Source organism: Prosthecobacter sp. (assembly GCF_044232965.1).
GTDB lineage: Bacteria > Verrucomicrobiota > Verrucomicrobiia > Verrucomicrobiales > Verrucomicrobiaceae > Prosthecobacter.
The window spans coordinates 1-87,140 of the sequence record NZ_JBIIKX010000022.1; the positions used below are offsets into that span (position 1 = coordinate 1).

General features: G+C 60.2%; 77 protein-coding genes and 1 tRNA gene. 36 read left to right on the forward strand and 42 right to left on the reverse strand.

From position 1 onward, the window contains the following. A partial coding sequence (locus ACILSI_RS11460) for an SGNH/GDSL hydrolase family protein (RefSeq protein ID WP_395722015.1) occupies nt 1-553 on the reverse strand: 553 nt, incomplete at its 3' end. A gap of 153 nt (nt 554-706) precedes the next feature. Between ACILSI_RS11460 and ACILSI_RS11465 the strand changes: the two genes are divergently transcribed. From ACILSI_RS11465 to ACILSI_RS11490, 6 genes are read left to right on the forward strand one after another with little or no spacing between them, the layout of a single operon-like run. Then, the gene (locus ACILSI_RS11465; RefSeq protein WP_395722016.1) at nt 707-1,540 is read left to right on the forward strand and encodes a MotA/TolQ/ExbB proton channel family protein; all 834 of its coding nucleotides are present in this window, start codon (nt 707-709) and stop codon (nt 1,538-1,540) included. Beyond that, a complete protein-coding gene (locus ACILSI_RS11470) occupies nt 1,537-1,956 on the forward strand; it encodes an ExbD/TolR family protein (RefSeq protein ID WP_395722017.1) in 420 nt (139 codons plus the stop codon). Before ACILSI_RS11465 ends, ACILSI_RS11470 begins: the two co-directional genes overlap by 4 nt. Before the next feature lie 6 nt (nt 1,957-1,962). Next, nucleotides 1,963-2,817: a TonB C-terminal domain-containing protein gene (locus tag ACILSI_RS11475; protein ID WP_395722018.1), complete on the forward strand. Its 855-nt coding sequence runs from the start codon at nt 1,963-1,965 to the stop codon at nt 2,815-2,817. A 7-nt stretch (nt 2,818-2,824) separates the two neighbouring features. Then, nucleotides 2,825-4,051: a hypothetical protein gene (locus ACILSI_RS11480; RefSeq protein ID WP_395722019.1), complete on the forward strand. Its 1,227-nt coding sequence runs from the start codon at nt 2,825-2,827 to the stop codon at nt 4,049-4,051. A 42-nt stretch (nt 4,052-4,093) separates the two neighbouring features. Then, nucleotides 4,094-4,582, forward strand: coding sequence for an OmpA family protein (locus tag ACILSI_RS11485; protein ID WP_395722020.1), 489 nt, complete (start codon nt 4,094-4,096; stop codon nt 4,580-4,582). 23 nt (nt 4,583-4,605) lie between these two features. Then, nucleotides 4,606-5,457, forward strand: coding sequence for an SMP-30/gluconolactonase/LRE family protein (locus ACILSI_RS11490; RefSeq protein WP_395722021.1), 852 nt, complete (start codon nt 4,606-4,608; stop codon nt 5,455-5,457). Between the two features lie 305 nt (nt 5,458-5,762). Here ACILSI_RS11490 and ACILSI_RS11495 read toward each other — a convergent pair whose 3' ends face one another. Then, nucleotides 5,763-7,031: a glutamate-5-semialdehyde dehydrogenase gene (locus tag ACILSI_RS11495; protein WP_395722022.1), complete on the reverse strand. Its 1,269-nt coding sequence runs from the start codon at nt 7,029-7,031 to the stop codon at nt 5,763-5,765. Between the two features lie 10 nt (nt 7,032-7,041). Beyond that, nucleotides 7,042-7,950: an alpha/beta hydrolase fold domain-containing protein gene (locus ACILSI_RS11500; RefSeq protein ID WP_395722023.1), complete on the reverse strand. Its 909-nt coding sequence runs from the start codon at nt 7,948-7,950 to the stop codon at nt 7,042-7,044. A gap of 110 nt (nt 7,951-8,060) precedes the next feature. Between ACILSI_RS11500 and ACILSI_RS11505 the strand changes: the two genes are divergently transcribed. The 4 genes from ACILSI_RS11505 to ACILSI_RS11520 all read left to right on the forward strand — a co-directional run bounded on the left by ACILSI_RS11505 (nt 8,061) and on the right by ACILSI_RS11520 (nt 13,261). Then, nucleotides 8,061-9,407 carry a tetratricopeptide repeat protein gene (locus ACILSI_RS11505; protein ID WP_395722024.1) on the forward strand — a complete coding sequence of 449 codons (1,347 nt, stop codon included), beginning with the start codon at nt 8,061-8,063 and terminating at the stop codon, nt 9,405-9,407. Nucleotides 9,408-9,470: 63 nt separating this feature from the next. Next, a complete protein-coding gene (gene lptE, locus ACILSI_RS11510) occupies nt 9,471-9,980 on the forward strand; it encodes an LPS assembly lipoprotein LptE (protein ID WP_395722025.1) in 510 nt (169 codons plus the stop codon). A 17-nt stretch (nt 9,981-9,997) separates the two neighbouring features. Further along, nucleotides 9,998-10,774: a 16S rRNA (cytidine(1402)-2'-O)-methyltransferase gene (gene rsmI, locus ACILSI_RS11515; RefSeq protein WP_395722026.1), complete on the forward strand. Its 777-nt coding sequence runs from the start codon at nt 9,998-10,000 to the stop codon at nt 10,772-10,774. 21 nt (nt 10,775-10,795) lie between these two features. After that, complete coding sequence (locus ACILSI_RS11520; RefSeq protein WP_395722027.1) at nt 10,796-13,261, forward strand: glycogen/starch/alpha-glucan phosphorylase; 2,466 nt, start codon at nt 10,796-10,798, stop codon at nt 13,259-13,261. 631 nt (nt 13,262-13,892) lie between these two features. Here ACILSI_RS11520 and ACILSI_RS11525 read toward each other — a convergent pair. Continuing rightward, on the reverse strand, nt 13,893-14,300 hold the full coding sequence (locus tag ACILSI_RS11525; protein ID WP_395722028.1) for a protease inhibitor I42 family protein: 408 nt from the start codon (nt 14,298-14,300) through the stop codon (nt 13,893-13,895). A 78-nt stretch (nt 14,301-14,378) separates the two neighbouring features. On the opposite strand from ACILSI_RS11525, the gene ACILSI_RS11530 reads away from it, so the two are divergent. Beyond that, on the forward strand, nt 14,379-14,615 hold the full coding sequence (locus ACILSI_RS11530; RefSeq protein WP_395722029.1) for a type II toxin-antitoxin system ParD family antitoxin: 237 nt from the start codon (nt 14,379-14,381) through the stop codon (nt 14,613-14,615). Then, a complete protein-coding gene (locus ACILSI_RS11535) occupies nt 14,612-14,941 on the forward strand; it encodes a type II toxin-antitoxin system RelE/ParE family toxin (RefSeq protein WP_395722030.1) in 330 nt (109 codons plus the stop codon). Before ACILSI_RS11530 ends, ACILSI_RS11535 begins: the two co-directional genes overlap by 4 nt. A gap of 794 nt (nt 14,942-15,735) precedes the next feature. Here ACILSI_RS11535 and ACILSI_RS11540 read toward each other — a convergent pair. Next, nucleotides 15,736-16,248: a hypothetical protein gene (locus ACILSI_RS11540; RefSeq protein ID WP_395722031.1), complete on the reverse strand. Its 513-nt coding sequence runs from the start codon at nt 16,246-16,248 to the stop codon at nt 15,736-15,738. A 19-nt stretch (nt 16,249-16,267) separates the two neighbouring features. Beyond that, nucleotides 16,268-16,765, reverse strand: a complete 498-nt coding sequence (locus ACILSI_RS11545) for a hypothetical protein (RefSeq protein ID WP_395722032.1) — start codon at nt 16,763-16,765, stop codon at nt 16,268-16,270. A gap of 207 nt (nt 16,766-16,972) precedes the next feature. Here ACILSI_RS11545 and ACILSI_RS11550 point away from each other — a divergent pair, with 207 nt between their 5' ends. After that, nucleotides 16,973-17,116 (forward strand): hypothetical protein, encoded by a 144-nt coding sequence (locus ACILSI_RS11550; protein ID WP_395722033.1) that lies wholly within the window; start codon nt 16,973-16,975, stop codon nt 17,114-17,116. 63 nt (nt 17,117-17,179) lie between these two features. Here the strand turns inward: ACILSI_RS11550 and ACILSI_RS11555 are convergent, their stop codons facing one another. Next, nucleotides 17,180-17,635 (reverse strand): hypothetical protein, encoded by a 456-nt coding sequence (locus ACILSI_RS11555; protein ID WP_395722034.1) that lies wholly within the window; start codon nt 17,633-17,635, stop codon nt 17,180-17,182. 337 nt (nt 17,636-17,972) lie between these two features. Between ACILSI_RS11555 and ACILSI_RS11560 the strand changes: the two genes are divergently transcribed. Continuing rightward, the gene (locus ACILSI_RS11560; RefSeq protein ID WP_395722035.1) at nt 17,973-18,335 is read left to right on the forward strand and encodes a helix-turn-helix transcriptional regulator; all 363 of its coding nucleotides are present in this window, start codon (nt 17,973-17,975) and stop codon (nt 18,333-18,335) included. 386 nt (nt 18,336-18,721) lie between these two features. On the opposite strand, the gene lpxB is transcribed toward ACILSI_RS11560, so the two are convergent. Beyond that, nucleotides 18,722-19,852: a lipid-A-disaccharide synthase gene (lpxB, locus tag ACILSI_RS11565; RefSeq protein ID WP_395722036.1), complete on the reverse strand. Its 1,131-nt coding sequence runs from the start codon at nt 19,850-19,852 to the stop codon at nt 18,722-18,724. Next, on the reverse strand, nt 19,849-19,980 hold the full coding sequence (locus ACILSI_RS11570) for a hypothetical protein (protein WP_395722037.1): 132 nt from the start codon (nt 19,978-19,980) through the stop codon (nt 19,849-19,851). The genes lpxB and ACILSI_RS11570 overlap by 4 nt, the downstream gene beginning before the upstream one ends. Nucleotides 19,981-20,057: 77 nt before the next feature. Between ACILSI_RS11570 and ACILSI_RS11575 the strand changes: the two genes are divergently transcribed. After that, the gene (locus ACILSI_RS11575; protein WP_395722038.1) at nt 20,058-22,472 is read left to right on the forward strand and encodes a protein kinase domain-containing protein; all 2,415 of its coding nucleotides are present in this window, start codon (nt 20,058-20,060) and stop codon (nt 22,470-22,472) included. Nucleotides 22,473-22,521: 49 nt separating this feature from the next. Here ACILSI_RS11575 and ACILSI_RS11580 read toward each other — a convergent pair whose 3' ends face one another. The 4 genes from ACILSI_RS11580 to ACILSI_RS11595 form a co-directional block, all read right to left on the reverse strand. Then, complete coding sequence (locus ACILSI_RS11580; protein WP_395722039.1) at nt 22,522-23,400, reverse strand: SMP-30/gluconolactonase/LRE family protein; 879 nt, start codon at nt 23,398-23,400, stop codon at nt 22,522-22,524. Nucleotides 23,401-23,504: 104 nt separating this feature from the next. After that, nucleotides 23,505-24,374, reverse strand: coding sequence for an alpha/beta hydrolase (locus ACILSI_RS11585; protein WP_395722040.1), 870 nt, complete (start codon nt 24,372-24,374; stop codon nt 23,505-23,507). Nucleotides 24,375-24,480: 106 nt separating this feature from the next. Beyond that, entirely contained in the window at nt 24,481-25,806 is a 1,326-nt protein-coding gene (locus tag ACILSI_RS11590; RefSeq protein WP_395722041.1) for a hypothetical protein, read from the reverse strand. Nucleotides 25,807-25,942: 136 nt separating this feature from the next. Continuing rightward, on the reverse strand, nt 25,943-26,686 hold the full coding sequence (locus ACILSI_RS11595; protein WP_395722042.1) for a fibronectin type III domain-containing protein: 744 nt from the start codon (nt 26,684-26,686) through the stop codon (nt 25,943-25,945). A gap of 1,475 nt (nt 26,687-28,161) precedes the next feature. Between ACILSI_RS11595 and ACILSI_RS11600 the strand changes: the two genes are divergently transcribed. The 3 genes from ACILSI_RS11600 (at nt 28,162) to nth (ending at nt 31,861) form a co-directional block, all read left to right on the forward strand. After that, nucleotides 28,162-30,576 carry a DUF1549 domain-containing protein gene (locus ACILSI_RS11600; RefSeq protein WP_395722043.1) on the forward strand — a complete coding sequence of 805 codons (2,415 nt, stop codon included), beginning with the start codon at nt 28,162-28,164 and terminating at the stop codon, nt 30,574-30,576. A 122-nt stretch (nt 30,577-30,698) separates the two neighbouring features. After that, the gene (locus tag ACILSI_RS11605) at nt 30,699-31,196 is read left to right on the forward strand and encodes a 3D domain-containing protein (protein WP_395722044.1); all 498 of its coding nucleotides are present in this window, start codon (nt 30,699-30,701) and stop codon (nt 31,194-31,196) included. 11 nt (nt 31,197-31,207) lie between these two features. Further along, a complete protein-coding gene (gene nth, locus ACILSI_RS11610; protein ID WP_395722045.1) occupies nt 31,208-31,861 on the forward strand; it encodes an endonuclease III in 654 nt (217 codons plus the stop codon). A gap of 55 nt (nt 31,862-31,916) precedes the next feature. Here nth and ACILSI_RS11615 read toward each other — a convergent pair whose 3' ends face one another. The 10 genes from ACILSI_RS11615 to ACILSI_RS11660 all read right to left on the reverse strand — a co-directional run bounded on the left by ACILSI_RS11615 (nt 31,917) and on the right by ACILSI_RS11660 (nt 46,061). Next, entirely contained in the window at nt 31,917-32,792 is an 876-nt protein-coding gene (locus ACILSI_RS11615) for a hypothetical protein (protein ID WP_395722046.1), read from the reverse strand. A 155-nt stretch (nt 32,793-32,947) separates the two neighbouring features. Beyond that, on the reverse strand, nt 32,948-33,949 hold the full coding sequence (locus ACILSI_RS11620) for a hypothetical protein (protein WP_395722047.1): 1,002 nt from the start codon (nt 33,947-33,949) through the stop codon (nt 32,948-32,950). A 3-nt stretch (nt 33,950-33,952) separates the two neighbouring features. After that, nucleotides 33,953-37,951, reverse strand: a complete 3,999-nt coding sequence (locus ACILSI_RS11625) for a PQQ-binding-like beta-propeller repeat protein (RefSeq protein WP_395722048.1) — start codon at nt 37,949-37,951, stop codon at nt 33,953-33,955. Nucleotides 37,952-38,050: 99 nt separating this feature from the next. Beyond that, entirely contained in the window at nt 38,051-38,926 is an 876-nt protein-coding gene (locus ACILSI_RS11630) for a hypothetical protein (protein ID WP_395722049.1), read from the reverse strand. 14 nt (nt 38,927-38,940) lie between these two features. Continuing rightward, nucleotides 38,941-41,856, reverse strand: a complete 2,916-nt coding sequence (locus tag ACILSI_RS11635; RefSeq protein ID WP_395722050.1) for a tetratricopeptide repeat protein — start codon at nt 41,854-41,856, stop codon at nt 38,941-38,943. Between the two features lie 3 nt (nt 41,857-41,859). Further along, nucleotides 41,860-42,297, reverse strand: coding sequence for an ExbD/TolR family protein (locus tag ACILSI_RS11640; protein WP_395722051.1), 438 nt, complete (start codon nt 42,295-42,297; stop codon nt 41,860-41,862). A gap of 21 nt (nt 42,298-42,318) precedes the next feature. Continuing rightward, nucleotides 42,319-42,765 (reverse strand): ExbD/TolR family protein, encoded by a 447-nt coding sequence (locus ACILSI_RS11645; protein WP_395722052.1) that lies wholly within the window; start codon nt 42,763-42,765, stop codon nt 42,319-42,321. Between the two features lie 30 nt (nt 42,766-42,795). Continuing rightward, a complete protein-coding gene (locus ACILSI_RS11650) occupies nt 42,796-43,611 on the reverse strand; it encodes a MotA/TolQ/ExbB proton channel family protein (RefSeq protein WP_395722053.1) in 816 nt (271 codons plus the stop codon). 126 nt (nt 43,612-43,737) lie between these two features. Further along, complete coding sequence (locus ACILSI_RS11655; RefSeq protein WP_395722054.1) at nt 43,738-45,069, reverse strand: MFS transporter; 1,332 nt, start codon at nt 45,067-45,069, stop codon at nt 43,738-43,740. Nucleotides 45,070-45,377: 308 nt separating this feature from the next. Further along, nucleotides 45,378-46,061 (reverse strand): hypothetical protein, encoded by a 684-nt coding sequence (locus ACILSI_RS11660; RefSeq protein WP_395722055.1) that lies wholly within the window; start codon nt 46,059-46,061, stop codon nt 45,378-45,380. A gap of 188 nt (nt 46,062-46,249) precedes the next feature. On the opposite strand from ACILSI_RS11660, the gene ACILSI_RS11665 reads away from it, so the two are divergent. The 4 genes from ACILSI_RS11665 (at nt 46,250) to panB (ending at nt 50,076) form a co-directional block, all read left to right on the forward strand. Further along, nucleotides 46,250-46,987, forward strand: a complete 738-nt coding sequence (locus tag ACILSI_RS11665) for a phage integrase N-terminal SAM-like domain-containing protein (protein ID WP_395722056.1) — start codon at nt 46,250-46,252, stop codon at nt 46,985-46,987. Then, nucleotides 46,963-47,349, forward strand: a complete 387-nt coding sequence (locus ACILSI_RS11670; RefSeq protein WP_395722057.1) for a tyrosine-type recombinase/integrase — start codon at nt 46,963-46,965, stop codon at nt 47,347-47,349. Before ACILSI_RS11665 ends, ACILSI_RS11670 begins: the two co-directional genes overlap by 25 nt. Nucleotides 47,350-48,081: 732 nt before the next feature. Then, entirely contained in the window at nt 48,082-49,215 is a 1,134-nt protein-coding gene (locus ACILSI_RS11675; RefSeq protein WP_395722058.1) for a fibronectin type III domain-containing protein, read from the forward strand. Nucleotides 49,216-49,317: 102 nt separating this feature from the next. Then, nucleotides 49,318-50,076: a 3-methyl-2-oxobutanoate hydroxymethyltransferase gene (panB, locus tag ACILSI_RS11680; RefSeq protein WP_395722059.1), complete on the forward strand. Its 759-nt coding sequence runs from the start codon at nt 49,318-49,320 to the stop codon at nt 50,074-50,076. On the opposite strand, the gene ACILSI_RS11685 is transcribed toward panB, so the two are convergent. The 6 genes from ACILSI_RS11685 to ACILSI_RS11710 all read right to left on the reverse strand — a co-directional run bounded on the left by ACILSI_RS11685 (nt 50,073) and on the right by ACILSI_RS11710 (nt 54,661). Then, complete coding sequence (locus ACILSI_RS11685) at nt 50,073-50,204, reverse strand: hypothetical protein (RefSeq protein WP_395722060.1); 132 nt, start codon at nt 50,202-50,204, stop codon at nt 50,073-50,075. The genes panB and ACILSI_RS11685 overlap by 4 nt on opposite strands. A 43-nt stretch (nt 50,205-50,247) precedes the next feature. After that, the gene (locus tag ACILSI_RS11690) at nt 50,248-52,011 is read right to left on the reverse strand and encodes a sodium:calcium symporter (RefSeq protein ID WP_395722061.1); all 1,764 of its coding nucleotides are present in this window, start codon (nt 52,009-52,011) and stop codon (nt 50,248-50,250) included. An 89-nt stretch (nt 52,012-52,100) separates the two neighbouring features. Continuing rightward, nucleotides 52,101-53,519, reverse strand: coding sequence for an Asp-tRNA(Asn)/Glu-tRNA(Gln) amidotransferase subunit GatA (gatA, locus tag ACILSI_RS11695; protein WP_395722062.1), 1,419 nt, complete (start codon nt 53,517-53,519; stop codon nt 52,101-52,103). A gap of 27 nt (nt 53,520-53,546) precedes the next feature. After that, on the reverse strand, nt 53,547-53,837 hold the full coding sequence (gene gatC, locus ACILSI_RS11700) for an Asp-tRNA(Asn)/Glu-tRNA(Gln) amidotransferase subunit GatC (protein WP_395722063.1): 291 nt from the start codon (nt 53,835-53,837) through the stop codon (nt 53,547-53,549). Between the two features lie 98 nt (nt 53,838-53,935). After that, nucleotides 53,936-54,355: an exosortase system-associated protein, TIGR04073 family gene (locus tag ACILSI_RS11705; protein WP_395722064.1), complete on the reverse strand. Its 420-nt coding sequence runs from the start codon at nt 54,353-54,355 to the stop codon at nt 53,936-53,938. A gap of 81 nt (nt 54,356-54,436) precedes the next feature. Beyond that, on the reverse strand, nt 54,437-54,661 hold the full coding sequence (locus tag ACILSI_RS11710; protein ID WP_395722065.1) for a hypothetical protein: 225 nt from the start codon (nt 54,659-54,661) through the stop codon (nt 54,437-54,439). Between the two features lie 133 nt (nt 54,662-54,794). Between ACILSI_RS11710 and ACILSI_RS11715 the strand changes: the two genes are divergently transcribed. The 9 genes from ACILSI_RS11715 (at nt 54,795) to ACILSI_RS11755 (ending at nt 64,679) form a co-directional block, all read left to right on the forward strand. Then, nucleotides 54,795-54,869: transfer RNA gene (locus ACILSI_RS11715), tRNA-Thr, on the forward strand. A gap of 19 nt (nt 54,870-54,888) precedes the next feature. Beyond that, a complete protein-coding gene (locus tag ACILSI_RS11720; protein WP_395722066.1) occupies nt 54,889-55,956 on the forward strand; it encodes a hypothetical protein in 1,068 nt (355 codons plus the stop codon). Nucleotides 55,957-56,487: 531 nt separating this feature from the next. Next, a complete protein-coding gene (locus tag ACILSI_RS11725; RefSeq protein ID WP_395722067.1) occupies nt 56,488-57,363 on the forward strand; it encodes a histidinol-phosphatase in 876 nt (291 codons plus the stop codon). A 7-nt stretch (nt 57,364-57,370) separates the two neighbouring features. Then, nucleotides 57,371-57,847 carry a 2-C-methyl-D-erythritol 2,4-cyclodiphosphate synthase gene (ispF, locus tag ACILSI_RS11730; protein ID WP_395722068.1) on the forward strand — a complete coding sequence of 159 codons (477 nt, stop codon included), beginning with the start codon at nt 57,371-57,373 and terminating at the stop codon, nt 57,845-57,847. Nucleotides 57,848-57,922: 75 nt separating this feature from the next. Beyond that, entirely contained in the window at nt 57,923-58,924 is a 1,002-nt protein-coding gene (locus tag ACILSI_RS11735; protein WP_395722069.1) for an AAA family ATPase, read from the forward strand. A gap of 119 nt (nt 58,925-59,043) precedes the next feature. Further along, nucleotides 59,044-59,937, forward strand: a complete 894-nt coding sequence (locus ACILSI_RS11740; protein WP_395722070.1) for a DUF58 domain-containing protein — start codon at nt 59,044-59,046, stop codon at nt 59,935-59,937. Beyond that, nucleotides 59,934-62,096, forward strand: a complete 2,163-nt coding sequence (locus tag ACILSI_RS11745) for a BatA domain-containing protein (RefSeq protein ID WP_395722071.1) — start codon at nt 59,934-59,936, stop codon at nt 62,094-62,096. Before ACILSI_RS11740 ends, ACILSI_RS11745 begins: the two co-directional genes overlap by 4 nt. 13 nt (nt 62,097-62,109) lie before the next feature. Continuing rightward, nucleotides 62,110-64,395, forward strand: coding sequence for a VWA domain-containing protein (locus ACILSI_RS11750; RefSeq protein WP_395722072.1), 2,286 nt, complete (start codon nt 62,110-62,112; stop codon nt 64,393-64,395). A 2-nt stretch (nt 64,396-64,397) separates the two neighbouring features. Next, complete coding sequence (locus ACILSI_RS11755; protein WP_395722073.1) at nt 64,398-64,679, forward strand: DUF167 domain-containing protein; 282 nt, start codon at nt 64,398-64,400, stop codon at nt 64,677-64,679. Here the strand turns inward: ACILSI_RS11755 and ACILSI_RS11760 are convergent, their stop codons facing one another. From ACILSI_RS11760 to ACILSI_RS11775, 4 genes are all read right to left on the reverse strand, one after another. Beyond that, entirely contained in the window at nt 64,680-65,552 is an 873-nt protein-coding gene (locus tag ACILSI_RS11760; protein ID WP_395722074.1) for a protein-disulfide reductase DsbD domain-containing protein, read from the reverse strand. It abuts the gene before it with no gap. A 24-nt stretch (nt 65,553-65,576) separates the two neighbouring features. After that, complete coding sequence (gene asnS / locus ACILSI_RS11765) at nt 65,577-66,941, reverse strand: asparagine--tRNA ligase (protein ID WP_395722075.1); 1,365 nt, start codon at nt 66,939-66,941, stop codon at nt 65,577-65,579. Between the two features lie 88 nt (nt 66,942-67,029). Continuing rightward, nucleotides 67,030-67,506, reverse strand: coding sequence for a glycine cleavage system protein H (locus ACILSI_RS11770; RefSeq protein WP_395722076.1), 477 nt, complete (start codon nt 67,504-67,506; stop codon nt 67,030-67,032). A 134-nt stretch (nt 67,507-67,640) separates the two neighbouring features. Beyond that, entirely contained in the window at nt 67,641-69,404 is a 1,764-nt protein-coding gene (locus ACILSI_RS11775; protein WP_395722077.1) for an ATP-binding cassette domain-containing protein, read from the reverse strand. 88 nt (nt 69,405-69,492) lie between these two features. Here ACILSI_RS11775 and ACILSI_RS11780 point away from each other — a divergent pair, with 88 nt between their 5' ends. Continuing rightward, nucleotides 69,493-71,142 (forward strand): UxaA family hydrolase, encoded by a 1,650-nt coding sequence (locus tag ACILSI_RS11780; RefSeq protein WP_395722078.1) that lies wholly within the window; start codon nt 69,493-69,495, stop codon nt 71,140-71,142. Nucleotides 71,143-71,221: 79 nt separating this feature from the next. Here ACILSI_RS11780 and ACILSI_RS11785 read toward each other — a convergent pair whose 3' ends face one another. After that, entirely contained in the window at nt 71,222-72,322 is a 1,101-nt protein-coding gene (locus ACILSI_RS11785) for a dienelactone hydrolase family protein (protein ID WP_395722079.1), read from the reverse strand. 277 nt (nt 72,323-72,599) lie between these two features. Between ACILSI_RS11785 and ACILSI_RS11790 the strand changes: the two genes are divergently transcribed. Beyond that, nucleotides 72,600-72,974: a hypothetical protein gene (locus ACILSI_RS11790; RefSeq protein ID WP_395722080.1), complete on the forward strand. Its 375-nt coding sequence runs from the start codon at nt 72,600-72,602 to the stop codon at nt 72,972-72,974. A gap of 215 nt (nt 72,975-73,189) precedes the next feature. Here the strand turns inward: ACILSI_RS11790 and ACILSI_RS11795 are convergent, their stop codons facing one another. From ACILSI_RS11795 to ACILSI_RS11825, 7 genes are all read right to left on the reverse strand, one after another. Continuing rightward, a complete protein-coding gene (locus tag ACILSI_RS11795) occupies nt 73,190-74,722 on the reverse strand; it encodes an esterase/lipase family protein (protein WP_395722081.1) in 1,533 nt (510 codons plus the stop codon). A gap of 128 nt (nt 74,723-74,850) precedes the next feature. Then, nucleotides 74,851-75,504 carry a family 16 glycoside hydrolase gene (locus tag ACILSI_RS11800; protein WP_395722082.1) on the reverse strand — a complete coding sequence of 218 codons (654 nt, stop codon included), beginning with the start codon at nt 75,502-75,504 and terminating at the stop codon, nt 74,851-74,853. 454 nt (nt 75,505-75,958) lie between these two features. Beyond that, nucleotides 75,959-78,436 (reverse strand): secretin N-terminal domain-containing protein, encoded by a 2,478-nt coding sequence (locus tag ACILSI_RS11805; protein ID WP_395722083.1) that lies wholly within the window; start codon nt 78,434-78,436, stop codon nt 75,959-75,961. Nucleotides 78,437-78,447: 11 nt separating this feature from the next. Beyond that, nucleotides 78,448-79,371, reverse strand: coding sequence for a hypothetical protein (locus ACILSI_RS11810; RefSeq protein WP_395722084.1), 924 nt, complete (start codon nt 79,369-79,371; stop codon nt 78,448-78,450). Nucleotides 79,372-79,385: 14 nt separating this feature from the next. Then, complete coding sequence (locus tag ACILSI_RS11815) at nt 79,386-79,943, reverse strand: hypothetical protein (protein ID WP_395722085.1); 558 nt, start codon at nt 79,941-79,943, stop codon at nt 79,386-79,388. Beyond that, nucleotides 79,930-81,141: a PilN domain-containing protein gene (locus ACILSI_RS11820; protein ID WP_395722086.1), complete on the reverse strand. Its 1,212-nt coding sequence runs from the start codon at nt 81,139-81,141 to the stop codon at nt 79,930-79,932. The genes ACILSI_RS11815 and ACILSI_RS11820 overlap by 14 nt, the downstream gene beginning before the upstream one ends. A 5-nt stretch (nt 81,142-81,146) precedes the next feature. Beyond that, nucleotides 81,147-82,106, reverse strand: a complete 960-nt coding sequence (locus ACILSI_RS11825) for a general secretion pathway protein GspK (RefSeq protein WP_395722087.1) — start codon at nt 82,104-82,106, stop codon at nt 81,147-81,149. 324 nt (nt 82,107-82,430) lie between these two features. Between ACILSI_RS11825 and ACILSI_RS11830 the strand changes: the two genes are divergently transcribed. Together ACILSI_RS11830 and ACILSI_RS11835 are read left to right on the forward strand one after the other, a co-directional pair. After that, nucleotides 82,431-83,564, forward strand: coding sequence for a TIGR02597 family protein (locus ACILSI_RS11830; protein WP_395722088.1), 1,134 nt, complete (start codon nt 82,431-82,433; stop codon nt 83,562-83,564). A 24-nt stretch (nt 83,565-83,588) separates the two neighbouring features. Further along, a complete protein-coding gene (locus tag ACILSI_RS11835) occupies nt 83,589-84,227 on the forward strand; it encodes a PEP-CTERM sorting domain-containing protein (RefSeq protein ID WP_395722089.1) in 639 nt (212 codons plus the stop codon). A gap of 120 nt (nt 84,228-84,347) precedes the next feature. Here ACILSI_RS11835 and ACILSI_RS11840 read toward each other — a convergent pair whose 3' ends face one another. After that, on the reverse strand, nt 84,348-86,042 hold the full coding sequence (locus tag ACILSI_RS11840; protein WP_395722090.1) for a hypothetical protein: 1,695 nt from the start codon (nt 86,040-86,042) through the stop codon (nt 84,348-84,350). Nucleotides 86,043-86,446: 404 nt separating this feature from the next. Here ACILSI_RS11840 and ACILSI_RS11845 point away from each other — a divergent pair. Then, nucleotides 86,447-87,140: hypothetical protein (locus ACILSI_RS11845; RefSeq protein WP_395722091.1), on the forward strand; the 694-nt coding region annotated here is incomplete at its 3' end.

An 87,140-nucleotide genomic window follows, 5' to 3' on the forward strand; every position in this document is an offset into this window, starting at 1 on the left:
GCTGATACAGATCGACCATGGCGACGCCTTTGGCCTTCGCCACGTCGAGCATGGCGGCGGTGTAGTTTTGCAAATTGGTGTTCGTGTCCTCGACCTTCGGCAGGCTCGGGTTCGCGAGCTTTTGCAGCGCGATGGGCGAGAAAAGCACGATGCGCGGCGCTCCCTTGCCGCTGTAGTTCTGCGCCTTGGCATCGTCGATGAACTTGGCGAGGTTCTTCTTAAACTCCTCGATGCCCTCGTAGCCTTTGAAGGACTCGTTGTAGCCGTAGAAGGCGAAAATCACGTCCGCCTTGACCTTGGCGAGCCATTCGTCGCGCGTGCCGAAATTGTCGATGCGGTGCCAAGTCTGCACTTCGTCGCCGGAGAAGGCGAGATTGCGAAACGTGAGGTCTTTGTCCGCATTCGCCTGTGTGAGCAGCGTTTCCAGCCAGCCAAAGTGCTGCGAGCGGTCCGGCAGCGCGTTGCCGAGGATGGCGATGGAGTCGCCGGATTTGAGTTCGACCTGTGCGTGGAGCGCGCAGGCGGCGAGGAGGAAGCAGAGCAGTTTCTTCATGGGTCAGGAATGGCGGGCAGGGCAATACGGGAGCCGAGGGTGGATGTTTGCCCGGAAAGCACAAGCCCTGGGTTTGCCCGACGACATGCCCGCACTCGTCTGTTGACGCCAGACTGTTAAGGTTCTTTAACTAGCGGCGAATCTTGTCCTGCAATGCCGACTCTTGAATCTCTTCTCTCACCCGGTCTGCGCTACGGCCTGGAACACGGCAGCCTGACCTGCTGGATCATCTGCGGCGTGCTGGCGCTGCTTTCCATCATCAGTTGGGCGGTGATCCTGAGCAAGCGCATGCTGATCACGCGTGTGCATAAAGCAAACCTTTCGTTCCTGCGTGAGTTCCGCGAGAGCAATCATCCGCTGGAGCTGTTTCAAAAGCGCGAGCATCACGAGTTTGCCGCCTTTTATCACATCTACCACGCCGCCTGCCGCGAGATGGCCTGGTACCTCCTCGGCGAGGACGAGCCAGGGGAAACCTTTGCGGCGAGATTGCAGGGGGCGGGGCGCATCACCCCTTCTCAAATGAGCGCGGTGCAGAACGCGATGGAGCGCAGCGTGGCCGAGGCGGCGCTGCGGCTGGAAGCGCGCATGGCCTGGGCGGCCACGGCGCTGAGCGCCGCGCCGCTTCTGGGCCTGCTGGGCACGGTCTGGGGCCTGCTGGATGCCTTCAGCACAATGACGCACACCGACGCCAGCCTCGCCGCGCTGGCACCGGGTGTGACCACCGCGCTGGTCACCACGGTGCTGGGCCTGCTGGTGGCGGTGCCGAGCATGCTCGGCTACAACGGCCTGGTGAACCGCATCCGTGGCATGGTCGTGCGCCTCGATAATTTTGCCAGCGAGCTGAGCGCGGCTCTGGACCGCGCGTTTGTGGATCATCGCTTCACCAATGAGACGCTGCCCAGCATGGGCTCTCTGGGCGCGCCCTCCATGCCGGCCTTCAGCGGGGTCGGGGCCGGGCCGTTGCATGTCTTTGCCGCGCGCGCATGAAACGGATCTCCAACCAGCGCCAGCTTCGCCTGATCTCCGAGATCAGCATCATGCCTTTTATGGATGTGGTGCTGGTGCTGCTGTTTGTCTTCGTGCTGGCAGCGCCGCTGGTCAAAACCAACTCCTCCTGGCTCCCCACAGCCCAACCCTCCGCATCTCCTGGAAGCGCGGCTCCTGCTGAGAGAGTCACGCTGCTGGTGAACCGTGATCTCTCTGTGACCCTCAATGGCGCGATGCTCGCGCGCGCCGCCCTGCCCTTCTCCTTGAAACAAATCGAGACCCGCGCCCCCGGCACCGGCGTGGAAGTGCGCATGCACCGCGATCTGCCTGTGCAGCAACTGGTGGAGATCATGGGCATGCTGGAAGCCGCCGGCATGCAAAAAACCGCCGTCACCACGCACGCGGACGAACCCTGACCTGCCATGAAACGCAGCCGCCCCACCACGCTGGAGCCGATCTCGGCGGCGACGTTCGTCATCTTCGCGCTGCATGTCGCCCTTGCTGGCGGCCTTTGGTGGTGCTGGCGCGAATACTCGGCGCGCCCCAAGGAGACGAAGCTCACCTGGCTGAAACCCGCCGACTTCAAGGCTGCGGCACCCGCCGTCACACCGCCAGCCAACCCTAAACTCGACACACCATTAGTGGCGGCTTCTCCTGCCGTGCCTCAGGCCGTCAAAGCAACCAAGGAGGAGCCGGTGCAGAAGGCCATGCTCGTCGCCGCGCCGCCAGAACCACCGCGCATGGAGCCTGTGCCAAATGAGACCGCAAACCCGCTCTTTGCGTCTGCCGTCCCGGCCCCCAAACCCTCCGCCAACCGCAGTATCACCCTGCGCCGAGTGCTGGAGAAGCCCGCTGTGGCCGCCGCCCCTGGCAAGCCTGCGCCACCGATGACCAGTCCCACACTGTTGGACATCGCCCGCCTGAACACCCTGCGTGCCAACCCCACGCTTCCCTCGTCCGCCAACGTGATCGACCCGGACGCAGAGGTGAATCTCGACGCCGTGGATGAGGCGCTCAACGCCGCCTTTCTCACCCACTGGACCGCACCACCGATCACCGCCGTGCCCGAGGCGCAGCGTGAGGCGCGGCTGAACATCTCCATCGGCCGGGACGGCACGATCTTGAAGTCGCAGATGAGCAAATTCTCCGGCTCGCACGATCTTGACCAGTCCATCATCGAGGCCACCGTGCGTGTGAAAAAAATTTCCGCCACACTGCCTTCAAATTTTTCCAAAGACAGCTACGATCTGGAGTTGAACTTCATCCTGCTGCCCTGAACCACGCATGAAACCACGCGCCCTGCTGCTCCTGCTCACCCTCGCCGTCACCGGCGTGCAGGCAGAGGAACGCGGCATCCTCGGCACGCTGAAAGGCTGGGTGGGCGCCATTCCAGGACTGGGTGGCAAAAAATCGGAGGCGTCGAAGAAAATCATGACGCGCATCCGCGTCAGCCCCTTCACGGGTGGAACCGGGGCCAGTGCTGAGTCGGCCTTGCGCAATGAGCTGCTCGCCTCGCGTGAGTTCTTCGTCACCGGACCGGATGAGAAGGCAGATTTCACACTGGAGGGCTCCTCCAGCGGCGGGCGGGTCAATGGCCGCCTGCGTGATGGCAAGGGCAAAGATCTCTTTCAACGGACCTACGCCGCCCCAGGGCTGGATGAAAACCTGAAGGCCTTCGCTGACGACATCATCTTCACCATCACCGGCCGTCCTGGCCTGGCCACCAGCCGCATCGTTTTCGTCAGCGACCGCTCCGGGCGCAGGCAGATCTACATCTGCAATGCCGAGGGAGGCGAAGTCAACCAGGTCACGCATGACAAGCACGGCGCGGTCTCGCCCACGCTCTCACCAGACTCCTCCCTCGTGGCCTTCACCAGCTACGGCAGCGGCTTTCCGGTGGTGAACCTGCTCGACCTGCACGCCGGTTGGGAACGCGGCGTCACCGACACGCCCGGCACCAGCTTTGGCGCGGCTTTCTCCCCGGACGGCTCCCACCTCGCGGTGGTCATGAGTTTCATCGGCAATCCCGAAATCTTCGTCAGCGATCTCAACACCAACACCGCCTCCTGCATCAGCGACTCCATCGGAGCGCCCGCCAGCCCCTCCTGGCATCCTGAAGGCAAACAAATCGTCTTCTCCAACGACGACGGCAGCGGCCCGAGGCTCAACATTGTCGAGGTTCCACAGAAAGAGGGGCAGCCCACACGCCTCTTCCACTGGCGCACAGGCTACCACTTCTGCACCGACCCCGAATGGTCGCCCGACGGCGGTCACATCGCCTTCACCACCCGCAAGGGCGGTGAGTGGGCCGTGGCCATCAAGCCTTATCCCAACGGCGGCTCACGCCTCATCCAAGGAGGAGGTGCCCAGCATCCCTCATGGAGTCCAAACGGGCATTTCCTCACCTACGTCCAACACGGCGGGCTTTATGTGCATGACGTGCGCAGCGGCAGCCGCCGCCAGCTTCTCCGTGGCTTCGGCCGCATCACCGAACCCCGCTGGATGCGCTGAACAATGGCGAATGACAAAATCAGAATGACGAATTTCCATTCCATGACAGCCCGCGTGAATGTCCTGATCTCATTCGTCAGACGGCGTTCGTCATTCATCCTTTTTCCACTCCTCTCCGCCTGCTCCAGCGTTCCTTTCCTAACCAATCGCAGTGCCGAGTCTGTGGTCTATGCCCTGGGGCCGCGTGAGGGCCACAGTTCCCCGCTGGCCGGCAGCCTCAAGCCCGCCTGCCCCGCGCTCGTCTTTGGCAGCGATGGCTTCCGGCTCAACGACACGCATGAAAGCGCCGTCCGCCGAGTCATCTCCGACCTTGGCTCAGACAAGAAGGCCCGTCTGCTCATTGCTGGTTACGCCCCGCCGGACCTCCCGCAGGATCACGCCCGTGCGCTCTCCGAGCGCCGCGCCCAGGCTGTGCGCCAGCGCCTCATCGAACTCGGGCTCGATGCGGCGAAGATCCAGACCGTTGGTTTTGGCAACGACTTTTCTCCCTCCGGCCCGTCCTCAGGCGTCGTCGTCATTTACCGTCAGTAGCACACTGAACCTCGAACACTTTCATGGTAAAACCCGAACCCATCTCCAACCATATCTCCGTCTGGGGCGAAGGCCCCCTCTGGCACCAAGACCGCCTCCTCTACGTCGATATCGAGGCGCACAAGATCATCGCCTTCACGCCAGCCACCGGTGAGGAGAAAATCTGGAATGTCGGGCAGCGTGTCGGCACCGTCGTCCCGCGTGCCAGCGGTGGCCTCGTCTGGGCAGGCGACAACGGCTTCTTCTTCCTCGACGAAGCGACCGGTGTTTCCACGCCCATCGCCGATCCTGAGCCCGAACTGCATGACAACCGCTTCAACGACGGCAAATGCGACCCCGCCGGCCGTTTCTGGGCTGGCACGATCAATCTGAAGAAGCAGCCAACGGCCGCGCTCTACTGCCTGCACACCGACCTCCGTGTCGAAAAGAAATTCTCCCCCGTCACCAACTCCAACGGCATTATCTGGACCCGCGACGGCTCCACGATGTATTACATCGACACGCCCAGCAAAAAGATCAGGGCCTTTGACTTTGACCGCGCCACCAGCGCCATCTCAAACGAGCGCGTCCTGTGGGATACCAGCACGGATCCATCGGTTCCCGACGGCATGACCATCGACAGCCAGGACCGCCTCTGGATCGCCTTCTGCCACGGCGGCAAGGTCGTCTGTTTCAACCCTGAAACAAAGAAAGTCGAACAGCAGATCGACTTCCCCTGTGTCGAAACCACCGCCTGCGCCTTCGGCGGTCCTGACCTCGGCGACCTCTACATCACCACAGGCCTTAAGCCCGGTTTGGAAGAACCCCTCGCCGGCCGCCTCTTCGTCTGCCGCCCCGGTGCCACAGGCGTTCCGTCAGAGGCATTTGGCGGCTGAATCAACCACAGCAGAGGTTAGACCCTTTGGAGAAGTCCATCCCGCAATGGACGATCAAGCCTCGCTCTCGGGTGTAGTAGTCGTTTCCTCGGAAGTCTTTTCCTCTGGCGTTTCTGACGCGCCCGCTGTCTTAGCCTCCGCTTTGCGCAAGCGCTTGGCCTCTTTTGCCGCTTTCTTGGCCTGTTCGCGCTTCCGTTTCTCGAAACTGTAATTGGGTGTCGCCATGGTAGAACGGCATTCCTATCACCGCTGATCGAAAAAGACGCCAGGAAAAAGTGAAAATCCAGCCAACTCGCCGAATCAGCTTAGCCGCGCACTTGCCCCGTCCCATCGACGAGATACTTGTAGCTGCACAACTCCGCGAGGCCCATGGGGCCACGGGCGTGGAGTTTGTCGGTGGAGATGCCGATCTCGGCGCCAAAACCAAACTCGCCGCCGTCGTTGAAGCGTGTGCTGGCGTTGTGGAGGACGACGGCGCTATCGACTTCATGCTGGAAGCGTTCGGCGGCAGCGCGATCACGCGTGATGATGCTGTCCGTGTGATGGGAACCGTAACGATTGATGTGCGAGATGGCTTCGTCCAAGCCACTGACGGTTTTGGCGGAGAGGATGAGGTCGAGGTATTCAGTGGTCCAGTCTTCCTCGATGGCGGCTTTGGCGGGAACTCCGAGATGCTGCAAGGCGACGACATCACCCCGAATCTCGACCTTCGCTTCGGCGAGGCGTTTGCCGAGGAGTGGGTAGAATGACGCGGCGATGTCCTGATGGACGAGAATCGTTTCGAGGGCGTTGCAGACGCCGGGCTTCTGGCACTTGGAGTTGACGATGATGTCAGCGGCCATCTGCGGGTCGGCATCGGCGTGGACATAGACGTGACAGACGCCGTCGTAGTGCTTGATGACGGGCATGCGGGCGGTGGCGACGACTTTTTCGATCAAGCCTTTGCCGCCACGGGGAATGATCAGGTCGAGGTATTGGTCCATCTTCGCCATGTGCTCGACACTGGCACGGTCGGTGAAAGGAATGAGCTGGATGCTGTCGGGCGGAAGGCCGACGCGTTCGCCACCGGCCTGGAGGGCAGCGGCAAGGGCGCGGTTGCTGTCGATCGCTTCGCTGCCGCCACGGAGGATGGTCGCATTGCCAGTTTTGAAGCAAAGTGAGGCAGCGTCGGTGGTGACGTTGGGACGTGACTCAAAGATGATGCCAATGACGCCGATGGGGACGCGGACTTTGCGGATGTGCAGACCGTTGGGGCGGGTCCAATCGGTGAGCTTTTCGCCGACGGGATCGGGGAGCAGCGCGACTTCGCGCACAGCATCGGCGACGGCTTTCAAACGTTTCGGATCGAGCGTGAGGCGGTCGATCATGGCCTTGCTGAGGCCATTTTGCTCCGCACGGGCGAGATCGAGAGCGTTGGCGGCGAGGATGGCATCCTGCCGCGCCATGATTTCATCGGCCATGGCGATGAGGATGGCGTTTTTTTGCTCGGAAGTGAGTTTGACGAGAGCGTAAGAGGCGGCACGGGCACGGCGGCCCATGTCGAGAATGGCGGACTGGATTTCGGAGTCGGTCATGAATGCAGAATTACTTGGAAGGAACGGGGCCCTCGGGGATTTGGACGTCTTTGCCGAGCAGATGACGGTCAAGGAAGGCCCGCATGTGCCCGATGAGCGGAGCGCTGAAGAAAACATGACCGCCATCAGTGCCAGTGAGCAAGGTGGCGGGGATTTTGGCCTTCGCGAGCGCCGTGTCGAACTCGGTGGCTTGGGCGTAGCGGACGATGTTGTCCTTGTCCCCGTGGATGATCAGGAACGGGGCGTCATCTTCGGTGATGTAGGTGAGGGGAGAGGCGCTGCGGGCGACGTCGGGTTTGTTTTTGACGGTGCCGCCAATGAGCTTCGAAAGTCCGGTTTTGGGATCGTCCACATTGATGATCGTCCCTTCACCGGCGAAGGTGAGGAAGTTTGAAGGGCCGCAGAAATCAAGCACGCAGGTGACACGGCTGCTTTGGGTGGGGTTCGGGCCGAGTTCGCCCTCCAGTTCCTTCACGCCGCCAGTGACACCGAGCAGACTGACGAGATGTCCGCCCGCAGAGATGCCAAAGACAGCGATCTTGTCAGGATCAATCTGGTTCTCCGCCGCATGAGCACGGAGGGCGCGGATGGCGGCCTTGCAGTCGTGGATTTGCGCAGGCCAGATGGCCTCGTTGGTGAGGCGGTAGTTGATGCTGGCCCCGGCGTAGTCGCGGTCCTTGATGAGTCCAAAGAGCACACCCGCCTGGTCCTTGCTGCCATTTTCCCAACCGCCCCCGTGAATGTACACGACCAATGGGCGAGGCTTGGTGGTCTTTGTCTCGGGCAGGTAAAGGTCGAGCATCTGGCGAGGGTTGCCAGCGCCGACGTAGTCGAGATTGCGCACGACTTGATAGCCAACCGGGCTCTGACACTGGGCCAGGGCTGGAAAGACTAGGGCAATGAGACAGGAGAGGCGCATGACGGGCCTCATAAACCGGGAGAAGAGGCAAAACAAGGGCTCTCCAGCACAGGGAATACGGGTGTGTTGTCACCTTGACGCAAGGTTAACCAGAACATACTATCACAACGATGAAATCCCCCATCCCCGCCCGCCTGCCGCTCGTCTTGGCATGTGCAGTCTCGTTTCTGTCCATCTCCACGCCTTCCTACGCGCTGTTCGAATTCATTTTCGGCAAGAAGCAGGAGAAAGTGGCTCCCATGGCCAGCGAGCGCGACAGCCAGGAAGCCGCCGCCTCAGTCATGCTCGCAGAGGCACGGATGGCTCACAACGCGGGAAGAGCAGGAAAGGCGCAGAACCTGTATCTGGAGGTGGTGAAGCAGTACCCCTTCACACCAAGCGCCGCCGAGGCGGCATTTCAAAACGCGCTCATCATCCGTCATTCCGGGCGCATGGACGACGCCTTTGAGGCATTCCAAAACTTCCTCAACGACCACCGCGACAGCCCTCGTTTCACCGAGGCCATCGAAAAGCAGTTTGAGATCGCCGAAGAGGCGAAAGGAGGCAGGAAGCAGCGCGGCTTGTTGCTCGTCCCGATGAAGATGAACACTTCGGACGTCATCGATTTTTACAATCAAATCATCAAGAACGCCCCTTTCGGCAAATTCGCCCCGCTCGCGCAGTTCAGCATCGCGGAAATCCAGCAGGACATGAACGAGAAGGAAAAGGCGGTGGCGGCTTATCAAAAGGTGGTGGAAAACTACCCCGGCACTTCCCAGGCATCCGAGGCGCAGTTCCGCATCGGTTCCATCAGCAACATCGCCGCCCAGCGCAGTGAGGACGCCTCAAACTTGCTGGCGGCTCGTGATGCGCTCCGCACCTACATCGCCTCCAACCCTGGTGGCGAGCGCAAGCAGGAGACCGAAATGATCCTCAATCAAGTGAACTCGGCGGAGGCCAACCAATCCCTGACCGTGGCGAAATTTTATAAGCGCATGGGCAAGACCCGCGCGGCGGCGATTTACCTCAATGAGGCGCTGAAATACGGCTCCGCCGAAGTTTCCGCCGAGGCGCGCACGCTGCTGGCCGAACTTGCCGCCGAAGACCCGGATGGTGTGGCTGACGCACGAAAAGGCCCCGGGCAGGATTACACGATGCTTACAGCGCAGAACTTGAAATCGCGTGATGATTATGTGGGACCGCTCGCCCCGGAACTGGCACGGCTGAGTCAGAAACCGAAGATGCGGACAGGAGACGATGGTTTCATGCCGATTCCGCTACAAGAGCCCACGCTGCCACTGCGTCCAGGTGCCACTGCGCCGGGCGCGGGATCGCTTCTGCCACCCGTTCCAGAAACGGAAAAGCCTGCGCTGCTGCCAGTGCCGCCCGCCCCCATGGTGCCACCAGTCCCCCCGGCTCCAGGAGGCACCGCTCCGCCAGTGCCGCCGCCGCCAGCTTCTGTGAAGCCCGCGTCATAATTCTTGCGCACGCTGGCGTCGCAGGCCATAGGCTGCTGCCTTCACTTTTCCTATCTTTCCTGGATGAAACGGATTCTTTTTCTTTTGGCCCCTCTCTGCCTGCTGCTTTCTGGATGCGCTGGCTACCACTTGGGCGCTCAAAAACCAGCGCAGTTGCGCCACATCACCAAACTTGCGGTGCCTACGTTTGAAAACCTCACCCTGGAGCCGCGACTGGCCGTGCTGGTGACCAACACGATCATCAAGCAGTTGCAAAACCATGGCTCATACCAAATCGTGGCCAAACGTGACGCTGAAGCGGTGCTCGAAGGACAAATTCATAATATTCAGCGCGCTCAATTTCGTTCTGATCGCAATAACATTCTGCGCACCTCACAGATCATGGCAACGCTGGCTTGCTACTACACCGTCAAGGAAATTGGATCAGGAAAGGTTTTGCGAAACGGTGCCAGTTCAGCGGTTTCCTACATGATTCTTGATGCCAACATGCAACTTTCGGAAACCCAGTTGCTTGAGGATCTTGCCCAGCAGCTTGCTTTTCCCGTGGCGGATGAGCTTTCCGAGGGCTGGTAACCACCATCCCAACCTTCATGCAGCCGGGTCTCGAGCCACATGCGGACCTCGTCGTGCTGGACGATGCTGAGTCCGGGCAAGTTCTAGCCAGCCACAGCCTGGTTCCCGGCCTTCATCTCGTCGCGACGCCTATCGGCAATCTGCGCGACATCACGCTACGGGCAATCGACACGCTCGGAGCGGCTGACCTTGTCGCCTGCGAGGACACGCGCCACTCCGGCATGCTGTTGAAACATCACGGCATCCGTGCCCGGCTCGTCAGCCTGAACGAGCACAACGAGGCGCTGCGCATCCCGCAACTGCTGGAACACATGCGCCAGGGCGGCAGCGTGGCGCTGATTTCTGACGCCGGCATGCCCACGGTCTCAGATCCGGGCCAGCGCCTCGTGGCTTCCACCGTCGCCGCCGGTCTGCATGTGGAGGGCATTCCCGGTGCGAGCGCTGTTTTGACCGCGCTCTCCGCATCCGGTCTGCCCACGACCCCCTTTTACTTTGGCGGTTTCCTGCCGCACAAAAAAGGAGCCCGCACCACCGAACTGACCGCCGCCCTCCAGCGCGACTGCACCAGCGTTTTCTTCGAGAGCCCGTATCGTTTGGTGGACACGCTCGCCATTCTCACGGAGGCGGCACCTCTGCACCGTGTCGTTGTCGCCCGTGAGCTGACCAAAAAGTTTGAGGAATTCAGACGCGGCCCGGCAAACATCCTGCTAACTCATTTTCAGACCAAGCCGCCCAAAGGCGAAATCACCCTTCTCATCGCGCCTGTCGATCCCCCCAAATGGCTCGTCTGGTGACATTCTTCAAATTCACATTCCATGGAAACCCCAGCCAACTGCGCCGTCCTCAACACCAACGAAAGCCTCAAACTCTCGATCACCAACCACCTGCGCTTCACGCTGGGCGCCTACGTCGAGTCCGCCAGTGAGAACGATTGGTTCGTCGCCACCTCCCTGGCCGTGCGTGACCGCGTGATGGAGCGCGCCACCCAGTCCCGCACCAAGCACCGCTCCCAAGGCGTCCGCCGGGTGCATTACCTCTCCCTGGAGTATCTCATGGGGCGTCTGCTGGAGAACAACCTGCGCAATTCCGGTCTCTATGACATCGCCAAACAGGCGCTCAAGGACATGGGCAAGGATCTCGACACCCTGCTGCAAAAGGAGCCGGACATGGGCCTCGGCAACGGCGGTCTGGGCCGTCTCGCCGCCTGCTTCATGGATTCCCTCAGCACGTTGGACCTGCCCGCCATCGGCTACGGCATCCACTATGAGTTCGGCCTGTTCCGCCAGGAGTTCGTGAACGGCCGCCAGGTCGAGCATCCTGACGCCTGGATGCGTGACGGCAGCCCTTGGAAAATCGCCCGCCCCTCCTACCGCCAGACCGTGCATCTTTATGGCAAGGTCATCCAAAAATTCGATGAGTTTGGCCACCCGCATCATGAATGGGTCGAAACCAAATGCCTGCTCGGCCTGCCGTGGGACATTCCCATCGTCGGCTACGACAGCAGCACGGTGAACGTGCTCCGTCTCTGGCAGGCGCAGGCGGATGAGGATTTCAATTTCCAAGTCTTCAATGAAGGCAGCTACGTCGATGCCCTGCGTGAGAAGGCAATCGCCGAGACGGTCTCCAAAGTGCTCTACCCCAATGACGCCACGGAGTCCGGCAAGGAACTGCGCCTGGTACAGCAGTACTTCTTTGTCGCCTGCTCGCTGGCCGACATCGTACGCCGTTTCAAGAACGGCTACAACCTACCGTGGAGCGAGTTCCCCTCCAAGGCGGCCATCCAGCTCAACGACACGCATCCCGCAGTCGCCATCCCCGAGTTGATGCGCATCCTCGTTGATGTGGAGCGGATCGACTGGGCGCAGGCGTGGGCGATCTGCCAAAAAACCTTCTCCTACACCAATCACACCCTGCTCCCCGAGGCGCTGGAGACCTGGAGCACCGCGCTCTTCGAGCGCGTCCTGCCGCGCCACCTCCAGATCATCTTCGAGATCAACCACCGTTTCCTCACGGGCGAGGTGGAGGCCCGCTGGCCCGGTGACATGGAGAAAAAGCGCGTCCTTTCCCTCATCGAAGAACGCGGCGGCGGCAAGCATGTGCGCATGGCCCATCTCTCCGTTCTCGGCGGCCACGCCACCAACGGCGTCGCCGCCCTCCACACACGCCTGCTGTGTGAGCGCCTGTTCCCCGAGTTCTTCGAGCTCTATCCCGACCGTTTCCTCAATCTCACCAACGGCGTCACCTTCCGCCGCTGGCTCGATGTCTGCAATCCGCAGCTCTCCGCCCTCATCACCGAGTCCATCGGCTCAGGCTGGTTGAAAGACTCCTCCAAGCTGCGTGAGCTCGACCGCTTCGCCGACGACTCCTCCTTCCGTGAGCGCTTCCAGCAGATCAAGCGCGGGCACAAAGTCCACCTCGCCAAGATTATCCAGGACACCTGCGGCGTCAGCGTCAGCCCCGACGCCCTCTTCGACGTGCAGATCAAGCGCCTGCACGAGTACAAGCGCCAGCACCTCAACCTGCTCCACATCGTCAGCCTCTACCGCCGCCTCCTCGAAAACCCGCAGCTCGACATCGCGCCGCGCGTCTTCATTTTCGGGGCCAAGGCAGCCCCCGGCTACTACCTCGCCAAAAACATCATCCACGCCATCAACGCCCTCGCCAACAAGGTCAATCATGACCCGCGTGTCGGTGGCAAGCTCAAGGTCATCTTCATGCCCAACTACGGCGTCTCCATCGCCGAGCGCATCATCCCCGCCGCCGATCTCTCCGAGCAGATCTCCACCGCCGGCAAGGAAGCCTCCGGCACCGGCAACATGAAGCTCGCCCTCAACGGCGCCCTCACCATCGGCACCCTCGACGGCGCCAACGTCGAAATCCTGGAGGAAGTCGGCCCGGACAACATCTTCATCTTCGGCCTCACCGTCGAAGGCGTCACCGACCTCTACAAACGCGGCTACAATCCCTGGGACTTCTACTGGGCCAGCGAGGATCTGCGTCTCAGCCTCGACTGGCTCGCCTCCGACTACTTCACCGGCAACCAGGACGAGTTCAAACCCCTGCGCGACAGCCTCCTCACCCACGGCGATCCCTTCCTCGTCATGGCCGACTACGACGCCTACGCCGCCAGCCAGGCCGAGGTGGACAAAGCCTACCGCGACCAGCCCCGCTGGCAGAAGATGGCCATCCACAACACCGCCCGCGTCGGCAAGTTCAGCAGCGACCGCACCATCCTCGAATACGCCGAGAAGGTCTGGAAGCTGCCGCAGGTCAGCATGTGACAAGGTCGCGGCCGCCCGTGATTGTTCCTTGATGGGAGGGAACCATCACGCGGCATGCCGCTGCGGATGATCTCAGGTCATTCGGCCGATGCCTTCAATGGAGATAACGAACCCCGGAGAGAGAGAAAGGAGCGCAGCCGAGCGGAGCGAGACAGACTGCCAACGGCAGCCCGGAGGGCGAAGCGGGCACGCGGAGTCAAACGCCCCCGTCCGCATTCCGTTCCAGCCATTCTGAATCGGTGAAATCGGCGCCATCTGCGGACCAGAGACTCCTTCGGCATGCATCCTCCCGAATCACTTGAATTTAATCCACAGATTTTTCAGGTGACACAGATGGGCTTCAATCGGTGAAATCTGCGCAAATCTGCGGACCCAATTCAAAGCCTCACAGGAGACAACGAACCCGTTCTCCGTTCCATTCTCCGGAGCAAGACTGCGAAGGATGAACCGTCTCAGCCTTTCATCCTTCAAGACCCGCCAGTCGCCTCGGCTCCCGGTTTGACTCGCTCGCGCCTCACGCTCGTCTCTCCCTGTGGGCTCCCTTCAGTCGTCTGTCTCGCGCTTAGCCTCCGCGCTCGGCTCCCCGTCTCCAAATCTCCAAGTCTCCCATTCTCCCCGTCCCCTCCTCGCTCTACTCAACCAGCACCTGGACCGTGCGTTCCCGGATCGGCGCGGCCTCCTTCTCCCACGGCCGCCGGTAGATGAAATGCAGGGCCGTCTTGCCCTGCTTGGCCGCCTGGAACGTCCACCGCTCCGTGCCACCCACCCCCACCATCCCCGGCGGGTGGGCCCGGCCCACGAATTCATCGCTCACCTTGCGCACCACCGTGCCGTCCTCCTTCCCATCCAGCGCCCAGCCGTAACCCGTCGTGGGGTTGGACTCCAGGGCCACGGTGAAGGTCTCCCCCGCCTTCTTGCGGATCGCATCCCCAGCCTCCGCCTCCGCTTCCGGCACCTCGTCCGTCACAGGCGGCTTCGGCGCGGGGCCGCAGGCCGCCAGACTCATCCCCAGCAGCATCATCAGAAAAGGCGTTCTCATGGCCAGAGCTTGCCCCCGGCCCGCCGCCTGTCCACATCTGCTTCTCGACAACAGCCTGCCGACTCCTATTATCGGCACATGACTGTCGCCCTGCCTCCTGCTCTCACCCAGCTTGTTGAAAGACTCCTGCACACAGGCCGCTATGCCGATGAAGGAGAAGTGGTGCGCGAGGCGCTCAGAGTCCTGGAGCACCAGGAGTTCGATGAATCCCCCGCCTTGGAAGCGGCCATCCTGGAGGGCGTGCGTTCCCCCCACGTTCCGTATGATGCTTCCGTGCTGGACCGCATCCGGCACAATGCCCGCCTCCAGGCATGAGCCTGGAAATCTCCATCGCCAGAAGGGCGGAGCAGGACATGACCCTGCAATACCGCTGGTATCTGGAGAATGCCGACTTCGATGTCGCCGAGCGTTATCTGCTCGCCGTGCATGAAACGATTCAGAGCATCGCCGGGCAGCCTGACCTCGGCATTCGCCGCCACTTCGCCGCGCCAGAACTTGCCCGCATCCGCAGCATCCAGGTCCGAAGGCCCTTTGACCGCCATCTGCTCTTTTACTGGGAGGGCGACACCCTGCGCATTGAGCGCGCCATGCATGGGGCCAGAGATTTGCCGCGCAGGCTGCTGGAAGAGCCGGAAGGCTGATCGTGGTTCGTCAATTTTAGTCTCCCAGTTTGACTCCCTCGTGCCTCACGTTGATTCGCTGTGCTCACCCTTCGGGCTGCGTCCCGCAGTCTATCTCCCTTTGGTCGGTTCATGTCGGGCTACGCCCAATGCTTCGCATTGTCTATTTGCCTCACTGCGTTCGCCCTTTGGGCTGCCTGCGGCAGGCTTTCGCCTTGGGGTTACCGAGGTTCATGGCTTCTTGTGGTGTTCAGGTCGAATCGTCCTTGGGCCTCCGTCCATCTGGTCGGCAGCACTGGACTCTTGATGCCGAAAGGACTGTGTTCACTACCGCCATAGTAAAGCCGCTCGGCGTTCGGTGTAAAGCGTCCGCAACAGAGCAACGAGAAGACAGTGGATCGGTCGGTGACTCTGTAAGCAGAAATGTCGATCCACTCTGGCACAGCATCATCTCGGCAGAGCAACTGAACAATATCAACGCTAGAAAGTGGAGAATCGAGGTCCCCGAGTCGTCATGGATCATCTGGAAAAACCGTCTCGTCCGCCTCCAATGGGTTCTCATCAAAAGACTGATTCAAGTATGCCACATAGCGGCAGTCCGTCGGCAGATCATTCGTGACGAGAGACAAAGCAAACTGTCTCGATGCATCAGATGCTCCACGAAGTGCTTGCTCAAATCTCGCTCTCGTCATGTGGGCGCTGCGTGGTTAGGCGAACGACTAAAGCTCAGCGACGGTGCAGGGACGGCGCGGCGGCTGCCCAAGCAGCCGACGTGACGGCCCGGAGACGTTCGCTGCAGCGCATGGTTAGGCGACTTACGGTTTCCGCTTCGATTCATATCGTTCTTCGTATCGGCTCCAGTTGGCCTTGTCGTCTTTGTTGAATTGGATGTGAAGCTCGTAAGAGCCGAGGTTCTGGTCCTCGTCGAACGTTGCGCGAAGGCACTTGATGGCTCCTGCGATAACGTCATCGGCTGTGACGCCGTAAGGCTCGGTCGAACCCATCTCGCGCAGGTCGAGAGTAACCCGATAATGTCTCCCGCTGACATAGTCTGCGGAAAGACCGATGCGGAGGAGGGAAAGGACATTTGAGTCGGGAATGTTTGCGTTGGGGCTTTGCAGGAGTTTGTTCGGTGCGGCAATCGAAGCGATGATGCCTTCCGGGACGGCGTTGATGAGAATTGGGATGCGGGCCACCACAACCGCTGCATCACCCTCGGTGCCGAGAGTGGTAAGCGGCTGATAAATGAACTTCAGAATGCGTGTTCCTGCGAGGGCACTGCACGCGAGAACCAAGCTGACTACGAGAATATGGATACTTCGATTCACGAGAAGCGTGCGGAGTCGCCTAACGTCTCGGATCAGGCGACGGCGAGCGGGAGGCGTCGCTGACACGACAGATGCCATTCGAGCCGTTGCCTGCATCCGTTTTGTTAGGCGCGTTTTCAACGATTGTGACCGTCACTTCTTCTGGCCATGCGATAACATCAATCATGTCGTCGGACGTGTAGATTGCATAGTGAACAAGATTCGGCATCTCGAAGTTCTCGGCGAAGAACCACTCCAACCATGATGACGGCTCAACCGTGTAAAGCGATGAAGCGTGAAGGATGCCTTGCTCCGACAGAGCATTCAGGGTCCGAAGCCGTTTCGCCTCGTCGATGTTTCGGTAGGCAAAAGCGCGACGGAACTGAAATGTGATCAGTGATGTGACCTCATATGGCGTGTGGGATGGAGTGGTGATGACTCGGAAGCCTTCACGATCGTCAATCAGCGAAACGAAATCCAAGAGCGGCAAATCCGGACGCGGTTGCCACACTTGGTATTTGTCTGCAACGGCATTCATGGGCGGTGAGGTTTGTCGCCTAACGTTGTTTAGTCACAATAAATTGTGGACGAATCAGATTCGCCCACAGTTTTTTGTGGATTAACGGGGTTGAGGTGAGGTAAAAAGGGGCCGTTCACAGAAAGAAAGGATTTTGATGAATGCGCCGATCGAAGCGAAAAAGTCGCCCGAGGTCAAGCCTTACACGGAAGGAGGGGAAATCGGTTCATGAAAGTTCTGAAAAAGAAAAAGGGAGGCCACAATATGCCGCCGCCCCCTGCCCTGACGTTCTTCCAAAAAAATTTCTCCTTCGTTTTTAAGCGCTTACGCAGGCGGCCAAAAAAGAAGCTTCCCAAGGCGGCGGAGTTTTGATTGAATCCGCCCTAGCCACCTCATTCAACGACCCTGATGCGAAGCGATCTCGGTCGGACTCCCTCAACACTCCAAATGCTTCAGCAGCCTCTTCACCTGCGCCTGGGTGGCGGTGAGGGTGGTGATCAGTTCGGTACGGCGGGGCTCGGAGAGATCGAGGGCCAGGTCGATGAGGCGGCCGAGTTTGGACTCCATGGCCTGCACTTCGGCCTCGTCCTCATCGCTGAGGCTGGTTTGAGCGATGATTTCCAAAAAACGGTCCACCAGGGGATTGTAGTGCTCGGGAATGGTGGCATCGGCGATCTCATCGCAGAACTGCCGGTGGAGGGCTTCCACCTCGGCCCGTTGCTCAGGCGTCATGCTCCCGATCTTCTTCTGCATCTCCCTGCGCATCACCTCGATGAGGGCCTCGGCGTGCCGCAGATCCTCGTTGAACCAGTTCTGATAGGCTTCCTCGGAGGAAAAAATAGAAGCATACTTCCCCAACTCCGGGCCAGGCTCTTCGGAAGGCTTTTGCATGCCGCCAACGCTAGCCCTCAGACGCCGGCAGTCAATATCCCGAGGCCCCGTGCCCTATGGAGACGGGGCATGAAGAGCCAATTTTTTCTTCCCGCCCCTCGTGCGGCGCTCCCGCCGAGGATCTGACTCGGAATCAATGATTTAGGCATCTGACTTGATTGGTTTGAGTGATTAGCAGCGTCATCCGCTAGAAAGAGTGCGCACTTTGGGCTTTTCAATCGGGGATTTTTTTGATTTTCTGCGCGGCGTTTTCCCAACCCGTGCCATGCAGACGACGACGTCTCCCTCTCCGCCCCGGCGTGCTGGCCGGGCGGGGTGGATGTTGGAACGGCGGCCGATGGTGTTCCGCGCGGGAGTGATGCTGCGGGCCATGGGCTGGGTGATCCTGTGGCTGCGCCTGCGGGAGCGGCTCTCGGCCGAAACGGTGGCGCGACGGGCGGCGGTGGGGCCGCAAACGCTGCGGGATCTGGAAAAAGGCCGCTGCCGGAACTGCGGCTGGACGACGCTGCATGACCTCTGCCGGGCGCTGCACCTGCGCCTGACGCATGTGGAGCGCCTGGCCTACCGCTACCTGCTGCGCGATTTCCGCCACCAAGAACGCGCCCACCGGGGGCAGGCGAACTGGAAGATGGTGTATCCGTGGAGCAGAAACCGCGCCAAACCCCGCATCCGCGGCCGGGCGGGCCACGGTACACCGTAGTTGAGCCAACGTCCGGTCAGGAGGAGCAGTGGCCCCATGAACGCGCTGCTCCTCCCCTGCCCTGGCCGCCCGGCCCGCCGGATGGCCGTCCGCCGCCAGCCAGCATTACGCCTGAGCCGGAAAACCTTCCTCCTTTCCCGGAACAAGGAGAGCCTTTGTTCCGCCAAGGCTTGCCTTTTGAGGTGGTTCTCGCTCGCCGGGCCTCGCTTCACCACCGGCTCTTTTTCTTGCAAGCCTCCGGCTCGACCCTTCAGATCGGGATTGCGCCTCAAGGCGGGACTCCAGTGCGAAGAAACGACCATTGCCAACCACCGCCAACCTCCCTGATCGAGGGAGTCGGATTCCCAAACCCATGCAAGCTGAGGTCCGAGGGGCTGGAGCGCGCTTCAGACAGTCGCCAGACACTCATGCACCGCTTTGGCGGCGCGGGCGTAGGCTCCGCCGCTTCCCAACGCGGCCACCACGGCGGCGAGGTCGGCTTGCAGGGCGTCGCGACGCCCCGAATCCAGCAGCAGCTCCGTCGTCGTCTGGGCGAGCGTGTCGGCACTGAGATCTCCCTGCACGAGTTCGCGCACCACCTCGCGTCCAGCGAGGATGTTCACGATGCCGAGGTGCTTGATCTTCACGACGAGCTTCCCGACGAGGTAGGTGGGCCAACTCACGTTGTACACCAGGGTGTAAGGCAGGCCGAAACAGGCCGCCTCCAGCGTTGCGGTGCCGGAGGCCACGGCGCCGGCCTCGGCACGTTGCATCAGATCATAGACGGTGCCGGTTTCGATCCAGCGTTTCGCCTCGGGCAGGCCGTGCTCGTCAGCCAGGGTGCGCATGAAGCCTGCCAGCATTTCATTCGCCGCTGAGACGGCAAAGCGGGCATTGGGCACGGCTTGCTTGATCGCTTTGGCGGCCTCCATCATGAGAGGAAACAGGCGGCGCACCTCGTTGAGACGGCTGCCTGGGAACCAGCCAACGAGGCCGGGCTCACGCTTCCAGTCGCGGCGCAGCGTGACCACGCGGTCCACCATGGGATGCCCGCTGAATTCGGTGCGCAGGCCGCTCTTCTCATAAAACTCCTTCTCGAAGGGGAAGATGCAGATCATGAGGTCCAGCACCTTGGCCATGGTCTTCACGCGGCCCTTCTTCCAGGCCCAGACCTGCGGGCTGATGTAGTAGAGGATGCGACCCTTGTAACCGGCGGTGCGCAGTGACTTCGCCAGCCGCAGATTGAAGCCGGGATAGTCCACGAGAATGACGCCCTCGGGCTTCTGATCGAGAATCGAGTCGAGCACCGCGTCCATCTTCTCCTTGAAGTAGCGGTACATTTTCAAGACCTCCCACAGGCCCACGACGCCGGCGGTTTCGACCCAGTCTTCGATCCCCTCGCCCGCCACCTCGCGCATCTTCGGACCGCCGAGCCCGACAACCTTCAGGTCCGGCTCCAGGGCCTTCAATTCGCGCAGCAGGCCCGCGCCATGCGTGTCCCCGCTGACCTCGCCTGCGATGATGAAGACACGGTTCATGGTGTGAAGCCCACGGCACGGATCTCTTCCGCCGCGCCGTTTGTTGGAAAAATCATGGGCGCGAGATTAGCGACGCCAGCCGCATGGTCAAACCGCATGTCAGCGCGGGCCATAGGTTCGATGCTCATTGATTAAAAGATGGAAACTCCTCACTCTAGGATTGGCAAACATGCTTGTTTTGGCTAGAAACAGTGTTTAACGCGTCATGTCCTCTTCCTCTGATCCTCCACCAGCGGTTGCTTCCACCAACAGTCGAAAGAGCAGCGGCGGCCGCTGGGAACCGCCATCTCTGGAGGAACTGCAAATGCGTCTGCCGGTGTACCAGATCACCAGCCTGCTGGGCCGTGGTGGCATGGGCGCGGTTTACAAAGGCTGCCAGATCAATCTCGACCGGCCCGTCGCCATCAAAATCCTTCCCTCTTTCATGGATGACGATGAGACGGGGGGGAATTTCTCCGCCCGCTTCAAGAACGAGGCCCGGGCGATGGCCCGACTGTCACACGCGGGCATTGTGAAGGCGTTCGACTTTGGTGAAACGGCGGACGGGCTGCTCTACATCGTGATGGAGTTCATCGAGGGCACCGATGTGGCGCAGATGCTGCATGAGCAAGGCCGCCTGCCGCCGGAGCACGCCCTGGCGATCACCGCGCATGTGTGTGACGCGCTGACCTACGCCCACTCGCGCGGCATCTACCACCGCGACATCAAACCGGCCAACATCATGGTGGGCTACGATGGGGTGGTGAAGGTGGCGGACTTTGGCCTCGCCAAAATGAGCCACGACGGCAAGTCCGGCCTGACCCAAAGCGGACTCGCCCTCGGCACCCTGCATTACATGGCGCCCGAGGCGCTCGTGCTCGGAGCCGGGGTGGATCACCGGGCGGATCTTTATTCGCTGGGCGTGATGCTTTACCAGATGCTCACCGGCAGCCTGCCCCAGGGCATTTTCAAGATGCCCTCGCAACTCGTTCCAGGGCTGGACCCGCGTTACGACGCCATCATCTCCAAGGCGCTCCGGGAGGACCGGGACATCCGCCATCAGAGCGCCGCCGAGTTCCGCGCCGAACTGGATGCGCTGCTGATACAACCGGTCGTCAAGGTGCAGGCAGGTGCCGCCAAGGCCGAGCCCGCTCTCCCAACCACCGCGCGTCCGCGCCGACCGGCGGCGCCAGGCTTCAGACCCCCGCCTTCCAAGGTGGAGGTGCGTGTGAAGAAAAGCGGCTCTCCTCTCCTGTGGGCCGCCGTCATCGCCATGGGCGGACTCATCACCTGGCTGTCATGGAACAAGCCGCGCCCGGCCAGCGAGACCCGCGAGGCCCAGAGTGCCGTCGTGGAAAACACCGCGCCAACCACTGCTGCTCCCGCGCCAACCACCCCCGCTCCCACGCCTGTCCCCACCCCGCCGCCCTTGGCAGCACCTGTCAAACCCACGGCACCCGCAGCATCTGCTCCGGCCACTCCCGTCATCACCTCGACATCCCCCGCGCCTTCCAATCCCTCGGAGTCTTGGACTGACCAGTCCGGCCGGCAAATGACCGCCAAGTTCGTGCGTTTGAAGCCAGACCGGGTCACACTCAGCATTCAAGGGCAGGAAATGGACTTCCTCCTGAGCCGCCTCTCGGCGGAAAGTCAAAAGCAGGCCCAAGCACTCGCCCAGGCAGCCGGCCGTGCGGTGCCTGCCTCACCCGTGGCATCAACTCTTCTCTCGTCGCCGACACCCTCGACCGCGCCCAGGACGGCAACCCTGCCCGCTGCCGTTGCCCCCCTCCCGGCTTCCGCCACCGCAGCGCAGACCTGGACTGACACCAAGGGCAGAAAGATCACCGCCTCCTTGGTGCGTGTGCAGGGCGGTCAGATCACCCTCAAGGTCCAAGGGCGGGACGTCACCTTCGCCGTTGCCAATCTTTCCGCCGACAGCCAGAAACTGGCGGAATCACTCTCCCGGGCCGCCAGCGTGCCGGGCAGCGCTTCCCCAGGCAGCATGAATGCTGCAACGCTCTCGGAACAGAATGTCATCGCCCGTTTCACCTTCGACGGCACCACGCCGGAGCCCGGCGCGCAGATCAAGAATGCCGAGCAGAAGGACGGCGTGCTCGAACTGAGCGGTGACTATGAAAAACGCAACCCGCCCGGCTACCGCGCTGTGTTTTCCACCCCAGACCTCAACTACAACCACTTCACCGCGGCCATTCGTCTCCGCCCGGAGCGCCTCAATGATGTGCTGCTCGTCGGCGGCACCGGCTACCGCTGGCTCTCGGTTCGATGGACTTCGACCAGCAGCCTCACCTTCAGCCTGAACAACCAGCGCTTCAGCGAGGTGATCCGTGGTGTCCGCGTTTTGGAAAACCAATGGGTCACGCTTGCTGTGTCCTGTGATCTGGACGCCCGCCAGGCGGTGGTTTATCTCGATGGGAAAAAGGAAGCCGCCATCCAACTGCCCGATGATCTCAAACTCGATGTCGTCGGCACAAACTCAGAACAGTCCGACAAAGTCTGGGCCGTGACCAACTATTCCAACGGCAACGCCTTCAAAGGCCAGGTGGACGAGCTGGTTATTTTCGGACGCGTGCTTTCTGACGCGGAGATCAAGGCGCTGCGCCTGGGTGGACAAGCACCTTGAATTCATCCTTCGTAGTTTCGGACCACGGTGCGTCCGCTCCGGTTTCGAATCACTGCCCGAAATACCCCTTCACCTTGAGCTTCCGGCCGAAGATCTTCTCCCCGGCGGCGATGTAGAGGATGTCGTGGTCCTTGCCCGCGAACTCAACGCTCACCACTTTGCCCAGCGGATCGGGTTTGGCGATGATGCCTGCCAGACGACCGGCGGTGTCGAAGACCTGCACGCCGAGTTCGGTGGTGACGAAGTAGCGACCGCTCGCTTCCGTCGTCGCACCATCACCGGAAGCGGTTTCTTTGCCGACAGGCAGCCACATCGTCATGTAAGGCGCACCGCCGGTGAGCGTGCCGTCGTCCTCGATGCGCCAGGCCCACACATGCTTCCCGCCGTGCTCGGAGACGGCCAGCGTGCGCTCATCGGGCGAGATCGTGATGCCGTTAGGCTTCTGCACATGCCCCGCGTCGGCCACGATGTGCTTTTTATCCTTCGTGATGAGATGCACGCTCAGCGTCGGCGTCTCAGTGAAGTAAAGGTTGCCCTTCTTGCTGACGACGAGGTCGTTGCACTTCACGCCGGTGAGCAGCACTTCCACCTCGCCCTTCATGGTGATGGCGATGATGCGCTGCTCCTTGTTGTGACAGGCGTAAAACCGCCCGTCCGGGCCGATTTGCAGGCCGCTGATTCCTGGCAGGTTGTCGAGAAAAAGATCCGTCTTCCCCGTAGCGACGTCGATCTTGTAGATCCCCTTCCCGGCTTTCACATCCGTGAAGAACAGATTGCCCGCCGCATCGCAGCACAGACCGTCGGTGAAGGCATAACCACTGGCCGCTTCCTTCCACGGCTCACCGTCGATGAGGTAGTCGTGCAGCGAGGTGTCCTGGGCGAGGAGTGAAGTGGAAAGAAGGGAGAGGGAAAGGAGAAGGCGTTTCATGATTTTGATGGGTTCTTTGTTCTTGGTGCTTTGTTCTTAGTTTCCAAGCAGTTCCTCGCGGAGAACGATGAACCAAGAACTAGGAACCACGAACGGGTTGCGTTTCACTTCTTCCAAAGCCAGCGTAGCGTGTCCGGTAGCATCGCGCCGCCGTGCTTGCCGTTGTGGGTGCCTTCGCCGAGGACGAACTGGTAATCGTAACCGGCGAACTTCAGCGACGCGGCCATGTCCTGGTTCGCCAGCGGCCAGTTGCCGAACTGGTTGTCGAGATCGTTCTTGCCGTCCTGGAGGAAGACCTTGAGCGGCTTCTTGTCCGTCTTACGGATCAGCGCGGGATAAACATGTCCGCCACGGATGTTGGTGAAGCTGCCGATGTGGCTGATCACCCTGCGGAAGGCGTCGGGACGCTCCCAGGCCACGGTGAAAGCGCAGATGCCGCCGCTGCTGTTGCCGCAGATGCCGCGGCCTTCGGGATCGTCGGTCAGCTTGTAGCTCTTGGCGACTTCCGGCAGAATTTCTTCGATGAGGAAGCGCGCATGCAGATCGCCGAGGGAGTCGTATTCAAAGCTGCGGTTGCTGCGCGGCTTCTCCTTCGGGTTGCTGGTCGGAAACACGCCGGGATTGATGAAGATCCCGATCGTCACCGGCATCTCGCCCTTGGCGATGAGATTGTCGAACACCACCGGCACGCGGAACTGGCCGTCCGTCTTCACAAAGCCGCCACCATCGCAGAACACCATCACGTTCGCCGGTTGTTCCGGTTTGTATTGAGCGGGAACGTAGATCCACCAGTCACGCGACGTGCCGGGATAGATCTTCGAGTTCGTCCACGCCGGCATCTGCGTCACCTTCCCCTGCGGCACGTCCTTCTGGATCTGTGAATCCGGTCCGAGGAGATACTGATCATCCTGCGGAGCTGACTGGGCGAGACTGGCGAGACACAACGAAAGAGCGGCAGCGGTGAGAAACTTCATGGGCAAATCCGAACGAGGGTGCGGAAGGACATCTTGCACACATTGGGAATGCGGTTCGGTCTAGAGAAACACCGAAGTCCATCAGGAAACAAATGCACACATCTGTTCAATCAACGAACTCCGGCGCGACCTTGAACTCGAAGGTGAGAGGTTTGTCGAAGGCGAAGTCCACGCTGAACCAGGACGTGTCTTGAGAAAGTTCGAATGGAAACACAACCTCGGTGATCGGTTTATCTTCAATTCCTATCGCGGAGTCGCGCAAGATCTGAGCACCTGGCTTGGATTCAATTCCAGCAAGCCGACGACCATGATCGTCAATCGCGTCAACAAGGATCAAACGCTCTCCGGGCGCAGGGAGGTTCCCGGTGAGTACCAGTCCACTGCGCTCTTTCCCTGTGGGAGTCACCCGTTCGAGAGTCAGCTTTCGCCCGCCCACAACCAAAGAGCTGCCCACGACGATGGCCTCACGGCCCGGTGCTGGAATGTGGCTGAAACAAAACACCTCATTGCTGTTGAACAACTCTGGAACCGTCGGCCTGCGGTAAAGGTCCACACTCACGCGATAGCAGTCATCATCACTCATGAAGGTGTCTCTGTCCCAGAGCTTAATGCGATTGCGCCCCCCGTTCACGGGACCATTAAAATGCATCATGTTCCCTGACTGATCCCAGATCGTCATGGACTTCGTATCCGCTGTATATGGCAGTTCTGCCTTGAACGGGTGTCTCACCTCAAACTCACCCAAAGTTCGCTCATCTGCATCCTGCCTGGGCTGTCGGCGGCGGACGAATCTCTTCATCAAGAGCTCAACCCGCCCCTGTTTTGCTACGAGCGGAGCGGGCGATCCCTTCTCAGACGCGGTATTCACCTTGGCCGTATTTTTCACCTTCCACTCCGCCATGAGAGGCAACGAAGGAATGTCCCATGGATCATAGTCCAACGCACTTGGCCTGAATCGCAGGTGATAGGAATCTTGTCTTGAATAATACGCATCAATCAAGAACCATCCCTGTTCATTTGGCCCCTCGCTTTCGCGCCTCGGATAATCAACTGAGACCTTTACACGGGCTTTCGACTCAATGCCTTGGCCATCGACAAGATACACATCCCAATTCGATTCTGCTGGCCCCGAATAGCGCAGCCTGATTTGCACCGCGCTGGTGCTATGTCTTTCTGGATTACTGGTGATCGTGCCTCCGGAATCCTTCAATATCGGTAGTGGTGCATGGGCGTATCTGACTTCGAAATACTCTGAAATCCCCAAGGACTTGTCCATCCGCTCACCAATGCTGATGGAATGAAAATTTAATGTGGTTCCGTCTGGCAGCGTGATTGTCTGCGCCCTCCGATGGCCGATGATGAATATCATCAAAGCAGTGACAAACAGACAAAGGCCAATGGCTGTGAACTTGCGTTGGCGTGGGATCAGCATGAGATGACGAATGAGCCGCATCGAAGATCATTCACAAATCTGTGTGTTTGTCAGTAGCTTTATCTGCCGCCACGCAAGGAAACCGGGAGTGTGAAGTCTCCTCCTCTCCCGGTCTCCTCTTCTCCCCGTCTTCCGCCTACAGGCTCATGTGGCTGACGGGATCACTCCAGTCGCTGTAGCCGGTGCTGCCGCCGACGGCGCGGACCTGGAACTGGTAGTTGCCGCCGGGCGTGAGGCCGTTGATGGGCATGTTGCGCGAGTTGGTGAACAGGCCGCCGTTTTGCAGTGGCCCAGGAGCACCGCCGCTGCCGATGAGGGCATAACGTACCTCATAGCACTTCGCATTGGCGATGGGGCCGACGCGCACGACGAGCTGGCCGGAGTTGCCATTGGCGATGTCCTTGATCGTCGGAGCGGCCAGCGGGCTGGAGGCGTGGTTGGTGCTCACGGCGTCAAAGCCGCTGGAGAGCAGCGTGGCGAGGTCGTTGTTGCAGTTGGTCTGCACATAACCGGCGAGCTGGCGCAGCAGGTCGATGAGGTCATCACGCTTGCTGTTCTTGTCCGCCGTGTCCGCCGGACCGCCCTGCGCGGCGGTGGCGATGGCGGCGGTAAAGGCCGCCAGCGCGGCCTGAAGTGCCACCAGTGTGACTGGCGGCGTCGTGTAGGCGGCGTTGCCGTAGAGTTTCTGGATGACGGAAGAGGTGGTCTCTTCCAACGAGTGATCGGCCGCCGAGGCGAAGCCGAGGAGGACGCGTAGCTGAGGCATAGGTTTGCGGTTGGGTTGCGGCAAAAATCCGTTCCAAGTCAGGCCGGGCGTATCCCAACGCAACGGGTTGCCTTGGGCGTCCTTGCCATCCCAGGTGAGCGGTATTTTGGCCATAGGTTGGATGTCTGTGTTGTTGTGGGGGCTTTGAAAATGAACGCGGCAGCCACAGCAGCCTGCCGGGGACGCCACGGGCGGTGGGGTGTCACGGAACGAGTTTGATCCGGCATCGAGTGAGTCTTCTCCGTCATGGAGAAGGTCTGGTCCGTGACGGAGTGGGTCTGGTCAGCGACAGAGAAGGTTTTCTCCCATGCGAGAAGACTTGGGCCGTTGCGGACTGAGTCGGGTCCAAGATGGAGAAGGTTCAGTCCACGACGCAGAAAGTCTGGTCCGGGGCGGAGCAAGTCTGGTCCGTCATGGAGTGACCTGACTGCGTCCTGGACCAAACTCCGTCGCCACTGGACCAAGTTGCCGCTGCAATGGACCAAGTCTGGTCCGCGACGGAGAGAGTCTTGTCCGTCACGCCTCCAAGGCCATCCGTTGTGCCGAAAACGGCCTCCGCTGCGGATCAAACTCACTCCATCCGCCCACATGCCTGCGGCATGGCGGACTGAAAGCCCTGAACGATGGTTGAAGCCGCTCATGATTTTCGGTGAATTGCAGGCAGTTTACTGCAAACCGTCGCAGGCCCGCAATCATCTGCTTTTTTCACCTCCAAACGCCCCTTAAGCACAGCCAAGCAAGACACTGATTCCAAATCAGATGCATGCACCCAACTTTTTTCTGTCGCTAGGGATGAGAGTCGCCCCTCCAGCGCGATGAAAAGCGCTTCTGCCCCCAAACTCTCCTGCGGAAGCACTACAAAAGAACGGCCGCGGCGAAAAACTTCATGGGTCGAATCCGAACGAGGGCGAGGTGTGACATCTTGCAGGTGACAAACCGCCAGATTTGTGAATGATCTTCAATGTTACGCCAAGAAACAGAGGCCATCACCAATGAGACCAAAACATTACGCAGCTATCTTGCTCCTGTGTGGTCTCGTCGGTTGTGGTGAAAGCCCTGGAGGAATGCCTCCCTCATACGCCGCCAAGGACTTTGACCCGCGACTCATGAAGATGGCGGCAACAGCAACTCCAATCATTGCTGCTGTTCAGCGCTATCGAGTCACGCATGGCAGCTTCCCTCCCGACTTGAAGTCGTTCAGAGACGGGCTGCCGACAAGCGTCATCGTTGGTCATGATTTAGCTGACGGATGGCGATACTCCAGATCTGAGGGAGGACTCACCTTTCACCTTGTTACCAAGTTGGGCTGGGATCCCTGCCTGATATACGAAGCAACTGCAACGAACTTCACTTGGACATTCGATCCCGGAGACGGCAGCGACAAGAAGGAGGTTAAGCTGCAACCATGAGAATCAACTGTCCGAACAAAGCGGCAGCCATCCCTGAGGTTGTTGTAGCACGCTCAACTCGAATCTCACTCACTCCGCCAAGTTCACACTCGCCCAGGTTTGGCTGCGCTTTAGACGTTGCTCCATTCTGATCAGGTGAAGCGCGAGATTTCGCCTTCACGCCACGTTCGTGCTCTCTGAATGCGTCTCTCGATTTTCTTTCTGCTCGCCTCCATCCTCGCCGCCCGCGCGGCGGTGGATTTTTCTCATCAGATCGTGCCGATCCTGCGGGAGCACTGCGCGGAGTGCCATGCGGGGGACAAGAAGAAGGGCGGGTTTTCCTTCAATGACCGGAAGGCGTTGCTGGAGGGCAGTGAGAACGGGGCGGTGGTGGCTGCGGGCAAGGCGGGCATGAGCCGGATGATCGAGGTCATTCTCTCGACCGATTCCGACGAGCAGATGCCGCCGAAGGGGAAGCGGGTGCCAGCGGATCAGATCGCGCTGCTGAAGGCGTGGATCGACTCGGGCATCGCGTGGGAGGAGGGATTCGCGTTCAAGAAGGCGGCGTATGAGCCGCCACTGAAGCCGCGTTCCCCCGCCCTGCCTGCGGCGGTGGATGGGCGCACGCATCCGATTGACCGCATCCTGGATGCGCATCTCGCGGCGAAGAAGCAAACGCGCCCTGCGGCCATCGACGACCACACTTTCCTGCGCCGGGCTTCGCTGGATCTCATCGGCCTGCTTCCCACGCCGGAGGAAGTGACGGCCTTTGACCAGGACAAGGCTGCTGACAAACGAGCACGGCTCGTGGAAGCGCTGCTGAAGCGTGACATCGACTACACGGAGCACTGGCTCACCTTCTGGAACGACCTGCTGCGCAACGATTACGGCGGCACGGGATTCATCACCGGCGGGCGCAAGCAGATCAGCAACTGGCTGTATCATGCGCTGATCACGAACCTGCCCTTCGATCAATTTGTGCGCGAGCTGATCGCCCCGCCGAACGATGAGAGCCGGGGATACATCGACGGCATCAAGTGGCGCGGCGATGTGAGCGCCGGGCAGACGGTGGAGATTCAGTTCGCGCAGAGCATCTCGCAGAGCTTTCTCGGCATCAACATGAAGTGCGCCTCGTGCCACGACAGCTTCATTGACCGCTGGAAGCTGAGCGAGGCCTACGGACTGGCGGCGATCTATTCGAATCGACCGCTCGAGATTCATCGCTGCGACAAACCCATCGGCCAGCAGGCCACGGCGGCGTGGTTGTTCCCGGAGATCGGCCAGATCGACGCGAAAGCGAAGCAGCCGGAGCGCCTGAAGCAGCTCGCCGCGCTGATGACACATCCACAAAATGGCCGCACGCCGCGCACCATCGTGAACCGCCTGTGGCAGCGCCTCATGGGTCGGGGAATCGTGCATCCGGTGGATTCGATGCAGACGGAGCCGTGGAATGCCGATTTGCTCGATTACCTGGCCACCTACCTCGTGGAGAATGGTTACGATTTGAGGAAGACGCTGGCCCACATCGCCACGTCGCAAGCGTATCAGTCGCACGCGCAGATCGTGACGAAGGAAACTGACGACCACGGCTACACCTATGCCGGACCACGTGCCAAGAGGCTCACGGCGGAGCAGTTCGTCGATGCCATCTGGCAGCTCACCGGTGCCGCGCCGACGAAGATGGATGCCAGCGTGCTGCGGGGGAAAGTCGATCCCGCTTTGGCGAAGCAGATCACGGTGAAGGGCCAGTGGATCTGGGGCGACAGCGCCAAGCCTGGCAGCACGCCGCCTTCAGGCGAAAGCATCACCCTGCGCAAGACCTTTAAACTCGACGCCGATCCGGCCAGCGCCAGTGCCGTGATCACCTGCGACAACGGCTTCACGCTGTTCGTGAACAACAAAAAGATCAGCGCCGGGGACGATTGGAGCAAACTCGCCGCCGTGCCGCTGCAAACCGCGCTCAAGAAAGGCGCGAACACGATCATCGCCATCGCTACCAACGCCGGCAACGGGCCCAACGCCGCCGGATTTTTCTTCGACGCCCGTATTCGCGACACCGCAGGCAAGGAAACCTCGATCAGCAGTGATGCGTCCTGGGAATGGACGGCTCAAGCACCGGCTGGCGGCAAAGAAGGCAGGCTCGGTGCTTTTGAGGCGAAGGACTGGAAGCCCGTCACCGTCGTCCAAGCGCTGCCGGTTTGGCAGAAGACCATCGACGCGCAGGCTCCGGCCTTGCTCGCCCAAGGAGCCGCCGGCTCCAATCACATGATCCGCGCCTCCTTGATGAAGGCCGATTTCCTCATGCGCACGCTCGGACGCCCAAACCGCGATCAAATCGTCTCCACCCGACCCAACGACCTCACCACGCTGGAAGCCATCGACCTCGCGAATGGGAGCATTTTGGCCGGCACCATCAGCAAAGGTGCCAAACGGCTGCTGGAGGCGGCCAAGGGTGATTTCATCACGCCGCTTTACCGCCATGCGCTCTGCCGCGACCCTTTGCCCGCCGAGCTGGCCACGGCGAAAGAGATTCTTGGCGCGACGCCAACGCAGCAATCGCTGGAAGACCTGCTCTGGGCCGTGTGCATGCTGCCGGAGTTTCAGGTGGTGCGCTGAGTCCCGGCGTAAATACGCGGACTGCCCGAGCTCGGGATGAAATCAAAGATTGATTTCAAACGTGGGATACCCCACAATAATAAAGTCTAAAAGGAAAGTTAATTATCAGTACCCAGTCAGTGATGCGACACCTCCACTTCATCCTTCTCGGCCTTGCGGTTTCGCTGCTCGCCTCATGCTCGTCCTCAGGGCTGTTCAGCGCAGGCAAGATCGGCAAAGGCTCCTCACGCATCACCTCCGTTCGAACCACGGCTTACACGCACAGCGAGTCCGACCACATCATTTACGGAGCCAGGACAGCGGTGGGCACCAATCTGAAGTATGGCAATGTGCGCAGCGCCGCCGCCGACTGGTCCGTTTACCCCGTGGGCACGGTTTTCCAGATCGAGGGACTGCCCTATGTTTACCAAGTCGATGACTACGGCTCGGCGCTGGTCGGCACCAACACCATCGACCTCTACAAGCCCGACAAGGCCACCATGCGTGCCTGGGGTGTGCGCAATGTGAACATCCGGGTCATCAAATGGGGTTCATTCTCGAAGAGCCTCTCCATTCTGCGTCCGCGCACCGCTTATCCACACATCCGCAAGATGGTGTCGCGCATCGAAACCAGCTCCTAGGACACGAAATCGTGACCCGGCAGGAGCGAGCGGATCATGTGCTGAAGCGACTGGGGCAGCTTTACCCCGACCCGCCGATTCCCTTGGACCACACCGACGCCTTCACCCTGCTGGTGGCGGTCCTCCTCTCCGCCCAATGCACCGATGTGCGGGTGAATCAGATCACCCCGGCGCTGTTCAAGCTGGGAAACACTCCGGCAAAACTGGCCGAGGCACCGCTGGAGGACATCATGGCCATCGTCCGGCCCTGCGGCCTGGGACCGCAGAAGGCCAAAGCCATCAAGGAACTTTCAGGCCTCCTGCTGACCAAGCATCAGGGCCAAGTGCCGGCTTCTCTCGAAGCGCTTGAACAACTGCCCGGAGTCGGGCACAAAACCGCCCAGGTGGTCATGGCACAGGCGTTTGGCGAGCCCTCCTTTCCTGTGGACACGCACATCCACCGCCTGGCCCAGCGCTGGGGGCTGACCACAGGGAAATCCGTGCTACAAACCGAGCGCGATCTGAAGCGCCTGTTTCCCAAGGATTCCTGGAACAAGCTGCACCTCCAGATCATTTTCTATGGGCGAGAACACTGCACCGCGCGTGGTTGCGATGGCACCGTCTGCGAGATCTGTCGCACGTGTTTCCCCGAACGCCAGAAAGCCAAATGCAACCGCAAGGCATAAAAAAGCCCCCTGCGGGAACAGGGGGCCGGGTCTTGAGCAGAGAGATTCAAAAAAACTACCAGCGCAGCCTCAAACTGGTGCGGAAGGCACGTGTGGTGTCTCCAAAGTCCGCACCGAGGCCAATATCGAACATCGGTAACACACGGAAGTAGGTGGAGAGATCCAGAACCTTGCTGTCATATTTGTCCGCGCTGCTCACCGTCACACCCGCCTGAACTTCCATGAAGTCGAACGGGGTGAAACGCAACGCAGGACGCACATAAATGGACCCCTCGCTGAAACCCAGGTTGGTGTTGTCAGCCTTGATATTCGCATAAATCATCCCAGCCTCGCCCACGAAAGTGAGCCGATCATTGATCAGTGTCGTGTGGAAGCCCGCCCCCGCTTGAACGGTGGCAAAGTCATAGTCCGCATTCCTGACCCCGGCTGCTGTGGCGGCGCTTGGGCCACTCCCCCAACTGGCGCCGACCTTGAGATACAACGGATTGAACAAAGCAACTGTGAGCGCTCCTCCAATCGTGTGGGCTCCATCCAAACTCTTGTTTTTTGGATCCACATAGCGGTAGAACACCTCCATGCTGTCATAATTGATGATGCTCGGGCCTTGGGGACTCCCGTAACCAGCGGTACCAGGGGGGGGCGTGTTGTAGCCCCCTGCCCCCTGTGGCGCGTAGGAAGACAAAGCCCCAGGCATGGGAGCGGTAGCATAGGGGTCGGCATAAGGCAGGGGCGCGGTGACCCCCGGAGTGATCGAGGGTGGAGGCAGACTATTCGGATAAGCAGGCACCGTTGTGGTCGGTGGTGGCGTGGCTCCATAACCGGGCGGAGGCACACCCATCACACCGTATCCGGGTGGTGGAGCACCTTGGCCGGAAGCATTTTCACAGAGCATGGTTCCAAGAACCAAAATGCCAAAAATCGTCTTTTTCATGACAGGCGGGGCAAATATTAATTATTTAGATAAGTTAGATATTCTCTCATATAAACGAGTTCGGCAAACTTTTTTTGCACTTTTGAGATTTTCCATTCTCGCAATGCTTTCTCCTCACCGCTGGGTTCACCCCGCCGACTGCACCCGCCAGAAGTTTAAGTTCTTCGCGATTTCAGCCCCCAGAGGACTAGCAACCCGAGAATCAGAGCGCCCAAGGCTCCCATCAGTGAGCTTCCACCGCCCCTGTTGTCACTGGGGACTGCCTCAGGCATGATCGCCACCACTTCGGGTGTTTTGGGTGCTAAAACAGCCGGTTTGCCGGTTTCAACAACCGCCCCCGTCACATGACCTGCTGCGAGCAGCGCTTTTTCCCAGTCCACATTCAGCAGGAGATCCCAGCCAGGGTTATCATTCTTGATTCGGCAGCCGCAGCGGCCCACGAGAAACATGCTCGCATCTTCAAGCGTCGCGTCATCGAGCAAGGCCAGCGGCCAGGCTCCGAGCACCCTGCCCTTTCCAAACACCGGAGCCGCAAAGCTCGTGCTGGCAGGATCAATCTCACCCTTTGGACCCGCCAGCATCTTGAAGAGCACCTTTTCCGCCGGATCATCGCGCCGCAGGCGCAGCGTGGTGAATTTCAGCCGCAGCGGCGGTCCCGGTCCCAGTTGGCTGTCCGGGTCGTTGGGATCTTGAATCGGCAGCGCGGCCACCTGCTCAAGAAACTTCAGCCGCTTTTCGATGCGCTCCACCTCCACCACATCCTGCGGCGATCCGTTGTCTGCGATGACCCAAATGAACGAATCCCCCGCCAAAATGCTCTCGACGATTTTCCTGCGTGCTGGTGAATCCAGCAACGCTGCGATCGATGCTTTGTCCAGATCACCCGACCAAACAATCTGACTGCTCTCACGCGAATTGCGCAGTTCCGCCTTCGTCACTGCCACATCACGCGAGGTTGTGATGTCCAGGTTCGCCTTCCCATTCGCACGCAAGGGCCGAAGCGCATCCTGCAAAGCCGTGTCCTGCGCCGCACTCGCAGGCAGCACGAGATGAAACTTGTCCGCCTCCCAGCGATCCAAGGCATACCGAAACACCGGGATCGTACAGGCACACGCGCCGCTGACGCAAACGAGGCTGAATAGAAGTCCGAAGCGCATGATTTACTTCCCAAAGCACTGCACGCGTCCATCCATGGTGCTGACATACACGCGGCCTTGGGCGACGGTGATGCCATCCCAGACAGGGGGGCTGGTGAGTTCGAGGCCGGTGGATTGCTCGCCGGTTTCGGTGTTTACGGCCCACATTTTGGCGCCGCGGCGACCTTCGAGAGCTTCGTTTTGTTCGTTGAGCTCTTTGAGAATTTCGGGGTCTTTGGCGGCGAGGCGTTCGAAGGCGTATTCTTCGTCGATGGTATCGGGCGCTCCGCTGACGAGGACGGTTTTGCCAGCCAAGGCCATGCTGCGAGCGACGATGGGGACGAAGCGGTCCCAGGTGTGCTTCACGAAGCTGCCTGCGCCGCCACCTTTGCCACTCTTGCCGCCACCTGCGGGTTTGAACCACAAGGCGGCTCCGACTTTGCCTTTGCCGGTTTCGACGCCTGCGCCGATGCCGTGGGCGGCATTCGCGGAGCTGTCGCGGCTGTCGCCGTTGTCGAAATTGCAGATGAGCACGGCGTCGGCGGGTTTGGAGTCGGGCGATTCGAAGCGCTGCTGCACTTCGGCGGCGGTGAGAGCCTTGTGATAGAGGGCGAACTGGTCGAGCAGGCCGCTGAAACCTCCGGCGCTGCCTTCGGCAACTCCCTCGCCGTTGCCGAGATACATGGGGCGGGCGGGTTTGCCGGTGAGGAGGTCGCTGCTGCCTTCGGCGACGAGTTTGCCGTCGATGTAGAGGCTCATTTTCTTATCGGCGGCCAAGGTGCCGACGAGGTGGTGCCAGCCTTCGGTGAGGGCCTCGGCGGAGACGATGGTGACGAGTTTGCTATCGCTGCGGATGTGGAGTTGTGGCTTCTTTTCGCGAATGTCGAGGGCTAGTCCCTGAAGCGGGCCGCCATGGTGCAAAACGGTGCCGTTGGCGTTATCGGGCAGCACCCAGGCTTCGACGGAAATAGCGGTCTGTGCCGGATTCAGTGCTTCATGATCGGGGAAGAGCACGGAGCCAGGGATCGGTGCATTGGCGACGGCAGGGGCGGCTTTGCCTTTGCCCTTTCCTTTGCCTTTGGCTTCGGCCTTGGCGTTCTTTTTCGCGGCTTTGCCTTCTTGCTGAAGCTTCGGTGGTTGTTCAGCCAGCGGCTGGCCGTCGGGGCCGAGGACAAGGCTGTTGCCCTTGCGCTCGGTGGTGGCTCCCTCGGTCGTGAAGGCTTCCTCCGGCGGTGTCTTCGGCGTGGAGAAGAGGGTGTACTCCATGGTGGTGGTCCACTTGTAGTATTGAGCCTCGCGTCCGTAGCTGTACACGTTCTTGTCGTCGTGAACGAGGATGCGGCCTGCAGGAGCATATTTGCCTGCCTGATAGTAGCCTGCATGACCTCCGGCGAAGCTCTTGCCATAGACCCAGTAGCTGCGGTGGAAGTTCGAGTCATCGAGGAAGCCCATCGGGGCGAAAAGATGAGCACCTTCGCCTTTGTGAGCGCCGCCTTGCTTGTCGAAATCTCCGCTGACAGGGCCGACCTCAACGCGTTTGCCGTCTTCGACGATCTTTTGTGTGCGAAGGTAGGTCCACTTGCCGTCGCTGCTGAGGATGTCGTTGAGCGCGACGGGCATTTGTAGCGTCTTGTGACGGTCATTGAGGTCGCCGCCGGTGTCGGGGTCTTTGTCGTCGTAGTTTTGCTTCACGCGCATCTCGCCGGTTTTCGCGTCGAGTCGGTAGAACCACAGGCCGCCATCGAGGAAGCAGGAATGACCGGCGATGCAGCTCACGAGGCCGTTTTCGACCAAGACGCTGCCGTGCACAGGCCACACGCTTTCCATCATTTCCCAGGCTCCATGGCTGAGCATGACGGGCGCGGCCTGGAACTTCCAAACGAGCGCTCCATCCGTGGCGCGGACGCAATAGACCTGGCCGTCTTTGCCGCCGAAGAACACGCGGCCTTTCCAATACGTGGGCGGTGAGTCGATGCGGCCACCGGCAATGAAATGCCATGCGGGTTTGCCGGTGGCGGCGTCAAAGGCATGCAGCGTGTGCTTATCGACCTCGCTGACAAAGGTGAGGCCTGCGGCGGTGGTGGTGGTGCTGAGCGGTGGCGTGAGTTTGACCTCCCAGGCCATGCCGAGATCTTTTTTGAGATCGCTCTTCGCGGCGCCGCTGCGGGCGTTGTCGCTGCGGTAGGTGGGCCAGTCTTGGACGTCGGCTTCCTTTTCGTCGATGGCATCGGCATACGCGGGGCCTTTGATGAGGCGCTCGCTGTCTGGCGTGTTTGCAGGCATCGGGTAACGCGGGGCGCTGGCCATGACGGCCATGCCATCGAGCTTTGCCTCAGGGTAGCAGGCGCAGTTGTGCGGTCCGGCATAGGTGAGGCCGTTCGCGGGCATCACGCCGTAAAGGCAAGCACCGCGCACCCAGTGATTGAGGTCCCAGTGCTGCTTTTCCATATCGACATACTCGATGCCGGTGCGGCTGGGGATGATGTATTTTTCCGTCGCTTTGCCCATGTAGCAGCGATGATGAAACCAGTAGGTGCCCTCCGGCACATCGGGGAAAAAGCTCTTCTTTTTCTCGCCGGTGAGCGGATCAAAACCACGATACTCACCGCTTTGATTGCCATTCATGTTGCCGGAATTCCACACGAGTCCCTGGGCGACGATGACGTCCTCCAGGCTTCGGTAGCCGCTCTTTTCATGCGGCGCGGTCCAGATGTCTTTGCCCGTTTCGGCGTTCATGCCCTTCATCGTGCCATCGCCACCAGCGTAAATGATCACGTCTTTATGAAGGAGGATGCGCGGGGCGAAGTTAAACTCATAAAGCTGGCGGCGCTTCGTGGGATCGGTGGTGAATTTCACCTCGCCGGTCTTCACGTCGCGGGCGGCGATGCCGTCGCCATTGTAATAGACTAGGCGCTTGTCATCGATGGCCAGAGTGACCGGCGCGATGCGGTCTTCTTGCTGCCAGAGCGTCTTGCCGCTCTCGGCGTCGATGGCGAGCAAGTTGCGCGGTTTGCCATCCCAATTGAACTCGGTCTCCACACGCTTCTGGTCGCTCTGCTGCTTCACGGCGTAGTCTTTGTTCAGCACCCAGGGTTCTTTGTTCACGAGGGCAAAGATCGTGCCGTTGCGCATGATGAGCTCTTCCGCGCCTTTGGTTTGCTCATAAATGCGGATGCCCCTGCCCGTGGCACCATCGAGGCAGGAAATCGGGTCCGCGATGCCCATGGTGACATACACCTTGTCGCCAATCGCCACGATGCGTCGAGTGAGCTGCGTGGGGCCGGACTTCAGCGGCCAAAGGTGAGTACTCCACTCCGGGATCGGCTTTTTCCAAAGCACGGTGCCGTTGAAAGCGTCACGCGCGATCAGCACAAACTTCGCCGGCATGAGGATGGAGATGCGGCTGCCTTCGTCGATGATGTAATAGATGCGGCCACCGGCGCTGACCTTGGCGCTCACTGACGACATGCGATCATGGTGCCGACTCCAGCGCGGATTTCCCACCCACTGCATCCGCGAAGGCGGTCCGACGAGCATGTCCTTCGAGGTGGGATTGCCCTTCGAATCGTAAGCGTAGTGCGTCCACTCATCCATGTCCTTCGGCCAGGCTTTGGTGATCTTTTTCCAGGCACCGCCCTTTTTGATCATCGCCACGCCCAGCGGTGTGAGGACGCGGTCGATCTCCTCTTTGGAAACGGCGGCGGCGTCCTCGATCACGAGCAGGTTCACGTAATTCTCGATGTAGGGCAGGTGTTTGCCATTCCACTCCGAAACCGCGACAGCACCACTGACACCGGCTTTGTAGAGCGAATCGCGGATCGCAGGCACCTTGTCCGCCTCTTTCGTGAGGCCTTGGACCTGATACGAATCATTCACCCGCAACTTCTGCGTCACCGTTCCGTCTCCGCAGCCGACATGGACCACGATGCCGCCTTTGACGCCGGATTGGGAAAGAATGTCCGAGGCTTCATCGGCAAGAAGCGGAGACGTGAGCAGGAGAGAGAAGAGCGCGAGACGTTTCATGGTTGGGCGGAAAGTGAGGTGGCTGTAACGCGAACATGCAGGTGAGCTTTCAGGCCAGTTGGCCTCAACACGCAGAGCCAGGGCGATGTGGGGGCCGCCTTACTTGAGATACTTCTCAAAATCCTTCGGCAGCGCGTCTTTGCCGCCCAGATCGCGACAGACCAAGGCGAGCGATTTTGCCTGCTTCGTCAGTTTGTCATCCTTGGGCGCGGCGGTGATCTTGATGTCAGTCAAACGAAGCGCTGCCACGGCGGCAAGGCGAACCAAGGAGGTGTCAGAGCCAAGATCGAGCGTGAGCGCACGATGGAAGTCCATCAGCGCGAGGTCCGGCTGCTTTTGGGCTTCTTCGTTCCAAACGGCGCGCAAGTAGCATAAACCAGCGAGACGTGACGTGCGCAGCCGCTTGAACGGCGCTTGCGGCAGTTTCAGCGGATTCGCGTCCTCAAATTTTTTGATGAAGGCCCCCAGAGACAGCCAGTCCTTCTTGCCCATCAACGCCCAGCCTTCGAGATCGACGAAATCTTCCGTGTAATGAGCGCCAAAGCTCAGTGGATTGGCCAGTTGCTTGTCCATCACCTTCGCCAGATCGGCATAACGCCCCAGCTTTTGCAGTGACATAAACTGGTACAGCCGCGACAGAGAACCAAAACTGTCCTGCAACGGCACGAGCTTATCAAACTCATCTCCCAACTGAGCAAACAGCTTCTCCGCCTCGGCATAATTGCCCGAAGCAAAGGTTTGCATCGCGAGAGACCAGCCCTTTGGCTCGTCGATGGTCATCTCACGAATGTTTGTCAGTGGCAGCTTGTAACTGCTGCCACCAGTTGGCGCGGTGCTGATGACAATACCGTCTTTTTCAGCACCGAGGAGAAAGGCGGCGGTCGGCTCGCCATTGAGATTGGTGATCTGGATGGCCAGCGGCTCGGCATGCAGGCCGCAGACCGCCAGCAGAAGGAGAAAAATGGGCTTTTTCATGGCGTCACGACGGTTCATTCACGCACACCCCACAGCCCCTCGTCGGGATGCTCGGGCGCGTTGAGCTTCTTGCGCAGGGTTTTGTAGTGCTCCTTGGCCTTTTTGACAAAGGGGCCGGCCACCTCGTGCTCCCCGAGCTTGTACATGCGAGAAACGGTGTCCTTGATGAGACGGAAGGCCTTGTCGTCGTTCCCCTTCTTCATCTGGATCTCGGCGGCGCGCAGACGCGCCTCGGCGGAATACTGGACGACGTTTTCCAACGGTGGTCCGACGAAAGGTGTGTAAGCCTCCAGCGCCTTGTCGGTGTCGTTCAGATTTTCATAGCAATGACCGAGGCGGTAGTAAGCCTCAGCACGGGTGCGGGTGAAGCGCTTGTCCTTGGACATCGCGAGCAGCGTGTCGGCAGCCTCCTGCCACTGCTTGCGGTTGTAATAAATGCGCGCCTTGTCGATCATGGCCTCCTCAACGTACTCCGGCTTGTCCTGCAATTCTCTGATCACTTGATCAAAAGCGCTCACGGCCTCCTGGAAGCTGCCAGCCTCGCCGGTCTTCGCCAGCACCCGCGCCTTGCCCATGAGGGCCAGCGGATAATGCTCCGACTGGCCGCGATCCATGACCGCCTTGAACCAGTCCAGCGCCTCTTTGTCCTTACCTCGATCTGCCAGATCACGCCCCACTTTGACGAGAATATAAGATGAGAGCTCCACCTTGTTGAATTTTTGCAGATCCTCGTAGGCCACTTGAATCTGGGCGGCACGCTTGGGGAATTTGTCTTTGTAGCTGTCGTTCTCCAGCAGGTCGATCTTCGCCATGTTCAGCCAGGCTCGCAGCGTGTTGTTGATCTTCACACCGTCCTGGGGGACGAAATTAGTCAGGCGCTCGAGCAGTGGCTCTGCTCCGACAATGTCGAGGTAGTTCTGTGTGTAAGAGCCGATGGCCTCCTCAATGCCGGCCCCCGTGTCGCCACTGCCAAGCCGCACGATCACCTTTTCCAGCGCGTCGAGCGCTTCCTTGCCGCGTTTCGCCTCTTTAAGCGGCTCCAATGAGCCAACGATGACCTCGGCATCGTAAAATCCACCGCTGTACTTCGCAATGTACTCGTCGTAATACTTGATGACGTCTTTGGGTTTCTTCAGGGCGTTGGCCACGCGAATGAGCTGCACCAGCACGCGGCCCACGATGGCTTTGTGGGACTCGCCCTCAGCCGCCTCACCCAGCTCTCGCGCCTTCAAGTAGGCCGCCTCGGCCTTTTCGTTAGCGTTGAGCATGAGGTGCGAGTCACCGCGCATCGCCAGCGCCCGATCGAGGTCCGGCAGGTTGGGACGACGTTTTTCGAGATCCGCGACGACATCCAGGCACTTCTGGTATTCAGCGAGTTGGAAATGCGACGTGGCGCGGTCCAGCAGCGCAAAACCGATGTATTCGGATTCCGGGAAGTCTTTGTTGAAGGAATCGAGCTTCGGCCCGGCCTCCTGCCATTTCTTCAAACGCACGAGGCTGGATGCCTCGAAATAGCGTGACGCCTCCTTGAACTTGCTCTGTGGAAAGCGCTGGGCATGGGAGGCCAGCTCCTTCTGCGCGTCCTCCGTGCGGCCGAGATTGAAAAACGACGCGCCGATCACGAAATCCGTCAGATCACGGTCTTTGGAGTCCGGCTTCAGCGGTTTGCGGATGTTTTCCGCCAGCTCAATGGCCTGCTGGTATTGCTTCGAGAAAAACACGTTCTCCAGCAGCAGTGTGTTCACATTGCCAGCATACTCATGCTGCGGGAACTCCTTGCGAAACTGCTCGCCGAGCGCCTTTGAAAGATCCTGCTGACCGGTGGCCAGCGCGGTGCGCATGGCACCGAACAACATCATGGGTCGATGCGTGCTCTTTGGCGCGGCGGTAACGCCATACGAATAGATGGAGTAACCTGCGGCAAAATTCCCCAAGCGCTCATAGCAGCCCGCCAGCGTGAGCAGGGCGATCCAGTCGATGCTGTCGTCATCCTGCACCTGGGCGGTGTATTTCTCGATTTCCTTTTTGAGCAGCTCTGGCACGCGGCCCCGGTAGCGCAGCGCACGGCCATTCAGATCATGCAAAATGTCGCTGCCACTTGCCATGAGGCTCAACAAGCGGATGGCGAGCGTCTGCTGTTCGTTTTCCGAGGCGGCGCGAGCCACGCTGAGCAGGCGGGCGTTGAAATCAAACCGCGCCATGTCAAAGGGCGAGAGCTTCAGCTTCGCTCCATGCTGGTCGATGAAGCCGTGAGCCGCTTTTTCAGTCTCCGCATGATTGGTGGTGTCCTTGGCCGTCCAACTGTCCAACAGCGAGAGAAACGCGCGGAACACGCCGTCCGCCTTCGGTGTCACTCCACCCGCACCGGTGATGAGTTGGTCCAGCAGACCCTTCGCCTTGTCCGGCATGCCCGCTTTGGAATAGCACGAGGCCACCTGCACACGAAAGGCCGCGTCATCGTAAGTCCCGGCGGGTGCAGGCTGGCGGGCAAAGGCTTCGTAATCCTTGATCGCATCGGCATACTTGCCCTGGGCCTGCTTGATGATGGCCATTTCAAGCAGCGAAAGCTCCCACACCGGGTTCAGCTTATCCTTGGGCGTGTCCTTGGCATTTTTTCCCTGCGTGTAGCAGGCCTCGTAGGCTTTGAGCGCGTCGTCGAGGCGTTTCAGGTTCTTCAAACAGAAGCCATGGCGGTAATGCATCACGCCGAAGGCCGGGCCGAAGTCAGTGTAGCCGCTGGGACCATACTCCTTCATGATGGTCTCCAGCGGGATGAGCGCCCCGGCCCAGTTCCCCTCCTCCATCAGGGTGCCGGCCTTCTCAAACAGCGTCTGGATGTTCAGATCCTCGGTCTGCGCTCGGACGGGAGCGCCAAATGCCATCATCAGGCCCAAAACCGCGAACAGTGAACGGAGAACGGCGAACTTCATAGGCTACTTCCCTTTCTCAAATCCAGAGAGTGTGATCGTGGTGATGCCGACTTTTGCCAGGCCGTTCATCAGGTCGATGAAACGCTGCTGCTTCGCCTCATCGTCGGAGGTGACGATGACGAGCGGCTTTTTGTTCGTGGCGTCGGTGAGCTGTTTGTAGCGGTCCAGCTCCGACTCCATCTGAGCATCGTCCGCCATGATCTGGTCGGCGATGGAGATCTGCCCTGTGGCGGTGAGGCGGATTTTTAAAGGGTCGATCTGAATGCTGCTGGCCTTGCCGCTGTCCGTCGGCATTTCCATGCTCAGATCCGACTCACGCGGCTCCAACGTCGAGGTGACGAGGAAGTAGATCAGCAGCAGAAAGCTCACGTCGATCAGCGAGGAGATGTCCAGTGCCGGATCCTCCACTTGTTCTGATTCGAAGCGTTTCTTTTTGGCCATGAGTGTCTGAAATGGGGGCTGCTAACCTTTTTTCGCCGCCGGGAAGGCGCTGAAGATGATGGTGCTGACTCCGGCATCCCCGGAGGCCTTCACGGCCTGCTTGGAGAACTTCACGATGCTGCGCTTGTCGCCCCGCAGCAGCACTTTGGGCGTGGTCCCAGCATCGACCTTCTCCTTGCGCTGAGTGACGTACTCGGTCACCGCGGCCATGTCCGGCAGCGGCTCTTTATTGTCCTTACCGAAGGTGCCGTCGTCATAGACGTGCAGGACGATACGCCCGGCGGCCTCTTCTGGCGGGCGGGCATTCGTCGCCACCGGCAGTTCGACACGCGGGTCGATCTGGTTCGTCAGCATGCGGGAGCTGACCATGAAGAACAGGATGAGCTGGAACACCATGTCGATCATCGACGAGGAGTCCATTTTGCACTCCTCCTCGAGTCCTTTGATGCTGGTCAGCTTTTTCTTCATCGCGTGAAACTCGTCTGAGGTGCGGATGAATCAGAGCGCGATACCTTCGGGAATCTTAGCCGCCTTGGCCTCGCCATGAGCGGAGTTCACACAGGCGTCGAGCAGTTCATTGGCAGCCGCCACGGACTCGGCCACCAAGTCATTGAGGCGGTTTTTGAAGAAGTAGAAGAGAGCGAGGCTGGGAATCGCCACGAACAAACCGGCAAAGGTCGTCAGCAAGGCCACCGAGATGTCACCCGCGAGCTTGGAAGGCTCCGCACCACCGGTCTGCGCCAGAATTTCGAAGGCGCCCACCATGCCCACCACCGTGCCGAACAGACCAAGCATCGGCGAGATCTGCGCCAGGACGGAGAAGTTGCTGATCCACTTTTGATACGGACGCATCTCATTGCCCGCAAAATCCGCCATCGCGCTCTCCACATCTTCACGACCGAGTGTCTCGCCTTTGGTGGCGTCGAAGTGGGGCAGCGCCACGGTCATCATGCGGCCGAGGAACGTGGGACTCTGAGCGGCGGTCTCGATCGCGCTGCGTACCCGGCACTGATGCATGAGGTCGAGCAACTGGGTCTTCAAAATGGCCGGCGTGAACTTCGACTTCGTCATCGTCATCGCGCAGAGCACGGTGTAAGTCAGCGCCATCACCGAGCACAGGCCGAGCGGGGTCATCCACACGCCGCCATCCGCCACCCACTTCTGCCACCATGATTTCGGCGGAGGCGCGTCAGCGGCGGCGTCTGTGGCCTGGGCCAGGAGATCAGGCGTCAGCACGAAGGCCAGGGCAAGCGCGGTCAAACAAAAGGCAAGGCCGCGATGGCGCGAAATCAGGGTGAATGAAGGTTTGATCATGGCGTGTGGCTTTAAATCCGAATTTTCGAGCGCTATTTCAACGGTTCACGCCGCAAGGCGCAAGGGAGAAATGCCCAGATGGGCGGAAACTTTGCGTCTGGGGCTTCATACGATCTCAGGACGACTTCAATTTCGAGGGCCTGGCTCCTTTTTGCCCAACCCGAAGCTGAAGATGATCCCCGCCGCCGCCAACATGGAGCAGCACAGGTAATACAGGCCGCCCACAAACGATCCCGTGACCTTCTCGACTGTACCGAGGACATAGGGACCGAGGAATCCGCCGAGATTGCCGATGGAGTTGATGAGACCGATGCTGCCCGCTGCGGCGGACTCGGTGAGAAACAGGCTCGGCAGCGCCCAAAAGGCGGGCATGTAGCTCTTGAAGCCCGCAAAGGCGAACATCAGGCACACCATGGTCAGCACCAGGTTTCCCTGCGTGTGCGGCATCAGGCCCAAGGCAGCGGAGCCCATGACAATCGGCAGCACGGCATGCCAGCGGCGTTCTTTGAAGTGATCTGAGCTCCAGCCCATAAAAAGCTGGCCGCACATCGCCACGGCAGGCGGCAGCATGATGAGCCAGGTGAGCTGGTTCATGTCCATGGCATACCAGGACTTCAAAATGCTCGGCATGAAGAACTCGATGCCGTAGCTGCCGGTCACGGTGCAGAAATACACCAGCGCCAGCAGCAGCACCTTGGGGTGCTTCAGCGCTTGCGGCACCGTCATGCGCTTGCCTTTGCGTGTCTCGGCACGTTCACGCTCCAGCTCGGACTCCAGCGCCTCGCCTTCCTCGGCGGTCAGCCATTTCGCCTGCTTGGGCCGGTCCACCAGCCAGAAGTACACACAGAAGCCCAGCACCACGGCAGGCACGGCCCAGAACACATAGACCCACTGCCAGCCCACCATGCCGAGCACGGGCGGCTGATCGGCGTGGCCGATGGCGAGCAACCAGTTGGAAATCTTTGGGCTGATGATCTGCGCAAACGGCGTGGCGATGATGAACGTGGCCAGCGCACGTGCCCGGTCGCGACTGGGGAACCAGTGGGTCAAATACACCACCACGCCAGGAAAGAACCCTGCCTCGGCGAGTCCCAGCAGGAAGCGCACCGTGTAAAACTGCCAGGGCGTCGTCACCGCCGCCGTGAGGCCCGCCATCACGCCCCAGGTGATCATGATGCGGCAGATCCACTTCCGCGCGCTCCAGCGCTCCACCATCAGCGTGCCTGGAATCTCCAGCAGGAAGTAGCCGAGAAAGAAAATGCCCGCGCCGAAGCCGATGACCGCGTTGTCAAAGCCAGGCAGGTCGCGCGTCATCGTCAGCTTCGCCACCGCCACGTTCTGCCGGTCCACATAGGCGATCATGTAGCTCACAAACAGCAACGGCAGCAGCCGTCGGTAGGCTTTGCTGCGGGCGCGGTTCAGCGCGGCTTCATGACTGGCGACGTCGGAGGAATGCATGGACGAAACAGGACGCACGTCAGCTCATCTTCTTTCGCTCCACGTCAGTGTGGCTGATGCAGCCTGCGGTGCTTGCGTGCAGGAGCGCGGACGCCCCGTCCGCTTCGACTCGACCCCGTCCGCACTCGGGTAACCGCCGAACGCATCCCCGCCCCCCTTCCAGGCCGAACCTGTCCGCTCGAATGCCTCGCGCTCGGCGCATTTCAAGAGCCTGCCCAGCCATCGCGGTCACGGCTCGACTCCCACCCCTTTCTTGCCCACACTGTCAAGTATCGGCCCCCGACCCGAATGGCACCGAACGCTTCGGATCAGGCGACGGCGAGCGGGAAGCGTCGATGACACGACAGATGCCATACGAGCCGTTGCCTGCATCCGTTTTGTTCGCCCGTTGCGTTCGTCCTTAATGCTTCGCTCAAGTGGAGCTTGTCCGGATAAACTTTGGTGATGATGCGGCGGAGAACACGAAAACCTAGATCAGAAAAGCCCACTCTGGGAGCGATGCTCTGGTCAACATGTTGTCCGTCAGCATACCAATCAGCCACGCGGCATTGAAAACAGATCAAGAAATCAAGGCGGTGCCCACCTTGTTCGATTCTGAGCATCGCGCCAGGGTTATACAGACAGGCCTGCCCTAAACCCACTTGATATGCGTTCATGGCGCGGAGTGTGCGCGACAATGGATCAACGTCATCGGCTGCGACTTCTGCCCCCTCAGACGCGAAGCGAAAGCTTCCGTAATGAATCGATCCTTCACTCGAACGGAGGTGGATCGTGATCGCTGCTGGTGTGGCGAGCAAGTCGTGAATCCACGGAAGACGATAAATGTCTTCGAGCTTGGCATCTGGAAACATGAAACTCTCAAGCCCAGCATCGGCCTCTGAGAAGGAAGCTGTGACGGCTGCCTTCTCAGGACGACTGACGAACCATAATGCGGACAGCGCGCCTCCGAGAAGGAGTCCTGTCACCATTCCGGCTGTAAATTCAAAACGCATGGCAAGCGTGGTTGGGCGAACAGTGTGGATGGTTAACAGATCGTGAGGTTTGTCAGCAGCTTTATCGCCAACGTTTTTGTCGGAAAAGTACGGGCTGTGGTGCTCATGGGTGTCGTTTTACCCTCCCATGCCGTGGATGGGCAACAAAAATGTGGCTTTGCAACGGCATAGGAGGGTAAATTCCATGTGTGAATATTCCAAACCCCCAACCCAAACTGGAGGAGCGGCTGCGCGGCGTGCTGCGCCTGAAACAGTACAGCAAGCGGACGGAAGAAGGCTATGTGCAATGGTACAAACGCTATGTTCTCTTCCAAGCGCAGATGACAGGCCGGATGAAGCATCCACAGGAGATGGGGACGGCGGAAGTCACGGCGTTTCTGACGAATCTAGCGGTGAATAAAAACCTCGCCGCAGCCTCCCAGAACCAAGCGCTGAACGCACTGGTGTTTTTATACCGGGAGGTGCTCAAGATCGACTTGGAGGGCATTGATGCTGTCAGGGCGAAGAGATCGCAGCGCCTGCCGGTGGTTTTGACGCAAGAGGAGGTGAAGACCCTGCTGGTTGGCGTGAAGGGTGCGGCGGGACTGGCGGTGAAGCTGCTGTACGGTTGTGGGCTGCGGGTGGCGGAGGTGCTGGCGCTGCGGGTGAAGGACGTGGATGTGAGCGGCGGGAAGATCGAGGTGCGTGGTGGAAAAGGCGATAAAGACCGAGTCATCACACTGCCGAAAAGCCTGCTGCACCCCATCGAAGAGCATTTGAAACAGGTGCGGGCCGTCTTTGATGCCGACCGGCGAGACGGGGTGCCGGGCGTGGCGATGCCGAAGGCCTATGACGTGAAGAACCCCAAAGCAGCGGAGAGCTGGCCGTGGTTTTGGTTGTTGACTCGCACGCCTCCTCCGGCGTGTCTCGCCCTTCGGGCTGCCTAGCGGCAGTCTGTCTCGCGCCTGCCTCCGGCGCTCGGCTGCCCTCCGCCAAAGTATGGGATGACCTGGAGCGGGATGGCAGCCCACGCACGGGTAGCCGTGCTTACGGGCGGGGGCGGCACCACTTGCATGAGATCGCCATCACACGGGAACTGGAGCGTGCGGCGAAGCTGGCGGGTCTGAGCAAGAGGGTGACGGCGCATGTGTTGCGCCATAGCTTTGCCACGCATCTCGTGCTGCGGGGCATCGACATCCGTTCCGTGCAGCAGCTCTTGGGACATTCAGACGTGCGCACGACGGAGATTTATACCGCTCTTGCCAAGGCGATGCGTGGGGAGATCACCAGCCCGTTGGATGATTTGTGAGGAGCAGGCCAGAGCCGCACTCATATTCTTAGGTTGGGCGGCTTTTGACCCAGCGGAGGCCGTGGCGGTAGGAGGTGCAAAAAATTTATCCGCCTCAGTTTCAATGCATCAAGAATAGGGGCGCATTTTCGGCTCGACGCAGCGCGGGGTGGCATGGTTGAATTTCGTTAATTCATGCGCCCAACCTCGCGTGAAGGCTTTGCGGATGGTTTTCCAAAATCGCTCGTATCGACAGGCAGGCGAAAGCGCCACCTGGACGCAAGCGGCTTGCCTGCAAGGGAGAATTCCCCTTCGCGGTGCTCCATGGAGTGCTGGCAGCCTGTGCAATGGATTGAGGCACAAGGGGCAAGACCTTGGACAAGGCCGGAATCCAAGGATCGGATCGGGCGGTGCGGCTGCCGCATGGCGGAATCTGAAGCTCAGATCGTGGCTTGCGGCTGCCGCATGGCGGAATCTGAAGCTCAGATCGTGGCCTGCGAGTGCCGCATGGCAGATTCTGAAGCTCAGATCGTGGCTTGCGAGTGCCGCATGGCAGATTCTGAAGCTCAGATCGTGGCCTGCGAGTGCCGCATGGCAGAATCTGAAGCTCAGATCGTGGCCTGCGAGCGCCGCATGGCAGAATCTGAAGCTCAGATCGTGGGCGGCGGGAGCCGCACAGGCACGGCGGACGAGGGCTTGGCCCCGCCCTGCCTGCGACGAGCCGAATGTAAACGGGGGAGGCGGCGTGGGGCCATGAAACCTGTCACCTGGGATTCAGGAGTCACTTGGGATGATAAAAACCTCCGCTGGGGAAATCCTTCCTACCTACTTGAGCCAGGAGACCCTGGCTACATCCACACGGCACCCGCAAGTGCTGCCGCCAACACGCAGAAACGCCACACCACCATGAACAACGAAACACCGCGCAATCAGAAACTACTGCTCGCCCTGGCCAAAGAAATGAAGTCCGGGGCGGCTGCGTTGCAGGACGTCATCGGCCTGCATCATCACCGCGATACCACCTTCAACACCGCGATCCTGAAGCTGGAGGGAGACCCCGCCGCCGCTCCCGGCAGCAATGCCAACAAGGGCAGCCAGCTCGTCTTCAAAATGTGCGAGGACGCCGCCAAGGACGCCCGCACGGCGTTGAAAACACTCAGCGATGGCGCGGTGAAAACCCTGCTCACCGGCTACCGCGATGTAATGGAGGGCGTGCATGGCCGCACCCACAACGCCGGCTGGGCGGCGGCGGGCTTCACCCAAAACACCCGCGTGCCAGAAAAACACGATGAGCGCCAGTCGCTGCTGGGCACGATGCGCTCCTACCTCGCGGCCAACACCGGCCATGAGGCCTCCCTGCCACAGCCCAGCGGCCCGCCCCTGGCGGTGACGGCCGCCGCCGCACTGGCCCTGAGCGCCACCTTTCAGACCGCACGCGATCTGGTGAACACGAAAGAGAGTGATCAGGCGCTCTGCAAGAATCTGCGGGACGCGGACAAGGACGCGCTCTTCAAGGTCGTGTCTGACGCCATCGTAGAACTGCGCACCCTGCTGGCGGCGGATGATCCGCGCTGGGAGGTCTTTGGCCTGAATATTCCGGCGAACCCCAATCCGCCCGAGGGCGTGAGCAGCGTGACACTGACTGCCGTGAGCGCGGGCAAGGAGGAGCTGTCCTGGACCCGCGCCCGCCGCGCCACTTATTACCGCATCTTCATCAAAATCCACGGTGTGGACGCGGACTTCCGCGCCCTGGCGAATGACGCGGACCTGGACCACACCCTCAAAGACCTCACGCCGGGCAGCACCCTTTCCGTTTATGTGGTGGCCGCCAATGACGGCGGTGAGGCCCCCCCCTCTCCCACCGTGACGAAGGTGGTCGGGGCATGACCAACGATTTCCGTGCCGTGAGGCCACAGCACGGAGAGCCGGTGGGTCTATGGCATACCACCGCTTGAAATCAGAGCCCTGAGCACGAAATACCCGGCTCTCATGCTCTCCTCCCTGTCTGAACTGCTTCAGCGCAAGACCAGCGGCCCCAAGATCGCCGTTCTCACCGCCTATGACTACCCCACCGGCCGCATGCTCGATGACGCCGGGATCGACTTGATCCTCGTGGGTGATTCGCTCGGCATGGTGGTGCATGGCCTGCCGGACACCACAGGAGTGACCATGGACATGATGCTCATTCACACCGCCTCCGTCTGCCGGGGCGTGAAACGCGCCCCGGTCATCGCCGACCTGCCCTTCGCGAGCTACCGCACACCGGAAGAGGCTGTTTTTAACTCCAAGCGCCTCATGGACTGCGGAGCCGCCGCCGTGAAGCTGGAAGGAGGCGTGTCCATGCTGCCGCAAGTGAGTGCCATCATCGCCGCGGGGATTCCCTTCATCGGCCACATCGGCATGCTGCCGCAGAGCGTGAAGGAGGAAGGCGGCTACAAGAAGAAAGGCAAGACCAGCGAGCAAATCGACCGCCTCATCGCCGACGCACGCGCTTTGGATGAAGCCGGGGCTTGCGCGATGGTCCTGGAAAGCATCGTGCCCGAGGTCGCCACACAGATCACGGGTTTTGTCAAAGCCAGCACCATCGGCATCGGCGCGGGAAACGGCACCGACGGCCAGGTTCTCGTCACGCCGGACATTCTCGGCAGCTTTCCGTGGTTCAGGCCGCCGTTTGCGAAAGCCCGTGCCGACGTGGCAGGTGAGACGCTACGTGCCGTGCGCGAATACATCGCCGATGTGCGCGGTTAACTCTCCGCGTCCATGTCTGGCGTGTGAAAATCCACCCCGTGGATTTTTTCTGTCTCATGCGGCGTGGTGAGCACCTTCCAGATGCACCAGGAGAACAGCACGGTGACGATGCCGACGGAGAGAAGCATGACGATGAGGCCTGAAGTGGTCATAGGAGTGTGCGGCTAAAAATTAAGCGTCATGTTTGGGCAGGCCTTGTTCGGCGCGCTTGTAGGCCTTGGAACGTGCCGACAGCAGCCCAAAGAAGAACGCCACGATGACCACCAAGGCAACGCTGAGCTGCGCGGCCTGATTCGTTGCCACCGGCTTGCCGTCCTTCACGCCACCGATCAAATCGACCACATAGGACGAAGCCGCGCCGAACTTGAAGGTGCTCAAATCAAAACCAAACACGCTGGTGAGCACCGTGAGAGAAAAAACCGCCAGCAGGAACAGCGGGCAGATCCACTTCATGATGATACCAAAGAACGCCGGAATGCGGATGGCAGCGCCCTGATGCGCCTCCTTCAAGCCACGCTCAATGCCCCAGTGCCAGCCGAAGACGATGATCTGGATTGTGGCGAGGATGAAGATCAGAAAGGTGCCCACCCAGAAGTCCAGTGTGTCGAGCGCCTTCAAGTCCTGGGTGAAATAGACCACGAACACCGTGCCCAGTGTCGTCAGCAGGCCCAGGATGGTCACACTGACCTTGCGACCGACATTCATGGCCTCTTCGAGGAAGGCGATGCCCGGTTGCAGCATCGAAATCGAGCTCGTGATGGCCGCCAGGAACAGCATGAAGAAAAACGCGCCACCAAAGAAAGCTCCCAGCGGCATCTTGGCGAACACCAGCGGCAGCACCGTGAAGCCGAGGCCAAACGTCCCCTGCCCCGCCACTGACGCGAGGCCCAGGAACGCCACCGCCGCCGGCACGGTGATCAATCCGCCCAAGGCCACCTCGCAGAACTCGTTCGCGCTGCTCGCCGTGAGCCCGCTGAGCACCACATCGTCTTTTTTGCCCAGGTAACTGGCATACACGATGATCACGCCAAACCCGACCGAGAGACTGAAGAAAATCTGCGCCGCCGCCGCCATCCACAGCAGCGGGTTTTTAAGCTGCTGCCATGGTGTGATGGTGACCAGCTTCAAAGCGCCGCCGCTGGCCGCCACCTTTTGCTCGGCGGCTGCGATGGCTGCTGAGCCCACCAACTCCTCCACCACCTTCTTTTCTCCTGCCGCAGGCTGCGCGCGCTCGATTTGCACCTTGCTCGGATTCCACATGTAGCCCAGTCCATTGACCACGTTGTCATGCGGCTTCGCCGGATCGGGCGCGCCGAGCGTCATCACACGCGCCAGCACCACCAGCGCCAGCACAATCAGCAGCGGCATGCCGTAATTGCACATCTTCTCGATGCCACCGGACAGGCCGCGATAGATCAGCCAGAAGTTGAACACAAACACCAGCATGAGCCACGGCAACGCGGCATTCCACGAAGGCGTGAGAGCTGAGCCGTCCGCGATCTGCCCGCTCATCGCCTTGAACATCTCCACCGCGCTTTCCGTGCTCGTGAGGTGGATGCCACCTGTCCAGAACTTCACGGCGTAGCCCAGGCACCACGACTCGATGAACACATAGTACATGTAAATCACCACCGGCACGATCACGCCGATGATGCCGATGTACTTGGCCCAGCGCTTGTTCAAAATCGCCGCGAACGCGCCCGGACACGAATTGTAGCCTCGGCTGCCCGCGTAGCGCCCCATGGCCCACTCCGCCCAGCCGATGGGCAGGCCGATGATGAGGAACGAGATCGCGTAGGCCAGCATGAAGGCGCCGCCACCATACTGCGCCGCCAGTCCGGGAAAACGCAGGAAGTTGCCCAACCCCACCGCGCTGCCCGCGACGGCCATGATGACTCCAAGACGTGATCCCCAGGCTTCTTTTTTCTGTGACATGGCGGCGAGGTTAGGCAAGTCACCACAAAGCGACAAGCCGCAATTCATCCCCGAAGCAAATCCAGGGCCGGAAATGCCGGAAACCGAGGCTACGACTGCTCGAACGCGTGCGCCACACGGAGCACGGTGGTTTCATCCAATGCCTTGCCGACGATTTGCAGCCCGACCGGCAGCGCCTTGCCCTCCACCTCGACCGTGCCGCATGGCACGCTGATGCCAGGAAGACCGGCGAGGTTCACCGGAATGGTGAAAACGTCCTCCAGGTAGGCCGCGAGCGGGTTGTCCTTCATCTCACCGAGCTTGTGCGCTGGCATGGGGCTGGTGGGAGAGAGGATGACATCGACCTTTTTGAAGGCCTCGGTGAAGTCGTCGCGGATCAGAGTGCGAGCCTTCTGAGCACGGATGTAGTAGGCGTCGTAGTAGCCGGAGCTGAGAACGTAGGTGCCGAGCAGAATGCGGCGCTTCACCTCGGGGCCGAAGCCTTCGGAGCGCGAGCGGGTGTAATGCTCCATCAAATCACCCGCGCTGGCGCTGCGGTGGCCGTAGCGCACGCCATCGAAGCGGGCAAGGTTGGCGGAAGCCTCCGCCGGGGCGAGCACATAGTAGGTGGCGACGCCGAGCTCGGTGTGAGGCAGGCTGATTTCCTCAATGATCGCTCCCAAGGACTCCAGCTTGCGAATCGCGGCCTGGACACTGGCCGCGACGCCCGGATGAATGCCGTTGATGTAATATTCCTTGGGCAGGCCGATGCGCAGGCCCTTGATGTCCTTTCCGAGCGAGGCGGTGAAATCAGGCGTCTCGACATTCAGCGAGGTAGAGTCACGCGGATCGTGACCGCAAAGGTGATTTAGCAGCAGGGCGGAGTCTGCGACGGTCTTGGTCAGCGGGCCGATTTGATCGAGCGAGGAGGCGAACGCGACCAAGCCGTAGCGGGAAATGCGTCCGTAGGTCGGCTTGATGCCCACGCAGCCGCAAAGCGCCGCAGGCTGGCGGATCGAGCCACCGGTGTCGGAACCCAATGCCGCGATGGCGAGATCACCGGCCACGGCTGAGGCGCTTCCGCCGCTGGAGCCGCCGGGCACGCGCTCCAGGTCACGCGGATTGCGGGTGACGCCGAGCGCGGAGTTCTCCGTGCTCGATCCCATGGCGAACTCGTCCATGTTCAAGCGGCCAAACGGGACAGCGCCTGCCGTGCGCAGCCGTTGAATCACGCCCGCGTCATAAGGAGCAGTGTAATTTTCCGCCAGAATGCGCGAGCCGCAGGTGCAGGGCTGGCCGGTGACGTTGATGTTGTCTTTGATGGCAATCGGGATGCCGCCGAGCGGGCTGGTTTTGTCGGCTTTATCCGCTTCTGCCAGCGCCGCGTCGATGTCCCAGGAAAGGTAGGCTCCGAGGCTGGTGTTGCGGGATTCGATCGCCTTGGCGAGATCAAGGACGATGTCACGCGGTGTAATGTCACCAGCGACGAGCTGCTGGCGGAGCGTGGTGATCGTGGAGGAGGCAAGCATGAAACGGTGGGCAGTGAGAAAGGCGGATTACTCGATCACTTTGGGGATTTGAATCTGGTCGCCCGAGCGCTTCGGTGCATTGGCCAGCGCCTGCTCCTGTGTGAAGCCCGGGCGTGACACGTCAGCACGCAGCACATCGTAAACCGGCATCGCGTGAGCCGTCGGCTCAGCCGCTCCGAGGTCATGCTGCGCCAGGGTGTCGATGTAGGTCAGAATCCCGTCCAATTGGGCCGCATAACGCGCCGCCTCGTCCTCGGTGAGCGTGAGCCGCGCCAGTTTGGCGACGTGGTGGATGTCAATTTGATGAGCTGCGGGCATGAGGAGAGCACCTTTCTTGCCAGCAGGCGGCCCGCTTTGCAAACAAAAGGCGCAGGCTGTTTTCAGCCTGCGCCTGGAAAGAAAAACTGATGGTGTGATTACCAGTGCTGAGAACGGGCGTAACTAGCCGACGAATGAGATCCCAACTCGGGAGCGAACTGTGTGTACCCCCACCAACTGTCCTGGGACTCCTTGGTGACATAGGTAGGACGGTAAGTGCGTTTCCAACTAGCGACCGGGAAGGTGGCAGTTTCATAGATACCGTGAACAGCGCGCACCAAGGTGCGCTTGGTGCCTTCGATCAAGAAATCTGAGGCAGCAGCAACAGAACCGTCAGTCGCATTTGCTTTCGTCCATGCAGAAGGATACTCAAGCCAGCCGAAAAGAATGTTACCGACGCCACGGCTGAGCTTACGGCTCCAATTAAAGTGATGGCCCGGAGGAGACTGGATGTCGCCAAAGGCGGTGGTGGTCAGAACCATGGCGACGGTGGCAAGGAGTAATTGGCGGATTTTCATGCTCTTGAATATGATTAACAAAATTATGACCTGTTTGGCAACCACGAATTTGGGCTTTTTTACACCAGATCTTCAACTTCCTCAGGCTGGTTTGTCTTTAGCGGCCTGATTGCGCATGCGTCGCCATGAGGCACGGTGATTTTGTGCCCAGTCACTGAGGGCAAACTCAAAACCAATGTCATGTCCGGCATTCTCGCTAGCGATCCATTTGAGGCGTTGAATCTCATCCAATTCAGCCAGAAATTCACCGTATGGCAGGAGATAATGAGGCAGATTTGGGTGGGGGGGCATGGATTTATGACCCATTGGCGCAGGCGGCCCTAGGTTCAAGCCGCCTTTCAAAGCTATTTCAGGGAGGGGATTTTCACCCCTCTGGAAAGAAAGCAAATGACAAGAAAGAGTCAGCCCCTATATACTCTATTTTCAGTCACTCGTTCAAGCCGGAGTAGCTCAGTGGTAGAGCATCGCATTCGTAATGCGAGGGTCGCGGGTTCGAATCCCGCCTTCGGCTCCATACAAAACGCGTGTCCCCCATGACCAACCCAAGCATCGCTGACAATGATCCGCCACGCCGCAGCCGCACCCGGCGGCGTGAGGCCATGATCAATGCGATCGCCACGGCACTGGGCTGCATGGCGCTCGTTGTCATGATCGCCACGATCGTTCGCGTGGTCATGGTCAAATTATGGGAGTCCTCCAAGGTGAATCCTGAATACGTCCAGTCTGTTTACGACGGCGGAATGGAGCGCCGTTGGTCAGGCCGCAGTCATGAGCAAACCGCGCTGCTCGCCGAAGACAGCGCCAAGGTTGATGAGACAACCAAGGCCACAGCTACCATCGCTCCGCCTCATGCTGGGACGCCTGTCACACACAGTTTGCCCCTCACCCAGGAAGCCCGCCCCCCTAGTTCCCGACTTCCCCTCGGCGCTGTGTCCAGCATTCAGGACATCGACAACAAACGACAAAAGATCGAAACCACCATTCGTGGCTTTTTTGAGTCTGACACCATCGAGAAAAAGCTGGCCTATGTGCGCGACCCCCAGCGTGTGCGCCCTTTGATGGAGAATTTTTACCGCAATCGCTCCCTGGAACATCGTGAATGGAAAAGCCTCGGCTGGATACTTCCGGTAGAGGAGCCAGGTTACCGTCTCGGTTATGCCCAGGCCGTCTTTGGCGATGCCGAACCCGTCAGCTTGATCATTGAAGAGCTGGGGGACGGCGGCTTCCGGGTGGATTGGGAAAGCTCAGTGCGCTACGGAGAGATTGGCTGGAATGAATTCATCCAGACCCAGCCCGCCACACCCAAGCTCTTTCGCGTGATTGCCTCCAAACCGCGTCATGCTCCATCCGCCGAGGCACCGCAGGGCAGCGAAATTCTCGAAATCAAGCACCCCGAGGAAGACGACGTGATCTATGCCTATTTCGACCGGCAGGATCCCAAATTTCAACCCCTCCTCCAGCAGCTTCAAACTGGGAACTGGAAAGATGTACCTCTCACACTGCGGCTCTGCTATCCGGGCCCTGCAGGCAGCGGCAAAAGCGTGCGTATCGCCGATGTCGAAGGCAAAGGATGGCTGATCTTGCAAAGAACTAGGAGCTAGACAGTGAGCAAATCCAAAAGCATCAAGAAAAAGGCGGCCCAGGGAAAGGCCATGCCTGTTGCGCCCAGCAAGCCTAAAAAATCGGCAGCCGCCAAAAAGCCCGCCTCCAAACCGGCTCAGAAAAAGAAGGGCAAACCAGCTCCCACGAAGAAACCGCTCACAAAAGCCAAGCCCGCCCCTAAAAAGGTGGTCAAAAAGCCAGCGGCCAAGCCAGTGCCAGCGAAAAAGGCCACAAAAAAGGTTCTCCCGAAGCCCCCGGTTAAAAAAGCCGCGGCCAAGCTGCCTCCGGCTAAAACTGCCCCCGCCAAAACCGCTCCACCCAAGCCGTCCCCCCCAGCGGTCAAACCGGTCGTCAAAGCAGCCCCGGCAAACAAACCGGTGACTGCCCCCAAAAAAGTGACCTCCGCCGCTGAGACAGCTCCAACAGCTCCAACAGCTCCAACAGCTCCAACAGCTCCAACAGCTCCAACAGCTCCAACAGCTCCAACAGCTCCAACAGCTCCAACAGCACCGCCACCACCTGTTGCTGTTGTGGCAACCGCGCCCCTTCCTGCCCCTGGCCCCACCAAGTCTGGCGCTTTGTTTTACGATTCTCACATGCACACACCGCTGTGCAAACACGCCTGGGGCGAGCCGGAAGAATACGCCCAGCAGGCCGTCAAAGCAGGACTCAAGGGCATCATCTTCACCTGCCACTGCCCCATGCCCGACGGCTTCTGGCCCACCGTTCGCATGTCGGAGAGCGAATTCGACACCTACGTCGCCATTGTCCAGCGCGCCGCGCACGCCTTCAAAGGCAAGCTCGACATCCGCCTCGGCATCGAGAGTGAGTATTACCCCGGCTGTGAGGAATACATCGCCAAACTGCATCAGCGGGCCGACTTCCACTACGTCCTCGGTGCCGTCCACTGGCAGGCCAAGGAGTACCTCAACAAGTACGAAACCGGCACCATCGAGAACTTCCGCCGCACCTACTTCGACCACCTCGCCAAATCCGCCGAATCCGGCCTCTATGACTGCCTCGCGCATCCGGATCTGGTCAAAAACTACCACCCGGACTCCTGGTGCTTCGCCATCGTCAAAAACACCGTCTCCACTGTGCTCGATCGCATCGCCGCCACCGGCGTCGCCATGGAGTTGAACACCTCCGGCCTCAATAAAAGCTACTCCGAGATGAATCCCGGCCTCGAAATGCTCCGCATGATGGCCGACCGCAAAATCCCAGTCGTCATCGGCTCCGATTCTCACCGTCCCGTCCGCGTCGGTGAGCACTTCGTCACGGCCTTGAATCACCTCGCCGAGGCCGGTTACGAGAAAGTCAGCCACTTCCTCAACCGTCAGCGCATCGACCTCAACATCTCCGAAGTGCTCGCCAGCTTGAAAAAAGCCGCCGATCACAATGCCTGATTTGCCCATGGTTCGCACTGGCATTGGTTACGACGTTCATCCCTTCGCTGAAGGCCGCCCGCTCGTGCTCGGCGGAGTCACCATTCCGCACAGCCGTGGTTTGCAGGGCCACTCCGATGCCGACGTGCTCAGCCACGCCATCGCCGACGCCGTTCTCGGTGCTCTGGGTGAACCTGACATCGGACACTGGTTCCCACCTAGCGATCCCAGCATCGAAGGCATCAGCAGCCTCAAAATCCTCGAAAAATGCGCCCAGATCGCCGCTGAAAAGGGCATGCGTATCGAGAATGTCGATTCCTCCCTCATCGCCGAGGCTCCACGCGTCAAACCGCACGCCGACGCCATGAAGCAGCACATCGCCACCGCTCTCGGCATTCAGCCTGACCAAGTCGGCGTCAAAGCCACCACCAACGAGCGCCTCGGTTTTGTCGGTCGTGAGGAAGGCATCGCCGCCATGGCCGTCGCCTGCGTCAGCAGGAAATAAGTCGGTGGAAAGAACGCTCGTTGCGCACTCGTGTTCCAAAGGCACTCTGTCCGCGTCCGTTCTCTATTCCCCTTTATGTCCGACACCGCCTCCGCTGCCTCCCTCGTCGCCAATTTTCAAAAACTCAAAGCCGCCCTCGGCAGGCGCATCGTCGGACAGGAGGCCGTCATTGAGCAGCTCTTCATCGCCCTCGCCGCTGGCGGTCACAGCCTGCTCGAAGGCGTCCCCGGCCTCGCCAAGACGCTCCTCGTCAAATCGCTCGCCGACGCGATGCACCTCAGCTTCCGCCGCATCCAGTTCACGCCCGATTTGATGCCCGCCGACATCACCGGCACCGAGATCATCCAGGAAGATGCCGAAACCGGCCGCCGCAAACTCACTTTCCAGCACGGCCCGATTTTCAGCCAGATCATTCTCGCCGACGAAATCAACCGCACGCCACCGAAGACTCAGGCAGCGCTGCTTGAGGCGATGCAGGAAAAGCACGTCACCGTCGGCCAGGAAACCTTTGAACTGCCGAAGCCCTTCTTCGTCCTCGCCACGCAGAACCCCATCGAGCAGGAAGGCACCTATCCCCTGCCCGAAGCCCAAAAAGACCGCTTCCTCTTCCTCATCAAAGTCGATTACCCCACGCGCGATGACGAGCGCGAAATCGTCAATCGCACCACAGGCAGCGAAAGCCAGGAAATCGAGGCCGTGCTCACCGCCGAGGATCTGCAAGCCGCTCAACAACTCGCTCGCAAAGTTCCCGTGCCTGATCATGTCATCGACTTCGTACTCGACCTCGTCCGCTCCACACGTCCTAACGAGCCGGGAGCCTCCGATTATGTGAAAAGCATGCTCGGCTGGGGTGCTGGCCCTCGTGCCAGCCAGATGCTCGTCCTTGCCGGCAAAGTCCGCGCCCTGCTCCAGGGCCGCACACACGTCACCACCGACGACATCGAAGCCCTCGCCACACCTGCCCTTCGCCATCGCCTTGTGCCCACCTTTCACGCCGAAGCCGAAGGCATCACGGTGGATCAAATCATCGCCGAGATCATCAAGACGACGAAAAAGAGCGCCGCGCGAGTGCTGTGAGCTCCGTCAAAGAGGTCAAGAAGTCGTCAAGATAGTCAAGACGCTACCAGTTCACCTCTTGACCTCGCCTTGACGATCTTGACCACCACTTGACCTCCCCCTGATTTCCTCAACTCCCCGTGGCAACTCTCAGCGACATCCTCCAAGCCGAAGACATCACATCTCTGCAGGCACTGCAGCTCTTCGCCCGTACTGTCGTCGAGGGTTTTACCACTGGGCATCACGCCTCGCCGCACAAGGGTTTCAGCGTCGAGTTCCGCCAGCACCGGCCGTATGTGCAGGGCGATGAGATCCGCCGCCTCGACTGGAAGGTCTTTGGACGCAGCGACCGCTTCTACATCCGCGAATACGACGAGGAGACCAATCTCCGCGCCACCATTGTCCTTGATGCCAGCGGCAGCATGAACTACCGTGGTGGCAAAGGCATCCTCAAGTTCGACTACGCCCGCAAGCTCGCCGCATCATTGGCTTACCTGCTCATGAGCCAGCAGGATGCCGTCGGCCTCATCACCTTCGACTCCAAAGTGCGCGAGGTGATTCCCTGCCGCACCAAGATCACCCATCTGCACCTCCTGCTCGAAGCGATGGTCCAAACCACGCCTGGCAAGGACACCAGTCTCGCTCCGGTCATCGAATCCCTCGCCCAGCGACTCAAACGCCGCGGTCTCGTCATCCTCATCAGCGACTTCTTCGACGATCCCGCCGCGCTGCTGCAATCCATTGGCGTTCTACGCAAAAAGGGCCACGAAGTCATCGCCCTTCAGCTCTGGGACCGTGACGAAATCGATTTCCCCTTCGGCAATTGGGCGCGTTTCGAGAACCTCGAAAACGACGACGACTTCCTCCTCCTCGACCCCGCCACGATTCGTCAGCGCTACCTCGAAGTGCAAAAAAACTTTGCCGAGCAGCTCAAAGACGGCTTCCGCAAACACCAGGTCGATTACTTGAGCCTGCCAACCGACGAATCGCACTCCGCGGCGCTTCGCAACTACTTAGCCTTGAGAATGCGATGACCTTTCTCAACGTCATTCTCCTCGCAGGCGCAGCGGCTTTCCTCATCCCGCTGATTATCCACTTGTTGAACAAGCGTAAGGTCGTCACCGTGCGCTGGGGCGCGATGCATCTCCTGCACGAGGTCATCCGGCAGCGAAAGCGTAAGATGAAGATCGAGCAGCTTCTCCTGCTCATCACGCGCATCGCCATTCCCATCGTGCTCGCACTCTGTTTGGCTCGTCCGGTGCTCACCGCGCTGCGTTCGCTTGGACTTGGCAGTTCGTCGCTCATTGTGATGCTCGACGATTCCTTCTCCATGCGTGCTCCGGCGGAAAAAACCGCCACGCCCGGAGCCAGCGTCGCCGATCAAGCCCGCACCGACCTCCAGCAGATCACCGAAGCGCTTCCCAAAGGCTCTGCCGCCCAAATCGTGCTCTCTGGCGGCACCCCGCGTAAATTGCTCGATCAAGCGACCACCGCCCTTGATCTCATCCCGAAGAAGCTCGGTGATGTTCCCTCCATGTCCGGCCCCGTTTCGGCCAATGACGCGTTTCAGGCCGCCACCTCGGCTTTGAAGGATGCGCCGAATGCCGCGCGCGAAGTCGTCATCATCTCCGATTTCCAAGAAGCCGACTGGAAAGCCATCGCCGATGGCGCTGCGCTGCCCGCGCTCGAAAGCCTCTCCAAGCAAGAACCGAAGCCGCAGATCACCTTCTACCGCATCGGCAGCGATCTCGCCGAGAACCTCAGCATCGCCAGCGCCGACCTCTCCGCGCTCGTCGCCGCCGAAACACAACCCATCGGCCTGCGTGTGCGCATCAAGAACCACGGCAAACGCCCCTGGCAGGACATTCCCGTGCATCTGGAGGCCGATGGCGCCCGCCTGCGCACCGCCCGTGTTTCCGTCGCTCCTGAAGGCGAGGCCGTCCTCTCATTCACACACGCCTTCGACAAAGTCGGCGACCATTCGCTCTCCGTGCGCCTCGAAGGCGACAGCTTTGCCGATGACAACGCCTTCCACAGCATCGTGCAGGTGCGCAATCAGCTCAACGTGCTGCTCATCGACGGCAAACCCGGCGCGGCTCCGCTCGAAGGTGCCACCGACTTCCTCGAACTCGCCCTCACCCCGCACACCGCCGCCGCAAACACTCTCAAAGACCTCATCCGCACCAAGAAGGTCGATCTGCGCAAACTTCGCGACGACGACTTCAAGCAAGCCGAGGTCGTCATCCTCGCCAACGTCGAAAAACTGCAAGGCCGCGCACAATCCGATCTCGACAAGTTCGTCAAAGAAGGTGGCGGCCTCCTCATCTTCGCCGGCCCCGATTGCGACATCGACTGGTACAACCGTGAGCTTTACCGCAAAGGCGAGGGTCTCCTGCCCGCCGCCATCAAAGGCCAGGCTCGTGCCGAACTCGCTGGCACACCCGCCCGCGTGCTCATGCAGCGTCTCACGCATCCCAGCGTGCTCTACTTCAACGATGCCCGTGGTGGCCGCCTCCAAGACGCCGAATTCCGCCACTGGTTCGAATTTGCGCAGCCCACCAACAGCGAAACCACCCAGCGCATCCTCAATCTCGACCGCAATGTCCCGCTGCTGTTGGAGAAAAAACACGGCCAGGGCCGCGTCATCGCCGCCGCCACCACCGCAAACGCCGAATGGACCAATCTGCCACTCCAGCCCTTCTTCGTGCCGCTGATGCAACGCCTGACGACCTACCTCGCCACCGAAGGAAGCGCTCCTGCTTGGCAGCTTGTCGGCTCCACGATTCGTCTGAACCTCGAAAAAGCCGACCTCGGCGCCGAATTCACCCTGCGTGATCCCACCGGTCAGACACAGACGCTCAAGAGTCAGCAGGAAGGCGACAAAGTCTTCGTCCAAAGCCCTCCCATCGCCCAACCCGGCATTTTCCAGCTTCAACGCGTCGGAACCGACAAGACCACCTTCCTCGCCTTCAACACTGACAACGCCGAATCCGATCTGAAGCCACTCCCCGCCGATCAGATCAAAAAAATCGCCGATCGCCACGAAGCCAGCTTCGCCGAATCCCTCCCCGGCTACCAGGCCCTGGACCGCACCCGCCGCCACGGCAGCGAACTCTGGCAGCCACTTCTCATCGCCTTGTTATCGCTGTTGTTCTTCGAAGTTCTCCTTCAGCAGCGCATCGCCAAAGGCTGATCCCATCCTCTTCATGTCCCCGCAAACCGAAACCACCCTTCGCTTCACCGGCGGTTACCCGCCGTTTCCGGTGGTCGTGATCGCTTTCGGTCTCGCGTTCGTGATGTGGTTTCTGTATCGCCGTGAGTTGAAGTTCGTGTCTTCACGTTTTGCGAAAGTGCCCGCGCTGCTGCGCTCGCTGGCGGTGTTCATCCTCGTTTTGGCGCTCGCCGGGCCGGTTCTGCGGCATGTGACCACGTTGCGGCAATTGGGACGCGTCGTCATCGCCGTGGACAGCTCGGCGTCGATGCAGCTCAGCGATGACATTGATGAAAAGTCGGCCAAAACGCGCTTCCAACGTGCCGAGGACCTGCTTTTCAAAGGCACCACCCCGCTACTCAAAAAACTGGCCGAGACGCAGGATGTCGAGCTCGTCGCGCTGCGTGGCAACAACACGCAGCGGCTTTGGTGGCACCGCCAAAACGGCAAAGACACTTCGGGAGAGCTGCCCACCGCGTTTGAACTGCCTGCAACGACACCAATCACCAATCTCGACCAAACGCTGCGCAGTGCGTTGGGGCCTGCGACCGCAGGAACGGCGCTCGTCGTGCTCACCGACGGTCAGCACAACGCCAGCGGCTCGCCGGAAGAGTTCAGCACGGCCTTGAAGGCCAGCGGCACCTCCGTTTTCACCATCGGCTTCGGCACTGAGGTGCCACCGGCTGATTTGTCCCTGCTGGAGGTGAACGCGCCCGAGTCCGTCTTCAGCAAAGAGAACTTCCAAGGCCGCCTTTCCATCAACGACAGCATGCCCGCAGGCATTCCCGCCACGGTGCGCATCGAGAGCCAAGGCAAGGTGCTGTGGAAAAAAGACTTCAACACCGACGGCAAAGGCGAGAAGACCTTCGACTTCCTCTTCCCCGTGGCCGAGCTGCCGCCGCCCGCGCCAGGCCAGCGCGACAAGACCCTGCGCAGCGTGAACATCCAGGTGGCCGCGAGCGGTGATCGAGCCTCGCTCGAAAAAACGCGCTCCAACAACGCACGCGAACTTGCCATCCACCTCCTGGAGAAAAAACGCAAGGTGCTCATCGTCGATGGCCGTCCGCGCTGGGAGACGCGCTACATTCACAACCACTTCGACCGTGATGAGCGCTGGCAGGCCACGCTGATTTTCGACGACATGGCCGATGACGTTGGCAAGGGCAGCTTGCAACGCGATTTCCCGAAAACACGCGACGACCTGCTCAGCTACGATCTCGTCATCCTTGGCGATGCTGCGGTGAACCGTTTCAAGGCCGAGAACCTCGACTGGCTCGTTGAATTCGTCGAAAAACGCGGCGGTGGCTTGATCATGATCGACGGTCAACGTGGAAAATTGCGCGAGTGGTCGAATGGCAAAACCGCCTCGCTCATCCCCGTGCGGTTTGGAGCCACCAGCCTCAAGAATCAAACCTCCAGCATCGAACTCACCACCGACGGTCAGCGTTTCGACGCCCTGCGCCTCAGCGACAGCCCCAGCGCGAACGCCACGCTGTGGCCCACGCTGCCGAAGGTGAACTGGCACTCGACCATCGAGCCGCTGCCTGCCGCCATCACGCTCGCCAAGGCCCAGCAGCCAACCATCGTCTTCCGCCAAGTCGGAGCCGGTGCTGTGCTCTATCTTGGCACCGACGAACTCTGGCGCTGGCGCTTCCAGGTGGCCGACTTGTATCATCAGCGCCTCTGGGTGCAGCTCGGTGCGTGGATCGCGGCCCCGCCGTTTCAAATCGACCAGAAGAAACTCTCGGTGGGCACCGATCGCCTGCGTTACTCGCCAGGCGAGGCTTCCGAGATCCGCGTGCGCATCCGCAACGACAAAGGCGACATCGTCACCGACGCCCAACCACGCGCTTACTTGCTCCACGATGGCAACGAAGTCGCCACGCTTCAGCTTGAGGCCGATCCCACGCACGTCGGCGTCTATCGCGCGGTCACACCGCCGCTCAAAGCGGGCACCTACGAGATCGCCGTTGCCGAAAGCCCCAGCGCACCGCGCAGCGATGCGCGACTCTCGCTGCACGTCTCCGACACCGGCAATCCTGAGTGGGCCACGCTCACCATGAACCGCCCGCTGCTCGAAACGATGGCGCAAAACAGCGGCGGCCGCTTCCTGCGCGAGGAGCAAGCCGCGACCGACCTGCCGAATCTCCTGCAAACGCTCGACCGCAAACAGGTCATCACCAAAGAAACCATCCTCTGGTCGAGCTGGTGGTGGTTCGGCGCGGCGATCCTGCTGCTCACAGCCGAATGGCTCCTGCGCAAACGTTTGAAACTCGTCTGATCATGGCCGCCAACAATGACCGCGCCCAGCTTGCCGTTCGGGTGACTCCGAGCGCGAAGAAGTCGGAGTTTGCTGGTTGGACCGCCGATGAAAAAGGCCGTCCAGTCCTGCTGGTGAAGCTGAACGCCCCGCCCGTCGATGGCAAAGCCAACACGGAGCTCATCCGATTTCTCGCCGAAGCATTCGGCTGCCCCAAAGGCCAGATCACCCTGCTTCGCGGAACCTCCAGCCGTCAGAAGTCGCTCGAATTGCCTGCGGAGGTGATGGATCGGCTGCCGAAGTGATCAGCGCACGATCTTGGGCTCGATCTTCAAGCAGCGCAGCCTGCCGTTCTGCAACCAGCCCTCTTCATTGCGCACGATGACACGCAGAGTTTTCGGCGGTTTGCCCCCGAGGTAGGTTTCGGCCTTCGTCAGCCTGATGACGAGACTGCCGTCATCCTGGCGTTGGATGATCTGCGGCTTGTCGGTGTCGAACCAGCCATCCTCGGTGAACACAATGATCTTGTCGGCTTCGCGCTGGCTTTTGCTCAGCCGCGCCTCCGCTGTGACGGGTTTGAGTGTGAGAGTGACCGTTTCGCCTTTTTCGCTGGCGCTGGCGGTCCAGGCATCGCTGAATTGTTCGGCACGCGCACGTTCCTCGTTGAGCAGCTTGTGCCATTTCTCATGGATAGCGGAGCTTTCGGCCACCGGCAGCGTGAGGCTGAGGTCCATCGAAGCTGGATGGCAGGAATTGCCGCAGCACATCCACGACGCCTTGCCGGTAAGGGTCACTAGCTCGCCGATCTTCAAGTTGGCGGGCGGCGTGATCTCCGTGCGCAGCATGACATCACGGTCAAACCCCTGGGCCTTGATCTGAAACATGAGCGTGCGCTCCGGCTCGGGGTAGATGAGTTCGCCCGCCTTCCAGCCTTTTGGCAGATTCCACTTCAACTGCGTGGGCACGCCGACGATGCCAGGAAAGCGCCAATAGGTGTGCCAGCCGCGATCATGATCCAGCCAAAGGCCGACCGTGAAGGGTTTACCGGGGACGATGGCGGTGACTTCGGACACCAGTTGGATTTTGAGACCTGTTTGTCCAAATGACGAATCACGAATGATGAATGACGAAAGCAAAACCACGAGCACCAACCAGCGGCGACTCGGACCATTCGTCATTCGGCATTCAACATTCGTCATTCTTCAGTATGCCGCATGCCCCGGCGTACGGGCAAAGGGAATGACGTCGCGGATGTTGGGAACTCCTGTGACAAACATGAGCAGGCGCTCGAAGCCGAGGCCGTAACCGGCGTGCGGGACGGTGCCGTAGCGTCGGAGGTCGGCATACCAGGAGTAATTCGCGGGATCGAGGTTCTGCTTGGCCATCAATCCTTCGAGGACATCGAGACGCTCCTCACGCTGGCTGCCACCCACGATTTCGCCGATGCCGGGGACGAGCAGGTCCATGGCGGCAGCGGTTTTGCCATCGTCGTTTTGGCGCATGTAGAAGGGTTTGATGCCTTTGGGGTAGTTGAAAATGGTGACTGGGCCTTTGACGTGCTCCTCGGCGAGGAAACGCTCGTGCTCGGTTTGCAGACCTTCGCCCCAAACAACCAGATTTTCGAAGCTGCGGCCGGATTTGAGCAGGATCTCGACGGCGTCGGTGTAGCTGATGCGCTCGAAGGGTTTGTCGAGTGTTTGCTTGAGGCGGGCGATGAGTTCTTTGTCGATGAATTTGTTGAAGAACTCGAGTTCGTCGGGGCACTCGTCAAACATGACCTGCACGAGGTAGCGCACCTGTTCTTCGGCGAGCGTCATGTCGTCGAAGAGATCGTAAAAAGCCATCTCGGGCTCGATCATCCAGAATTCGGCGGCGTGGCGCGTGGTGTTGCTGTTCTCGGCACGGAACGTGGGCCCGAAGGTGTAGATGTTGCCCAGCGCACACGCGAAAGCCTCGCCTTGAAGCTGGCCGCTGACGGTGAGGTAGGTGGGGCGGCCAAAGAAGTCCTGCTCGGGCTTCGTGGGCGTGTTCGGCTTCAAAGTCGTGACCTGAAACATCTCCCCTGCCCCTTCGCAGTCGCTGCTGGTGATGATGGGCGTGTGGACGTAGAAAAAGCCGCGTTCCTGGAAGAAACGATGCACAGCGAAGGCCATCTTGCTGCGCACGCGGAAGACACTGCCGAAGAGATTCGTGCGCGGGCGCAGATGCGCGATGGTGCGCAGGAACTCTGGCGTGTGGCCTTTCTTTTGTAGAGGATACGTTGCGTCTGCCTCACCAACGATGCGCAGTTCCTTCGCCTGCATCTCCCACTTCTGCCCGGCGGCGGGAGACGCGATCAAATCGCCCGTCACTTCGACGGCAGCGCCGGTCAAAATGCGCGGCAGCAACTCGGCGGAGGCCAATCCGGCATCGACAACAACTTGCAGGCCCTTGAAGCACGAGCCGTCGGTGATTTCGAGGAAGGAGCAGGCCTTGGAGTCGCGCTTGGTGCGCACCCAGCCACGGGCGATGATGCTGGAGCGCGGCGAGTCGGAATGGATGAGGTCTTTGATCGTGTCGAGCGCCATGGGCGGAAAGCTACAAGGCACAACGCATGGAGCAAGGAGCTTGGAAAGCCTGCGGCAATCTTCTCACCTCCGCACCCGGCGCTGAGCCTCAGCCAGCGTCATCGCCTTCCTCGCCGTGACCTTCCTCGGCCATGCGCTGGATCGTGCCGCCGAGAAGTTCGATGTAGCCGTTCACATCCATGCTTTCGGGTTCCGGCTCGCCGCGCACGGCGTAGAGCCAGCCCTGCTCATACGGATCGCTGCGCACGATGCAGGCATCCTGCTTGAGCAGCGGGTTGCCACCGGCAAAGGCACCTTTCATCACGCAATACACATCCGAGGCGGCCTTGAAACCTTCGACCCAGCCGATGTTGTCACCAGGGGACACTGGGCCGCCTTCAGCAGGCTTCCAATCGCAATCCACCAGTTCACCGAGCATGCGGGTGGCGAACTTGGTGAAGCCGACACGCCACAGATTCGATTCGCCCTCCACCGGAGCCATCCAGTAGTGAGAGCGGGAGTAGCGGAACGTGTCAGGGAAGCGGGCGGAGAAGCGGGCGTGCTTAAAGCGGACGAAGTTGAGCATTGGGAAAGGGAACGAGAGACAGATCAAGAGGTCAACGGTCAAGGAGTGGTCAAGTGTCGGGCGTTCGCAAGCACGGCTCTTGACGGCTTTAGCCGTCTTGACTCTTTGACGGCGCAGCCACTTGACCGCGCAGGCTACCAGCGGCGACGCAGGCCAACAAACGCCAGCACCACGCCCACGACCGTATGCACGCCGAGCATGATCATGGCCAAATTCGGGGCAGCGAACCATGTCTTCACAAACTGGTCAATGGGATCAAAGAAGGGTGTTTTTTGCAGTGTGTCGATGATGCCAGACCAGCCGTAGTGCGCCGTGATGAAGGGATGCACCACATGGCCGAGCGCCTGAGGGAAGCCGAGCAAGGCCCCGCAGAGAATCACGTTCGCGCACAGCAGCGTGAGCGAAATGCTATGAGCGCGCTCCGGTGTGCTGGAGTTGGCCGAGATGCCGAGGCATAGGGCGGCGAACGCGGTTCCTGAGAGGGCGGGCAGCAGCAGCTTCGCCCCCTGGGCTCCGGGGAGGCCGCCGGAGACGATTTCGAGAAACATCTCCATCCAGATGCTCTGCACCAGGATGATCGGCAGCATGAACAGGATCGAGCCCAGCAGCCACGCGCCCGGCGTCACTCCGCCGATGCGTTCGCGCTCATAAATCGCCCGCCGTCCCGCAATCTCTCGTGCTCCGAGCCGCACGGCCATGAACAGCACCAGCAAGATCTGGATCAGCACGATCATGGACACCGTGTGCGAGGCTGGCCAGAGCACCTCGGGCGTCGTGGCCCCCTTGGCCGCCTCGGCGACCAGCTTTTTGTTCGGCCACAGCAGCAACACGGCAATGACCGGCCCGCCGACGAGCAGCGAGGCATGCACGATCCATTCACGCGGTGTTCTTCTCAGCAGCGACCAGCGGCGGCGCACCAGATGCTGAGCCTGGCTGAACGCGCCCGGCAGCGGAATGATGGGCCGCACCTCGATTTCGGCGGTTTTTTTCTTTTCCTCCTCCACCTCATCCTCACCGCGCTGCTTCATCACGATGGTGCGGTCGGCGTCACCGGGATCTTCTTCAGCAGGAGAGAGTTCCTCGGCCTTCGCGCCCAGCTTGAAGGCGGCATAATAAGAGTCGCGGTGCTTCATCCACGAGTCGCCCCAGCGCTGCGCGGGGCGCTTCGCCAGACGTGCATAGACTTCGTCATAGGTCGGCACCGTGAAGTAGTGCGGGATCGCGCGTGCCGGGCCGTGGAAGGCCACATAGCCCTCGTGCAGCACCACCACCGTGTCGTAGGCGCTTAGGTTGGACAGCGCATCCGTCGCGTGAATCACAATGCGGTCCGGCCGGTCGCAGGCCACCAGCTTGAGCAGCGCCTCAAACTCGCGCTCGCTGCGCACATCCAGGCCCACGGTGAAGTCATCGCACAGCACGATCACCGGGTCCGCCACCAGGGCGAGGCCCAGCTTCAGCCGCCGTCGCTGCGGCAGCGCCAGCTCCGAGGTGCGCTCCGTGGCGATGTTTTCCAGCCCCACCGTCACCAGCACATGCGACACACGGGAGAGCATCTCGTCCTTCGTGCGGCCCGCGCCGCGCAGCAGCGCCGCGCTGATGAGATTTTCCCGCACTGTGAGGTGATCGATCAGGCTGTCGTCACCGGAGGGCACCCAGCCGAGCTGGTTCGGATATAGCGGCTGCTTCAGCAAGTCGCGCCCGCGCAGGGTGATCTCACCGGCCTCGGGGTCGGTCAGACCGGCCAGGATGCGCAGCAGCGTCGTCTTGCCGCTGCCGGACGGTCCGATCACCGCCAAAACATGACCGCCCGGTGCCATGAAGCTGACCTGTTCCAGCACACGCAGCGGTTCCTTGTGCTTGCCGGGGACAACGTGGGAGAGATTGTTGATTTCGAGCATAAAAACTCATCTAAGCCGTTCCCCCCAAAAGAGCAAAGATCAAAATTCAGCCTTCCCTTCCCCGGCCCGCGCTTTATTTCTCGTTCCCATGTCTCCCATCCTCCAAGTCCACCCCTCCGACGACGCCCTCGTGGCCCTGCGCGACCTCGAAGCCGGAGCCGTCGTCGCCCTGAACGGCCAAAGCTGGAAGCTGCGCGAAAAAATCCCCGCCAAGCAGAAGTTCGCCGCTCATGACTTCGCTGTGGGCGACATCGTCACCATGTATGGCGTCACCGTTGGCAAAGCCACGCAGCCCATCGCGGCGGGTGAGCTCATTCATACGCACAACGTCGTCCACGCTACCTCCGCCTTCAGCGGCAAGCAGAACGACTACACCTGGACGCCGCCCGATGTCTCGAAGTGGCGGAACCGCACTTTTAACGGCTTCAAGCGCTCCCACGGCCCTGCGGGCACCGCGAACCACTGGATCGTCATCCCGCTCGTCTTCTGCGAGAACCGCAACCTCGCCTTCATGCGCGAGGCGCTCACCCGCAGCCTCGGCTACGGCAAAACCTCGCCGTATGAGCAGTTCGCGCATCGTTTGGTGAAGATGCAGCGCGAAGGTGCCTCCAGGGAGCAAATCGAGGCCGCCATGCTCGAAGCAGAAACCTCCGCCGCCACAGCCCGTGTCTTCAAGAACATCGACGGCGTGAAGTTCCTCGAACACGGCCTCGGCTGCGGTGGCACGCGGCAGGATGCGCAGGCTTTGTGCCGTTTGCTTGCTGGTTACATCAACAGCTCCAACGTCGCCGGAGCCACCGTGCTCAGCCTCGGCTGCCAGCACGCCCAGGTCAGCCTGCTGGAGCAGGAACTCTCCGCGTTTTATCCGCAGATGAACAAGCCGCTGCTCATCTACGAGCAGCAGAAGAGCAAATCCGAGCGCGACATGATGGCCAACGCCATCCGCGACACCTTCCTCGGCCTCGCCACCGCCAATGAGCAGACGCGTGAACCCTGCGCTCTCAGCAACCTCATCATGGCCGTCGAATGCGGCGGCAGCGACGGCTTCTCCGGCATCTCCGCCAATCCCGCCATCGGCCACACCGCCGATCTCCTCGCCGCGCTCGGCGGTGCGCCTGTGTTGAGCGAGTTCCCCGAACTCTGCGGTGTCGAGCAGAGCCTCAGTGACCGCTGCGTCACCGCCGCCCTCGCCGACAAATTCGTCCACCTCATGCGCGCTTATGAAGGCGCGGCCCAGGCCTGCGGTTCCGGCTTCGATGCCAATCCCAGCCCCGGCAACATCCGCGACGGCCTCATCACCGACGGCATCAAGTCCGCCGGTGCCGCGAAGAAAGGCGGCACCAGCCCCATCGTCGATGTCCTTGACTACGCCGAGCCCATCCGCCAGCACGGCGGCCTCACGCTCTACTGCACGCCCGGCAACGATGTCGAAAGCACCACCGCGCTCGCTGGCGGCGGCTGCAACATGATGCTCTTCACCACCGGCCTCGGCACCCCCACCGGCAATCCCGTCTGCCCCACCCTCAAAATCGCCACCAACAGCGACCTCGCCCGCCGCATGCCCGACATCATCGACTTCGACACCGGCCCCATCATCACCGGCGAAAAGACCGTCGAGCAAATGGGTGAGGACATGCTCGAACTCGTCATCGCCACCGCCAGCGGTGACTACACGCCGAAGGCTGTGGCGCTAGGCCAAGATGATTTCCTGCCCTGGAAGCGGGGCGTGTCGCTTTGAGGCCTGACATCGACCAAGCCAAGGTTGGGGAGAGCTGTTTGACACCGCTGAGTCTTAGAGAAAGCGGAGATTATGTCTGTCATTCATCAGCCTCTTTTGAGCGCTTCAGCCAGAACTCAAAGAAGCGGTAGATCTGCTCGTTGGATTCCTCGTTGGGGTCGTGCTTCTCGCGATTGGTCATGGCGACGCGGTCTTTGACGCCGAGGAGCTGGTTCACGGCAATGCTGTGGTTGAGCGCGGCCCAGCGCTTGGGCGGGTCTTCAGCGCCGCCGGAAACGAGGAAGGGGCGCGGGGCCATGAGGGAGTGGAGTTCCTGCAAGTTGTGCCCTTTCTCGATGAGTGTCTTGTAAGCGCCGGTGCGCGGGCTTTCAGCGCTGACGAGTCCCGGCTTGCGGGTGAGCGAGGGATCGAGGCCGAGATACCACGGCTCCTGGTAGTTGATACTGCCGCGTGTCTCATCGAAGACGATGCCGGGGTCACTCCACACGGCGCAGGCATACTTCTCGAACAGGCAGGAGCCGAACAGCGACCACTTGCCACCGTACGAGTGCCCGACGATGCCGATGCGCTTGGAATCCACGTCCGGTAACGAGGCGAGGGCCTGCCACATGTTGGCGCTGACGTAACCGAGGTAAGAGAGCGGCTGGCATTTCGCTTCTGTGCTCAAAACGGGCAGCCGGGCATCGCCACCGGGCGATCCGATGCTGAGGGTGACGAAGCCGCGACGGGCGAGCTGCCACGCGAAGTCACGCAGCGGCTTCTCGCTCAAGCCAGCGCTAGTTTCGGGATCGTAGTAGGGCACGAAGACAGCCGGATGCGGCGCACGACCGGAGGGCAGCAGCAAGTAGCCATCACCCGTCTGACCGGGGGCGATTTCGACGCGGACTTTTTGCTGGGAGATGCCCTCGCCACGCGATTTCATCTCCAGCACCTCGATCTTCGGCTTCTCGATCACAGCAGGCCACGCGCCCATGATCGAATGCCAGTCGGCGAGGATTTCCGCGCGGCGTTTGCTCCAATCATCAGCGTTTTTGACCGGTGTGCCGTCGTTGAAGACGAGCGGTGACTTGCCCGGCGAGAACTGGCCGGCGAATTCGACCGGCACCTGGGTGAAGGGCAGTTCGGCTGCGGCGTGCAGGCTCAAAGCAGCAGCGAGGAGGAGAGGAAGACGGACATTCATGAGGTGGGTTCCTCATCAACGCTGCTTCGCGGGAGTTCCCTTCTCACGAAGATGCTCACGCAGCAGACACCCCACTGCCTCCCTCGTCCACTCGCCACACCCAAGGCTTGACCTCCCGCAACTTTTTCGCTGCAATCGGCTCATTGATAAAAACCCTCCGTTTTGGTTCGTGAAGCCCCTTTTACCTCAACCCGCCCCCGTTCTGCTAGCAATCATGCGCTCTCATCGATCTTGTCTCTTTGCTTCGCTCTTTTTGATAAGCTGCGCTGGTGCGCCGATGAAACGGTCCACATCAAGTGTGGTTCACGTTCCAACGATTATTAAACTTCACCTCGTGGGAACTGACCGCTACAGAACCGAACACAGTGAGACCACCTTTGCGCAAGACGATTTCGTGCGGATGTTGGAACAGTACTTCAGCCGAAACAACGACAGAATTCCCGGCACACGTCCGGCAATTGTCGTTAACGTCCATATCGCCGGAGACACAGAAGAATTCGATCGCGAGGCCGGGCATTTAGCTCCAATTGTTGCCGTCGCGCGCAACCACGGTTGTGACGTCTATGTCATCCATACACCTAGCGGAGGACTCAAGTTCAGGTCGACTGTGTATGAATTTTTACGGGATTCGGATGCGAGCCGACAGGAGTGAATGCCGAACCGAACAAAACGCTAGTGCAGAACCGCCGGGGCTGCTGTGATTCACATGCCTGAGCAAAGTGTCTGCCTGAGCAATGAGCAAAGTGTCTGTCCCTCTATGAAGAAAACGGCGGTCAAAATCGCCGCGAACCAAACCAGCCAGGTTCAACATTGGCATTGATCGAGTGTCCTGAAGCCGCCCGCCGCGGCACATGCAGGCCGATTTTTTCAACGTGAGGGCGATCCGCGCTCCCGCAGATGCTCCCTAAGCACGCGCACGATCTCGTCCACAACCTCGGGCTTCTCCACGCAGCCGTGCCAAGCGCGGACGATTTTCTCGGACTGGGTGGTGTCGAGGTGGGAGCTCCAGTAAGGCACAACGCCGTCCGAGTCCTTGAGCCGGCTGTTTTTCCCGAGTTGCGCGATGATGGAGTGGTGCGCGACGGGGATGGGCACGGCGTTGAGGCCTTTGTAAAACGGGTGCTTGTCGGAGAGCATGCCGAGGCTGAGGAAGCTGTAGATGCCCCCGTCACGAATCTCGGGAGACAGGGCGTCGGTGTTGCCAGAAAGCAGTTCCTGGGACATGCGCAGCGTGTCGAACGGCAGGCGGATGAGCGTGGAAAGGCGACGGACGATGCCCTTGCTGGCGATGTTGCTGCCACGATGCGGGGTGGTGATGAAGATGAGGCGTTTGACCTCGGGTTGAGCTTTGAATCTGAGATTCTGGGTCAGCCGATCTTTGGTGGCGTCCGAAATACGCAGCTTTTCCGGCGAAGCGCTGAGCAGGGCGTTCCAAAGCTTGGCCCCTGGATCAATGACCTGCATGCGGCTGAGCAGGCCACCCATGCTGTGACCGACGAGCACCATGTTTTTCGGCCCAGGATCGTTGTGGTCGGGATCGTAGTGCTTCAGCATCTGGCGCAGCGAGTCGCGCAGTTTGGCGGAGGACTGAGGGATGCCCAGCGCAGAGGGATAAAGGAAGAACCAGGGCTGGTAGGCGGCGCGCAGTTCGGGATCGGCGCTGATGGCATTCACCACGTTCAGCCAGATGTGCGGATCGGACATGAGACCATGCACAAAGACCACCGGGATGCGCTTCGGATCATAGACATCCATGCGGTAGAGCTGGCAGTCCGCCAGCGTGCGCTCGGGATAGAGCAAGCCAAGCCACTTGAAGAGATTGAGCGACTTTTTGGACAGCGCGAGCTGCTTGGAGGCGGTGAAGTTCGCGGCGAGCTGGCGCTCATCATCGCGCAGCTTCACGGTGTCCACGTTCAGGGTGTTGTGCATGTGCAGGCGGCAACGACGCGGACGGAGGGTGTCGGCAGGCGCGTCACCCACCTCCATGACGGCGGTGAGGGTGAGATTGCCACCGTTGGGAGGCAGAAAGGGCTGTTCTTCCCGCACCTCGCTGGTGCGGCGAATGTGACCAACGAGCGGCACCCCCACTCCAGGACGTTGGGCCTCGGTGTCGGTGACACGCGGCTTGATACGATACGGCAAAATGAGCTGGTCGATCTGCGGCGGCGGAACCTCAAAATGCTGATTAGCCGCTGCATCGAACTCGATGCTGAAGGACTGCTTCTTGGAGGCAAAGACCGTGCCGGACTGCCAGTAGCGCGGACTTTGGTGGCGATCCCACTCGCGCAAGAACTCAGCGAGCACCTTGTCGTAGCGATCCTGCGCCTTGCGTCGCTCACTGATCTTGCCAACCCGCATGCCATCCCAACCCGAGGCCATTTCCTCCAGCAGGCCGGCCATGTGGCGCTTCTCACGCTCTGTGAGCCGGGTTTCCTCACGTGAAACCTGCGTACGCAGCACCGAAGTGCATGACATTAGGCCGACGCAAGCCAGGAGTGCCAGGGGGCGCACCAGAGACGGAATGCGCGTCATTTTTTCTCCGCAATCGGAGTGAGCTTGATGTTGCGGATGGCGGAGGTGGTGTTGAAGGTCGTCAGGGAGAGCGGCAGATAGCTTTCGATGGGGCCGGGACGAACGGCGATTTTTTTGCCTTTGATGTCCTCGTCGATAACCTGCTTCTCACCGATCCAGGCGCTGAGGTTTTCCGGGGTGACGCGAAGCTTGATGGTGTACCACTTGTCATCCTCGTAGCGCTGGTAGCTGGAGGTGTTGTTGTCGGAGGCGTCGAAGCCGTCGATGGAGGAGATGCCGGTGACACTGCCGCCCCAGCCGCCGCAGATCAGCGTGGCACAAGTCTTCACGTTTCCGACCGGGAAGGTCAGGCCGACGAAGAAATCGACGCCTTGCAGGCGCTTGGCCTCCAGCGTGATCTCGTAGTTGGTGAGCGGAAGCGTGGCGGCTTTCTTGTAAACCACACCGCTGATGCTCTCGCCTTGGTTGATGATCATGACGTCTCCTTCCAATTCCACCACGCCGCTGCCCCCGATGTCCACCGACTCCCAATCATCAAGGGTCTTGCCGTTGAACAACACAAACTCCTTTGGAGCCTCGACGGTCTTGGGCTCATCGGCGGCGAAGGCGGCTCCGAAAAGCAGCAGGGCGGGCAAAAGTAGGCGTTTCATGGTGGATGGGGTGCATCCTTCATGAGCGCCTGATGAAGGTCAAGCGCGGCCACCCAAACCGAGCCACGTTTCACTGAAATCAGCCTTGGAAACTCGCCAAAAAATATCCGAGCGGAAAAAGCCGCGCCATTCGGTGAGGTTTTTCTGTATTCCTTCGATAATAAAATGGCGAGTGTAGAGGGCTCGACCCAGTGGATGCGCTTGTAGTGTCGTCTAACGCTCACTCCTGCGTCGTTTACTTTGAGGCAACAAAGTCAGCTAGCAATACCGTCTGCTTTCAAAAAACTCCACAATTCCATGCCTTGCAATTAGGTCGAGGTGTCTCTGCCTGTCTTGGCGCCAATATTTCAATTATCCCTTACCGAATTCATTTCAGCTGTTGCCGGGTGTTTCAGCGGGTCACTGGAGGCGCAGGCTGTATTTGGCGGCTTTCGCGGCCTGATTGGAGGATATCCTAAGGTTTCGATTTTTGAAATAAGCCCTTCATCCTGCCAAAGAAGCTTTTTTTGGGTTCCGCCACAATCGCTGGCGGTGGCAGGAGGTCGTTGGGCTTGTTGTCGGCGGGAAGGGCTTTGGGTACGACGGTTTCCGGCATGCCGCCAAACTGGACGGTTTCGTTGTATCCGGCGATATGGTCGCCCATTTTGGCCTGATCGAGCATCTGGGATGTCTCATCCGGCATGATGCGGGGCTGGACGAAGATCATGAGCTCACGGCGCTCTTTGGTGTTGTTGGTGCTGCCAAAGAGGTGCTTGATGATGGGGATGCGGACGAGGAAGGGGAGGCCGTTGTTGTTCTTGGTGTCGCGCTCAGTGATGAGGCCGCCGAGCATGGCGGTGGCGCGGTCTGGGACGATGAGGCTGTTCTGCATGCCCTGCTCGGAGATGTTGGGCACGCGATTGCCGCCGATGGTGTTGAAGCCGCTGATGTCGTTGTTCTGCTGCTTGAACTCGAGCATGACCTCGTTGTCGTTGTAGATGTGAGGGGTGATATCGAGCTGGAGGCGGACGGGGATGTACTGGGTGGTGGAGGTGAAGCCGAGGCCGTTGTTGCCGGTGGCTCCATTCGTGTACGTCTGGCCGGCGATGGCGATCTGCTGGCCGATGTAGATGGTGGCGGGCTGGTGGTTGAGCGTGGTGACGGTGGGCTTTTGCAGCACATGGAAGCGGCGGGTGCTCTCCAGGGTCTGCAGGAAGACGTTGAGGTTCTTGCCGATCTGGCCGTAGGCCGTGAGGCCGGAGAGCGCGGAGGGACCTCCTGCGGCAAGAAATCCCGTGATGTCCCGAAGGTTGGCGGGATTGGCAAAGGCTGTGCCTTGGGTATTAAGCACACCGCCGACGAGATCCTCCTCCCCGACCTTTCTGAGGGTTTGAATCCAGTCGAGTCCGAAGTTGAAATCATCCCCGAGGGTGAACTCTCCGATGATGGCGGAGAGGTGGATCTGGCGCGGACGCACGTCCAACTCGTCAGCCAGCTCTTCCAGCGCCTGAATCTGATCCGGCGGGCCGCTGGCAAAGAACTTGGAGCTGGCGGGATCGGCGATGACGAGGGTGTTGGCGATGAGGACGCTGAGGGGCTTTTTGGTGACGTCCAACTGAGGGGCTGAGCCTGAACTCATGCCACCTCCGCTCGAACCGAGGCCGCCGCCCAGACCGCCGCCGAGTCCTGAGTTGAGGCCGGAATTGGAGCCGAAGGAGGAGTTGTTGCCGAAGGTGTTGTTGGTTGGGGGGGCGCCGCTGGGGGTGTTTGTCTGCGATGCCAGACTGTTCTGGGAGCCGCCGGTCTTGGAATTTCTTTGCAGGGCCTGTTCGGCGATTTTGAGGAAGACGGTGAGGTCGAGGTAGTTCAGGCGGCGGGAGAAGTAGCGCCGGGTGGTGGACTCGGCGTCAAGCTCGGTGATGAGGCTTTCTATGCGCTGCATGTCAGTCGGCCGCGCGATGACGAGGATGGCGTTGTTGCGCTCGATAACCTGAAGGATGGGCTTGGAGGATTCCGGGCTGACGCCCCCCGCGCCACCCATCGCTGCGGATGTTCCGACTGCCGCGGCAGGAGCGCCGCCGGCTGGCTGGCCGGGAATGGCGGCTGCGCCGGTCATAGGCCGCGCGGTGGCACCACCGCCAGTTCCTCCGCTGCCGCCGAGACCAAGGAGCGAGGAGAGCTGCTCGACGACCTCGGACGCGGTGGAACGTTGCAGCGTGAAGGTCTTCTGCATGGTCTCCATGGGCGAGACGTCCACCTGCTGCACGAGATCAAGGTAGGCGCGAATGGTCTGCGAGGCCTCGGTGATCACAAGCGCCCGTGCATTGGCCATGGCGAGGATTTTTCCATACGGATGCAGCGGGATAAGCTGCTGGAGCGCGGTGGAGGCCTCCTCGGCCTGGAGGTAATTGAGCTGGATGACGTGGGAGACCACTTGGTCGGTCGTAGGCAGGTCTTCCGAGCGCAGAATGACCGGCACGCCCTGAGATGCGGGTGAGGTGCCCTGCTCGGCTGCGACGAGCTTGAACAAGTTGTCTCCGCTGGGCACGAGCGCGTAGCCGTGCATGAGCAGGCCCTTTTCGATGATGCTTTGATATTCCTCTGCGGTGAACTCGCCAGGAACCTCAATGGAGACGGTGGCGGTTTCGAGTCCGCGGTCCCGCAGCACCCGGCGTTTGGTGGCGGCGTAGTAATCCTCCAGCACCTCGGCCAGCGGGCTGGCGGGGTAGTCGATGTAATACTTGCCTGAAGGCGGCGGGACCGGATTGGCGGGCTTGGCCGAGGCAGGGGGGAGGAGGGCGGCAGCCGGCGGCACCGTCGCAGGCGGCGGCGCTCCTGGGGGCGCGTTGGGCCGGATGCGTGGCGGTACAGAGGGTGTCTGGGCCTGGGTGAGTCCGCAAACCAGCGTGAGTATGGCCGCGCAGATGAGACTGGTCTGGTGGATGGATTTCATGAGGCGGAGGGTCACTGCTGGACCGGCGGAACGTTGTTAACAGGCGTGATCATCCGACGGCGCACCGGCACAGGTGCCGCGCTGGCAACTTGGGAGACTTGAGACGGGTTGGTAACGCCCTGGCTTCCGGTTGGGGCTCCGCTGGAAACGGAAAGGTTCATGCCGCCGGATGTATTGACAGTGAGGGTCGGGACCGTCGTGCCAACGGCGCCCCCCTGGGTGCTTCCTTGATTAAGCGCGGAGACTGGAACGATGTCTTGAGGCGCTGGTGGGGCCGCCGTGCCAACAGCGGAACCCTGGGTGCTTCCTTGATTAAAGAAGGAGGCTGGAGCAATGCCCTGAAACGCAGGCGGGACCGCCGCCGCCCCGGTGCTGGCGGTGAAGCCGCCACCCGCAGGCTGCTGCGGAGGCGTGGGCAAACGCAGGGTCTGCGGCGGCTGCCCAATCTGCGGGCGTGGCATGCCAGGCTGCACAGGTGTCTGGCGCAACTGCTGGAGCGCCTGCGGGCTGCCCGGTGGCGCCGCCTTGGCGTTCGAGGTCGCGGCCACCTGCTTCAGGTAGCTGTTGTCATAATGAATCTTGGAGGTTTCAGCACCAAGCGTGACCTCGACGACGGAATCCTTGCGGCTTACCGCACGCTTCACATCGCTGAGCAGCATGCCGTTCGCCCCCGGCTCTCCCAGCTTGAGCCGGAAACGCTCGTGGGTCTTGATGTTGACGACGGTGACCGTGGGATTGGCCGTGTCTCCCGAGATGCCGGCGATGGCCAGATCTTTGGCAAAGGAGGCGTTTTCCACCACCACGGGGGCGGTTTTCAAGGTGAACGGATTCTTGCTCCAGCCAGTTTCATAGCGCTCCACGGGATACACTTTGGGAGCGGTGAAAACCGTGGTCTCCTCTGCGAATGCAAAGCCGCAGAACAGGATGGCAAGCATGGGCGGGACACACTTCATGATCCTGCCCCCTCCTTCGGAGTTTCAACGGCGGTGATCGCTGGCGCATGGCGACGGTTGATACGCACCGTGGCGATGACCTTGGTTTTGTCCTGGACATCCGGCACAATTTTCAACTGGGACACAAGTTGGAAGGATTCCGGCGTCAGCAGGCCATGCATCCAGCGGAACACATCGGGCAGGTCGCCAAGGATGGTCAGAGTCACGCCCACTTCATGAAAGAAGGTTTGTCGGGAAGACTCGTGCAACTGCTTCTTCTGCACCACGAGATTGTGTCTGGCCGCCGCTGCCAGCATTTCTTCGAGCAGTTTCTCGCTGGCCTGGTTCTCACTGGTCATCGCGGGCTGATGGGCATGCAGCCAGTCAAGACGCTGCTTCCACAGCCCGGCCCCGGCCAGCATCGCACGGGCCTCCATCTGCTTCAGTTCAAGCGTCTGCTCCCGCCGCTCAATGGCATGCTGTCGGCTCAGCAGGCGCTGCGCAAGGATGGCTCCGCCGCACAAGGCGGCCAGCACGCCCAAAATCATGAGCAGCCTGCGTTCACTGGCCTTCATGCGCAGTTCCTCCCTCAAAGGTTCCTACAGCACGAAACTCGGCGCGGTTGTCCTCGCGAATCGAGGGCACGGGGAAATTCCAGGTGTAGTGCTGCAACGGTTCGCACGCGGCCAGCCGGTCCTTGAAACCCAGCGCGTGGCTCACCGTCGTCGCCTCGCCACTGACGATCAGCTTGCCATCCTCCATCTGAAATTCCTTCAGCCGAATGCCCTCGTTTGGCAGCAGCGACACGATTTGATGGAAAAGCTCCACCGGATACATGTCGGGATTGATCGCGCCCTCCATTTCCAGCCAGTGAGCCTGCGCCTCGCGCACGAGGTCGATCTCAGGCTGTGCCACAACGACTTCCCTGTCCGCTTGATTCAACCGCGACTCCCGCCATTGCAGCCGCAGCCACCAGGCAGCGAAGAAGCACAGGTACACCATCGCGGCGGCGGCCATCAGGGACATCTGCCTGCGCTTGCGCTGCTTTTGCAGTCTCATCGCTGCCACCTGCGCTGGCAGCAGACCGCTGGGCTCTGCAGGAGGCCGCGGATCAGGACGTGGCTCCTTGATGACGGCGGCAGCTTCAAACAAACAGGCAAGTTGCGGAACGAAATCCGTCTCACAACGCGTCCAGACATGAACGGCGGCCAGTTCATCCAGGAAGCCGTGTGTTTGCAGGGCGGCGAACAGATCACGCAGTTCAAAGGCCGCGTCAGCATCCAGTCTGCGGGAGGCCAGCAGGCAGACATGCAGCAGCATTGACCCACGCGTGAACGCCACCACGAAACGTCCCAGCTCCTTCCAGACCACAAGGCTGTTGTCAGGCAGGGGCAGCATGCAGGCGCTGGGTTCAAAACGCTCCGCCCGGAGATTGATCCAGCCTTGGGAGGCGGGTTCCGCCGAAAACGCCAGAGTCCCCACCAGCACCTGTCTGCCTTTTTGCGCGACCGGCCAGTGAGTCCACAACCGCGCCCCGTTCTCACTCGTCAGGCCAAATCCCTCCCAGCGCAATGCCACGGCCGCATCGGGCGCTTCTTCGTGGTTCAGAGACCAGAAGGGAGCGCTGTCAAAAACGGCGACACCGGCTCCCATCACGCCATCAACGGCATTTTCGACGCGCTTCCATGCACCATCGGCACCACACACCCATGACTCGCTGGCATCCTCACCGGGGAAGCTGAGCACTGAGGACGATGGACGCTGAAAAGGCATGAGAGTCAAAGCTGACGTGCTCCTTCCACGGCAAATTCACGCCACTCAGTGATGCGCGCTCCGCCGCCATTGGTGCGAACGAGCACCGCGATGCCGCAACGCGCATCCCCCGCCGTGCCGGTGCTCTCGATGCGCAGCGTCGTGCCACGCAACGTCAGCAAGGGCATGACATCCGCGGCCTGCTGCCCTGCCAGGCCCAGCAATGCCAGGGCCTCCTCCAGGCTCGCCAGCGGAACATCGTCGGTTGTTTGCGGCAGCTCATCCAGCCCGTGGCGTTTCCGCACAAGCTGCTGTGCATTTTCCAGCGAAGCCCCCGTCGCGGCGGCCAGCACCTCGGCGGAGGCCATGCTCACATCCAGCCGCCCGTCACCTCTCAAAGTGAAGAAAGAACGCCAGTCCGGCCTGGCTGCCTGGAGCTCCCCTGCCCTGGGCATGAGATCAACCTCATCAAGGCTGGCTAGTTTGCGATTCAAGGGCAGATCGGGAAACCCCAAGGTGGCGTAATCGAGTTTCTCCGCGCTGTCCGGCCGACGTTTGAGATCGTCCGCATCCGTCCAGTCCATCAGCAACGCCACGAGGCTCTGGGCATCCGCAGGGGAAATGCCCCACGAGGTAAAAATGCGCTCCAGCAGCGGCAGTCGCTCTTCAGTGAGCAGTGCATTCAGGTTTAGCCGGCTTTCCTCCGTGCTGCGGATCACCTCAAAGCGCTCAATCTCCGACACCTTGCGCCTCAGCAGCGGATCGCCCGGCTGGATCATCGGGTGCGCCGCCACCGCCACGCCCATCTCCGCCAGTTGGCGTGCGCGCATCACGCCCTGACGCGCCTGCTGCATGTCGCCATGCTGCTTCGAGACTGACACCGCCGAAATGATGAGAAAAGACAGCACTGCCACCAGGCAGAGCACCGCCAGCAGCACCGAGCCTGCGGTCGATGAAGTGCGGCAGAGATGGAGACGGTTATTCACCAACATGATAAGGCATGCTATGGGCCAGGTGCTCAAGTGACGGAATGCTCACACAATCCGGCGCTGTCTGTGAGGAACGGGTCTGGATTCGCACCAGCGGCGAATTTTTGAAGATCCTTCTCAGAACTGCCAGATGGTATCGCCACTAACAATATCCTGCAATCATGAAGTTGCCGGGGTGAACCGGCAGGGCGGATGGCAAAATCCCCCAGATTTCATGTAACGTTTTTCCACCCACGGGGTATAAGAAAGGAAGAACACCCGCTCGTTTTAGGCTGGACAACAAAATCCAGTCCTCATAGTCTCCCAAAGTAAACAAAATCCATGAACAAGCTCCGCTTTTCAATATTTGCCTTGTGTGCCTTGTGCACCATTGCCCAAGCTCAGATTTACAGCCCAATCGTCGGTTTCAACACCGTCACTGCCTTGGGCAATTCGGACACGCGGTTTAGCGTGCCCTTGCACCGCTCCCCTGTTTATCAGGGGCTTGTTCAGAGCGTCTCCGGCAATGTCATCACCGTGCAGGGACTGCCAGGCTGGACATCGAACCAATTCGTTTACTCCTCAGGCAGTCAGACCAACACCTACTACTTGTCAGTCGGTTCTGGCAACAAGGAGGGCATGTATTACACCGTCACCGCGAACTCCGCTGACTCGGGCACCACAAACACGAGCACACTCGCCGTGGACACAGCAGGTGACACAATTGATGGAGGGACGGGGATTGCGAACGGAGCCAGCATTTCAATCATACCATACTGGACTTTTGCCACCCTCTTTCCTTCTCAACAAGGAATCACAACCACATCGTCGATCAGCGGTGCAGGATTATGCACACGCATCTTCATTCCCGATCTTTCGTCAGCAGGTGTCAATCTCGCCGCTAGTGGCCAGTACTATTATTATTCAGGCACTGGCTTTGGCGGTGAGGGTTGGCGAAAGAGTAGTGGTGGATTTAGCACAATTCGCAATAATGATCCTGTCTCTCCAGATGTTTACCTCATCATCCGCCAAGATGGTGTTGCCACCTCCTCCGTCATTACTGCGACAGGTAACGTCCCATCAGGCGACCGCCGCTACATTGTTGGCACAATAAGCGCAAATACGGAACAGGACAACGCTGTTGCTGTTGATATTCCTGTTCCGCTCACACTCACCCAGTCAAATCTGTTCGAGTCGGGTGCCTTTACTGGGACAGCCAGCATCAGTGGAGTTGGTGGGGATAAACTTTTCGTGTTTGACGATGCCACTGCAGCCGTTAACAAAGCTGCCTTCAAACAATATTACTATTATACGGGCACAGGTTTCGGCGGTTCCGGCTGGCGACTGACCGGAGGTGGGTTCAGTACTATTAAGAATAATGAAATAGTGTTTCAGCCAGGATCAGGCTATGTTATACGTAAGGTAGCATCTCCCACCCCTTCTACAGTAGTGTGGACAATCCCAACTAGTTTTTAACCAATTCCAGCCTCATTGGAAAACATGAACCGTCGTCTAATCTTCACCATTTGCGTATTGGTCAGCACTACCTCGCTACGCGCTAGCATTCTGTTCGACCTTTCAGGCGAACTGTTAAAAAATAATTCTGGAGTAGCCATTCCTACCAATGCGCTAATTTTGCTGGTTGCCGACACAACCAACAATGGCTTCGCCACAATCACAGATGGTTCTTCTCTGGCACTCAATGCTGCTCTGAATTCAGGAGACGATCGGGTGCTGGCGAGATTTGACCTGTCCAATAGCGGCACCGCAGGCGTTTTCGCTGAGGGGCCAAGCCTGAACTTGGGAAGTGGGTGGGACACCGGCGATCCTCTTGCTCTTCTCTGGTTTCCAGCACTTACACTGGCTTCTTCGGCTGCTTCAGCAGGAGATAATTACGGTTTATTCTCCGGGCCTGCACTGAATGGCAGCGACGCTTGGATCACTCCCAACGACGCCACTATTGGGCATAAACTTTGGTTTTTCACCAGCGATGCAACTCTCCTCCCATCCCCCCCCCCTGGATCCCATGCATCAGGTTTGGGCAACGCCTCGCTCAGTGTGACTGGTGTTCCCGAGCCCAGCCGTTCGTTGCTCGGTTTGATCGGTCTCGGCGTTCTGGCACTCCGCCGCCGCCGTTGATTCAGGGTTCTTCTCTCCATCTGATTTCATTAAAGCCTGCTCGGATTCGTTCGAGCAGGCTTTTTCCTTTTCGTCTATCTGTGATCTGAATCATGGAAAGGTGGCTAAGAAACCAACTATTTACCGGGCCAGCTCCAGAAACGCTTTTTCCCCCTGCAACAAGCCTTCGGGGCGGATCTTTTCAGCGATTTGGTACGCTTGGGAGACTTCGCCAGCAGCCACAGCCAGCAGACCGGCATAGACGGCTCTTTCACCTGTGGTGAGACCGTCCGTACCATGAATGCTGTGCAGAAAATAGGAGACAAGAAACAGGTCATCCAACCGGTAAGCCTTGAGCGCCTCCAGCAGAAAGACCGTGGCGGCTGGTACGCGGACATCTGCGTCTGACGACTTTGCCACAGTTAGCTCGAGTTTCTCCCCGCGCAGAAGACGCAGGTAATCGTAACGCAGCTCAAACCGGCGGTTTTCAGGCCATGACGTGGCGAGCCTTCTGGCAAGATCTTCAAGGATGCTGGAATCCTTCAAAGTGGCGGCGGCCTGCCAGCACTTTTCCAGCAGTTCAAGCTCTTGCCGGGAGCCTGGTTCTGCCAGCGTCAGATAGGCTTCGAGCGCCAGATCAGGCATGGCCCATTCCTCCGCCAGACGGGCGGCCCCCAGGATCGCGAGGGTGTTCTTTTCCGCCGCTCCGTGGCGGATGGCTTCCTGCACATGCTGGCGCGTCTCCTGCAGATTGTCAGGACTGAGGTTTTTGGAAGCCAGCGCCCTCCAGGTGGCCGCACGTGCGCTGGACACAGGCAGTTGGCGCCCCTTTTTCAGCATTTCCGACAATGTTGTCCAGCGCTTCTGCTCTGCCAGCCCTTGTGCCGTGAGGATGAACAGGTCCTCGGATCTCAGCGAGGCATGTTTGGACAACAATTTTTGCATCCTTTCGAACTCCTTTTCCCGTGCCAGCCATGCGGCAAAAGGCCTTATCTCGGCCGGCTTGCGGCTAGAGCGCTCCGTCTCTTCGTTCAGCAGGACTTCCCTCTTTTCCGGAGCCAGGCGCATGATGAGTGAGATGATCTCCAGCCTGTCGGCGGGCGCGGTGCCTGGATGTTTGTCCGCCAATTGCAGAAGATGCTCGGTCTCCTGCAGGGTGTGGCCGGTTCTTTTTGCCAGGAGGCGTATCGCAGCCAATCCATGCGCATCATCGCGCCGGGCCATCTCCCACAAACGGTCCTGTGCGGAGCGCTGAATCTCCGGGAATGTTCCATCAAGATCCCTGACCGCCTTGTTCAGGGCCACTCCCGGATCATCCGCGAACCTTTCGAACATTCCTCGTTCCATCTCAGCCACCTCGCGTTGCCTGCCTTCTTGCCTAAGGATCGCGAGTTCCATCTCCACAAGCGCCAGGGTGGAGCGCATGGCCGCCGGAATGAGTTCCAGTGTCTCGCGTGCTGCTTGTGTCCTGCCTTTTGAGAGATGGTCACGGCACAGCCAGATGAAATCCTCTGGATTGAGCGCTCCTTGTGCAGCAAGCCTGCCGATCACTTGGGAGAGCAACGCGGGGTCTGACCGCGTTCCTTTGAGGTAGTCAGCTAGAACACGAAGAAACTCCGGCTTGTGACGAAGGCCGTCTGGAATTTTTTGAATGGCCTTCAAGGCCGCAGGCCAGTCGTTTTGTTGCACCGCCTTTCTTGCATCCTCCAGCAGATGGCCGTCCCCCCCCAGCAGTTCGACGTCGAATTTCTTTTCAACCAGTCGGAGTCCAAAATACAGCACCACCAAAACCAACGCCCACACAAAACAGGCAAAGGGTGAAAACAGACGCTTCACTACTGAGACCAGAAGGCTGGGAGAGGACGGGGCAAGCATTGGCAAGAAAGTGTCCGAGTGCGGTTCCAAGGCCGGAGGCAACACTCTCTGCTTGCGCAGACAAAGGCATCGCGTTCGCGGGCTACAAATTCCTTCGCAGGAACATTTGTCACGGCTTTTTTCCCGTTTTAGCGGCTTGGCTGATCTTCAATGCCTGCGCTGAGAACAGGTCACTTTCTGGTTGCCTCGAAATTAAATGCATCTCAAGAGCACCTCAATTGGATTTCGGCGCTTGTGAAAGAGGATTGGAAGGACGGAAAACTGATCAAGCGGACGGTTGAGCGCAGTAACTCCGCCTCCGCTGACAATTTCCGTCCACATCCGGCATTTGCCCGCGCGGCATCGTCGCGTATCGCTCACGCCTCATGCTGCGTCGTTTTCTTCTCTCCGTCCTCGTTCTACCCTCGCTCTCCTCTGCCCTGGAGATTCAGGTTCTACCCACGATTTCGCTTCCTCAAGCCGTGCAGCAAGTCCGGGAGGCCCGCAAAGCCGGTGACGCGTCTCCTGCCACGATCGTTTTGCCCGAAGGCACCAGCGAACTCTTGCAGCCGATCACACTCGAAGCGCAGGACTCGAATCTCACGATCACGGGAACGAAAGCCACGCTGATCGGTGCGCCACTCGTCACGGGGTGGCAAAAGCACGAGGGTGAGATCATGAAGGCGGATGTGTCCATGTTGCTGCCGAAGGGCTTCATTCCAAAACAACTGCTCTGCGATGGCGAGCGGCAGATCTTGGCCCGTTACCCGAACTTCGACGCGAAGGATCCGCTCTATGGCGGCTGGGCTTTCGTCGCGCCGTTTCCGCCTGCGGGAGCGCCCGAGGGGCATCTTTGGAAACGCACGCTCTTCGTGAAGCCCGAGGACGTGCGGCAGTGGGTGCACCCCGAGGATGTGGAGCTCGACATCTTCGCGCAATACGGCTGGTGGAACTTCATCGAACCTGTCACAGCGCTCGATCCGCAGACACGCATGCTCACGCTGAAGAAAGATTGCGGCTACGACCTGCATCCGCACAACCGCTACCACTTCCAAAACGCCCTCGAAGAACTCGACACCC

What these genes read in the sequence shown, in the direction of transcription:
- panB (WP_395722059.1), top strand. Translation starts at nt 49,318, where the DNA reads ATGCTCTCCTCCCTGTCTGAACTGCTTCAGCGCAAGACCAGCGGCCCC.
- ACILSI_RS11595 (WP_395722042.1), bottom strand. Translation starts at nt 26,686, where the DNA reads ATGGCCAAAATACCGCTCACCTGGGATGGCAAGGACGCCCAAGGCAAC.
- ACILSI_RS11635 (WP_395722050.1), bottom strand. Translation starts at nt 41,856, where the DNA reads ATGAAGTTCGCCGTTCTCCGTTCACTGTTCGCGGTTTTGGGCCTGATG.
- ACILSI_RS11495 (WP_395722022.1), bottom strand. Translation starts at nt 7,031, where the DNA reads ATGACCGACTCCGAAATCCAGTCCGCCATTCTCGACATGGGCCGCCGT.
- ACILSI_RS11650 (WP_395722053.1), bottom strand. Translation starts at nt 43,611, where the DNA reads ATGATCAAACCTTCATTCACCCTGATTTCGCGCCATCGCGGCCTTGCC.
- ACILSI_RS11660 (WP_395722055.1), bottom strand. Translation starts at nt 46,061, where the DNA reads ATGCGTTTTGAATTTACAGCCGGAATGGTGACAGGACTCCTTCTCGGA.
- ACILSI_RS11550 (WP_395722033.1), top strand. Translation starts at nt 16,973, where the DNA reads ATGAAAGTTCTGAAAAAGAAAAAGGGAGGCCACAATATGCCGCCGCCC.
- ACILSI_RS11600 (WP_395722043.1), top strand. Translation starts at nt 28,162, where the DNA reads ATGCGTCTCTCGATTTTCTTTCTGCTCGCCTCCATCCTCGCCGCCCGC.
- ACILSI_RS11485 (WP_395722020.1), top strand. Translation starts at nt 4,094, where the DNA reads ATGACAGCCCGCGTGAATGTCCTGATCTCATTCGTCAGACGGCGTTCG.
- rsmI (WP_395722026.1), top strand. Translation starts at nt 9,998, where the DNA reads ATGCAGCCGGGTCTCGAGCCACATGCGGACCTCGTCGTGCTGGACGAT.
- ACILSI_RS11815 (WP_395722085.1), bottom strand. Translation starts at nt 79,943, where the DNA reads ATGAAGGCCAGTGAACGCAGGCTGCTCATGATTTTGGGCGTGCTGGCC.
- ACILSI_RS11530 (WP_395722029.1), top strand. Translation starts at nt 14,379, where the DNA reads ATGACTGTCGCCCTGCCTCCTGCTCTCACCCAGCTTGTTGAAAGACTC.
- ACILSI_RS11570 (WP_395722037.1), bottom strand. Translation starts at nt 19,980, where the DNA reads ATGAGCATCGAACCTATGGCCCGCGCTGACATGCGGTTTGACCATGCG.
- ACILSI_RS11720 (WP_395722066.1), top strand. Translation starts at nt 54,889, where the DNA reads ATGACCAACCCAAGCATCGCTGACAATGATCCGCCACGCCGCAGCCGC.
- ACILSI_RS11555 (WP_395722034.1), bottom strand. Translation starts at nt 17,635, where the DNA reads ATGCAAAAGCCTTCCGAAGAGCCTGGCCCGGAGTTGGGGAAGTATGCT.
- lptE (WP_395722025.1), top strand. Translation starts at nt 9,471, where the DNA reads ATGAAACGGATTCTTTTTCTTTTGGCCCCTCTCTGCCTGCTGCTTTCT.
- ACILSI_RS11830 (WP_395722088.1), top strand. Translation starts at nt 82,431, where the DNA reads ATGAACAAGCTCCGCTTTTCAATATTTGCCTTGTGTGCCTTGTGCACC.
- lpxB (WP_395722036.1), bottom strand. Translation starts at nt 19,852, where the DNA reads ATGAACCGTGTCTTCATCATCGCAGGCGAGGTCAGCGGGGACACGCAT.
- ACILSI_RS11615 (WP_395722046.1), bottom strand. Translation starts at nt 32,792, where the DNA reads ATGAAAAAGACGATTTTTGGCATTTTGGTTCTTGGAACCATGCTCTGT.
- ispF (WP_395722068.1), top strand. Translation starts at nt 57,371, where the DNA reads ATGGTTCGCACTGGCATTGGTTACGACGTTCATCCCTTCGCTGAAGGC.
- ACILSI_RS11755 (WP_395722073.1), top strand. Translation starts at nt 64,398, where the DNA reads ATGGCCGCCAACAATGACCGCGCCCAGCTTGCCGTTCGGGTGACTCCG.
- ACILSI_RS11545 (WP_395722032.1), bottom strand. Translation starts at nt 16,765, where the DNA reads ATGAATGCCGTTGCAGACAAATACCAAGTGTGGCAACCGCGTCCGGAT.
- ACILSI_RS11630 (WP_395722049.1), bottom strand. Translation starts at nt 38,926, where the DNA reads ATGAAAAAGCCCATTTTTCTCCTTCTGCTGGCGGTCTGCGGCCTGCAT.
- ACILSI_RS11790 (WP_395722080.1), top strand. Translation starts at nt 72,600, where the DNA reads ATGAAACGGTCCACATCAAGTGTGGTTCACGTTCCAACGATTATTAAA.
- ACILSI_RS11590 (WP_395722041.1), bottom strand. Translation starts at nt 25,806, where the DNA reads ATGCTGATCCCACGCCAACGCAAGTTCACAGCCATTGGCCTTTGTCTG.
- ACILSI_RS11770 (WP_395722076.1), bottom strand. Translation starts at nt 67,506, where the DNA reads ATGCTCAACTTCGTCCGCTTTAAGCACGCCCGCTTCTCCGCCCGCTTC.
- gatC (WP_395722063.1), bottom strand. Translation starts at nt 53,837, where the DNA reads ATGCCCGCAGCTCATCAAATTGACATCCACCACGTCGCCAAACTGGCG.
- ACILSI_RS11475 (WP_395722018.1), top strand. Translation starts at nt 1,963, where the DNA reads ATGAAACGCAGCCGCCCCACCACGCTGGAGCCGATCTCGGCGGCGACG.
- ACILSI_RS11750 (WP_395722072.1), top strand. Translation starts at nt 62,110, where the DNA reads ATGTCCCCGCAAACCGAAACCACCCTTCGCTTCACCGGCGGTTACCCG.
- ACILSI_RS11535 (WP_395722030.1), top strand. Translation starts at nt 14,612, where the DNA reads ATGAGCCTGGAAATCTCCATCGCCAGAAGGGCGGAGCAGGACATGACC.
- ACILSI_RS11795 (WP_395722081.1), bottom strand. Translation starts at nt 74,722, where the DNA reads ATGGCCGGCCTGCTGGAGGAAATGGCCTCGGGTTGGGATGGCATGCGG.
- ACILSI_RS11505 (WP_395722024.1), top strand. Translation starts at nt 8,061, where the DNA reads ATGAAATCCCCCATCCCCGCCCGCCTGCCGCTCGTCTTGGCATGTGCA.
- ACILSI_RS11675 (WP_395722058.1), top strand. Translation starts at nt 48,082, where the DNA reads ATGAAACCTGTCACCTGGGATTCAGGAGTCACTTGGGATGATAAAAAC.
- ACILSI_RS11525 (WP_395722028.1), bottom strand. Translation starts at nt 14,300, where the DNA reads ATGAGAACGCCTTTTCTGATGATGCTGCTGGGGATGAGTCTGGCGGCC.
- ACILSI_RS11465 (WP_395722016.1), top strand. Translation starts at nt 707, where the DNA reads ATGCCGACTCTTGAATCTCTTCTCTCACCCGGTCTGCGCTACGGCCTG.
- ACILSI_RS11490 (WP_395722021.1), top strand. Translation starts at nt 4,606, where the DNA reads ATGGTAAAACCCGAACCCATCTCCAACCATATCTCCGTCTGGGGCGAA.
- ACILSI_RS11835 (WP_395722089.1), top strand. Translation starts at nt 83,589, where the DNA reads ATGAACCGTCGTCTAATCTTCACCATTTGCGTATTGGTCAGCACTACC.
- ACILSI_RS11585 (WP_395722040.1), bottom strand. Translation starts at nt 24,374, where the DNA reads ATGAAGTTTCTCACCGCTGCCGCTCTTTCGTTGTGTCTCGCCAGTCTC.
- ACILSI_RS11560 (WP_395722035.1), top strand. Translation starts at nt 17,973, where the DNA reads ATGGTGTTCCGCGCGGGAGTGATGCTGCGGGCCATGGGCTGGGTGATC.
- ACILSI_RS11645 (WP_395722052.1), bottom strand. Translation starts at nt 42,765, where the DNA reads ATGAAGAAAAAGCTGACCAGCATCAAAGGACTCGAGGAGGAGTGCAAA.
- ACILSI_RS11705 (WP_395722064.1), bottom strand. Translation starts at nt 54,355, where the DNA reads ATGAAAATCCGCCAATTACTCCTTGCCACCGTCGCCATGGTTCTGACC.
- ACILSI_RS11605 (WP_395722044.1), top strand. Translation starts at nt 30,699, where the DNA reads ATGCGACACCTCCACTTCATCCTTCTCGGCCTTGCGGTTTCGCTGCTC.
- ACILSI_RS11655 (WP_395722054.1), bottom strand. Translation starts at nt 45,069, where the DNA reads ATGCATTCCTCCGACGTCGCCAGTCATGAAGCCGCGCTGAACCGCGCC.
- ACILSI_RS11760 (WP_395722074.1), bottom strand. Translation starts at nt 65,552, where the DNA reads ATGACGAATGGTCCGAGTCGCCGCTGGTTGGTGCTCGTGGTTTTGCTT.
- ACILSI_RS11690 (WP_395722061.1), bottom strand. Translation starts at nt 52,011, where the DNA reads ATGTCACAGAAAAAAGAAGCCTGGGGATCACGTCTTGGAGTCATCATG.
- ACILSI_RS11745 (WP_395722071.1), top strand. Translation starts at nt 59,934, where the DNA reads ATGACCTTTCTCAACGTCATTCTCCTCGCAGGCGCAGCGGCTTTCCTC.
- ACILSI_RS11470 (WP_395722017.1), top strand. Translation starts at nt 1,537, where the DNA reads ATGAAACGGATCTCCAACCAGCGCCAGCTTCGCCTGATCTCCGAGATC.
- ACILSI_RS11625 (WP_395722048.1), bottom strand. Translation starts at nt 37,951, where the DNA reads ATGAAACGTCTCGCGCTCTTCTCTCTCCTGCTCACGTCTCCGCTTCTT.
- ACILSI_RS11785 (WP_395722079.1), bottom strand. Translation starts at nt 72,322, where the DNA reads ATGAATGTCCGTCTTCCTCTCCTCCTCGCTGCTGCTTTGAGCCTGCAC.
- ACILSI_RS11800 (WP_395722082.1), bottom strand. Translation starts at nt 75,504, where the DNA reads ATGAAACGCCTACTTTTGCCCGCCCTGCTGCTTTTCGGAGCCGCCTTC.
- ACILSI_RS11735 (WP_395722069.1), top strand. Translation starts at nt 57,923, where the DNA reads ATGTCCGACACCGCCTCCGCTGCCTCCCTCGTCGCCAATTTTCAAAAA.
- gatA (WP_395722062.1), bottom strand. Translation starts at nt 53,519, where the DNA reads ATGCTTGCCTCCTCCACGATCACCACGCTCCGCCAGCAGCTCGTCGCT.
- ACILSI_RS11685 (WP_395722060.1), bottom strand. Translation starts at nt 50,204, where the DNA reads ATGCTTCTCTCCGTCGGCATCGTCACCGTGCTGTTCTCCTGGTGCATC.
- ACILSI_RS11810 (WP_395722084.1), bottom strand. Translation starts at nt 79,371, where the DNA reads ATGCTTGCCATCCTGTTCTGCGGCTTTGCATTCGCAGAGGAGACCACG.
- ACILSI_RS11520 (WP_395722027.1), top strand. Translation starts at nt 10,796, where the DNA reads ATGGAAACCCCAGCCAACTGCGCCGTCCTCAACACCAACGAAAGCCTC.
- asnS (WP_395722075.1), bottom strand. Translation starts at nt 66,941, where the DNA reads ATGGCGCTCGACACGATCAAAGACCTCATCCATTCCGACTCGCCGCGC.
- ACILSI_RS11820 (WP_395722086.1), bottom strand. Translation starts at nt 81,141, where the DNA reads ATGCCTTTTCAGCGTCCATCGTCCTCAGTGCTCAGCTTCCCCGGTGAG.
- ACILSI_RS11620 (WP_395722047.1), bottom strand. Translation starts at nt 33,949, where the DNA reads ATGCGCTTCGGACTTCTATTCAGCCTCGTTTGCGTCAGCGGCGCGTGT.
- ACILSI_RS11640 (WP_395722051.1), bottom strand. Translation starts at nt 42,297, where the DNA reads ATGGCCAAAAAGAAACGCTTCGAATCAGAACAAGTGGAGGATCCGGCA.
- ACILSI_RS11480 (WP_395722019.1), top strand. Translation starts at nt 2,825, where the DNA reads ATGAAACCACGCGCCCTGCTGCTCCTGCTCACCCTCGCCGTCACCGGC.
- ACILSI_RS11575 (WP_395722038.1), top strand. Translation starts at nt 20,058, where the DNA reads ATGTCCTCTTCCTCTGATCCTCCACCAGCGGTTGCTTCCACCAACAGT.
- ACILSI_RS11580 (WP_395722039.1), bottom strand. Translation starts at nt 23,400, where the DNA reads ATGAAACGCCTTCTCCTTTCCCTCTCCCTTCTTTCCACTTCACTCCTC.
- ACILSI_RS11500 (WP_395722023.1), bottom strand. Translation starts at nt 7,950, where the DNA reads ATGCGCCTCTCCTGTCTCATTGCCCTAGTCTTTCCAGCCCTGGCCCAG.
- ACILSI_RS11780 (WP_395722078.1), top strand. Translation starts at nt 69,493, where the DNA reads ATGTCTCCCATCCTCCAAGTCCACCCCTCCGACGACGCCCTCGTGGCC.
- ACILSI_RS11775 (WP_395722077.1), bottom strand. Translation starts at nt 69,404, where the DNA reads ATGCTCGAAATCAACAATCTCTCCCACGTTGTCCCCGGCAAGCACAAG.
- ACILSI_RS11805 (WP_395722083.1), bottom strand. Translation starts at nt 78,436, where the DNA reads ATGAAATCCATCCACCAGACCAGTCTCATCTGCGCGGCCATACTCACG.
- ACILSI_RS11710 (WP_395722065.1), bottom strand. Translation starts at nt 54,661, where the DNA reads ATGGGTCATAAATCCATGCCCCCCCACCCAAATCTGCCTCATTATCTC.